The sequence below is a fragment of the Perlucidibaca aquatica genome, assembly GCF_001676655.1.
GTDB lineage: Bacteria > Pseudomonadota > Gammaproteobacteria > Pseudomonadales > Moraxellaceae > Perlucidibaca > Perlucidibaca aquatica.
In genome coordinates, this window is the sequence record NZ_LZDB01000002.1 from 739,383 (window position 1) to 854,725 (window position 115,343).

General features: G+C 54.1%; 105 protein-coding genes, 2 tRNA genes and 1 pseudogene (2 of these 108 cut by a window edge). 36 read left to right on the forward strand and 72 right to left on the reverse strand.

Translation table 11 applies throughout. From position 1 onward, the window contains the following. The 7 genes in view from A8710_RS07210 to A8710_RS07240 are tightly spaced (at most 8 nt apart) and all read right to left on the reverse strand, a layout consistent with a single transcriptional unit that may run on beyond the window. Positions 1-909, reverse strand: partial view of a MerR family transcriptional regulator gene (locus A8710_RS07210; RefSeq protein ID WP_082968718.1) — the 5' portion only. The gene continues 36 nt to the left of window position 1, outside the view; the window shows 909 of its 945 coding nt (coding positions 1-909); the start codon lies at positions 907-909; its stop codon lies off the left edge, out of view. Then, positions 906-1,340 (reverse strand): nuclear transport factor 2 family protein, encoded by a 435-nt coding sequence (locus A8710_RS07215; RefSeq protein WP_068859204.1) that lies wholly within the window; start codon positions 1,338-1,340, stop codon positions 906-908. Before A8710_RS07215 ends, A8710_RS07210 begins: the two co-directional genes overlap by 4 nt. Positions 1,341-1,348: 8 nt before the next feature. Continuing rightward, complete coding sequence (locus tag A8710_RS07220; RefSeq protein ID WP_068859205.1) at positions 1,349-2,128, reverse strand: SDR family NAD(P)-dependent oxidoreductase; 780 nt, start codon at positions 2,126-2,128, stop codon at positions 1,349-1,351. Beyond that, positions 2,125-2,667 carry a DUF3833 domain-containing protein gene (locus A8710_RS07225; protein WP_068859207.1) on the reverse strand — a complete coding sequence of 181 codons (543 nt, stop codon included), beginning with the start codon at positions 2,665-2,667 and terminating at the stop codon, positions 2,125-2,127. Before A8710_RS07225 ends, A8710_RS07220 begins: the two co-directional genes overlap by 4 nt. Positions 2,668-2,670: 3 nt before the next feature. Further along, the gene (locus tag A8710_RS07230) at positions 2,671-3,888 is read right to left on the reverse strand and encodes an SAM-dependent methyltransferase (RefSeq protein WP_068859210.1); all 1,218 of its coding nucleotides are present in this window, start codon (positions 3,886-3,888) and stop codon (positions 2,671-2,673) included. Continuing rightward, the gene (locus tag A8710_RS07235; RefSeq protein WP_068859213.1) at positions 3,885-4,640 is read right to left on the reverse strand and encodes a DUF1365 domain-containing protein; all 756 of its coding nucleotides are present in this window, start codon (positions 4,638-4,640) and stop codon (positions 3,885-3,887) included. Before A8710_RS07235 ends, A8710_RS07230 begins: the two co-directional genes overlap by 4 nt. Beyond that, positions 4,637-5,914 carry an NAD(P)/FAD-dependent oxidoreductase gene (locus tag A8710_RS07240; RefSeq protein WP_068859216.1) on the reverse strand — a complete coding sequence of 426 codons (1,278 nt, stop codon included), beginning with the start codon at positions 5,912-5,914 and terminating at the stop codon, positions 4,637-4,639. Before A8710_RS07240 ends, A8710_RS07235 begins: the two co-directional genes overlap by 4 nt. A gap of 214 nt (positions 5,915-6,128) precedes the next feature. On the opposite strand from A8710_RS07240, the gene A8710_RS07245 reads away from it, so the two are divergent. The 5 genes from A8710_RS07245 to A8710_RS07265 all read left to right on the forward strand — a co-directional run bounded on the left by A8710_RS07245 (position 6,129) and on the right by A8710_RS07265 (position 10,095). After that, complete coding sequence (locus A8710_RS07245; RefSeq protein WP_068859219.1) at positions 6,129-7,061, forward strand: ABC transporter ATP-binding protein; 933 nt, start codon at positions 6,129-6,131, stop codon at positions 7,059-7,061. Further along, positions 7,058-7,837 carry an ABC transporter permease gene (locus A8710_RS07250; protein WP_068859221.1) on the forward strand — a complete coding sequence of 260 codons (780 nt, stop codon included), beginning with the start codon at positions 7,058-7,060 and terminating at the stop codon, positions 7,835-7,837. Before A8710_RS07245 ends, A8710_RS07250 begins: the two co-directional genes overlap by 4 nt. A 4-nt stretch (positions 7,838-7,841) precedes the next feature. Next, a complete protein-coding gene (gene queF / locus A8710_RS07255; RefSeq protein WP_068859224.1) occupies positions 7,842-8,660 on the forward strand; it encodes an NADPH-dependent 7-cyano-7-deazaguanine reductase QueF in 819 nt (272 codons plus the stop codon). An 81-nt stretch (positions 8,661-8,741) separates the two neighbouring features. Further along, positions 8,742-9,407: a hypothetical protein gene (locus A8710_RS07260; protein ID WP_068859227.1), complete on the forward strand. Its 666-nt coding sequence runs from the start codon at positions 8,742-8,744 to the stop codon at positions 9,405-9,407. 10 nt (positions 9,408-9,417) lie between these two features. Next, on the forward strand, positions 9,418-10,095 hold the full coding sequence (locus tag A8710_RS07265) for a hypothetical protein (RefSeq protein WP_068859230.1): 678 nt from the start codon (positions 9,418-9,420) through the stop codon (positions 10,093-10,095). 3 nt (positions 10,096-10,098) lie between these two features. Here A8710_RS07265 and A8710_RS07270 read toward each other — a convergent pair whose 3' ends face one another. The 7 genes from A8710_RS07270 to A8710_RS07300 all read right to left on the reverse strand — a co-directional run bounded on the left by A8710_RS07270 (position 10,099) and on the right by A8710_RS07300 (position 16,960). Further along, positions 10,099-11,547, reverse strand: a complete 1,449-nt coding sequence (locus A8710_RS07270; RefSeq protein ID WP_068859232.1) for a protein adenylyltransferase SelO — start codon at positions 11,545-11,547, stop codon at positions 10,099-10,101. Beyond that, positions 11,544-12,692, reverse strand: coding sequence for an acyl-CoA desaturase (locus A8710_RS07275; protein WP_068859235.1), 1,149 nt, complete (start codon positions 12,690-12,692; stop codon positions 11,544-11,546). The genes A8710_RS07270 and A8710_RS07275 overlap by 4 nt, the downstream gene beginning before the upstream one ends. Before the next feature lie 134 nt (positions 12,693-12,826). Next, positions 12,827-14,080 carry a serine hydrolase domain-containing protein gene (locus A8710_RS07280; protein ID WP_068859238.1) on the reverse strand — a complete coding sequence of 418 codons (1,254 nt, stop codon included), beginning with the start codon at positions 14,078-14,080 and terminating at the stop codon, positions 12,827-12,829. Between the two features lie 21 nt (positions 14,081-14,101). Further along, positions 14,102-14,563 carry a DUF4282 domain-containing protein gene (locus A8710_RS07285; RefSeq protein ID WP_157686340.1) on the reverse strand — a complete coding sequence of 154 codons (462 nt, stop codon included), beginning with the start codon at positions 14,561-14,563 and terminating at the stop codon, positions 14,102-14,104. Positions 14,564-14,729: 166 nt separating this feature from the next. Next, the gene (locus tag A8710_RS07290) at positions 14,730-15,761 is read right to left on the reverse strand and encodes a DUF2804 domain-containing protein (protein WP_068859242.1); all 1,032 of its coding nucleotides are present in this window, start codon (positions 15,759-15,761) and stop codon (positions 14,730-14,732) included. Next, entirely contained in the window at positions 15,758-16,042 is a 285-nt protein-coding gene (locus tag A8710_RS07295; protein ID WP_068859245.1) for a PA4642 family protein, read from the reverse strand. Before A8710_RS07295 ends, A8710_RS07290 begins: the two co-directional genes overlap by 4 nt. Before the next feature lie 9 nt (positions 16,043-16,051). Beyond that, positions 16,052-16,960, reverse strand: a complete 909-nt coding sequence (locus tag A8710_RS07300; protein WP_068859248.1) for an acyltransferase — start codon at positions 16,958-16,960, stop codon at positions 16,052-16,054. Between the two features lie 213 nt (positions 16,961-17,173). Here A8710_RS07300 and A8710_RS07305 point away from each other — a divergent pair, with 213 nt between their 5' ends. Then, positions 17,174-18,358, forward strand: a complete 1,185-nt coding sequence (locus A8710_RS07305; RefSeq protein ID WP_068859251.1) for a CaiB/BaiF CoA transferase family protein — start codon at positions 17,174-17,176, stop codon at positions 18,356-18,358. Positions 18,359-18,420: 62 nt separating this feature from the next. Here the strand turns inward: A8710_RS07305 and A8710_RS07310 are convergent, their stop codons facing one another. The 3 genes and pseudogenes from A8710_RS07310 to A8710_RS07320 all read right to left on the reverse strand — a co-directional run bounded on the left by A8710_RS07310 (position 18,421) and on the right by A8710_RS07320 (position 20,575). After that, positions 18,421-19,296 (reverse strand): metal-dependent hydrolase, encoded by an 876-nt coding sequence (locus A8710_RS07310; protein ID WP_068859253.1) that lies wholly within the window; start codon positions 19,294-19,296, stop codon positions 18,421-18,423. A gap of 122 nt (positions 19,297-19,418) precedes the next feature. Then, a pseudogene (locus A8710_RS07315) lies at positions 19,419-19,550 on the reverse strand (2,4-dienoyl-CoA reductase); the annotation flags it as partial. Then, positions 19,547-20,575 carry a fatty acid desaturase family protein gene (locus A8710_RS07320; protein ID WP_068859259.1) on the reverse strand — a complete coding sequence of 343 codons (1,029 nt, stop codon included), beginning with the start codon at positions 20,573-20,575 and terminating at the stop codon, positions 19,547-19,549. The gene A8710_RS07320 and the pseudogene A8710_RS07315, both read right to left, overlap by 4 nt. Positions 20,576-20,752: 177 nt before the next feature. Here A8710_RS07320 and A8710_RS07325 point away from each other — a divergent pair, with 177 nt between their 5' ends. Together A8710_RS07325 and A8710_RS07330 are read left to right on the forward strand one after the other, a co-directional pair. After that, complete coding sequence (locus tag A8710_RS07325; RefSeq protein WP_157686342.1) at positions 20,753-21,586, forward strand: PaaX family transcriptional regulator C-terminal domain-containing protein; 834 nt, start codon at positions 20,753-20,755, stop codon at positions 21,584-21,586. A 36-nt stretch (positions 21,587-21,622) separates the two neighbouring features. After that, positions 21,623-22,540 (forward strand): crotonase/enoyl-CoA hydratase family protein, encoded by a 918-nt coding sequence (locus tag A8710_RS07330; protein ID WP_068859261.1) that lies wholly within the window; start codon positions 21,623-21,625, stop codon positions 22,538-22,540. Positions 22,541-22,566: 26 nt separating this feature from the next. Here the strand turns inward: A8710_RS07330 and A8710_RS07335 are convergent. Continuing rightward, positions 22,567-22,653: transfer RNA gene (locus A8710_RS07335), tRNA-Leu, on the reverse strand. Positions 22,654-22,691: 38 nt separating this feature from the next. Beyond that, positions 22,692-22,765 (reverse strand) — tRNA-Cys (locus A8710_RS07340). Between the two features lie 216 nt (positions 22,766-22,981). Here A8710_RS07340 and gspE point away from each other — a divergent pair. The 9 genes from gspE to gspM are packed head-to-tail and all read left to right on the forward strand — an operon-like array spanning position 22,982 to position 30,500. Continuing rightward, positions 22,982-24,502, forward strand: coding sequence for a type II secretion system ATPase GspE (gene gspE, locus A8710_RS07345; RefSeq protein ID WP_094078679.1), 1,521 nt, complete (start codon positions 22,982-22,984; stop codon positions 24,500-24,502). Continuing rightward, positions 24,502-25,725: a type II secretion system inner membrane protein GspF gene (gene gspF, locus A8710_RS07350; RefSeq protein ID WP_068859263.1), complete on the forward strand. Its 1,224-nt coding sequence runs from the start codon at positions 24,502-24,504 to the stop codon at positions 25,723-25,725. The genes gspE and gspF overlap by 1 nt, the downstream gene beginning before the upstream one ends. Positions 25,726-25,735: 10 nt before the next feature. Beyond that, entirely contained in the window at positions 25,736-26,161 is a 426-nt protein-coding gene (gspG, locus tag A8710_RS07355) for a type II secretion system major pseudopilin GspG (protein ID WP_068859266.1), read from the forward strand. Further along, the gene (gene gspH / locus A8710_RS07360; RefSeq protein WP_068859269.1) at positions 26,158-26,769 is read left to right on the forward strand and encodes a type II secretion system minor pseudopilin GspH; all 612 of its coding nucleotides are present in this window, start codon (positions 26,158-26,160) and stop codon (positions 26,767-26,769) included. Before gspG ends, gspH begins: the two co-directional genes overlap by 4 nt. Further along, entirely contained in the window at positions 26,756-27,148 is a 393-nt protein-coding gene (gene gspI, locus A8710_RS07365; RefSeq protein ID WP_157686344.1) for a type II secretion system minor pseudopilin GspI, read from the forward strand. The genes gspH and gspI overlap by 14 nt, the downstream gene beginning before the upstream one ends. Then, the gene (gspJ, locus tag A8710_RS07370; protein WP_068859275.1) at positions 27,145-27,792 is read left to right on the forward strand and encodes a type II secretion system minor pseudopilin GspJ; all 648 of its coding nucleotides are present in this window, start codon (positions 27,145-27,147) and stop codon (positions 27,790-27,792) included. The genes gspI and gspJ overlap by 4 nt, the downstream gene beginning before the upstream one ends. After that, positions 27,779-28,813: a type II secretion system minor pseudopilin GspK gene (gene gspK / locus A8710_RS07375; protein ID WP_068859278.1), complete on the forward strand. Its 1,035-nt coding sequence runs from the start codon at positions 27,779-27,781 to the stop codon at positions 28,811-28,813. The genes gspJ and gspK overlap by 14 nt, the downstream gene beginning before the upstream one ends. Next, positions 28,813-30,021, forward strand: coding sequence for a type II secretion system protein GspL (gene gspL, locus A8710_RS07380; protein ID WP_068859282.1), 1,209 nt, complete (start codon positions 28,813-28,815; stop codon positions 30,019-30,021). The genes gspK and gspL overlap by 1 nt, the downstream gene beginning before the upstream one ends. Continuing rightward, positions 30,021-30,500, forward strand: coding sequence for a type II secretion system protein GspM (gene gspM, locus A8710_RS07385; protein WP_068859286.1), 480 nt, complete (start codon positions 30,021-30,023; stop codon positions 30,498-30,500). Before gspL ends, gspM begins: the two co-directional genes overlap by 1 nt. A gap of 41 nt (positions 30,501-30,541) precedes the next feature. On the opposite strand, the gene A8710_RS07390 is transcribed toward gspM, so the two are convergent. Further along, entirely contained in the window at positions 30,542-32,194 is a 1,653-nt protein-coding gene (locus tag A8710_RS07390; RefSeq protein WP_406609591.1) for an electron transfer flavoprotein-ubiquinone oxidoreductase, read from the reverse strand. A 188-nt stretch (positions 32,195-32,382) separates the two neighbouring features. Between A8710_RS07390 and A8710_RS07395 the strand changes: the two genes are divergently transcribed. Then, positions 32,383-32,970 (forward strand): DUF1285 domain-containing protein, encoded by a 588-nt coding sequence (locus A8710_RS07395; RefSeq protein WP_068859288.1) that lies wholly within the window; start codon positions 32,383-32,385, stop codon positions 32,968-32,970. Positions 32,971-32,990: 20 nt separating this feature from the next. Here the strand turns inward: A8710_RS07395 and rapA are convergent, their stop codons facing one another. Genes rapA through A8710_RS07410 form a run of 3 tightly spaced genes read right to left on the reverse strand, consistent with a single transcriptional unit; the run spans position 32,991 to position 37,727 of the window. Continuing rightward, positions 32,991-35,804 carry an RNA polymerase-associated protein RapA gene (gene rapA, locus A8710_RS07400; RefSeq protein WP_068859291.1) on the reverse strand — a complete coding sequence of 938 codons (2,814 nt, stop codon included), beginning with the start codon at positions 35,802-35,804 and terminating at the stop codon, positions 32,991-32,993. A 15-nt stretch (positions 35,805-35,819) separates the two neighbouring features. Further along, positions 35,820-36,497 carry an RluA family pseudouridine synthase gene (locus tag A8710_RS07405; protein ID WP_068859294.1) on the reverse strand — a complete coding sequence of 226 codons (678 nt, stop codon included), beginning with the start codon at positions 36,495-36,497 and terminating at the stop codon, positions 35,820-35,822. A gap of 15 nt (positions 36,498-36,512) precedes the next feature. After that, positions 36,513-37,727 (reverse strand): MFS transporter, encoded by a 1,215-nt coding sequence (locus tag A8710_RS07410; protein WP_068859296.1) that lies wholly within the window; start codon positions 37,725-37,727, stop codon positions 36,513-36,515. A gap of 192 nt (positions 37,728-37,919) precedes the next feature. Between A8710_RS07410 and A8710_RS07415 the strand changes: the two genes are divergently transcribed. Continuing rightward, the gene (locus A8710_RS07415) at positions 37,920-39,233 is read left to right on the forward strand and encodes an alpha/beta fold hydrolase (protein WP_406609592.1); all 1,314 of its coding nucleotides are present in this window, start codon (positions 37,920-37,922) and stop codon (positions 39,231-39,233) included. Continuing rightward, positions 39,226-39,996, forward strand: coding sequence for an MlaA family lipoprotein (locus A8710_RS07420; protein ID WP_068859299.1), 771 nt, complete (start codon positions 39,226-39,228; stop codon positions 39,994-39,996). Before A8710_RS07415 ends, A8710_RS07420 begins: the two co-directional genes overlap by 8 nt. On the opposite strand, the gene cysG is transcribed toward A8710_RS07420, so the two are convergent. Together cysG and serS are read right to left on the reverse strand one after the other, a co-directional pair. Further along, entirely contained in the window at positions 39,962-41,365 is a 1,404-nt protein-coding gene (gene cysG / locus A8710_RS07425; RefSeq protein ID WP_068859301.1) for a siroheme synthase CysG, read from the reverse strand. The genes A8710_RS07420 and cysG overlap by 35 nt on opposite strands. A gap of 9 nt (positions 41,366-41,374) precedes the next feature. Then, positions 41,375-42,655, reverse strand: coding sequence for a serine--tRNA ligase (serS, locus tag A8710_RS07430; RefSeq protein WP_068859303.1), 1,281 nt, complete (start codon positions 42,653-42,655; stop codon positions 41,375-41,377). Between the two features lie 181 nt (positions 42,656-42,836). Here serS and A8710_RS07435 point away from each other — a divergent pair, with 181 nt between their 5' ends. Next, positions 42,837-45,041, forward strand: a complete 2,205-nt coding sequence (locus A8710_RS07435) for an OsmC domain/YcaO domain-containing protein (protein ID WP_068859305.1) — start codon at positions 42,837-42,839, stop codon at positions 45,039-45,041. 23 nt (positions 45,042-45,064) lie between these two features. Here A8710_RS07435 and A8710_RS07440 read toward each other — a convergent pair whose 3' ends face one another. From A8710_RS07440 to A8710_RS07450, 3 genes are read right to left on the reverse strand one after another with little or no spacing between them, the layout of a single operon-like run. Continuing rightward, complete coding sequence (locus A8710_RS07440; protein ID WP_068859307.1) at positions 45,065-46,378, reverse strand: replication-associated recombination protein A; 1,314 nt, start codon at positions 46,376-46,378, stop codon at positions 45,065-45,067. Positions 46,379-46,382: 4 nt separating this feature from the next. Continuing rightward, complete coding sequence (lolA, locus tag A8710_RS07445; RefSeq protein ID WP_082968725.1) at positions 46,383-47,015, reverse strand: outer membrane lipoprotein chaperone LolA; 633 nt, start codon at positions 47,013-47,015, stop codon at positions 46,383-46,385. Between the two features lie 22 nt (positions 47,016-47,037). Beyond that, a complete protein-coding gene (locus tag A8710_RS07450; RefSeq protein ID WP_082968726.1) occupies positions 47,038-49,419 on the reverse strand; it encodes a DNA translocase FtsK in 2,382 nt (793 codons plus the stop codon). 109 nt (positions 49,420-49,528) lie between these two features. Here A8710_RS07450 and trxB point away from each other — a divergent pair, with 109 nt between their 5' ends. The 4 genes from trxB to infA all read left to right on the forward strand — a co-directional run bounded on the left by trxB (position 49,529) and on the right by infA (position 52,269). Then, positions 49,529-50,482, forward strand: coding sequence for a thioredoxin-disulfide reductase (trxB, locus tag A8710_RS07455; RefSeq protein ID WP_068859309.1), 954 nt, complete (start codon positions 49,529-49,531; stop codon positions 50,480-50,482). 40 nt (positions 50,483-50,522) lie between these two features. Next, on the forward strand, positions 50,523-51,260 hold the full coding sequence (gene aat, locus A8710_RS07460) for a leucyl/phenylalanyl-tRNA--protein transferase (protein WP_068859310.1): 738 nt from the start codon (positions 50,523-50,525) through the stop codon (positions 51,258-51,260). Beyond that, complete coding sequence (locus tag A8710_RS07465) at positions 51,247-51,951, forward strand: arginyltransferase (protein WP_068859312.1); 705 nt, start codon at positions 51,247-51,249, stop codon at positions 51,949-51,951. Before aat ends, A8710_RS07465 begins: the two co-directional genes overlap by 14 nt. A gap of 99 nt (positions 51,952-52,050) precedes the next feature. Then, complete coding sequence (gene infA / locus A8710_RS07470; RefSeq protein WP_068859314.1) at positions 52,051-52,269, forward strand: translation initiation factor IF-1; 219 nt, start codon at positions 52,051-52,053, stop codon at positions 52,267-52,269. A gap of 103 nt (positions 52,270-52,372) precedes the next feature. Here infA and A8710_RS07475 read toward each other — a convergent pair whose 3' ends face one another. Further along, positions 52,373-54,061, reverse strand: coding sequence for an AMP-binding protein (locus A8710_RS07475; RefSeq protein WP_068859316.1), 1,689 nt, complete (start codon positions 54,059-54,061; stop codon positions 52,373-52,375). A gap of 90 nt (positions 54,062-54,151) precedes the next feature. Further along, positions 54,152-55,093, reverse strand: coding sequence for an AraC family transcriptional regulator (locus A8710_RS07480; RefSeq protein ID WP_068859318.1), 942 nt, complete (start codon positions 55,091-55,093; stop codon positions 54,152-54,154). A gap of 143 nt (positions 55,094-55,236) precedes the next feature. On the opposite strand from A8710_RS07480, the gene A8710_RS12525 reads away from it, so the two are divergent. Further along, positions 55,237-56,628, forward strand: coding sequence for a fatty acid desaturase (locus A8710_RS12525; RefSeq protein WP_082968727.1), 1,392 nt, complete (start codon positions 55,237-55,239; stop codon positions 56,626-56,628). Positions 56,629-56,676: 48 nt separating this feature from the next. Here the strand turns inward: A8710_RS12525 and A8710_RS07490 are convergent, their stop codons facing one another. From A8710_RS07490 to A8710_RS07500, 3 genes are all read right to left on the reverse strand, one after another. After that, on the reverse strand, positions 56,677-57,558 hold the full coding sequence (locus tag A8710_RS07490) for a Dyp-type peroxidase (protein WP_068859320.1): 882 nt from the start codon (positions 57,556-57,558) through the stop codon (positions 56,677-56,679). A 79-nt stretch (positions 57,559-57,637) separates the two neighbouring features. Beyond that, a complete protein-coding gene (locus tag A8710_RS07495; RefSeq protein ID WP_068859321.1) occupies positions 57,638-59,809 on the reverse strand; it encodes a malate synthase G in 2,172 nt (723 codons plus the stop codon). A 101-nt stretch (positions 59,810-59,910) separates the two neighbouring features. Next, positions 59,911-60,915 carry a LysR family transcriptional regulator gene (locus A8710_RS07500; protein ID WP_068860677.1) on the reverse strand — a complete coding sequence of 335 codons (1,005 nt, stop codon included), beginning with the start codon at positions 60,913-60,915 and terminating at the stop codon, positions 59,911-59,913. Positions 60,916-61,044: 129 nt separating this feature from the next. Between A8710_RS07500 and A8710_RS07505 the strand changes: the two genes are divergently transcribed. Together A8710_RS07505 and A8710_RS07510 are read left to right on the forward strand one after the other, a co-directional pair. Beyond that, entirely contained in the window at positions 61,045-62,646 is a 1,602-nt protein-coding gene (locus tag A8710_RS07505; protein ID WP_068859322.1) for an isocitrate lyase, read from the forward strand. A gap of 148 nt (positions 62,647-62,794) precedes the next feature. Beyond that, entirely contained in the window at positions 62,795-64,459 is a 1,665-nt protein-coding gene (locus tag A8710_RS07510) for an OmpP1/FadL family transporter (protein ID WP_068859324.1), read from the forward strand. A 48-nt stretch (positions 64,460-64,507) separates the two neighbouring features. On the opposite strand, the gene ttcA is transcribed toward A8710_RS07510, so the two are convergent. The 12 genes from ttcA to gyrA all read right to left on the reverse strand — a co-directional run bounded on the left by ttcA (position 64,508) and on the right by gyrA (position 79,589). Further along, a complete protein-coding gene (gene ttcA, locus A8710_RS07515) occupies positions 64,508-65,401 on the reverse strand; it encodes a tRNA 2-thiocytidine(32) synthetase TtcA (RefSeq protein ID WP_068860679.1) in 894 nt (297 codons plus the stop codon). Positions 65,402-65,501: 100 nt separating this feature from the next. Continuing rightward, a complete protein-coding gene (locus A8710_RS07520) occupies positions 65,502-67,097 on the reverse strand; it encodes an OmpP1/FadL family transporter (RefSeq protein WP_068859325.1) in 1,596 nt (531 codons plus the stop codon). A gap of 129 nt (positions 67,098-67,226) precedes the next feature. Beyond that, on the reverse strand, positions 67,227-67,949 hold the full coding sequence (gene pyrF, locus A8710_RS07525) for an orotidine-5'-phosphate decarboxylase (RefSeq protein ID WP_068859326.1): 723 nt from the start codon (positions 67,947-67,949) through the stop codon (positions 67,227-67,229). 22 nt (positions 67,950-67,971) lie between these two features. Then, complete coding sequence (locus tag A8710_RS07530; protein ID WP_068859327.1) at positions 67,972-68,199, reverse strand: lipopolysaccharide assembly protein LapA domain-containing protein; 228 nt, start codon at positions 68,197-68,199, stop codon at positions 67,972-67,974. Further along, positions 68,199-68,513: an integration host factor subunit beta gene (gene ihfB, locus A8710_RS07535; protein WP_068860681.1), complete on the reverse strand. Its 315-nt coding sequence runs from the start codon at positions 68,511-68,513 to the stop codon at positions 68,199-68,201. The genes A8710_RS07530 and ihfB overlap by 1 nt, the downstream gene beginning before the upstream one ends. Before the next feature lie 119 nt (positions 68,514-68,632). Further along, positions 68,633-70,303: a 30S ribosomal protein S1 gene (rpsA, locus tag A8710_RS07540; protein ID WP_068859329.1), complete on the reverse strand. Its 1,671-nt coding sequence runs from the start codon at positions 70,301-70,303 to the stop codon at positions 68,633-68,635. A gap of 195 nt (positions 70,304-70,498) precedes the next feature. Continuing rightward, positions 70,499-71,221, reverse strand: coding sequence for a (d)CMP kinase (cmk, locus tag A8710_RS07545; protein ID WP_068859331.1), 723 nt, complete (start codon positions 71,219-71,221; stop codon positions 70,499-70,501). Between the two features lie 30 nt (positions 71,222-71,251). Beyond that, positions 71,252-73,486, reverse strand: a complete 2,235-nt coding sequence (locus A8710_RS07550; RefSeq protein WP_068859333.1) for a bifunctional prephenate dehydrogenase/3-phosphoshikimate 1-carboxyvinyltransferase — start codon at positions 73,484-73,486, stop codon at positions 71,252-71,254. Next, positions 73,483-74,610 (reverse strand): histidinol-phosphate transaminase, encoded by a 1,128-nt coding sequence (gene hisC, locus A8710_RS07555; RefSeq protein ID WP_068859335.1) that lies wholly within the window; start codon positions 74,608-74,610, stop codon positions 73,483-73,485. Before hisC ends, A8710_RS07550 begins: the two co-directional genes overlap by 4 nt. Positions 74,611-74,620: 10 nt before the next feature. After that, positions 74,621-75,718 (reverse strand): prephenate dehydratase, encoded by a 1,098-nt coding sequence (gene pheA, locus A8710_RS07560; protein WP_068859338.1) that lies wholly within the window; start codon positions 75,716-75,718, stop codon positions 74,621-74,623. Positions 75,719-75,742: 24 nt separating this feature from the next. Further along, the gene (gene serC, locus A8710_RS07565) at positions 75,743-76,822 is read right to left on the reverse strand and encodes a 3-phosphoserine/phosphohydroxythreonine transaminase (protein WP_068859340.1); all 1,080 of its coding nucleotides are present in this window, start codon (positions 76,820-76,822) and stop codon (positions 75,743-75,745) included. Beyond that, the gene (gene gyrA, locus A8710_RS07570; RefSeq protein WP_068859342.1) at positions 76,806-79,589 is read right to left on the reverse strand and encodes a DNA gyrase subunit A; all 2,784 of its coding nucleotides are present in this window, start codon (positions 79,587-79,589) and stop codon (positions 76,806-76,808) included. The genes serC and gyrA overlap by 17 nt, the downstream gene beginning before the upstream one ends. A 131-nt stretch (positions 79,590-79,720) precedes the next feature. Between gyrA and ubiG the strand changes: the two genes are divergently transcribed. From ubiG to A8710_RS07585, 3 genes are read left to right on the forward strand one after another with little or no spacing between them, the layout of a single operon-like run. Beyond that, entirely contained in the window at positions 79,721-80,458 is a 738-nt protein-coding gene (gene ubiG, locus A8710_RS07575; RefSeq protein WP_068859344.1) for a bifunctional 2-polyprenyl-6-hydroxyphenol methylase/3-demethylubiquinol 3-O-methyltransferase UbiG, read from the forward strand. Positions 80,459-80,460: 2 nt separating this feature from the next. Beyond that, a complete protein-coding gene (locus tag A8710_RS07580) occupies positions 80,461-81,132 on the forward strand; it encodes an HAD family hydrolase (protein ID WP_068859346.1) in 672 nt (223 codons plus the stop codon). A gap of 37 nt (positions 81,133-81,169) precedes the next feature. Beyond that, the gene (locus A8710_RS07585; RefSeq protein WP_068859348.1) at positions 81,170-81,934 is read left to right on the forward strand and encodes a YciK family oxidoreductase; all 765 of its coding nucleotides are present in this window, start codon (positions 81,170-81,172) and stop codon (positions 81,932-81,934) included. A 1-nt stretch (position 81,935) separates the two neighbouring features. On the opposite strand, the gene A8710_RS07590 is transcribed toward A8710_RS07585, so the two are convergent. The 7 genes from A8710_RS07590 to A8710_RS07620 all read right to left on the reverse strand — a co-directional run bounded on the left by A8710_RS07590 (position 81,936) and on the right by A8710_RS07620 (position 87,736). Then, positions 81,936-82,361, reverse strand: a complete 426-nt coding sequence (locus tag A8710_RS07590) for a DUF2721 domain-containing protein (RefSeq protein WP_068859350.1) — start codon at positions 82,359-82,361, stop codon at positions 81,936-81,938. A gap of 8 nt (positions 82,362-82,369) precedes the next feature. After that, positions 82,370-83,380 carry a 23S rRNA pseudouridine(2605) synthase RluB gene (rluB, locus tag A8710_RS07595; protein ID WP_082968729.1) on the reverse strand — a complete coding sequence of 337 codons (1,011 nt, stop codon included), beginning with the start codon at positions 83,378-83,380 and terminating at the stop codon, positions 82,370-82,372. Further along, positions 83,373-83,939 carry an SMC-Scp complex subunit ScpB gene (gene scpB, locus A8710_RS07600; RefSeq protein ID WP_068859351.1) on the reverse strand — a complete coding sequence of 189 codons (567 nt, stop codon included), beginning with the start codon at positions 83,937-83,939 and terminating at the stop codon, positions 83,373-83,375. Before scpB ends, rluB begins: the two co-directional genes overlap by 8 nt. Then, complete coding sequence (locus A8710_RS07605) at positions 83,929-84,873, reverse strand: segregation and condensation protein A (protein ID WP_094078699.1); 945 nt, start codon at positions 84,871-84,873, stop codon at positions 83,929-83,931. Before A8710_RS07605 ends, scpB begins: the two co-directional genes overlap by 11 nt. Before the next feature lie 80 nt (positions 84,874-84,953). Then, positions 84,954-86,171 carry a tryptophan--tRNA ligase gene (locus tag A8710_RS07610; protein ID WP_082968730.1) on the reverse strand — a complete coding sequence of 406 codons (1,218 nt, stop codon included), beginning with the start codon at positions 86,169-86,171 and terminating at the stop codon, positions 84,954-84,956. Positions 86,172-86,237: 66 nt separating this feature from the next. Beyond that, positions 86,238-86,858, reverse strand: a complete 621-nt coding sequence (locus A8710_RS07615; protein WP_068859358.1) for an L-threonylcarbamoyladenylate synthase — start codon at positions 86,856-86,858, stop codon at positions 86,238-86,240. After that, positions 86,855-87,736: a PHP domain-containing protein gene (locus A8710_RS07620; protein ID WP_068859359.1), complete on the reverse strand. Its 882-nt coding sequence runs from the start codon at positions 87,734-87,736 to the stop codon at positions 86,855-86,857. Before A8710_RS07620 ends, A8710_RS07615 begins: the two co-directional genes overlap by 4 nt. Before the next feature lie 63 nt (positions 87,737-87,799). Here A8710_RS07620 and ispZ point away from each other — a divergent pair, with 63 nt between their 5' ends. Genes ispZ through mnmC form a run of 3 tightly spaced genes read left to right on the forward strand, consistent with a single transcriptional unit; the run spans position 87,800 to position 89,882 of the window. Beyond that, a complete protein-coding gene (ispZ, locus tag A8710_RS07625; protein WP_068859361.1) occupies positions 87,800-88,345 on the forward strand; it encodes a septation protein IspZ in 546 nt (181 codons plus the stop codon). Positions 88,346-88,359: 14 nt separating this feature from the next. Beyond that, positions 88,360-88,659: a YciI family protein gene (locus A8710_RS07630; RefSeq protein ID WP_068859363.1), complete on the forward strand. Its 300-nt coding sequence runs from the start codon at positions 88,360-88,362 to the stop codon at positions 88,657-88,659. Between the two features lie 2 nt (positions 88,660-88,661). Next, a complete protein-coding gene (mnmC, locus tag A8710_RS07635; RefSeq protein ID WP_068859365.1) occupies positions 88,662-89,882 on the forward strand; it encodes an FAD-dependent 5-carboxymethylaminomethyl-2-thiouridine(34) oxidoreductase MnmC in 1,221 nt (406 codons plus the stop codon). A 2-nt stretch (positions 89,883-89,884) separates the two neighbouring features. Here the strand turns inward: mnmC and A8710_RS07640 are convergent, their stop codons facing one another. Genes A8710_RS07640 through A8710_RS07660 form a run of 5 tightly spaced genes read right to left on the reverse strand, consistent with a single transcriptional unit; the run spans position 89,885 to position 97,662 of the window. Continuing rightward, positions 89,885-90,484 (reverse strand): transglycosylase SLT domain-containing protein, encoded by a 600-nt coding sequence (locus A8710_RS07640; protein WP_198341638.1) that lies wholly within the window; start codon positions 90,482-90,484, stop codon positions 89,885-89,887. After that, positions 90,481-92,517, reverse strand: a complete 2,037-nt coding sequence (gene ligA / locus A8710_RS07645) for an NAD-dependent DNA ligase LigA (protein WP_068859367.1) — start codon at positions 92,515-92,517, stop codon at positions 90,481-90,483. Before ligA ends, A8710_RS07640 begins: the two co-directional genes overlap by 4 nt. Further along, the gene (gene zipA / locus A8710_RS07650; RefSeq protein WP_068859369.1) at positions 92,514-93,395 is read right to left on the reverse strand and encodes a cell division protein ZipA; all 882 of its coding nucleotides are present in this window, start codon (positions 93,393-93,395) and stop codon (positions 92,514-92,516) included. The genes ligA and zipA overlap by 4 nt, the downstream gene beginning before the upstream one ends. 49 nt (positions 93,396-93,444) lie before the next feature. After that, positions 93,445-96,957, reverse strand: coding sequence for a chromosome segregation protein SMC (gene smc, locus A8710_RS07655; RefSeq protein WP_068859371.1), 3,513 nt, complete (start codon positions 96,955-96,957; stop codon positions 93,445-93,447). Between the two features lie 9 nt (positions 96,958-96,966). After that, positions 96,967-97,662, reverse strand: coding sequence for a GntR family transcriptional regulator (locus A8710_RS07660; protein WP_068859373.1), 696 nt, complete (start codon positions 97,660-97,662; stop codon positions 96,967-96,969). Between the two features lie 205 nt (positions 97,663-97,867). Between A8710_RS07660 and A8710_RS07665 the strand changes: the two genes are divergently transcribed. Then, positions 97,868-99,529 (forward strand): nitrite/sulfite reductase, encoded by a 1,662-nt coding sequence (locus A8710_RS07665; protein ID WP_068859375.1) that lies wholly within the window; start codon positions 97,868-97,870, stop codon positions 99,527-99,529. Next, entirely contained in the window at positions 99,513-100,010 is a 498-nt protein-coding gene (locus A8710_RS07670; protein ID WP_068859377.1) for a DUF934 domain-containing protein, read from the forward strand. The genes A8710_RS07665 and A8710_RS07670 overlap by 17 nt, the downstream gene beginning before the upstream one ends. A 1-nt stretch (position 100,011) precedes the next feature. Here the strand turns inward: A8710_RS07670 and A8710_RS07675 are convergent, their stop codons facing one another. From A8710_RS07675 to A8710_RS07745, 15 genes are all read right to left on the reverse strand, one after another. Next, positions 100,012-101,103: a PepSY-associated TM helix domain-containing protein gene (locus tag A8710_RS07675; RefSeq protein WP_068859379.1), complete on the reverse strand. Its 1,092-nt coding sequence runs from the start codon at positions 101,101-101,103 to the stop codon at positions 100,012-100,014. Positions 101,104-101,112: 9 nt separating this feature from the next. Next, the gene (locus tag A8710_RS07680) at positions 101,113-101,526 is read right to left on the reverse strand and encodes an ExbD/TolR family protein (RefSeq protein ID WP_068859381.1); all 414 of its coding nucleotides are present in this window, start codon (positions 101,524-101,526) and stop codon (positions 101,113-101,115) included. A gap of 4 nt (positions 101,527-101,530) precedes the next feature. Continuing rightward, a complete protein-coding gene (locus tag A8710_RS07685) occupies positions 101,531-102,277 on the reverse strand; it encodes a MotA/TolQ/ExbB proton channel family protein (protein ID WP_068859383.1) in 747 nt (248 codons plus the stop codon). Between the two features lie 19 nt (positions 102,278-102,296). Further along, positions 102,297-102,971 (reverse strand): energy transducer TonB, encoded by a 675-nt coding sequence (locus A8710_RS07690; protein WP_068859385.1) that lies wholly within the window; start codon positions 102,969-102,971, stop codon positions 102,297-102,299. 64 nt (positions 102,972-103,035) lie between these two features. Then, positions 103,036-103,719, reverse strand: a complete 684-nt coding sequence (locus A8710_RS07695; RefSeq protein ID WP_068859387.1) for a Fe2+-dependent dioxygenase — start codon at positions 103,717-103,719, stop codon at positions 103,036-103,038. After that, on the reverse strand, positions 103,713-104,768 hold the full coding sequence (locus tag A8710_RS07700; RefSeq protein WP_157686348.1) for an alpha-hydroxy acid oxidase: 1,056 nt from the start codon (positions 104,766-104,768) through the stop codon (positions 103,713-103,715). Before A8710_RS07700 ends, A8710_RS07695 begins: the two co-directional genes overlap by 7 nt. A 58-nt stretch (positions 104,769-104,826) precedes the next feature. Continuing rightward, positions 104,827-107,229: a TonB-dependent receptor gene (locus tag A8710_RS07705; RefSeq protein ID WP_082968731.1), complete on the reverse strand. Its 2,403-nt coding sequence runs from the start codon at positions 107,227-107,229 to the stop codon at positions 104,827-104,829. 196 nt (positions 107,230-107,425) lie between these two features. Then, positions 107,426-108,613 (reverse strand): 2-methylaconitate cis-trans isomerase PrpF, encoded by a 1,188-nt coding sequence (gene prpF, locus A8710_RS07710; protein ID WP_068859389.1) that lies wholly within the window; start codon positions 108,611-108,613, stop codon positions 107,426-107,428. Positions 108,614-108,646: 33 nt separating this feature from the next. After that, positions 108,647-108,967: a type II toxin-antitoxin system RelE/ParE family toxin gene (locus tag A8710_RS07715; RefSeq protein WP_068859392.1), complete on the reverse strand. Its 321-nt coding sequence runs from the start codon at positions 108,965-108,967 to the stop codon at positions 108,647-108,649. Further along, entirely contained in the window at positions 108,964-109,260 is a 297-nt protein-coding gene (locus A8710_RS07720) for a type II toxin-antitoxin system ParD family antitoxin (RefSeq protein ID WP_406609594.1), read from the reverse strand. Before A8710_RS07720 ends, A8710_RS07715 begins: the two co-directional genes overlap by 4 nt. Before the next feature lie 249 nt (positions 109,261-109,509). Next, positions 109,510-112,113, reverse strand: a complete 2,604-nt coding sequence (acnD, locus tag A8710_RS07725) for a Fe/S-dependent 2-methylisocitrate dehydratase AcnD (protein ID WP_068859393.1) — start codon at positions 112,111-112,113, stop codon at positions 109,510-109,512. A gap of 2 nt (positions 112,114-112,115) precedes the next feature. After that, on the reverse strand, positions 112,116-113,270 hold the full coding sequence (gene prpC / locus A8710_RS07730; protein ID WP_198341639.1) for a bifunctional 2-methylcitrate synthase/citrate synthase: 1,155 nt from the start codon (positions 113,268-113,270) through the stop codon (positions 112,116-112,118). Positions 113,271-113,313: 43 nt separating this feature from the next. After that, positions 113,314-114,213, reverse strand: a complete 900-nt coding sequence (gene prpB / locus A8710_RS07735; RefSeq protein ID WP_068859397.1) for a methylisocitrate lyase — start codon at positions 114,211-114,213, stop codon at positions 113,314-113,316. Beyond that, entirely contained in the window at positions 114,213-114,980 is a 768-nt protein-coding gene (locus A8710_RS07740; protein WP_082968732.1) for a GntR family transcriptional regulator, read from the reverse strand. The genes prpB and A8710_RS07740 overlap by 1 nt, the downstream gene beginning before the upstream one ends. 65 nt (positions 114,981-115,045) lie before the next feature. Then, positions 115,046-115,343: the final stretch of a TrkH family potassium uptake protein gene (locus tag A8710_RS07745; RefSeq protein WP_082968733.1), read on the reverse strand. 1,064 nt of this gene lie beyond the right edge of the window; the window shows 298 of its 1,362 coding nt (coding positions 1,065-1,362); its start codon lies off the right edge, out of view; the stop codon is at positions 115,046-115,048.

Sequence of the window (115,343 nt, forward strand, 5' to 3'; positions counted from 1 at the left end):
TATGGAAGGTAAATCATGGAAAAAGCGAACCGCTTCGACCGTTTTCCGTGTTGATCTCAAGGATGCGCCACCGCCCCATATTTGCACAGACAAAGGTAATCGAAAGCGCAGTTCTTCCAAATACTCAATAGCCTTGCTGGTGGGGTAGGAGGCACTAAACGATATGGCCACGATGTGCATCTTGTGACGCGTAACGGCTTGAGCGACATCGCGCACAGGCATCTGGGCACCGTAACAAACGGCATCGACGTTATCTAATCGTAGAATGGCTTCCACCATCAGAATACCGAGGGTGTGGGTTTCCTCGGGGGGCGTCGCCAGTAAGACGCGGGGAGGTTGCGTCGCCTCTCGAAGATTACTGATGGCTTGTCGCATCAGCGATTGCACTTGTTCGGTAAACAAATGCTCCTCATGAACTTCCAGCAAGCCCCGCATCCAGGCATCGCCCACAATAAAATTGGCGTACTGCAGGAAATCGAGGACAAAGCTCTGCAGACCCATTTTAATGAGTTGATGCGACAAGTAATCTCTAAGTTGTCCTAAGTCACGGGACTTCAGGGTACTTAGTAGTTCTTGCTCAAGCTCAGGTGAGCTATCAAAGCTGGCTTTACCTTGCGATTTAAGCAGCCGCTCCAACTCTTCTGTATTGAGCAAAATTATTTTGCCCGGACGAAAGCCAAAATCGATGAGACGGCGGAGCAGGCGCAACTTGGCCACCTGAGGCATGGGGTAAATGCGATCGCCTTGCGCATCGCGTTCTGGCACGGGAAAGCCATAACGCCGCTCCCACATACGCAGCAACTCTTTAGAGACCCCTGTCTCACGTTCTACGGCGTTAATAGGGAGTCGTACCGCTGTCTCTTCTGCGAGGCTGAGTGCCTCGGGGATGCTTTCGGCTACCACGGTCATTTTTGCGCTCGCTTTTTTAATGCCTTAAGTACAAACCCAATAACGGGGAGCTTTTCGTAGAGCTCCTCTGAGGCATCCCAATAATCTCGGTGGTAAATCACTAACCCCGTGCTGCCGAAGCGCAAATGTGAGCTGCCAACAATGCACCATGCTTTGCCGCGCCAGTTAAAGAGGAAGTGCCAGGTCAAAACCGATTGGCGTTTATCGTCGTCACAAATTTGCTCTTGAATGACAAAGCGGGGCTGCTCAAATTCAGTAAACATATCCTGAAAAATCAATTGAATACGAGCAACATCGCGGACTTCGTTAAACGGGTCTTTGAAGTAGGCTTCGGCCTCGTAAAATTGCTCAATCTGGCCCAGTGATTGGGGGCTAAGCGACTCAAACCAAGTCGCAAGGTTTTGCGTTAAGGCATGTGTGGATGTGCTCATAGGGCGTCTCAGGAGTTTTTAGCAATGCGAGCGAGTACGGCAAGGCGTAGCCGATCTGGCAAACGACGAATCAAGCGCAGCACACGGGTAAAACGCTTGGGAAAATGAATTTCGTAGTCACCCCGTTCAAGCCCTTGAATGATTTCAGCTGCAGCAGCCTCTGGCGTCATTAAGGCGGGCATTTCAAAATCGTTTTGCGCTGTTAAAGGGGTGGCCACAAAGCCTGGGTTGATGATGCAGACATCCAAGCCCTTAGGCTTAACGTCTAGATATAGGGACTCGGCAAAATTGATTAGCGCAGCCTTGGTTGGGCCATAAACCAACGATTTAGGTAAGCCCATATACCCAGCCACACTGGCAACCAAGGCAATTCCGCCCTGGCCCTTCGCTAAAAAGTCAGGCAATACCGTGGCTACACCTCGCAAGGTGCCTGTTAGATTCACATCAATGAGTTTAGCGGCGCGATCGCGATCTAGTTCCCAGGCTCGGACAGGGGTGTAGTCAGCGGCGCAAAACACGACCCAGTCAACACCTTGCCACGTGGCCTTAAGCGTTGCCCATGCGCGATCCCAGTCTGCGTTTTCCGTCATATTGAGCGGAAGGGCGAGCACATGCTGTGGGCTTGCTGAAGCTAGTGCTTGTAATGGCTCTGCACGTCGGGCGCTAACGGCTACACGAGCACCTAACGTGACGAGTGATTGCACTAAAGCCAAGCCAATACCCGAACTCGCACCGACCACCCAGATACGCTGTGATGACCAATCGCTGATCGGCGTGTTTAAACTCATGGCGTTACCTTTCGGAAAAATAGGGTGATGTCGGCTAAGTGAATGCCGAATTTGCTCATTTCGGCACGATTGACCAAGGTTTCAGCATCATGCAAATACATCCAATCGTTGAAGGCCACCTCGTAGGTTGTGCCATCAACCGGTAGCCTCAAGGTATAGCGCCATTGCAGGGCATTACCCTGTGTGACCCCCTCCGCGACACCGACAACATCATCCGCGCGGCCTTCATAGCGCCCACCACCTAAATCCTTTAAACGCCAGATGCGCTGTTCTTTCTTGCCGTCTGAATAAATAAAGTCTTCGGTTAAGACACCTTCTTGCCCTTGCCAAACACCCACCAAAGACACCTTGAAGCGCTTAATGACCTTACCTGAGCGATCTTGCACCTGTCCCCAAGCCTCAACTTGGCCATTAAAGTAGTCCCGCAGTGACAGCGCCGGTGTTTCGTTTGCGTAGTCTGCGATTTTGGCTGTGCTACAAGCACTGGCCACAATCGCCATGAAGACAACAATCAGACTGAGACGAAAGAACTTGATCATGATTTAGCCCTTGCGCTGTAAAACCACTTGGCGAACACCGGTGCGATCGGAGTCAAATCCTGCTTCGCAATAGGTGTAATAAAAGCGCCAAATTTTTAGGAAGGCCTCATCAAAGCCTTGCGCCCGAATAGCCGGCAATTGAGTTTCAAAATCAGCGCGCCAGCGTCTGAGTGTCTCGGCGTAATCGCGACCAAACTCGAACTCGTCCACTATTTCTAAATGGGCTGAAAGGGCTTGCTGCGCCAAAATTTCAGGTGAAAGCAGCATGCCACCGGGGAAAATGAATTGTTGGATAAAGTCTGTATTCACTCGGTAAGCTTGGAAACGCTCGTTAGCAATGGTGATGGCCTGGATGCCGGCACGACCATTGGGCTTTAATACCTCATAAATTTTGCCAAAGTAGGAGGGCCAGTAGCTTTCGCCTACTGCCTCAATCATCTCAATAGATACCACGGCATCAAAACTACCGGTGACATCGCGGTAGTCCTGGAACCTAAATTCACACAGCGCCTCTGCGGCAGTGCCCTTAACGCGATTTTTAGCCCATACCAGCTGTTCTTTAGACAGCGAGATGCCCGTCACTTTAACACCGCGTGTTAGAGCGGCATGTTCGGCAAATCCGCCCCAGCCACAGCCAATTTCTAAGATGTGATCACCCACCGAGACATTGAGTTGATTTAGCAGGCGCTCATATTTCGCCGTCTGAGCCTCGGCAAGGGGCATGTTGGGAGTAGAAAAAATGGCCGATGAATACGTCATCGTTTGATCGAGCCATAACTTATAAAAGTCGTTGCCCAAATCGTAGTGCGCGTGGATATTCTTTTTGCTGCCTTTGCGGGTATTACGATTGGCAACGAAGTGCTTGAATTTATAGAAAATCTTTCCCCAGAAGCTGCCATAAAACGCCTGACTTAGCGCATCTTCATTAGCCATTGCCATGAGCAACAAAGCGGGAATGTCTGGTATGTCAATCAGATTATCGCGATAGGCTTCGGCTAGCCCAATATCGCCAGAGCGCAAAATCAGGCTGCAAGCCGACCAGTCATTTATGTCTAGAAACGCGTTATGACCGGGCAGCTTCCCGCCATAGACCTGATGTCCGCCACCGGGAAACGTCACCGTTAATGTGCCGATCGTTAGGCGCTCAAACAGCTTTAGCATGAGCTTGGCCATTGCCGGTGCGCGAGCGAGATCAATAGCGGTATTTTCAGACATGCTCATGAGGAAATCTCCAAAGTAGGGGGAGTGGGCTTGCGGTGAAAACTCACCCCTTGCCGCCAAAGTTTTAAGGCTTGCCAATGAATGCGGGCGACCACCACGACGGTGGCCCAGCCCAACTGGCCAAATAATTTCAATAAATGACGATCCGTCATGGCCATGGCATGACCAGAAACATGCGTCTTTAAGGACAACTGGCCGTCCTGCCAATAATCAATTTGCACGCGCCTAAAGTTCGCTTGCTGTGCAAATTGGAATTCGTAATGACCGTTCACGGGGTAGAACGGTGAAACATGGAAAACCTTTTCCCGAATCAGCACGGTTTCTGCATCAATGACACCTTTATCTTCTGCCGTCAGTAAGTAACAGTGGCGTTCGCCAAAGGTATTGTTGACCTCACACAACACAGCTCGCAGTTGCTTCTGCTGATCGTGGCAGTACCAGAAGCTGACCGGGTTAAAGACAAAGCCCAATATTCTGGGCAGCGCATGCAGGTATATATCGCCGTCGGCAAAGTCGATGTGATGGTCTTTTAAAATGCGGCGTATCCACGGCTCAGGATCTCCACCATCACCATGGTCAGCGTCGTAATAGCCAAATAAACGCCATTGGTTATAGCCAAACAACCGGCTGGCCAGTTCTTGGCGCCGATGAATCGGGAAATAAATAAACAGGCTTTCATAGGCAAATGCGTTGCTTATGCCACCTAAGCGGGCATGGCCAACCTTGCCTTTATAAAGCCAAGGCTTATTCATGCCGCAGCCTCGTTTGCCTGCTGCCAAGGGGCAAAGGCGCCCAATAAGTTGGCGACGGCCATGCCAGCCTTAAGGCCGTCCTCGTGAAAGCCGTAACCGGTCCAGGCACCGCAGAAATAGACACGATCTAAGCCTTGCACCGCAGGTAAAGCTTTTTGGGCTTCATAGGCCGCGGTATCCAACAAGGGATGAGCATATTCAATCACTTGAATTGTTTTATCGGCCTTCGGTGGCGTGGGCGGATTCAGCGTGACCATCACATCCTGAGCGAATGGCAGCGGTTGAAGGAGATTCAGCCAATACGAAACGGCCACAGGATATTGACCCTGTTGCTCGGCGCCGCTGTAGTAGTTCCATGCCGACCAAGCTGCGCGCCGTTTCGGCATCAAGTCCGAGTCGGTATGCAAATAAGCGGTGTTCGCTTGGTATCGAACCGCCGACAAGACGGCTTGTTCGGCAGGGTGAGCATCCTGCAAGATCGCCAGGGACTGATCGCTGTGCGTGGCTAAAATAACCCGATCAAATAGTTCCGTACCTTGGGCAGTGGTAACGGCGACCCCAGCTGCTTCACGCCTAACCGCACTCACGGGTGTGTTCAATCGAACATCACCAATCGCGGCGACCAAGCGCTTTACGTATTCCCGCGAGCCACCACGAATGGTTTTCCATTGCGGACGATCATTGACTTGCAGCAGGCCATGATTGAGGCAGAACTGAATAAAGGTTTCGGCAGGGAAGTCCGCCATTTCATCCATGGGACTAGACCAAATCGCGGCACCCATGGGCAAGAGGTACCAATCACGAAACTCTTGGCTGTAGCCTTCACGCTCGAGGAGCTGACCCAAGGTCAAACCCGAACCCCGCATTTCATCGAGTAATGCGTGAGAACGCTTATTAAAGTTCAAGATATCCCGAATCATTCGCCAAAAGCCGGGGCGAACTAAGTTGCGCTTTTGCACGAACAGGGTGCTTAGATTGGCGCCCGCCCATTCCAGATTCAGGTGAGGCAGCTTCACGCTAAACGACATATCACTGGCGGGGGTGTCCAGCTTGAGTAGTTTGAAGAGCGCGATGAGGTTAGGGTAGGTACGATCGTTATGAACCAAGAAACCGGTATCTACGGGAGCGTTCAGACCATCCAAGGAGACATCGACGGTATTGCTGTGACCACCGGCGTAGTTTCCCGCTTCATAAACGGTGACTTGATGTGACTTGGCTAACATCCAGGCTGCGCTAAGCCCTGCAATGCCCGAACCCACGACCGCAATTTTCATTCGTTGTATCCTTCTAAGCTTAAGCAATACCGCTTAATTTCTTTAACTGCTGTTGATCATCTCTGCAAGCTGTATGCATTTGTGCTGGACAAACGGCCAACAAGCTAAGCTTTGTCCGCTCGCTGTTCAGGTGAACACGCGTGATAGACTGGAAACGAATGGTTTTGTTACAGCGCATATCCAACTTTTTTTCAATTTCTAAGGAATTTTTCGCATGTCCGTTGCTCTTCAGCTTTCTGGCGTGACCAAAACCTATAAATCCGGCGTTTCTGCGCTCAAAGGCATTGATCTGACGGTGGCCGAAGGGGATTTCTTTGCACTGCTTGGTCCGAATGGTGCGGGCAAATCAACCTCCATTGGCATTGTTAGCTCGTTGGTGAAAAAAACAGCAGGTCAGGTACGCATTTTCGGACACGATCTGGATGTAGACACCGAGGTAGCAAAACGTCAGCTGGGTGTCGTCCCGCAGGAGTTCAACTTCGGTCAATTTGAAAAAGTCATCGATATTTTGGCTACGCAAGCCGGCTACTACGGTGTTCCGGTGAAGAAAGCCTATGACCAAGCAGAGAAGTATCTGCATTTGCTGGGTTTATGGGACAAGCATGCTCAACAAGCCCGCATGTTGTCTGGCGGCATGAAGCGTCGATTAATGATTGCCCGAGCCTTAGTGCATGAGCCGCGGCTGTTGATTCTGGATGAGCCCACGGCGGGTGTTGATATCGAGCTTCGGCGATCCATGTGGGACTTCTTGAGCAAGCTCAATCAAGAGGGCACAACCATTATTCTGACCACCCACTATTTAGAAGAAGCAGAGTCTCTGTGTCGCAACATTGCGATTTTAGATAAAGGCCAAGTGGTCGAAAACACGGACATGCGATCCCTGCTGGCCAAGCTGCAACAAGAAACCTTTGTGCTCGACTGTGTGGGTGAGCTCAGCACACTTCCCCAATTGCTTGGCTATAACGCACGCCTCAGTGCCCCTGGCTCGGTTGAAGTGGATATTCAGCGAGGGCAGTCGCTCAACGCCGTTTTCGCTGAGCTGAGCTTGGCCGGCATCAATGTCACGAGCATGCGTAACAAAAGCAATCGTTTGGAAGAGTTGTTTGTCCGTCTGGTTGAGAAGAATTTAGTGGGAGATGCAGTGTGAGTTTATTATCGACGGCGAATCAAATTGCGCTGCAAACGATTGTTCGTAAAGAGATTAGGCGCTTTACCCGGATTTGGGTGCAGACCTTACTCCCTCCGGCCATCACGATGACGCTGTACTTTGTGATTTTTGGCAATCTGGTTGGACGCAATATCGGCAGCATGGGCGGCTATAGCTACATGCAGTTCATTGTGCCCGGCCTGATCATGATGAGCGTCATCACTAACTCCTATGCCAATGTCGTCTCCAGTTTTTTTGGGGCTAAGTTTCAGCGAAGCATTGAAGAGCTGCTGGTCTCGCCCGTACCGCCGTCCATTATCCTGATCGGTTTTGTGCTGGGCGGCGTGGCGCGTGGCCTAGCCGTGGGTCTCATCGTTACCTTACTGTCGCTGTTTTTCAGCGACCTATCGCTGCATCACACCTTTGTCATGATCTACAGTGTGTTTATGACGGCCGTGCTGTTCTCTTTAGGCGGTTTTATTAACGCGGTGTATGCCAAAACCTTTGATGACGTATCGATTGTCCCTACCTTTATTCTGACGCCATTGACCTATCTTGGTGGGGTGTTCTACTCGATGACTCTGCTGTCTCCGTTCTGGCAGGGCGTGTCTTACCTGAATCCTATCGTCTATATGGTCAATGCCTTCCGTTACGGCGTGCTTGGCCACAGCGACGTGTCCATTGTGGCCTCATTGAGCTTTATTACCGTCTTAGTCGTGATTTTGTACGTCGTTGCCCTACGCTTATTGCAGCAAGGCACGGGTATGCGGGAGTAACGGCATGAACCTGCATGAAATGACCCAGCTCGGGCAGGTGACGGACTATCCCGATAGTTATGATGCCAATTTGCTACAGCCCATCCCACGAGAGCTGACCCGCGCCAGTTTGGGTTTAGATAATGACGCTTTGCCCTTTCATGGCGTGGATGTGTGGACACACTATGAGGTGTCTTGGTTGGACTTGAGTGGTAAGCCTGTGGTTGCCATCGGTGAAATTCGTGTGCCCGCAAGCTCAGCCAATCTCATTGAGTCAAAATCGCTAAAGCTTTACTTCAATGGCTTGAATTTCACCCCATTCGAGTCGGCAGACGCGTTTATTCGCCAAGTTGAGCACGACCTGTCTGTAACGGCCGAAGCACCCGTGCTACTTACGCTGCAGCCGGCACATGAAGCCCAATCCCTAGTGGATTTTCCTGGTCAATGCTTAGATGGCTTGGCGCTGCAAACCACGAGTTATTTGCCCGACCCCAGTTTGCTGAAAATCGAAGAAAACACCTGGGTGGATGAGGTTTGGCACTCGCATTTGCTGCGAACCAATTGCCCGGTCACGGACCAACCGGACTGGGGCAGTATGCTCATTCATTACCAGGGGCCTCGTATTCAGCCGGAGTCTCTGTTGGCGTACCTGGTGTCTTTTCGCCGACATTCAGATTTTCATGAGCAGTGTGTAGAGCGCATATTTGTGGACTTGCAGCAGTATGCGGGTGCTCAGGCGCTATCGGTGTATGCACGCTATACCCGACGCGGCGGGCTGGATATCAACCCATTTCGTTCCAACTTTGAACAGTTAACAACGCGCTGGCGTACGTCCCGGCAGTAGTTCTTGCCAAATGCGAAGGGCGTCGCCAAGATGCGTTACCTAAAACTAATAACGAACTCATTTCTACTTTAAGGAAAAATTATGAGCGCTTACTTCTTCTCATTTCCTCTCGATGCCAAGCTTCAACAGACCTTGGACGACCTGCTGACCAATCATGCCAAAGGCCAATATGCAGATGCTTCGGTTCCAGTGGCATTAGCAGTTGGCACCACCGATGGTGTGATTAAAGCCTTAGCACTCGATGTCATTGATATTTTGAAAACCAATGGCGAGGGAGCTGGCATCTTGGGCATGCTTGCGAATTTGTTGAAGAGCACCATGCACACGCTGATTAAGCAGATCATGGGCAAGGTCAGTCCTGCTGAGCAGGATAAGTTAGCAGCCTATTTGTCGCGCCGTCGGGTCATGGTGAATGGCGCCGCACGCTTCGGCTTTAGCATGCCAGATGCCGTGGGCAGCCGTTTTGAGGCCGTATTAAAGCGCATTGCAGCAGGTGACATGGCTAACAGTCGTGAAGACTTAACAACGGCTATGAATGAGTTCGTTAACCTCTCAACGGCGTGTTTCTATGACGAATTTACCGGCGCCTTAGAGTTAGGTTTTGTCAAACAAAAAATGGTTAACCTCGGTCGTAGCGCCATTCTCAAAGGCAGTCAAAGCGCCGTCGCCAAACTTTTTGTTAGCATGAGCGATGACGATTTAAAGCGTGTTTGCGCACATTACGACTCGATGTTCGTGAAGGCTTAAGGAGCGCATTTTGACCAAACTGTTTGCCTTCGCTGCCTCCACAGAATTGCAGCAAGATTTTCACGCGGTAATTACGGCCTATGCGGGCGGGCGTATTCCGACGGAACCGCAGGCACCTCGTGTTGTTCAGTTAGCTCAGCGTTATGCGGATGAAATTGTGGACGCGCTGATCCTGAATCTGCTCAACGGGGCGTCTGCGGACAGTGCCGCGCCAAAAGCGCTAGAAACCGTAGCCAGCCTGATTAAAAGCACGGTGCACTCCTTAATTAAGCAAGTGCTGAGTAAGCTCGATAATAAAGAGTTGCAGCCTGTTGCCGCCTATATCAATGAGCGTCGCACCTTATTGAATGATGGTGAAGGTGTGCGCGAGTTCATCAGTTTTGAGTTATCTGAAGCGGATTACGCTAACTTGCATTCCGTTTGGTCTGCGACTGCTCAAGGGCAAGTCAATAAGAAAGCACTGAATGACAGTATGCTCAGGTTTTCTGCCTTGGCAATTGCTGCCTTTTATGAAGACTCTGCAAAAGCTCTCAAGCTGGGCTTTATTGCACGTAATGTCTTTAGCGTAGGGCAAAGCGCGATTAATAAGGGCTCACAAATGGCCATTAACCGTTTAATCCCTGCGTTGCGGGAGCATGAAGCTAAGGATTTTGCGACGTACTTCTTGAGTATGTTGCGAGCAACCTAAAGCTTAACTCGAGCAACTAATCGTTAAGCAGCGTCCCCATGCCGGTGCAAGTCCGGCATAGGCGGACCACTCATCGCGAACCTGAAATGGCGACTGTACTACCGCTAAAAGAGTATTCAGGGGTTGGGCATCACCGGCTTCAGCCGCCTTAATGGCTATCTCAGCTAAATAGTTTCTCAAGACATACGCTGGCACAGACTGCTGAACACGCTGTTGCCGATCCACTTCTACAGACCGTTCACGATGAAGTCGCGCTTGATAGCGAAGCAGCCAATCCGTCGCTGACGCCTCTTGATTCGGCCAGTCCTGCTGTACGGCTTTTAATTGCTCTTCAACACGCGTCATGCCTAGCTGACGAGTTGTGCTGTGATAATCCTTATCACCTGCTCGCAACAGGTCTAACCACGCCTGCACCAGCGTTTTATCTTCCGCTTCGAGCGTTGTAAGCCCTAGGCGTTGGCGCATGCGCCCGTCGTAATGCTGTGTCAGCACGGGTTCGTATTGTTCGAGTGCGGTTCGCAAGTCTATGACCGACACGAGGGGGGTAAAGGCTTGCGCTAAGGCGTTAAGGTTCCAAAAGCCCACAGAAGGCTGCAAGTACCATGCATAGCGCCCGTTATGATCTGAGTGATTGCAAATCAGCGCTGGATCATAATTTTCCATGAAGGCGTAGGGGCCGAAATCTAAGGTCTGACCGCTGATAGAGAAGTTGTCGGTATTCATCACGCCATGTGCAAAACCAACGGCCTGCCAATCTGCCATCAACGTGGCAGTGCGTTTAACCACGGCGGCAAACAGCGCTGCATAGGGCTTTTCAGCGCCTAAGCACTCAGGGTAATGCCTTGCAATGACATGATCTGCTAAGGCCGCTAATTCAGTGTGCTGTTGGCTATGGCAGAGCCACTCAAAATGCCCAAAGCGAATATGCGAGTTAGCAACTCGTAACAGAGTGGCTCCCGTTTCGCGCCGCTCTCGTTGCACGGGCTCGTCAGAGCCAACCAAGGCCAACGCCCGAGTGGTTGGCACACCCAGTGCGTGCAAAGCCTCACCGGCCAGGTACTCTCGAATACTCGAGCGTAAAACAGCGCGTCCATCGCCCATACGGGAGAAGGGTGTGGGTCCGCTACCTTTTAGGTGTAAGTCTTGGCGGCATCCCAAGCTATCGATTATTTCGCCGAGTAGGAGCCCACGTCCATCGCCTAAGTCGGGATTCCAGCCGCCAAATTGATGGCCAGCGTATTTCATGGCAATAGGCTCAGCGCCAGGCCAAACGGAATGCCCAGAAAGACCCGATAGTGCTTCGGGTGATAGCAGCCAATCGGCGTCTATCGCCAGCGCATCTGCAAGCGGGTGATTAATGGAAAGTAGGCGGGGATTGCGAAGCGGGGTAGGCAGCTGCCGTCGCCATAAGACGTCCGGCAGCTGAATATAGCGATTACTAAACTGAATCACGCGACGCTAGGCACCTGAGCAGTGAGTAAACGCAAACGTTTGCGCTGCATCTTTAAACGATACTCAATTTCTTGGAAGCGGGTACGGAAGCTGGCTTCTTCCCATTTATGTAAAAGCTCCAGTTTCTTCTCAGCAAACCATGTTTCGCGGAGTTTGCTCCAGTCATTCAGTACCAGGTTAAAGTGCTCATACTCCTGCGCCAGCTTGGCTTTCCACGCCTCGAGCTGGGCATGACCAGCGGCCTGAAGCGACAGTTTCTCTTCAGCATATTTAAACTGCATTGTCAGTTTGGCTTTCTCAATCGCAAACTGCGGGCAACGCTTGAGGTTGCGCGTTAAGCCGACCCAAGACAGGGCGAAGATGAGCCACTTGGTAGGGTCAAACTGATACCAGTGAATGCCATTACGGTAGTCGTACTGAAAAATGTGATGGTAATTATGGTAGCCCTCACCGTAAGTCAGTAACGCCAGCACGGGGTTGTCGCGAGCGGTATTTTCATCGGTGTAAGGCCGTGTTCCCCACATATGCGCCAGCGAATTAATAAAGAAGGTCGTGTGATGGCTCCATACCAGACGCAGCAGACCGCCCAGTAACAGCACGCCCCAAACATCACCAACGGCATAGCCAATGAGCGCGGGGATACCGATGTTAGTCAGCAGCACTAGCTTCAAATAGTGGTTGTGCTGAAACATAACAATCTTGTCGTTTAACAGATCCGGGGCATTGCGGAAGTCATCGCGACCGGATTCGTATTGACGCAACATCCAGCCAATGTGGGAAAACCAGAAGCCACGCTTAGCGGAGTAGGGATCGTGATCAACATCATCAATATGGCGATGGTGAGTACGATGGCCAGAGGCCCATACCAAGATGCTGTTTTGAATCGCCATGGTGCCGAAGATCATGTAAATAATTCGGATCGTCCAGTGCGCTTCATAGGTACGGTGCGCCCAAAGGCGGTGATAGCCAGCGGTGATTGCCATGCCGTTAGCGCCGGCTAAAAGCAAAAAGCTCCACCAAGCGGCGCTGGAAAATTCGTGGTTTAAGGCATACCACGGCAGCAGAATCATTGCGATGAGGGGGGTACTGAGTAAAACAATCGCGCCTGGCCAGTTAATGGGAGGCTTTGCGGTTGAATCAGTCATAAAAGGTCTCGTTTGAGTGAATGAGTGTTCACGGAGTTGATTATAGCGGAACAAGTTGTCCTGCGTAAATTGACCGATGAGTGGTAATTCACAAAATGAGGGTATTCCACTCATGTGAAGCACACATGTCAGACTCAGAAACGACGCTTAATTTGGAAAGAGAGCGTGCTGAGCAGCATGGCTAATGCGGGCAAATGCAGGCCAATCACGGGTTTACCCGAGGTCAGCAAAGACACCGAGATGTCACGCTCAGGGTCGGCCCAGCAAAAAATGTTGGAAAAACCCAAATGCCCAAAAGCCCGGCCAGTCATAGGCCCATAGAGGCCCACGGGATTGCCACCCAACATCATGCCGTGGCTGTAACGTAGAGGCGCTAGCAGGGTGCCATCAAACTGTGGTTTGCCGGCCTCTAGGGTTGCGCGCTTCACGGTTACAGGATCAAAGATGCGCTGACCGTCGAGCTCGCCACCGCGTAACAACAGCTCAAAGAAGCGGCAGGCTTCATCTGCGGTGGCAAAAATATTCCCGGCAGGGCAGATCACATCCATAAATCGCGGATCGTTCGTGAGATTCACGACGGTATCTAAGTCGCCTCCCAGTGCGTTCTGTAAAAACCAATCGACAGCCAGCACTGGCTTCAAGCCCGTGGCATAGCCCACGGCTTCAGTTCCGCGATGTTCAGGTGCTAAGCCGTAGTTAAAGTGCTTCATGCCCAACGGCGTGGTGATTAATTGCTGCAGGTACTGACGAGCGTCCATGCCGCTAACGCGTTGGATAAGCTCGCCCAAAATATAGCCACCGGTGACGGCATGGTAGGCCGCTTTATGGCCGGATCGGGATTGAGGTTTAGCGTCGAACAAAACCTTAACGACGGCCGGGGTATCAAAGAGCAAGTCGGTTTCAAAATCGCCCTGGATGGTGGGTAAACCCGCACGGTGGGACAGAATATGCGCTGCCGTAATGTGCTGCTTACCATTCACGCCAAACTCGGGCAGGTAGTGAGCAACGGGGGCCAGTAGGTCGATCTGATGATCTTCGGCGAGTTTGTGTACCAACATTGCAGTCACGACTTTTGAGGCCGAGAACAGGCACATGGGTGTGTCTGGATGTGCCAGCTCTTTGGGCGTATCTGGCGAGTCCGCAGGGCCATTTCCACGACGATGCCCCAAGGATCGGTTCAGCACAACCTTGCCGCCTTTACGCAGGCAAAATGTGACCGCGGGAGAAATACCGGTGCGATATAGGTTCTCAACGGCGGTCCAAATGAGATCCCGTTGGTGGGCCGTTAAGCCCACATCCTGCGGGTCAACTTCTTGGCCCGGAATGACTTGAATCAAAGCGGATAAATCGTTGGGAACAGCAATGGTGTTGGTGGAGAAAAGTTTCACGCTATTACTCGCAAGGCAGAATCAGTGGGTGTCTGGGGTGTTTTTGGGTGAACTGACATTTGGGTTGTCTTGAAAGGCTTTAATAAATGGCATCAGTCGGCTGACCCAATTAGAGCCTGCGAACATGGCATCTATCTTTTTCACGGTAGGAGTGATTTGCGACAGCGTACGCACATCTTCGGACATACGAAAAACGACCAACAAAAACTCGGTCGTGGCCCGGCAAGCGGAGGCCCAGACTAAGGCAGCAACTGGAAAGGCTAAAACATAGATCAGCCCACGCTGGGTGCTGTGGGAAAAAGCATCTACCACGAGCTGAACAATGACGCCCAAACCCCCAATGACCAACACCACATAAAGTAGGGGTAGCAATTGAACCGTGAGGTATTGATTGAATTTTAAGTCAAACAGAATGCGCAAATAATCCATAAAAAGTTGCGCGATATTTCGACGTGGCGGCAGGCTACCAGGTTTTGGTTTCATAGAAATTTGTGGAACTCTGAGGTTAGTGCGAGGTGACGATGAGTCGCTGGTCTTCGGGGCTTGGCCAGAACTCGAAGGACGCGTTTCGCGATCCGGATGGCCCGCAGGTAGCCGCCGTTGTAAGTGACGTGGGTGACGATGAGACATACCTTTTTTTACTCACTAATTACCAACGGACAAATTGATCTTCGACAAAGCCCGTTAAGTTACTGACCGTATAGCACGCCCCATCAATTTCTACACGCCCATTAAAGCGACCAAAGATCTGTCGGAAATGACTTTTGAGCAGGGGAAGTTGAAGTTTTTCTTTGTGAAGACCCAGTGGCGTAAATGTCAGCTTAATGCGGCCATCTAACGTGCTGACTTGCCAGGGCTGAAGCACATCTTGGGGGTCAAACTCAAAAGTTGCTGAGGCTAAGGAAATACATTGCCCAGAGATCCATACACAGTTTTCACTGAACGTGGTCTCGTTCACGCCAGTTGAAATATTTAAGCCCAGGGTATGTTCAATATTCGATTCATCGCGAACAAGCCCTGACAGACAGGCCCAGTTCCACCAGGTTTCTCGTCGCATAAAGCCGCAAGAGAAGTCGTGATGCCCCATCGCACCGAGCTCAGCGAGATCATACCGTTGGCCGCGCCAGATCAACTCACCCGTTAGGGCGAGCCCTGCGGTTTTATTGGCATAAACCCAGCCGTGATAGCCCGCACGGGTGGTCAGCGACATGGGTTGAAAGCCGCTTTCGGGCATACGTGCGTCTATGAATAGCTCATCGCCAATCTGGAGCCTGAGCGTTTTAACGCGGGGCTCTGCTTCGTAGCCTTGAAGTACCGTGAGGTCGGCGGCGTTAAACGCACTCTGACCCGCCACAGGGCTAGTGGATAGTGACATTCCCACGTGGCCCGGGCGCTTGATGCTGCGACTGAATAACTCACCGGTGTTGGTGTCGAAGAGATAAGCAAAGACTGAGTTGCAATAGCCTAAGTCGATCAATGCACAGCCAAATACAAAGCGCTGACTCATCCCGCCGAAGTATTGAAATTGCTTATATTTCAGGGCTTTATCTAAAGCGCTTCGGCGCCTTCCAAACGCATCGGGGGTGATGTCATGCCGCCCGTTAGCGTCTAAGACGCTGTCCTCAAAATAGCCAAATTGGATCTGGCCATTGCGAAGAATATGGTTAGCGCTAAGGCTCAAGTGAAGTCGCTCAATAACTTAACAAAGGCATCCGACTGGGGGTGTTCACGGACAATCTCCAGCAGGGAGCGTCCCTGTTGATTACGTGCCTGAACGTCGCGACCAGCGGCTTTGAACATGACTAAGAGCCGTTGAAAATCCGCTGCGCGCATATGCTTGTACGCCGTCATTAAGACATGAAAATCTGCATTTTCGCCGGCGACCGGGTCGCGACTGAGATAAGAAGCAACGCGTTCGTCACTCCAAGTTTCATCAAATGTAGCAGGTTGCGAGAGCGCCATATCGTGTTCCTAAACGTTTTGCGGAGGATTGAGAATCTGTTCGAGCTTATTGTCCTTCTCTTCCCAGATGCTGCCAATCCATAACTGAAAATTGTCTCTAAAAATGGGGTCTTCTTCATACTTCCCCTGACAATACGCTGCGGGAATAGGGCGTGTCTCGATGTCGATAACAATCCGCTGAACGCGTCCACAGCATAAATCCCAGAAGCTGGGTGTTCCTTGCGGGTAGGCAATGGTTAAGTCGAGCAGGCAGTCCATGCGCTCGCCCAATGCACTCAACACAAAAGAGGCGCCCGCTGACTTAGGTTTCAGGAGGTGTCGGTAGGGTGATTGTGTCTGTTCATGTTTCTCCGGCGTTCGCCGGGTGCCTTCAAGAAAATTCAGCACACTCACGGGGTAGTGCTGATACTTCTCACACGCTTTACGGGTGGTTTCTAAGTCCTTGCCACGGAGTTGTGGATGCTTAGCCAAAAACTCGCGGCTGTAGCGCTTCATAAACGGATAGTCCAAGGCATAGACCGCCAAGCCGATGATGGGCACATAAAACAGTTCTTGCTTAAGAAAATACTTCAGCGGCGGAACGCGGCGATTAAGCACATGGAAAGACGCCAAAATATCGACCCATGTTTGATGATTGGCAATAACAAAGTACCAACGGTCACGCGTTGGTGAGCTGCTTCCCCGAACATCCCAATGTATCGGGGGCAGTAACTTGAAAATTTGCGCATTCATGGCAGTCCAATTTTCCTGGATACCAGACAGGATGCCGCGCGTCACGGTAGCGGAGGCCGGCCAAACATGAGCCATTAATTTAAGCGGACTCGCCAGCAAAATGAGGATGGCTGAGAACGTAATCGCGCCCACAATTAACAGACCAACAATGATGCCCAGCAGAGGGGCTGGAAGAAAGGCCAGCATCCGACAACAATCCTTTAAGGGTTAACGGGTCATGAGTATGGATAAGCGCACTTTGCTGCGCAAGAAAATGGCCACCGAGAGCCGATGAATACCCGACCTAAGTGATGCATGGCGTCAATTGTGATGAGCCAATCAGTCATTGGCGAATGTCTGCTGAACTCTCTACTATCGCGACCGATTAGTCACAGATCAGTTATGTCGTGAGGAGATGAAATGGCAGGTCCATTAAGTGGGTTAAAAGTACTAGATTTTTCGGGATTATTACCGGGGCCATTTGCCAGTTTAATGCTGGCGGACTTGGGGGCGGATGTCTTGCGCGTAGAAGCGCCATCCCGTCCCGACATGGTTCGCCTGATGCCGCCTTATGCCAGTGATGGCACCTCGGCAGCACATGGCTATCTGAACCGCTCGAAGCGCTCGATTGCCATCGACTTGAAGCAACCCGAGGGTTTGGCGATTGTTAAGCAACTCGTTGCTGAATATGACATTGTCATTGAACAGTTCCGTCCAGGTGTAATGGACAGACTGGGTGCTGGCTACGAAGCCCTGAAAGCGGTCAACCCGCGAGTGATCTATTGCTCAATTACGGGCTACGGTCAAACGGGTCCGTATAAAGATCGCGCGGGCCACGACCTTAACTATTTAGCGATTGCGGGGGTGATTGGCTACAACGGTCGCAAAGCCTCCGGCCCGGCGCCTATGGCGGTTCAAGTAGCCGACATTGCCGGTGGCTCATGCCACGCGGTCATTGGTTTGTTAGCGGCTGTTATTCACCGGCAAGCGGCGGGTGAGGGGCAACACATTGATATTTCGATGACAGATGCCGCCTTTAGTTTGCACGCCCTGACAGCGCCAGGCGCACTGATGGGCGCTGATCAGCCAGCGTTAGAGACAACCCAGCTCAATGGCGGCACGTTTTATGATTGCTATGAAACCGCTGATGGCCGTTATTTGTCTGTGGGCGGATTAGAACCCCAGTTCTTTATGCAATTCTGTGCTGCGATTGGCCGCCCAGAGTTAGCGCCTGAAGGTTTAGTGATGTTGCCAGAACGTGTAGCAGCGTTAAAGCAAGCGCTTCGCCAAGCACTGAAGACTAAGACGTATGCGGAGTGGTCGGCCATTTTTGCGGCCATGGACTCCTGCACAGAGCCGGTACTGAGCTTCAGTGAAGCCTGTGAGCATCCGCAGATGCAGGCGCGTGGCATGCTGGTCGATGTGCCGCAGCTCGATGGTGGCCGTCAGCGTCAACTGGCATCACCGTTCAAGTTCTCGGCAACGCCACCGAGCTATCAATACGCCGGCGTGATCCTGGGTCAGCACACCGACGAGGTTTTGGCAAAAGCAGGGCTAACGTCAGACAGTATTGCGCAGCTCAAAAGCAAAGGGGTGGTGGCGTAAGCCATCCAGCCGAAGAGGCCACGCTGAGCGCGGCCTCTTTCAAGCTCTGCCTTCATGCATTTTCAATGGATGTGATCGGGGTGCTCAGATAGGGCTGGATCGGTAATGCCCAACTCGCGCCTGAAAGTCTGAATGAGCTCATGAGAGTCCGTGTCATCGGGATGAAAATCAGGTCGGTAGTAGCGCAGCAACTCCGGTATAGCTTCCGACAGGAAGCCATGGCGACCCCAGTAGCTCTCCAGAAAGCGCTTCCAAGAAGCCAGATTGAATAGCTGCCCATCTTGGCGCAAGCAAGCCACCATCCCATAAAAAACTACCGGTGCTATGCCTGCCGAGACTGCCGTCATGGCCATCGCGCGTGTCAGATAGCCACCACCGGTGCTTTGGTACACATCAAAAGCCACGGCACGATGCTCAATCTCCTCCATGGCATGCCAGAGGATAAGTGCCTTGGCTCTATCATCAATAATGCTCGATCGAAAATCTTCTCGGCGTGCGATTTGACTGCCAATAACGCCCGTGAAATGTTCAGCCGCAGCTGTCAAGGCTAAACGAAAGCGTTTCGGCAGATAGCGATTGCCGAGACGGCGAGCTTGATCAGCAGCCCTGTCCAGGGAAGTGACGTCAATACCCTGCCGCTTGAGCTCTTCGTTAGCGGCATAGTGTTCTTTGCCATGCATGGCCTCTTGGCCGATAAAGGCACCGATATCTTTCTGGAGTCGATGATCCTTTACCTGATCACGCATGTCCCGCACCGAGTCAACGAAGAAGCTTTCACCCTCGGGGAAATACGCCTGAAAAGCCAGCCACATCATAGTCGGCACAGGGTCATTGTTAACGAAGTATTTGTTAATCCCGCGCAGATCAAAATCCATGCGACGCACGGGAAAGCTGGAGCCTTGCTGATGGATGGATACCGGATTGAAAAAGCTGGACATAACGCTAGCCTCGCGATGGAGTGATGTATGAGTTGATGGCTTCATGATCGACAACTATTTCCGGCGTTTCATGTCGGTGGAATGCCTGAAAAGGTGTGGTGTTTTGATGCTCCATAAAGGGGAAGAACGGTGGCACCCAGCGAGGCCAACTCATGATCCGTGCAGCGACCAATGCCGGAACCGCCACCGGTATCCACGACGATCTTGCCCGCGAACAGACCAGGGCGCAGGGCTGATTGATAGTGTGTATTCATGCCTGTGCCTGTGGTTGGGCTGGCAGGGTTGTACAAGCGCGCAGCACACCAAGATAAGTCCAGGGTTCGGGGACGTAGTTGCGGGCACGCAAGGTTTTGTGCAGTTCGGGCAGACGGTAATACGGACAGGCTGCCACCAGATGATGCTCTTGGTGGTAGTTGATGTTGAGGGCTCCCATGGTCAGGCCGCTCAGCAGGCTGGTGCGAGTGGTGCGGGTGTTGCGCAGCGTGTCCGGCACGATTTCCAGGCCGGCATGCTCGGCCAAGGAACGAATCCGCACGATGAGCATGAAGGGGATGAGATAGGCCAGCACGAAACAGGCATAGAGCCAGCCATGGCCGGTCGCGGCCAACACCATATACAGCAGCGCATTAGTCAGGGCCGTGGGCCAGAAATCCTGTAGGAAGGTAGTGACATGGCGGTGCAGGGGCCAACCCGCGTTATTGGCGCGCTCAGCAATGGCATCTGACCACTTCAGAACGCCCGCACTCATCAGCGTACGCCCAACTAAGAACTTGAGACCCGTTAGGCCAATTAGATCGCGCAGGAACTTGCGCGTCATGGAGGCGCGGCTTACCGGCAAGGCGCTATATAACGGCAGGTCGGGGTCGAAAGATGCTGTTGTGTTGGCGTGATGCACCATATGGTGGGCTCGGAACTTGATGACATCGTTCCAGACGATTTTGGCGGCCGCCCAGTTGGTGAAGACATCGTTCAGCCAGCGGGTCTTGAACAGCGTCCCGTGAGAGGCATCGTGCATCAAGGCGACTAGGCCGAGGTGGCGACCGGCCAGAATGACAAGTCCGGCTGCCAACACGAAGGCGGCGGCCCACTGTGGCAGATGATCCACGGCTAGGGCCATGGTCGTCATGGTCATGCCAATACCCGCCCAGACGGAAAACACTCCCCACAGCCCTCTGGCGTCCGAGCGTGCTCGAAAATACTGGATTTCCTCCTTGCTGAGAAAGTCTGTCACTTTGCGTTTGTCTGGCTGATAGGCGGTGGCCGCTGCTGGGGTCGTCATGTCAAATTTTTCTCTTAAGTCGCTAGGCTGCCAATAAAGGCTACATATAAATTCATCAAACACATTATTACGAAGCATTCCATAAAAAAGCAATAAGTGTTTTTTTATGTAGCAACTTATATGGTAGCTTGCGACTTGCAGGGCACAGCGATAGGTCTCGCCAAGGAGTTTTTCCCAATGAAAATGATGAACACCGCAAGCCCCAAAGATTTGATTCTCAACATACTTTCCGCAAGTGAAGGACGCCCGTTGCAAACCCGTGAGGCCGTCGATGCCTGCGCTTTGTTTGGCCTGCGAGCCAGTAGTGTGAGAGTTGCCTTGGCGCGCTTGTGCGGAGCTGGTGTGATCGAGGCCATTGGCCGTGGTGCTTACCAGTTGGGGCCTACAACCGCAGGGCTGGTTCGAGAGCTGGGGTCCTGGAAGTCCATGGAACAGCGGCTGAAGGAATGGACTGGCGCTTGGGTCATGGTTTGCTCGGGGATGCTGGGGCGCGTTGATCGCCCGGCGCTGACCCGGCGTCAGCGCGCACTGAGTCTGCTGGGCTTCAAAGAGCTGGATCGCGATATTTATGTAAGGCCAGACAATCTGGTGGGTGGCGTCGAGGCTATCCGCGAGCGCCTGCGGCGCCTGGGTCTTGAGCAGGAAGCTTTTGTTCTACTTGCCTTTGATTTGGGTACTGAGCGAGATGCGCAAGCGCGTGCGCTATGGGATGGCCAGACTCTGAATGCCAGCTATCGGCAGACGCGAGAGCGGCTGGAGCACTCCCTCGCCAAAATGGATGAGCTGGAGCCCGAGGAGGCTGCACGCGAATCTTTCCTGCTGGGCGAGGCTGCCATTCGGCAAATGATCTATGACCCGTTGCTACCCGCGCCGTTGATCGACGAGGCCGAACGCCGGGCTTGTCTGGCCGTGGTTCGTCAATACGATTTGATCGGCCACAACATCTGGCTGCAGATTTCAGGTGCCCGCTTCGGCGAGAACAAACCTAGTTTTAGTGTTGCCTTGAACTAATTTTTACTGTCACCCCTACATCACCTGGAGCCACCCATGGATAACCTGAGAACGATGATCTATGAGGTCACCGGCCGTATCGCCCGCATCACGCTTAACCGGCCTGCGCGCGGCAACGGTATTACCATGGACATGCCACGCGAGTTGGCAGCTTGCGTGGAACGCGCCAATCTTGACCCGGCAGTTCATGTCATTGCGCTTGCGGGTAATGGCACTGGATTCTGTGGTGGCTATGACCTGATCGACAGCGCTGAATCCTTGAACTTCGAACACCAGAGCAAGAGCGACTTGCCGTCAGGATCTCCAGCAGACCCACTAGTGCAAATGCAGAACCACATTCCCGGCCAAGTCTGGGACCCCGTCATTGATTACCAAGGCATGAGCCGCAATGTGAAAGGCTTTATGAGCTTGTTTCACAGCGACAAACCCGTAGTTTGCAAGGTACACGGCTTCTGTGTTGCCGGCGGCACCGACATGGCGCTTTGCTCGGACCTGTTGGTGATCGCCGATGACGCCAAAATTGGTTATCCACCGGCGCGCGTCTGGGGCTCGCCAACCACTTCAATCTGGTTTCACCGCATCGGCCTGGAAAAGTCCAAGCGCCTGCTCTTTACTGGCGACTGCTTGTCCGGCAAGGAAGCGCGCGAATGGGGGTTGGCTATTGAGTCAGCACCGCCGGAACAGCTGGATGAACGCTTTGAAATTTTGCTCGAACGCATTGCTCGCATGCCGATCAACCAACTGGTGATGATGAAGCTGCTGCTCAACCAGTCGGTGTCGCAACAAGGTCTGCATACCACCCAGATTCTTGGTACGGTGTTCGATGGCATTACACGTCACACGCAGGAGGGCTATGCCTTTCAGCAACGCGCCGCTGAGGCTGGCTTCAAGCAGGCTGTACGCGAGCGCGACGAGCCCTTTGGTGACTTCGGGATGTCGTCATTCAAGGGATGAATTTTTGCCGTAGAACAAAGAAAGTATGGTGCCCGAGACCGGAATCGAACCGGTACGACCGTTAAGTCGAGAGATTTTAAGTCTCTTGTGTCTACCAGTTTCACCACTCGGGCAGAGTGATTGCATCAGCGACAATGATGCTTTTTTCATATGGAGGCTGAGGTCGGAATCGAACCGGCGTACACGGAGTTGCAGTCCGCTGCATGACCACTCTGCCACCCAGCCAAAGGTGTGAGCTCTCTTGCGAGAGGCGGCATAATAGCCATGTGATTTGAGGGCGTCAACCAAGCAAATGCTAGCTGCTCAGGAATTAGGCTAAGTTTGTCATGGTCTGTGTAAAGGATCATTTTTTAAGATATGAAATGCCTACACAACGCCACTTTTGACTCACACTGCCTTACAGTAGACTGCGATGAATCCTAGCAACCTTGGCCTCCTTTCATGATGTCTGCCGCTCTGCCTGAACTTGACGATGCCTGGCCTGTTCCGCCCCAGTCAACTCGCCTGCCTTACAGTTTTGCGAAACGCCACGGTTTAGTTCTCCGCATCATCGATGAAGAGAATTGGTGCCTGCTGGCACGCCCTGATTGGCGCTTGTCATCGCTCGCGGAAGCGAGGCGCCTATTGGGTCGCCCTGTGTATTGCCGACCAGTCAATGAAACCGAGTTCAATGAAGCGCTGGCGCAAAGCTATCAGGGTGATGCCGGCGACTCCATGCAAGCGGCCGAAGGCATTGGCGATCACATCGATTTAGAGAAGCTGGCGGATCTGGTGCCAGAAACTGAAGACCTGATGGATCAAGAAGATGACGCGCCGATTATTCGTCTCATCAATGCGATTCTTCAGGAGGCCGTTCGCGAAAATGCCTCGGATATTCATATTGAAACCTTTGAGCGACGCCTGTCTGTTCGCCTGCGGGTCGATGGCGTGTTGCGCGAAGTGCTTCAACCTCGTCGCGAGTTAGCTCCATTATTGGTGTCGCGTATCAAGGTCATGGCGCGCTTAGACATTGCAGAAAAGCGTGTGCCTCAAGATGGCCGCATTTCCGTTAAGTTAGCTGGCCGCGAAGTCGATGTTCGTGTGTCCACCATGCCATCCAGTGCCGGCGAACGTGTCGTGCTGCGCTTGCTCGATAAGCAAGCGGGGCGACTAAATTTGTCGAGCCTGGGCTTAAGTAACCGCGATCATGTGGTATTGCAGGAACTTATTTCTAAGCCCCACGGCATCATGTTGGTCACCGGCCCCACGGGTTCCGGAAAAACAACGTCCTTGTATGCTTCATTAACTGAGCTCAATGACTATTCGCGCAACATCCTGACCGTGGAAGACCCCATTGAGTACCAACTCGACGGCATTGGTCAGACTCAGGTCAATACCAAAGTGGATATGACCTTTGCGCGTGGGCTGCGTGCCATTTTGCGCCAAGATCCTGATGTGGTGATGGTGGGTGAAATTCGTGACCGTGAAACCGCTGATGTTGCCGTTCAAGCGTCGTTAACGGGCCATTTAGTGCTGTCCACATTGCATACCAACTCAGCCGTTGGTGCGGTTACTCGCTTAGTGGATATGGGCGTAGAACCGTTTTTGCTGTCATCTTCGCTGATTGGCGTGGTCGCCCAACGCTTGGTACGCGTGCTCTGTAACCAGTGCCGGGAAGCCCATACCGCAGATCATGCCGAGTGTGAATTGATGGGTGTTAATCCACAATTGCCGCCGACTATCTACCGCGCCAAGGGTTGCGTCAGCTGCAACCAGCGTGGCTTTAAAGGTCGTACGGGCATCTATGAAGTGATTTCGGTGAATGATGAAATGCGCCGACAAATTCATGAGCGTTGTGGTGAGCAGGAACTGGAAGCCATTGCGCGACTTCATGGCCCTAGCATTCGTGCTGATGGAATGAGTAAAGTACTGGCCGGTGTAACGACTTTAGATGAAGTGCTACGAGTCACTCGGGAAGATTAATGGCTGTTTTTGATTATGTCGGTGTGGATGCACAGGGTAAGCGGCAGAAGGGCGTTCTAGAAGGCGAGAGCGCCCGTCATGTGCGACAGCTCTTGCGTGAAAAAGGCTGGGTGCCACTGCAAATATCCGCCGCATCCGACAATTCAGAAAGCAATAACCCCGGTTCGGGGTTTAATTTTTTAAAGCCCCGTCTTAGCGCACAAGACCTAGCCATGATTACCCGACAGCTGGCGACTTTGGTCCAAGCGGGTCTGACGCTAGACGACGCGCTCAGAGCGGTCGGGCAACAAAGTGAAAAAGTCACCACCAAACGTATTCTCACTGCCGTTCGAGCCAGGGTCGTGGAAGGCTATAGTCTTGCGCAAAGTCTGGCTGAGTTTCCCCAAGCCTTTCCGTCGCTGTACCGCGCTACAGTGGCTGCAGGTGAACGCTCCGGACATTTGGATTTAGTCTTAAATCGTCTCGCGGATTACACCGAGTCTCGTTATGAAACGCGGAAAAAAGTGCAGGGCGCCCTGATTTATCCAGCCATTCTGACGGTGCTTTCGTTGCTCATTGTGGTGGGTTTGCTGACTTATGTGGTGCCGGACATTGTTAAGGTGTTCGATAATCAAGGCCAAGCGCTACCGCTGATTACTCAGTTATTGATCGCCGCCAGTGATGGCTTACGCGCACATATCGGCAAGCTCTGCCTGCTGCTGCTGGCTGGCGCATTCTTGTTTAATCGCCTACTGCAAGGTGAGGCATTTAAAGCCCGCTGGCACGCTTTTCAATTGCGTATTCCTGTCGCTGGACGTCTCATTCGGGATGCTCAGTCCGCCCGATTTGTTAGCACCCTCGGCATTTTGACGCGTAGCGGCGTGCCCCTAGTCGATGCGCTGCGTATTGCGGCCGACGTGATAGATAACATTCCCATGCGCCAGGCAGTGTCTCAGGCTGCAGATCGTGTCACCGAGGGTGGTCGATTAGCACCAGCGCTAGACCAGTCAAAGCTATTTCCCGCCATGATGGTGAATATGATTGCCAGTGGTGAGACCTCCGGCGAACTCGATGACATGTTGCATCGCACCGGGGTCATGCAGGAAAAATCACTGACGGGCAGCATTGCCACCATGGTGGGTTTATTCGAACCCATGATGTTATTGATGATGGCAGGTGTCGTTTTGGTCATTGTTCTCGCTATCATGCTGCCCATTGTGCAGATGAATAATCTGGTTAATTAAGGAGCAGCTCATGTCGTCATTAAAGCGTCGCGCGCAACGCGGTTTTACCCTTATCGAAATTATGGTGGTGGTTGCCATTATTGGCATTCTCGCCCTCATCATTGTGCCCAATGTGGTGGGCAAAGATGATCAAGCTCGCGTGACCTCCACCAAAGCCAGTTTGAGCGCGGTGGCCAACGCTTTAGAGCTGTATAAGTTGGATAACTACACCTATCCGTCAACCGAATCCGGCTTAGATGCTCTGGTGACGCGTTCACCCGATGCCCGCGTATTCCCCGATGGGGGTTACTTGAAAAAACTGCCGGTTGATTCATGGGATAACCCCATCCAATACGTTTCGCCCGGCAGCAACGGCAAGCCCTTTGATCTCTATTCCTTAGGTGCAGACAATGCCGAGGGTGGCGAAGGCTACGCTGCAGATATTTACTTCGAATGAAGCCATGGCGACTCCGCTCACTAGCATCTCGCGGCTTTACGCTGATCGAGGTGCTGTTGGTGGTCGTCATTATTGGCGTGCTGATGGGTGTGGCGGTGGTGAGTTTAAACCCCGAAGATCCTGCACGCCGTCTGTTACGCGCTCGTGAGCAGATGCAAGGCCAATTAGGGCTGGCGCGGGTGATTGCCGAGCGCGATCAAATTGAAGTGGGTGTCAGACTACTGCCTGAATCGTGGCAGTTTTTGCGTTTTCGTACCTCAGATCGTAGCTGGGAGATCATGAGTGACGAGCCCGCGTTTAAAACCAAACCCTATCCTGGGTTGACGTTTGTTTGGCAGGATGCAGACACCAAGACCGTTCCTGCCGCAGCTTCATCGAACAAACGTAAAGGCGTATTCCCCGACTTTTTAATGATGTCTAGCGGTGAGGCGACGCCCGGAATTATTCATTTCTATGCGAGCAATGATGCTCGTGGGCTTGAGGAGTCACTCACGCTCACCGATATAGGCGATGCGGTCGAGACGGAACGCCTAAACGATAGCAACGCAAACCTTAAATCAGATGGCCCCGACAGCAACGCGAGTGAGACATCCCTTGCGCCGCGCTAATAGAGGTTTTACGTTGATTGAGGTGCTTGTTGCTCTCGCCATTTTCGGCGTGGTTGCGCTAACGCTTTTAAACAGCAGCCGTGATCAAACGCGTCAGGCTTCCGCGCTGGAAGATCGTCTGCTGGCACATTGGATTGCCTTAAACACGCTCACAGACTTACAGGCCAGTAGCGACTACCCCGAAGTAGGCGTCATGGACTCCACGGCCGTGATGGCGGGTAGAGACTGGTTTGTCACTATATCCGTGTCATCTACGCCTAGCCCGGCAGTCCGCCATCTCGATATCTCAGTTGCCCCCTACGACCCTATTGCAGGGAAGGCGGGCAATGATCTGGTCACCGAAGTCGGCTTTCTCCGCCAGCGAGGAGCCGGGCTATGACCGCTTTTTCACCCCGAGCGTCATCACGCGGTTTTACCCTCATCGAGCTTTTAGTCTCGATGGCTATTCTCGCGATTATTAGCTTAGGCGCGTATAGCTTTCTTTCCAGCACCAGTGCTACAGCCCTCCGTGTCCAAGAGCGCCAGGCCAAACTGCTAGCCTTAGCGCGCTTACAAGGCGTGATTGCGCAGGATTTATCGCAATGGGTGAATCGACCGATTCGCGATGAGTTGGGCGATGCCTTGCCGCCGTTTGTATTGGAGCCAGATGGATCGCTGGAGTTCACCCGTCGTGGCTTAAGCAATCCGTTGGATAAGGCGCGCAGTGATTTACTGCGTGTGCGCTATGAAATGCGCGGTAGGCGACTGTGGCGTCTGACGTGGAATACGCTGGATCGGCTGCCGGGTCAAAAGCCCTTGGCGGCGCCTCTCGGGCCTAAAGACGTGACGCTGCGCTGGCGCGTTCAGGCCGCTCCGAGTTCGCCCGTCTTGTCGCTATGGCCAGCGACCACGGCAGGTGCTAACGCGTCGAACCGAAATGTGGTCACTGAGGGGGCTCCAGAGGTGGTGGACTTGCAACTTCAAGTGGCGCCTTGGGGCGAAATCCGCCGTGTCTTTTTGTTGCCTAGCTATGACGCCCTTTAAGTTAACGCCTAAACACGTGCAAGCACGAAGCAGCCAGCGTGGCGTGGCCTTAATCACGATGATGCTGATTGCCGCTTTAGCCACGACGCTAGTGCTTGCCATGATTGGTCGGCAGAGTCGCCTGCAGGCCGAGATTGGGGCTCAGTTTCAACAAGATCAAATTGCTGAATACGACCGTGGCGCAGAGTATTTCGCCATGGCGGCCCTGAAAGCGGATAGCGATGATGGCAATAAAACCGATCATCCCAATGAGTATTGGGCTCAACCGTTTCCCGCGTTTCCCGTGCCAGGAGGTGTCATTGCGCCCACGGTGCGTGATGCTCAGGCACGCTTCAACCTCAACAGCCTGATCAAAAATAATCAGGTTGACCCCGTGAGTTTGCGATTCTTCAAACAACTCCTAGAACAGCTCGCCATTCCCGTAGAGCTCACCGATAGCCTGGTGGACTGGTTAGACGAAGATAGCTTACCTACGGGCAGCTCTGGCGCCGAAGACGATTTTTACCTCCGACAAAACCCCGCTTATCGCTGTGCCAATCGCAGCCTCAGTACCTTCTCCGAGTTGCGCCTTGTGAAAGGCTTTAGCAGTGATTTATTGCGCCAGTTGGCACCTTACGTGACGGTACTGCCATCGTCCGCACGCAGCTTAAATGTGAATTTCTTGTCGCCTGGATTATTGGAAGCCATGGTGCCCGGTTTGTCGCCAAACAATGCGCTAGAATTGCTGCAACGCAGACCCGCAGATGGCTGGGAGTCTGTGGAGCAGTTTTTGGATAACCCTGTTTTTGCTTCGGCTACCCCAGAGGTACGCGCTGGCCTACAGCAGTTATTAAGTGTTGATTCGCAATATTTCGAGCTGTACACGCGAATTCGTTTTGGCAAGCGGGAACGCTTGCAGTGGTCTTTGTTATCGCGCAAAGATGGGCAACTAAAAATGATCGCCAGTGAACGCAACCCATTATGGGTGCCAGATAATGAAGCGGCAGCCATGGGTAACACTGAGTCGGATAAGGAAGAATAATGGACACCTTGTTTTTGCGCTTGCCAGCAACGGCATCCGAATCGATACAAACAGTTTGCTTTCGCCAAGGCCATTGGCAGCGACTGGGGGCATGGGCGGTAAATGCTGACTTAATGCAGCAGTGGGAGTCGCTGCGGGATTTACCCGTGGTGTTAATTACGCCTGTGGGCATGGATACCACGGTCATTGTGCAAGCATCTCCCCGTCAACGGCGCGAAGCGGGGGCTGCCTTGGTGGCACTCGCTGAAGATTTCGTGGCCGAGGACTATGAACGTCTGCACTGGACACTTGAAAGTATCGATGACCAGCAAGTGTTAGCCCGTGGCATTAATAAGCAATGGTTACTGTCTTGGCGTGACCAACTGCGAAGCCATGGCCTCAATGTTTGTGCCGCCATTCCAGAGTCCGTTCTGTTTGGCCAAGATCATGACACTTGGTTATGGCTGCCTGCCGGTGGAAATTCGGTTTACTGGCGAATGGAGTTAGGGCAGGGGGCTGTGGTTGAACAAAACGACATCGCCCTATTGATGGAAGCCCAGCTGCAACGAACGCCATTGTCTGGCTTTGTGCGCCTGCGTTATCCACAAGGCGTCGAGCTGCCAGAGTTACCGGAGCGTGTACAACCCGCTGCCGCTCCTTGGCAGGATTGGACTGACGTGTTGAAGACGCAAAATAGTCGTTACTGGTTACAACATCCGCAGAACTGGCTAATGGGTGAGTTGGCGCAGAAAACGTCTTCCCCGAATCAGAAACGCTGGCGATGGGTGGCTGCTTTAGCGGTATTCGCCGTCATTCTGCAGATTGGGCTTACTCGACTTGAGACGCATCGCATTCAGCAGCAAACCGTCGCTGCCCGTGTGGAGTCAGAGGCTCTATACCGCTCAGCCTTCCCTGAAGATCGCCGAATCATCAATCTGGCGCGTCAATTTAATGCCAAAAAAGCGCAGGCGAGTGCCGTAGACCCTACACAGTTGTTGCAACTGTTAGCGCAGACCGCCCCGAATGCGGGCAGTCAGATTGTTAAGTTGGAATACCAAGATGCAGCGCTTACACGGGTAGATGTCATTGCCCCGGCCTTGTCTGATATCAGTCAATGGTCCGCACAGCTCACCGCCGCTGGTATCAGCACCCAAGTGGATAATTCCCGCTTCGAAGCCGGCATTGCAAAAGCAAAGTTGCAGTTACGCGTTAGCACGAGAGGCCAATAATGTTTATTGCACAACGCCAAGCCCTTCAAAATGCATGGTTGTCACGCTCTGCGTCGGACCGACGTATATTGACTCTACTGGCACTCGTGATGGTCCCCGCGATATTAGTGGGCGGTCTCTTGATCCCGGCACAGCGTGCCCAAGAAGCTGCTGAAAAGGAGTTTCAGCAGGCGTCCCAACTCTTGAATGACCTCCGTCAACATATCCCAAGTATGTCGGGCACTGGAGGCGTCTCTACCGTTGCTGCGTCAGCGTTACCGCAACGAGTGCAGCTCTTGGCCAGCAATGCTGGTTTAGCTTTAGAGCGTATGGAGTCAGATCCTGCAGGGGTGCGACTGGCTATGAAAAACGTGAAGTTAGCCAGTGTGATGACTTTTTTCCAACAATGTCGCAGCCAAGGCATTCGCGTTTTGGAAGCACAAATTACGCGTGATACGGCCACTAACACGAATCAAGTCCGGCTAAGACTCAGCGTTTAAGCGTCTTTCAGAGTAAAAAAAACGGCCCGAAGGCCGTTTTTTTACATGTTGGGGTAGTTTGGACCACCACCACCTTCAGGAACCACCCAATTAATATTCTGGGCTGGGTCTTTGATGTCACATGTTTTGCAGTGAACGCAGTTCTGTGCATTGATCTGGAAACGCTTCTCGCCAGCGGCTTCTACGATTTCGTAGACGCCTGCCGGGCAGTAGCGCTGAGCCGGTTCCGCATAGAGCTTGAGGTTCTTGGTCAGCGGAATGCTGGCATCTTTCAAGGTCAGGTGGATCGGCTGATCTTCTTCGTGGTTGGTGTTGGAGATAAACACCGACGACAGTTTGTCGAAGCTGATCTTGCCATCCGGCTTCGGATAGTCGATCGGCGTGTGGAACGAAGCCAGATCGAGCGTCTTGTAGTCGGGAGTAGTGTCGTGGATGTTGAACGGCAGCTTGCCGTCAAACAGATTCTGCTCCACGAAGTTGTATGCCGCACCCATGAAGGTTCCCATGCGATGCATGGCGGCGCCGAAGTTGCGCGCCTTGTACAGTTCTTCGTACAGCCAGGACGCTTCGAACTTATCAGCGTACTCAACGACTTCATCGCCACCGCTACGGCCGGCTTTGAGTGCGTCGAAAACACCTTCAGCAGCGAGCATGCCCGACTTCATGGCGGTGTGGCTGCCCTTGATCTTGGAGAAGTTCAGGAAGCCTGCGTCATCACCAATCAACAAGCCACCGGGGAAGGTCAGCTTAGGCAGGGAGTTGAGACCACCCTTAACCACCGCACGCGCACCGTAAGAAATACGCTTGCCACCTTCCAGATACTGCTTCAGCACTGGGTTGTGCTTGAGGCGCTGCATCTCGTCGAACGGCGACAGGTAGGGGTTGTGATAGGAGAGGTCGGTAATTAAACCTACGGTGACCTGATTGTTTTCAGCGTGGTACATCCACCAGCCACCCGTCGAGCCGGTTTCGGTGAGTGGCCAACCAGCGCCATGCATAACCAGACCTTCTTGATGCTTAGCCGGGTCAATTTCCCAGAGCTCTTTGATGCCAATACCGTAGTGCTGCGGATCGGAATCTTTATCTAGCTCGAAGTGACTGATCAGCATTTTGCCGAGATGACCGCGGCAGCCTTCAGCAAATAAGGTGTATTTGGCATGCAGTTCGTAACCTGGCGTGTACGAGTGCTTGTGCTCGCCAGTACGGGAAACACCCATATCGCCGGTTGCTACGCCACGCACGCTGCCGTCTTCGTTGTACAGCACTTCTGAAGCGGCGAAGCCAGGGAAGAGCATGACTTCGAGCTCTTCTGCCTTGGTGGCCAACCAACGCACCACATTGCCGAGGCTAATGATGTAGTTGCCTTGGTTATGCATAGGCTTAGGAATAATCCAATCGGGCGTTTTAATTGCGCCAGTTTGGCTGGTCAGGAAATACACTTCATCGCCTTTCACAGGCACATTGAGTGGAGCACCTTCTTCTTTCCAATTGGGAAAGAGTTCTTCCATAGCGCGTGCTTCAAACACCGCACCAGAGAGAATGTGTGCGCCAAACTCAGAGCCTTTTTCAACCACACAAACAGACACTTCGTGACCGCTTTCAATGCTCAGCTGACGCAAACGGATGGCGGCCGACAGACCTGCAGGACCACCACCGACGATGACAACATCAAACTCCATCGCTTCTCTTTCCACGATGTACTCCTTCAAGGCACCCGAATTCACGGGAAAATGAACTGCAAACCGTTTGCAGGCTCGCTTAAGTTAACTGGCATAGTATAAAAGGGGTGTTTGCTACAGGCCAATGATTTACCGCACAAATTGTCCGGTTTTTCTTGGACAGACCTCCGTCAAGGCCGCCCCGAACCCGTGAGAACATGAATATGACAGGCGAAGACAAGAAACCCTCCTTACGCAGTGATCCCATGCAAATCGCCCGACTCATCCAAACTGAAGGCGGAGAGAAGAAATTACCGCCTATTCATCTCTGGAACCCAGAGTTTTGCGGCGACATTGATATGGAGATTAAGCGCAACGGCCAGTGGTTTTATATGGGCACACCGATTGGCCGTCCTGCGCTGGTGAAGCTATTCAGCTCGGTCATGCGACGTGAAGACGATGATGCGTATTACTTAGTCACGCCGGTAGAGAAAGTCCGAATTCGCGTTGAAGATGCGCCTTTTCTCATTACCTTGGTCGAGCGCATTGAGCGAAACGGCTCACTTTTTTTGCAGTTGACCACACAAACAGGTGATGTTGTTATCGCAGGAGAGGAGCATCCTATTTGGCTGGAATATCATGAGGATGAGCCACATCCCTGCGTACATATCCGAGATCGCTTACATGCCCTGATTGGCCGTAATGCCTACTACCAACTCATCGAGTGGGGGACAGCAAGAGACAACGCAGACGGTCGGCAAGAATTGGTTGTAACAAGTGCCGGCGCAACCTTTGTGATCGGTCATTTCTAAGCGCCGGCACTTCGTTTTAGTTATGCCGCAATGATTAACCGGACAGCATAGAGCGACATTTGCAGTCGCTCTAGTGCCGCCAGTCCCTCGGCAACGCGCTGTTGCTGAGCTTGCACTTCGCTATCACGTACCGATGGATTTACCTTTTGTAGGGCTTGGAGGCGTTGTAATTCGCCACCTTCCAGTGCCTGCCAAGCCGCCTGCGCGGTAATCAAACATTGTGCTGCCTGAGACTGAGCCTCTGTTTCTGCCCCCTTGAGCAGCCCTTCGGCATCATCGCGATGCGCTTTAATCACCGTACGCGCCAGTTTGTTTTCCGGTACGTCTAGCTGTCGGGCCAGTGATGCGGCATTAACCTGTGGGGCTAGGTTGCGCCCCTTATTGTCGATCAGTAGGCGTAAGGGTTCGGATGGCAGAACTCGGTCCAAGGCTAAGCCCTTTGGCGCCTGTGCGGTGGCCTGATACCAGGCTTCCAGCAACAGCGTACCGGGCTTAATGGACTTATTACGCAAAACGGCGACTTGCACACTGCCTTGGGGGGCCGTCTGCATCCACTCCAAGACACCATGCACCATGGGATGTTCCCAGGTCAGGTATTGCCACTCTTCATGCGCTAATGCGGTGGCACGATCGGCACAGACGGTCATGCCATCCGGATCGAGCCCAGGGAAGGCATCAATGAGCTGGTGCTCGCCGGGTTGTAAAATCCAGGTGCGTGGAGACCCGTGATCTTCGACATGCACGCCAAACGCTTCCCAAGCAGCCAACATAAACTCATCGAGGCGCGTATCGCTATCCTGAGCAGCAAGGGCAGCGGCGAGGGGATCTGCCAAGTCACGACGACAGGATTGCAGTTCAAGTAAACGATCGCGGCCTTCTGCCAACTCGTCTTCCAATGTTTCTCTGAGGGCAACGGCCTTTTCAATCAGCTCATCGAGGTCGGCTTCCGGAGCAGATGGCTTCAGCAGCGGCTTTAACTCATCTAAATAGTGTTCATGCACGGTCGGCGCCGTGGGCGAGCAGCGTGAAAATACCGCTAGAGCTTCCTGATACCAGCGCAACAAGCGGGCTTGAGCAGAGCCCGCTAAGTAGGGCACATGAAGCTGAATGGTCTGTGTTTGCCCAATACGATCGAGGCGACCGATGCGCTGTTCGAGCTGATCGGGGTTATCGGGTAAGTCAAAAAGCACCAGATGGTGGGCAAACTGGAAGTTACGCCCCTCAGAACCAATTTCCGAGCACAGGAGAATTTGTGCGCCCATTTCGGGCTCAGCAAAATAAGCAGCAGCTCGGTCGCGCTCCAGCAGATTCATGCCCTCATGGAACACAGCGGTGCGAATGCCTTCCCGCAGACGCAGCCAATTCTCCAAGGCCTCGGCAATAGGAGCGGTACGGGTGATGAGCAAGCATTTATCGCGCTTATGTGACTTCAGCCATGCCGCAAGCCACGGTAGGCGAGGGTCGTCCGCAAGCCAAGTGTCTTCATCCACACGGGTTTCCGGCCAAATTGCGCCTTTATTCACCCAAGGTGCGAAGCTTTCTGGCACGGGCAGACTAACCAAGTGGCTGACACGCTCGGGGAAGCCACCCACGGCGGCACGTGTATTTCTAAACAACACACGACCTAAGCCATGGCGGTCCAAAAGCGCATTTAAAGCCAGCTCACGACCTTCGTTGGTGCTGAGATCGAAACTCAGGTCAGACAACAGGTGGTGTAAATGTTTTTGGGTTTCTGCGGAGACTTTGCCCGATAACAGCGCATCGGCCAGATCGCGAGTGTCGCGCCAGCTATCGTGTTCATCCAAGAATGCATCCAGCGATGGATAGCGCGCCGGATCCAGTAAGTGCAGGCGAGCATAATGACTTTCCACGCCCAATTGCTCGGGAGTGGCTGTCAGTAGCAATAAACCCGGTACACGGGCTGAAAGCAGTGAAACCACTTCATATTCAATGCTGGGGTCTTCTGGCGACCAAGCCAGATGATGCGCCTCATCCACCACTAACACATCCCAAGGGGCATCTAAGGCGGAGGTCAGCAAATGCGGGTGATCGGTCAGCAAAGACAGCGGTGCAATCACCATTTGCTCACTTAGGAACGGGTTATCGCCGTCTTCAATGAGGCTAGCGCAGCGTTCTAAGTCAAACAGGCTAAAGGCCAGGTTAAAGCGACGACGCATCTCCACTAACCACTGATGAACCAAGCTGTCGGGCAGCAAGATCAATACCCGCGAGGCTCGCCCTTGCTGAATCTGAGCATGCAAAATCAAGCCTGCTTCAATGGTTTTCCCCAAGCCCACTTCATCGGCCAATAACACACGCGGACTCAGGCGCTGAGCAACCGTTTGGGCAACCGAGAGTTGGTGAGGAATGAGGCCAATTCGGGCGCCCAGCAAACCTCGTGCGGGATGTTGCGAGAGCTTTTGCTGCTCACGAATAGCATTCAAACGCAGCTGGAACCATTGCTTTCCATCCACCTGCGCTGCCAATAGTCGTTCACGTGGTCGTGACAAACGTAAATCGGCAGACAAACGGGTTTCCATTAAATCCTTGGTGTTCCCGGCCTCATTAACGACGCCATAACAAAAAAGCCCATGGCGCTCTTGCACACTTTGCACAACCCAATGCCCACCTTCGGCATCTTCAACTTTATCGCCCGCACTGAATTGAATGCGGGTGAGTGGCGCATTGGCTCGGGCATAAACACGAGTCTCTTCGCTGCGCGGGAACAACACGGTCATGGCGCGGGCATCCGCCTCCATAACAACGCCGAGTCCAAGTTCAGGTTCTGCGTCAGATATCCAGCGCTGCCCTAGGGCAGGAGTGTTATTTTTCATGAGGTTAGCGTTTATTCAAGATAAAATGGATGAGAAATTTTCGGCCGACAAATAGCGCATGCGCTGGCCAGTACCGGGGTGATCGAACGCCAATTCATTTGCGTGTAAGCACAGTCGTGGGCTGGCTTGTTGCCAGTTTTCTGGGGCGTACAGGCTATCTCCCAGAATCGGATGGCCAATGGCCTGTAAATGCACACGCAACTGATGCGTTCGCCCCGTATAGGGTTCTAAGGCGACCAATGTCGTCGTCGAAAAACGCTGAATGACCTGCCACAGCGTTCGAGCCGGCTTACCTAGCTGTAGGTCCACGACTTGGCGGGGTTTGATTTCCGGGGCATAGCGCATCGCTAATTCAATTTCACCCGCGTCGTCTTGCAGTATGCCTGCCACTAAAGCGGTATAGCGCTTATCGACGGTACGTGCTTGAAATTGCTTGCCTAAGTGACTAATGGCCTCTTTGTGCCGACCAAATACCATCACGCCAGAGGTGTCACGATCAAGGCGGTGGACAGCATGGATGCTGGGGTCAAAGGCTTGCAGGCGGGTCAAGATACTGTCTTGCTTGTCTTCACCAACACCTGGAACACTGTGTATGCCAGAAGGCTTGAGTAAAACCACGCAGTCGCGATCAGCATAAAGCACATCGAGACCCGGGCAAGGGCAGGGCAGTGCTGGCGTGAGGGTCTCTTTCATGCGGCGGATTGTACACTAAGCAAAAGAGGGGGCCGCACGAAAATGACGGCGTGCCAGTAAAATCGCCATAAACTGCAAGCCTGCGCTTACAAAGAACGTAGAACCTAAGCGCCAGTCATCGGCGGGCAACGTAGACACCATGCCAAGCAATGGCGTGCCTATTAGTGGTGCAATCACGGTCATTAAGCTAGCAATAGAATTTAACGCACCTTGAGTTAGGCCTTGCTCAGACTCATGTGCCGCTTTCGAGATAATGCCTTGTAGTGCTGGAGACGCCGTAAACGACAAAATATTGGCTGTGATTAACAGGTACAGCATCCAGCTTTGATCGATCAGGCCATAGCCTATCGAGGCCAACATCGCAGAAGTCATCGCCATCATGGCCAATTTTTGTTCGCCAAAGCGCTGCAATAATGAGCCCATAAACACGCCTTGAGCCAAAACCGCCATTAAACCGACCAAGCACAGGGCCATGCCGTTATCTGCTGGCTGCCATTGGAAACGAAAACTCGTGTACAGCACCCACGTTGTTTGCAGTATCCATTGGGCCAGTAGTATTAAAGAATAGACTACGATAAGTAATCCAACCCCTTGTAATCCTTTGAGATGCTTCAGTGCGCCAAAGGGATTGGCCTGACTTAGCTTCAGCGGCCGACGGCGCTCAACCGACAACGACTCCGGCAGCACAAACCAACCATAGAGGCCATTTAGCAATGCCATGGCTGAGGCAATCCAAAAGGGCAGCCTGAGGTCGTCGCTGGCTAAAATACCGCCGAGCGCAGGACCCACAATAAAACCTAAGCCAAAAGCTGCACCAATGGCGCCAAAGCCTTTGCTGCGCTCGGCTGGCGTGGTGATGTCGGCGACATAGGCATTGGCTACGGTAAAGCTAGCACTCGTAGCGCCGCTCAGCACGCGGGATAGCAGCAAAATGAGTAGCGAGTCTGTGGTGGCCGAAATGAGATACGCCGAGCCAAGACCGAAAATGGATAGCAACAAAATGGGACGTCGACCAAAGCGATCACTCAGCGCACCCAGTAACGGCATGGCTAAGAACTGGGTGATGCCAAAGGTCACCATCAAGGCGCCATACCAATACGACTGCAAGTCCGGAGAGCCAGCCAATTCGCCAACCAAGGATGGCAAGACCGGTAGCATCAACCCAATACCCAGCATGTCGACAAAAACGGTGATGAGAATAAACCGCAGGCTTGCACGTGAATGTCGCATTCTGATTCCTGGCCGTCATGTGGGCTTCAGCTGATGGCGCATAGTAGCGAAAGTTAGGCATTTTCGGTGCCATACTTATCTTCGTATAATTTATATTATGTTAAATCGTATTTATAAGTCAGCGCCCACAGGGTTATCTGCGTTAGAGTCACTCTACTCATTCATTGACTTGAATCGACTCTCGGAAGCCCAATGCACGTTAAGCACTATCGACACCTCCTTTCCATACTGACACTTACTGTTTGTAGTTTCAGCCTCGTGGGCCACGCTAAAAGCATCGATGCCAATAGTTATAACTACCCACTGACAAATCCCTTCGAAGCCACCATTGCTACAACCCCTACCGTATTGCAGCCGGCGGACTTGCCGTCCAATCGCAACATTGATCAAGACGACTACGAGTTGAATCTCAGGCCAGAGCGTGAATTCACGTTGCCCGACAACTTTTGGGCCGTTAAAAAGCTGAAATATCGGATTGCGCGTCAACCTGGCCCAGCCCCACTGATTTTTCTCATCGCGGGCACTGGCTCAAACTACGCCAGCAGCACCATGGATTTCCTTAAGAAAGTCTTTTATCGCGATGGCTTTCACGTCGTGCAGCTGTCTTCGCCGACCAGTTACGACTTTATGGCTGGTGCCTCCCGCTACGCCACACCCGGCTACAGCCCGGAAGATGCTCGCGATCTGTATAACGTGATGAATGCCGTTAAAGCGCAGCAAAATCAGCTTAAAGTCACCGAGTATCACTTACTGGGATATAGTTTAGGTGGTCTGAATGCGGCCTTTGTCAGTCGCCTGGATGAAGAAAAGAAAAGCTTTAACTTCAAGCGCGTGCTGATGATTAACCCGCCGGTCAATCTGGCAACCTCTGTGAGCAATCTGGATAAGCTGGTGCAGACGAATGTTAAGGGCGTGAATGATGATCAAACCTTCTTTGAGCTTATCTTCACTAAGTTAGCGACGTATTTCCGCGCTAAAGGCCATATTCAGCTCGATGCCGCCATGCTCTATGACTTCCAGCAGTCATCGCAAAGCCTTAGTAATGAAGAGCTGGCCATGTTAATTGGCACGACGTTCCGCTTTTCCGCGGCGGATATCGTGTTCACAACGGACCTGGTGAATCGGCGTGGCAGTATTGTTCCGCTCGATAGTGTTATTACCGAAACCAGCTCTTTAACGCCCTACTTCCAGGCATCCCTGCGTTGCAATTTCACTTGCTACATCAATCATCAGTTACTCCCGTTCTGGCGCCAACGTTTTGAAGGCCGTGATTTGGATCAACTGATTAATGATTCTAGTCTGACTGTACTGGCTGACTACCTCCAGAACAGTCCAAAAATTGGCGTGATGACCAACGCGGACGACCTCATTTTGGGGCGCGGCGACTTAACTTTTCTGCGTAAAACCTTTGCTCAGCGGCTCACCGTGTATCCCTACGGGGGGCACTTAGGAAATCTAAATTTCCGAATCAACGTCGCTGATATGCTGGAGTTCTTCCATGAATAAGTCGTTAATTCTGACACTCCTGCTGACCTCCCTTACGGCAACTGTGCATGCCGAAGGTAATGACGATGAAGGCTTTAAGCAGCCGTTAGCCTCACTTAAATTCCTGCGCCAAGCACAGGGCGCAGTCGTTTTTAATCAAGCGACTCTCGAGCTACTGGATGTTCAAGACCCATGGGAGTCGGCTAATCGACGGCTGTATCACTTCAATCAACGGGTAGATGAGCGCGTTTTATTGCCTGTGGTGAAGGGCTATCGCTTCTTTGTGCCAAGCTTAGTTCGTCAGGGCGTGACGAACATCTTCAGCAACCTGAGCGATGTTAGCCACCTCACCAACAGTGTGCTGCAACTCAAAGGCAAGCGCTCGCTGAAGACGGGTGGACGACTACTCATCAACACCACCGTAGGGCTTGCAGGCCTGTGGGACCCAGCAGCCAAACTCGGCCTGCAACAAGAGATCGAAGACTTTGGTCAAACATTGGGTTTTTATGGCGTAGACCAAGGCCCGTATCTGATTTTGCCCGTCCTTGGCCCGTCAAATGTGCGCGATGCTGGTGGCAGAGCGGTTGATTTCACCGTCGGTGAGAGTATTAACTTTCTGAATGTGCCCGAAACCAGTAACGAACACCGTGAAATCAGCGCGTTGAAAATTGTCAACGAACGCGAAGTCACCGAGTTTCGCTATGGGCAAATGAATTCACCGTTCGAGTACGAGAAGTTGCGCTATGTGTTTAGTCGCGCTCGTGAGTTACAGGTGCTGGACTGAACCAGTTGAGCTGATCGCGCAGCTGCACCACCTCACCCACAATAATGAGGGTGGGCGCTGGTAGCGGTTGGCCTGCTAGCTTCTCAACGATATTTTCTAAGGTGCCGGTAATGACCTGCTGCTGGGGGGTGGTGCCTTTCGAGATCATCGCCACTGGCGTGCTAGGCGTTAGGCCATGTGCCAGCAGTTGCTCACGTATAGGGCCAAGGCTGACCAAGCCCATGTACAGCACCAGAGTCTGATTCGGATGCACCAGCTCAGCCCACGGTAAGTCCGGCGTGCCATCCTTAAGATGCCCGGTGACAAAACGTACCGACTGCGCGTAGTTACGATGGGTGAGCGGGATGCCCGCGTATGCCGCACAACCACTGGCTGCGGTGATGCCGGGAACGACCTGGAAACTAATACCAGCCGCAGCCAGCTCTTCAATTTCTTCACCACCGCGTCCAAAAATGAACGGGTCGCCACCTTTAAGACGGCAAACACGCTTTCCTTCCTGAGCCAGACGCACCAGCAAGGCATTAATGCCCTCCTGAGGTACGGCGTGCTCTGCCCTCGCCTTACCGACATAGATGCGGTCGGCATCACGACGGCACAGATCGAGAATAGGCGCCGATACGAGTCGGTCATACACAATGACATCGGCTTGTTGCATTAAGCGCAGGGCTTTAAACGTAAGCAGGTCCGGATCGCCTGGTCCGGCACCCACCAAATAGACCTCTCCGGCTTGTTGCTTCTGCGGTGCGGCAAACGCCTGCTGCAAATGGCTGCGTGCTTCGTCATCACGGCCACTGAACACCAGATCAGGCATGGGACCTTCAAGCTGAGCCTCCCAGAAGGCACGACGCGAAGAAGTATCGGGAAAAGTCTGTTTAGCGAGGGTGCGAAACTCACCGAGCAGCTGCGCTAAGCGGCCGTATGCGGCGGGAATCATCGACTCAATTTTGCCGCGAAGTATGCGTGCCAGCACCGGCGAAACGCCATTACTGGAGATACCAATGAGCAACGGTGAGCGATCCACAATAGCGGGGAAAATCACGGTGCAAAGCGCGGGCGCGTCCACCACATTGACCGGAATACGTCGCGCCTGACAGGCCTGAGACACCGCTGCATTCAAGGCTTCATCGTCTGTAGCGGAGATCACCAAAGTCTGATCAGCAATATCATCGCTGGTATACGGGCGTAAGTGCACCGTACCACCCGCTGCTTCAACTTGCGCACGCAGTGCAGGTAACACCTCGGGTGCGACTAAGGTGACTATGCCTCCGGCGCGAAGTAGGAGCGACACCTTGCGCAGGGCAATGTCTCCGCCACCAACTACCAGACAGGGCTGACCCTTGAGACGAAAGCCCAGCGGCAACGTATCCATGATGCGTCCTTACGCCGTTGGCGTGAGTAGGGTTTGACCACCGAGATAGCCTTGCAGCACCGTTGGAATGCGAACAGAACCATCAGCTTGCTGATAGTTTTCGAGAATGGCCACCAATGTGCGGCCTACGGCCAGACCTGAGCCATTCAGCGTATGCAATAGTTCTGGCTTTCCCGTTTCCGGGTTGCGATAGCGTGCTTGCAAACGACGCGCTTGGAAGCTGCCCATGTTCGAGCAAGAGGAGATTTCGCGATACTTGCCCTGCCCTGGCAACCAGACTTCCAGATCGTAGGTTTTGCAGGCGGAAAAACCCATGTCTCCGCCACACAGCAACATGGCGCGATATGGCAGCTCTAGTTTTTGCAAGATGACTTCGGCATGGCCGGTTAAGGCTTCCAGTGCCGCATCCGAATCCTCCGGGCGTACAAACTGTACAAGCTCAACTTTTTCGAATTGGTGCTGACGAATCATGCCGCGCGTGTCACGACCATACGAGCCGGCTTCGCTACGGAAACACGGTGTGTGTGCTGTGTAGCGTTTGGGTAGCTCGTCAGCGGCCAGAATTTCGTCACGATGTAAGTTAGTGACCGGCACTTCAGCGGTTGGAATTAAATACAGCTCACGCTCGCCCGGCACTTTAAACAAATCTTCAGCAAACTTCGGTAACTGCCCTGTGCCTTGCAGGCTCTCGGCGTTTACCAGATAGGGAACATAGAGCTCTTCGTAGCCATGCTGCTGGGTATGGATATCCAGCATGAACTGGGTCAACGCACGATGCAGTCGAGCCAGCGGCCCTTTTAATACGGTGAAGCGTGAGCCACTGAGTTTGGTGGCGCGTTCAAAGTCCATGCCCAGCTTTTCGCCAAGCGCCACGTGGTCTTGAGCAGCAAACGCCAGTTCCGGCACTTTGCCCCAGCGACGCACTTCCACGTTATCGTCTTCGCCCTTACCTTCTGGCACGGTGTCATGGGGTAAATTCGGTACGCTCAGTGCTAATGCTTGCCACTCCGACTGAACGGCTGCTAACGCTTGTTCAGCGGCTACCAGATCGGCATTTACTTGCGCCATTTCGGCCGCCAGTGCATCCGTATTTTCCCCGGCACGCTTGGCCTGCCCAAAACGCTTAGAACCTGAATTGCGCTCAGCTTGCAGGCGCTCGGCCTCCATTTGCAGGCTACGTCGCTTTTGCTCCAACGATCGCCATACATCGAAGTCCAAAGTGACATGACGCTTGGCGAGTGCAGCGGCTACGGTATCGAGGTCTTGGCGCAGCAGTTTCGGGTCCAGCATGGATCGAAGTCCTTAAGTCAGTCTTGCAGTTATAAGACTCAATGATACCTGCAAGCGTGGATGGAGTCAGGCAGGCTTCGCGTGCTAATCACGCATCTCGTGCTGAAAATTCCAATACTTAGCCCGTAAAAGGTCAGATAATAGCGGCCTTCTTTATGGCCTAGTGACTGGGTAACCCCGCATGGAAATCAAAGTAAATTTTCTCGACAACCTGCGGCTAGAGGCCAAGTTTGATGACTTCACGGTAATCGCTGACCAGCCTATTCGCTACAAGGGCGATGGCTCCGCCCCAGGGCCTTTTGACTACTTCCTGGCTTCATCGGCTTTATGCGCCGCCTACTTTGTAAAGCTGTACTGCCAGACGCGCGACATTCCTACTCACAATATTCGACTGTCTCAGAACAATATTGTTGATCCGGAAAACCGCTACAACCAAATCTTTAAAATCCAAGTGGAGCTGCCGGCAGATTTATCTGAAAAGGATCGCCAAGGCATTCTGCGCTCCATTGAGCGCTGCACGGTTAAAAAAGTGGTTCAAGCAGGCCCCGAATTCGTCATTGAGGTTGTGGATAGCCTGGACTCCGATGCTCAAGCCTTGCTCATGCCCAATGCAGAGTTACAAACAGCCACCTATATCGTCGGCAAAGATCTGCCCCTGGAACAAACCATTGCCAATATGTCCGGCCTACTGGCGGACTTAGGCATGAAAATTGAGATCGCGTCTTGGCGCAATATTGTGCCCCATGTGTGGTCATTGCATATTCGCGATGCCCACTCTCCTCTGTGTTTCACCAATGGCAAAGGGGCAACAAAAGAGAGTGCGTTAGCTTCGGCCTTAGGCGAATTTATTGAGCGGCTAAACTGCAATTTTTTCTACAACGATCAATTCTGGGGAGAAGACATCGCTCAGGCCGACTTTGTTCACTACCCTGAAGAGCGCTGGTTTAAGCCCGGAGCAGATGGCGCGCTACCGGCTGAGATTCTGGATGAATATTGCCTCGCCATTTACAACCCAGACGACGAACTCTTGGGCACACACCTTTACGACACTAACTCCGGCAACAGTGCCCGGGGCATTTGCTCGTTACCGTTTGTGCGCCAGTCTGATGGTGAAGTGATTTATTTTCCTTCCAACCTCATTGAAAACCTCTATTTGAGCAATGGTATGAGTGCCGGTAACACGCTGGCAGAGGCTCAAGTGCAGTGTTTGTCAGAGATTTTCGAGCGCGCCGTTAAACGGGAAATTTTGGAAGGCGAATTCACCCTTCCCGATGTTCCTCAAGAGGTCTTGGCCAAGTTCCCGGGAATTCTTGCGGGGATTGAAGGTCTGGAAGCTCAGGGCTATCCCGTGTTAGTGAAAGATGCCTCGCTGGGCGGTGAGTTTCCGGTCATGTGTGTCTGCCTCATGAACCCTCGCACGGGCGGCGTATTTGCCTCTTTTGGCGCTCACCCACGATTTGAGGTGGCACTCGAGCGCAGCCTTACCGAGCTGCTGCAGGGCCGTAGTTTTGAAGGCTTGAACGACTTACCACAACCTACCTTTAGCAGTGAGGCTGTCACCGAGCCGAACAACTTTGTTGAGCACTTTATTGATTCCAGTGGACTCGTGTCTTGGCGTTTCTTCAGTTCGCGTGCCGATTTCAAGTTTGTTGAGTGGGATTTTTCAGCTCAAGGCCAGAATGCTTCGGCAACGGAAGCGGCTACCCTCTTTGGCATTCTGAAAAAGATGGGCAAAGAAGCCTATATGGCCGTCTATGAGCACCTTGGCGCAAAAGCCTGCCGAATTCTGGTCCCTGGCTATTCAGAGATTTATCCGGTGGAGGATTTGGTGTGGGACAACACCAACAAAGCCCTGCGCTTCCGTGAAGACATTCTGAATGTGCATCGCTTAGATGATGACGCGCTGACCCTACTCCTTGAGCGCTTAGAAGAAAGCGAGCAGGACGACTACACTGAAATCAGCACGCTCATCGGTATTGAGTTTGACGACAACACGGTGTGGGGCCAGCTCTCCATTCTGGAACTAAAGCTGCTGATTCATCTCGCCTTACAGCAGCACGAAGAGGCCAAGGAGCTGGTGGAAAACTACCTGCAATTCAATAACAACACAGTCGATCGAGGCTTGTTTTATCAGGCCGTTAACGCTTTGCTCGAAGTACATCTCGCGAAAGACATGAAGTTAACGGATTTCGAGCCGAACTTCCGCCGGATGTTTGGCCAAGAACGTATGGATGCGGCAATTGGCTCTGTCGATGGCGTTGTGCGTTTCTTCGGCCTAACCCCCACCAGCATGAAGCTCGAGGGCCTGGATCGGCACCTACGACTCATAGAGAGCTATAAGAAACTGCATCAGGCTAGAGCGCAGGCAGCGAAGCGGACCGCTTAAGTGCTCTTTCCAGGACGGGGGCGCTAGCTCCCCTTCCCTTTTGTGCTTTTAGCCGCTTCATCGAGCTGGCGCAGAAAGCCCAGCTTATCCGCTATTTTAATCTCCAAGCCTCGGGGCACGGGCTGATACCAATGAGGTGGTGTCATACCTTCCGGTAGATAGGTCTCGCCCGCGGCATACGCATGTGGCTCATCATGCGCGTAACGATACGCATGGCCATGCCCGAGCTCCTTCATGAGCTGGGTTGGGGCATTGCGCAGATGAACAGGCACTTCCCGGCTGCTATCTTGCTGCACATACGCGCGAGCGCGATTGTAAGCGTTGTAGCCGGCATTGCTCTTGGCTGCCACAGCGAGATAAATCACGGCTTGCCCCAGCGCTAACTCCCCTTCAGGCTTGCCTAAGCGCTCATAGGTTTGGGCGGCATCATTGGCGATTTGCATGGCGCGGGGGTCGGCCAGGCCAATATCTTCCCACGCCATACGAATGATGCGTCGTGCCAAGTAGTAAGGGTCAGCACCACCGTCGAGCATACGGCTCAGCCAATACAGCGCAGCATCCGGATCGGAGCCACGTACCGATTTATGTAAGGCCGATATCTGGTCGTAGAAGTCATCACCGCCTTTGTCGAAGCGACGCAGCGAACCTTGCAGTACTTCGCTTAAGCTGGCTTCGTCTAATTGGCCTCCGGCGGCTTCGGCCAGATCGGCTGCAATTTCCAGCAGATTTAGCGCGCGACGGGCATCGCCGTCAGCAGCATGGGCCAAGGCCTGAAGTTCAATATCGGTAAAACGCAGCGAACGCTCCCCCAAACCGCGAGCATCCTGACAGGCCATCTTCAGAAGTTTCAGCAACTCCTCCAGCGACAGCGAGCGAAGTACATAGACGCGGGCACGCGACAGCAACGCTTTATTCAGCTCAAACGAAGGATTTTCGGTGGTCGCACCGATAAAGATCAGCGTGCCATCTTCCACGTAGGGCAAAAAGGCATCTTGCTGGGATTTGTTGAAGCGATGCACTTCATCAACAAATAACACCGTACGTTGGCCGCTTTGACGATAAAACTGCGCCTCTTCAATGGCTGCGCGAATCTCTTTTACGCCAGACAAGACGGCAGAAACGGCAATAAAGCGGGCATCGCAAGCGCTACTCATCAAGCGCGCCAAGGTGGTTTTGCCCACCCCGGGTGGCCCCCAGAGAATCATGGAGTGCAGATGGCCGCTTTCTAAGGCCTCGCGCAATGGACAGCCCGGCGCTAACACATGGGTCTGCCCAACATACTCAGCCAGACTTTGTGGCCGCAAACGTGCGGCCAGCGGTTGATAGGCTGAGCTCATGGCCTTATTCACGAATAATGTCTGTGCCAGCCGGCGGGGTGAACTTAAACGCGGAGGCAGGAATCGCAGTGTTGCGCTTGACCCGGAAAAACTCGATCTGGGTTTGTTGGCCTAGGCTATCACGCAGAGTCATCATTAAAGGATCATTGCCTTTAAATTGCAGGCTGAGGTTAGCAAAGAGGGTATCTTTGGCCTTGGGCGTAAGCGTGTAAATCACACTCCCACCATTTTTCTTTGCGCGAATGATGAACTGTTTTTGCAGTGCCGCCGCATTGCCCGTAAACAGCAGTGCAGGCGTTTGACTCAGCTCTTGGCTTACCGGCCGAATGGTCATTTGCTGCAAATCGGGGTCAAAAATTTTCAGCTCACGGCCATCGGAAACCAAAATTTGCGAGTAAGGCCGGCGCACTTCCCAACGGAAAAAGCCCGGCTTCTGGGCTTGGATATGGCCCAGAACGACGCTCTCTGGCTTGCCTTGTGTGGCCTGTGTTGTCTGTGTGAAATCAGCATCTAAACTGCGGATAGCCTTTAACTTAGCTGCGAGGTCAGTGCCTGCATCAGCAAGTGCTGGCACAGGTGCCAGCCACAATCCCAAGCCCAATGTCAGTACCGATAAAATCTTGCGTTGCATAAACATGTCGTGATCTCTAGTTAACGCCTTATTCGCGTCGGGGTACCACGACTTCACGTTGGCCGTTGGTCTGCATCGCAGATACCACACCAGCGTTCTCCATCGCTTCTACCAAGCGTGCTGCCCGGTTGTAACCGATCTTGAACTTGCGCTGTACAAAGGAAATCGACGGACGCCGTGTTTCCAGCACAAAAGCCACCGCTTCATCGTAGAGCGCATCTTGCTCGGGGTCGCCGCCAACATCATCGAATCCGCCAAAACCGCCCTTGCCGCCACCATCAGTGACTTCGAGGCTGCCTTCTAGGATTTCGTCGATGTAGTCTGGCTCGCCACGAGCGCGCCAATCACCACAAACGCGGTGGACCTCATCATCGCTGACAAAGGCACCGTGAACACGCTCCGTTAAGCTCGTGCCTGGCGGCAAAAACAGCATATCGCCATGGCCGAGCAGCATTTCTGCCCCGCCCTGATCGAGGATGGTGCGCGAGTCGATGCGCGACGACACTTGGAAGGCGATACGCGTGGGCACGTTGGCTTTAATCAAGCCGGTAATAACATCCACCGAGGGCCGCTGCGTGGCCAAAATCAAATGGATGCCGGCCGCACGCGCCTTCTGCGCAATACGGGCAATCAGCTCTTCAACCTTCTTGCCCACAATCATGATCATGTCGGCAAATTCGTCGATGATAACCACCACAAACGGCAGCTTGCCCAGTTCTGATGCTTCTTCCTCGAAGACATTCTCGCCCGGCTTCCACAACGGGTCCTTAATCGGTTCACCGGCAGCAATCGCATCGGCCACTTTCTTGTTGTAACCGTCGAGGTTACGCACACCGAGCTTGGACATGAGTTTGTAGCGACGCTCCATCTCAGCCACGCACCAGCGTAGCGCGTTGGCGGCATCCTTCATGTCGGTCACGACCGGCGTCAGCAGGTGCGGAATCTTGTCGTAGACCGACAGCTCCAACATCTTCGGGTCAATCATGATCAGGCGCAGCTCGGCCGGCGTCGCCTTGAATAGCATGGACAAAATCATGGCGTTCACGCCTACCGACTTACCCGAACCGGTCGTACCCGCCACCAGCAAATGCGGCATGCGCGCCAAGTCAGCCACAATGGGATTGCCCGCAATATCTTTACCCAGGGCCAAGGTCAACGGGCTGGTTTTGGACTCAAAAGCCTGTGAGGTCAGAATTTCGGATAGGCGAACCATTTCGCGATCTTGGTTCGGCACTTCAATACCCACCACCGATTTGCCTGGAATCACTTCCACCACGCGCACAGAAACCATGGCCATGGCACGCGCCAAATCCTTAGCGATGTTGGTAATGCGCGCTACCTTGACCCCTGCAGCGGGTTGAATCTCAAAGCGCGTAATAACAGGGCCCGGCTGTACGGCAACCACTTCGGCGTCGACATTGAACTCTTTAAGCTTGATTTCCAATAGGCGCGACATGGCCTCCAAGGCTTCGGGGGTATAGCCCCGACGGCCCCGAGGTTCGGCGGGGTCTAGTAGGTCTAAGGCAGGCAAGCTGCCCTCGCCCGGTGGCGGCGCGAAGAGTTGACGCTGAGCGTCGGGCTTTTTCGCCGGCTTAACTTCGGCAATGGGCTGAATCGTGATGTCCAGTTTCGGCCGTGGCGTTTCCATCGGCGTTGCCTGAGTCTCTGGTACACGCGGCGTGAACACAGGCTTTGGTGCTGGCTGACTCACAGAGTCGCGCATGACCGGCTCTTGCCGGCGCAGACCCTGCTCTGAGTTAGCGGGCAGTGAAGAGGCCGGCGTGCGACCGGCCATCCAACGCTGCCAAAGGCTGGCGCAGACGGCACCCACCCAGCTGGCTAACTGCCAAACCATCCGACCCAAGCGCTCTAGCAGCCAAGGCCACGACAAGCCGCTGGCCAAGGTGAATGTCAGCACAAATAAAGTGCCAAGAATTAATGTGCCACCAATGATGCCGGTGGCCTGCCACATGGCTAAGCCGAGTGTGCGTCCGAGAAGACCGCCCACGCCATTATCTAAGCCATAGCCAGGCTGGTATTGATGCAGTGCTAACAAGGCTGCCAATGAAAATAGCGACACCGTCCACGCGGCCGCTTGTTGCCAACCCTTCAATTCAATCTGGGGTTGAAACCAAAACAAGGCCACCCGCCAGAAAAGCAGCAGCGGTACGGCATAGGCAACATAGCCTAGTAGGAAACCCAGAATATCGGATAGATAAGCACCAAACTGACCTGCCGCATTGAGCGTGGGACCGGTGCCCCACTGGGTCCACGCGGGGTCATTGGCGTCATGGCTATAGATGCTTAAGGCAATAAAGCATGCCAAGACGATCCAAAATATTCGCTGCAAAACAAGACGGCCGGGTTTGGTCGTTGTTGCAGGATCTCGAGTTTGTTCAGGCGCGGCCACTGCAATTTTCCCAGATCATGTGATGCGACATTGTAGCGACCTGTCCAGAAGATGACAGGACCTCTGCTACACTCTCTGCCAGTCTTTTAACCCTAACAACGGAGTTGTCATGGCCAGCGTACATCATCGCCTGATTATTTTGGGTTCCGGCCCTGCCGGATACACCGCAGCTGTTTACGCAGCGCGTGCAAATTTGCAACCGGTGGTCATCACCGGCATGCAGTCTGGCGGTCAGCTCACCACCACCACTGAAGTCGACAACTGGCCCGGCGATGCTCACGGCCTTACCGGCCCTGCGCTGATGGAGCGTATGCAAGCGCATGCTGAACGCTTTGGCACACAAGTGGTATTTGATCACATCAATGCGGTGAAACTTGATCAACGCCCCTTTGTGCTCACGGGTGACAGCGCGGAATACACCTGCGATGCCCTCATCATTGCGACGGGCGCCTCGGCACAGTATCTGGGCCTCGAGTCTGAAACGGCGTTTATGGGCCGCGGCATTAGCGCCTGCGCAACCTGCGACGGCTTTTTTTATCGTGGCCAACGCGTCATGGTCGTGGGCGGTGGCAACACGGCTGTTGAAGAAGCGCTGTACCTGTCCAACATTGCTGAGCACGTCACGCTGGTGCATCGCCGCGACAAACTGAAGTCCGAGAAGATCCTGCAAGATCATTTGTTTGAGAAAGAGAAAGCCGGAAAAATCACGATTATCTGGAATCACAGCCTAAAAGAAGTGTTGGGCGATGACTCCGGTGTGACCGGTGCACTGCTGGCATCCACCACCGGTGGCGCAGATCAGACCGTGCCGGTGGCCGGTATTTTCATCGCGATTGGCCACAAGCCCAACTCCGACATCTTTGCTGGCCAACTCGACATGAAAAACGGCTACCTCAAGGTTAAGAGCGGTAGCGAAGGCAATGCCACGGCCACCAGTATTCCAGGCGTTTTTGCCGCAGGCGATATTGCTGACCACATCTACCGTCAAGCCATTACCTCTGCAGGTGCTGGCTGTATGGCGGCATTGGATGCGGAGAAGTATCTGGATGCTCAGAGTCACTAAGCCAGCGATCATGATTAACCTCTAGTGTGGAAACTCAGGTATGGCGATTCAACTTCCTTGGCTAGACGCCAGCCTGAGCTTTCCCTCGCCACTGCAAGCACTGAATGACCCAGACGGCTTGCTAGCCGCAGGCGGTGATTTGTCACCGAAGCGACTGCTGGCCGCCTACCGACAGGGAATTTTCCCCTGGTTCTCTGAGGCTGACCCCATACTCTGGTGGTCGCCAGATCCGCGCTGTGTCATTTACCCCGCTCAATTCAGTGCGAGCCGCAGCCTCAAAAAATCACTGAATAAATCCGGCTGGATGATCACTGTGGATCAAGCCTTTGAGGCCGTCATTACGGCCTGTGCGGCCCCAAGAGCCTATGCCGATGACACCTGGATTAGCCCCGATATCGTCAACAGCTATACCAGTCTCCACCGCCAAGGCCATGCACACAGTATCGAGGTTTGGTTTGAAGGTGAGTTAGTGGGCGGCTTATATGGCGTTGAAGTGGGTGCGCTATTTTGTGGTGAGTCCATGTTCAGCACTAAAACCGATGCGTCCAAAATTGCTTACTGGGCACTCACCCAAATCGGGGTTCATGCGGGCTGGCAACTCATCGACGCCCAATTTGAAAATCCTCACCTCATGAGCTTAGGCGCGCGTTTGATTTCCCGCGTAAGCTATCTAGAGCACCTCACCAGCGTACGCGACCAAGCGAGCTTTGATTGGCAGGACGCGAATCAGGTACTTGCTGGCGCAAACTTTCCCGTGAGCCGCCATGTCTGCCAGTGAACTGCGCTTCTATACCACCTCGCCGCATGTGTGCAGTTATATCAGTGGCCGAGAAGCCATCACCTTATTTGCCGACCCAGAAGCCGACATGACGGCCTTCACCTACAGTCAGCTCTCTGACATGGGCTTCCGTCGCAGCGGTCACTATGTGTACCGGCCCCAATGCCAGGGCTGTCAGGCCTGTATTTCCGTACGCGTTCCGGTTCAAACGTTTCAGCCCAAGCGCAATCAACAGCGTGCGTGGTTGCGTAACCAAGACTTGAGCGTGCATTGTGTTGCAGCAGAATGGAATGACGAACATTACGCGCTCTACGCTCGCTATATCGCGGCACGACATCGGGATGGGGATATGTACCCTCCCACGCCGCGTCAGTATCGAGAGTTTCTTACCTGCGATTGGGCCAATACGATTTTTGTAGAGTTTCGCCGTGGCGAGCGTTTATTCGCGCTAGCGGTGACCGATGAGCTAAGTCACGGCTTATCGGCGGTGTATACGTTTTATGACCCCTTAGAGACTTACCGCAGCTTAGGTACCTTCGCTATTCTGTGGCAGATTAAGGAAGCACAACGACGCAACCTGCCCTATTTGTATTTAGGCTATTGGGTCAGACAAGCGGATCGCATGCGCTACAAAACTCAATTTCGGCCATTAGAGTTATTAATTGAGGGTGAGTGGTTGCTTGCTCGTTAAAGCAGGCTTTGCCAGCGCGATGCTTTTCGGGCACAATGCGCCGGCTTTGCGGGCTTACTGCCTGCTCTACTGATTATTTGCCGCCGAGGCCTTTGCTGCATGTCGAAAGAAGAACAGATTGAGTTTGATGGTGTCGTCGTTGACACCCTGCCGAACACCATGTTTCGCGTGAAGCTGGAAAATGGTCATGTCGTGATCGCTCACATTTCCGGAAAAATGCGCAAGCATTACATCCGCATCCTCACGGGTGACCAGGTGAAGGTTGAAATGACGCCGTATGACCTAAGCAAAGGTCGTATCACTTACCGCGTGCGCTAAGCTTCGTCGTTGCTCTCGTGATTTAAAAACGAGACCAACCAACCAATAAAAAGGGCCGAATTATCGGCCCTTTTTATTTGCGTCCCGTTAGGGTTATCCGAGATTACTCCCAGATAACCCGCTTACGCATAGCGACCCACTCGTCGGCATGCGGCAAGTAACGCTCTTCAACCACATTGCGTTTGATTTTCATGGTCGGCGTTAAGAAGCCATTCTCCATGGTCCACTGATCTTTCACCACGACAACATAATCCAACTGTTCGTGGTCTTCGAGCGTGGCATTCACGGTCTTCAACAGCGCCTCAAACTCACTGCTTAAGGTGTTTTTATCCAAGCGGCCATCGGCCAATTCGGCACTGGCATCTAAAGACAACATAAACAGAGCAAAGGGTTGCGGCTGAGTTGGGCCCGTGACACAAATAACTTCTACCTTCGGATGCACATTGAGCTTTTGCTCAATCGGCACCGGAGCGACGTACTTGCCTTTTGAGGTTTTGAACAACTCTTTGACACGGCCAGTAATGCGCAGACGACCCTGCTCATCAATCTCGCCACGATCACCTGTCTTCAGATAGCCATCATCCGTCATGTCTTCGGCCGTTTTATCCGGCGCTTTGTAGTAGCCCATCATTTGACCCGGGCTCTTCACTTGCACTTCACCGGTATCGGCAATGCGGTGCTCAACGCCAGGATTGGTGTGTCCCACATAACCCACACGGACTTCGCCAGGACGTGAGCCGTGCGAGTAACCGTAGTTCTCGGTCATGCCGTAAACATCAAGCAGCTCTAGGCCGATATTGCGGTACCACTGCAGGATATTGGGCGGCAATGGAGCCGAAGCAGTAATCGCCAAACGCACTTTGTCTAAGCCAAGCTGGGTCAGAATTTTGCGCTTAATCACACCCGAGAGAATGGGGATATTAAACAGAATACGCTGCTTGGACGGCGGCAGTTTCTCGTTAATCGCGAGATAGAACTTGGTCCACAAGCGAGGTACCGAGAAGAAAATGGTGGGCTGAGCGCGTTGCAAATCTTGCTGGAACGTCGCCAGACTGTCGGCAAAGTAAACTTTAAAACCGAAATACAAAGACGCCGTTTCAACTACCGCACGCTCGGCCACATGGGCTAAGGGCAAATAGGAAAGCATACGGTCGTCGCGGTTCACTTTATAGGTGTCGCGCAGACCATTAGCGACGGAACACATGGTGCCGAAGCTGTGCATTACGCCCTTGGGACGGCCAGTACTGCCCGATGTGTACACAATCGTGGCCATGGCGCTGGTGTCTGGCAGGGTCACTTCTGCCAGCGGCTCATATTGGGCGACCAAGTCTGTCCACTGCGTTACGTCACTGCGTGGCGACAACGGCAGGCTAATCAGCGGTAGGTTCTCTGGCAAAATGGTTTTGATCTCATTCCAACCATCCGCCTTGCCATCGAGCTTGCCCAAGAACAGCAGCTTGCACTCTGAGTGCTCCAAAATATATTCGGCAGATTCAGCATTCAGCGTCGGATACAGGGGGACGGTGACATGACCAGCCATCCAAACAGCCAAGTCCGCCAGAATCCAATGGGCACTGTTACGGCCCAACAGTCCAATGCTGCTGTGTGCGGGTAAGTTCAGCGACTTTAGATAGTTGGCAACGCGAGTCACCTGATTAGCAGCTTCACCCCAGGTAATTTCAAGGGTTTTTCCGCCATCCAAGGGTTGCGTCATATAGACGGTGTTAGGACTGGTTTCCGCCCATAACATGAAGCAATGGACTAATGTGGATCTAGAGGCATATCGGCTCATCAGAGGGCTACCTTTTCGTTGTTTTATGAAGCTGACTGATGCGTCAAGCAGTGCTTTCTTATACCAAAACTCTTGTGCGTATGGCGAGCGCTAATCACCATTACACGCAGCAAGTTGGCGCATTTGTTCACGATATCGACTGGGGGCCAAGCCATAACTGCGTTTGAATGCCTGCCCAAAAGCCGTTTCTGAGGCATACCCTACGGCATCTCCAATGTGACAAATCGGCTGCCCCGTATGTCGCAATTGCCAAGCAGCGACACGCATACGGTGCTCACTAACATAGGTGAGTGGTGGCTTGCCCATAATTTTTTGAAAACGATCCGCGAACGCAGAACGCGATAAGCAGGCCATCTGAGCTAAGGCAGGCACCGTCCAAGGTCGCCCTGGAAATTTGTGAATCGCACTCAGAACTAACGCTAAGGCAGGATCTTTAAGCGCACGCAGCCAAGAGTCATTGCCCTCAGGCAAGCTCTCAATATAGGTCCGCAGCACCTCGACGAACCAAATATCTCCAAGCCTATTGAGAATGCTTTGATGGCCGGGCCGACGTTCCCGGGTTTCTTGCAAGAGAAACTCAATACCAATGCGTAACCACTCCGGCGTACTTTTTTGCACCCCCAGAATCGGGATTGCTGATGGCAAAGCCGACATGAGTGGTTGACCCAGCTCAGCATCAAAACGGCAGCCGGCTGTCAAAATAAACGCGGACAAATCACCCTGCCCCAAACAAATGGGCGTTTCACGCGATCGACCAAATTGCTCACTAATGTCTACTTGCGTGTTTTCCATGCCGCCTAACGCATGAAGGCTATGGGCCGAGCCCGTCGGCACGATAAGCAAGTCGCCAGCACACAAGTGAAACCGTTCATCGCCTACAGCAACAATAGCCTCCCCTTGCAAGACGGCGTGGAAAATTGAACGATTGGGTAAATTCACACCAAACGCCCAGGCATCCGACGCCGAAACAAAGAAATACTCCGCATCGGTCAGGTGTAAATCGTCAAAAATAATGCTGAGAAAGTCCTGCATTTCGTCTTATTCCGGCGTTTCAATAGAAAATCATGGCTTTTTGTGCCAGACAGCAACCTTAACATTGAACAATGATACGGTCACTGGAAAAACAACGGATTCTGCCCGTTGTTGAAATAACCATGATGTCAGGAGAGACCCACATGACCACAACGACGCTCAATACGCCTTGGGTGGATAGCAAACGCTATCTTTGGCTGTTAAGCCCCATGCTGCCCGTTTTCGGGCTGTTAATTTTGGGGCTTTATGAATTTACCGGTATCAGTTTAGCGCTCTGGGGCGGCCCAATTTTGGTCTACGGCCTGATTCCCCTGATGGATCGCATCATTGGCTCGGACGCCAGTAACCCGCCTGAATCAGCCGTGGCGCACCTTGAATCAGATAGCTACTACCGATTCGTGGTCTATGCCTACATCCCGTCTCAATTCATCTTAACAATTTGGGGGGCATGGATCGCGGTAAATCATGATTTGAGCCTGTTTGAATACATCGGCCTCATATTGTCTGTCGGTGCCATCAACGGCATTGCCATTAACACGGCGCATGAGTTGTCGCATAAGCGTGACGAAATGGGTCGCTGGATGGCGAAGGTCACCTTAGCACCTGTGGCGTATGGCCATTTTTATGCCGAGCATGTTCGCGGCCATCATAAAAATGTGGCGACCCCTGAAGATCCTGCTAGCTCCAAGATGGGCGAAACTTTCTGGCAATTTCTACCCCGCACGATGATTGGCAGCGTCCTTTCAGCGTGGAAAATTGAAGGTGAGCGCCTTGGACGCTTGGGCAAAAAAACATGGTCTTTAGATAACGACAACCTGCAGGCCTGGGCTATGACGGTGGTTTTCTTCGGTCTGCTTACCGCTATCTTGGGATGGGCAGCACTGCCGTTCTTACTGTTACAAGCTTTCTATGGTGCGTCCCTGCTGGAAGTGATCAATTACATTGAGCACTATGGTTTGCTGCGTCAAAAAGGTCCGGATGGCCGCTTTGTGCGCTGCATGCCTGAGCATTCTTGGAACAGCAACCACATCATTACCAATCTCGTGCTGTACCAGCTACAGCGCCATAGCGATCACCATGCCCACCCCACACGTAGCTTCCAAGCACTGCGCCACTTTGAAGAAAGCCCGCAGCTGCCGTCTGGCTACGCATCCATGCTAATCCCGGCGTACATTCCGGCACTCTGGTTCCGTCAGATGGACCCGCTGGTGGCCAAGCACTACAAGGGCGATCTGAGCAAAGCGAATATTTTGCCCGCCAAGCGCGAGCAAATACTGAACTCGGCGCTGAACCGCGCGCAGTTGGAGAATCGTGCGGAAATGGCACCAATTCCTGAAGGTGCTCCGTCCAATATGACTACCGATGGCCATGCTCGCTTTCAATGTTCCGATTGCGGCTACATCTACGATGAACGCACGGGCTGCCCTAAGGAAGGCTTCCCTGCGGGTACCTTGTGGAGCAAGATTCCCGATAGCTGGCCCTGCCCTGACTGTGCCGTTCGAGAAAAAGTCGACTTTGTTGCGCTAAATCAGTAACGCAGTAGAGATAAAGTCCCGTGGCTGACAAGCACGGGACCTCCCCGCTTAAAGACCCAAAATCCGCAGATCCAGACGCTCATTGAGCATCGCAGGGCACCACACATAGTGCGTGTTAAGCGGCTGACTAAAGCCAAACAAGGCATCGATGATGCCGTCCTCAGCGCCCGACATTCGCGTCAGTTGCGCTTCAAACGCATCAAACGAATGGCCGAAGGCGACAAACATTAATCCAGCCTGACTGCCAGCCGACCACGGCATGGAACGTCTGAGCACAAATGCCTCGGGCTCGAAATCCTCCTGCGCAGTTCGTTTCACATGTGCAGACTCTGGCGCTTCTTCTAACTCTTCATTATCGCTGCGCCTGCGACCCATGGCGTGATCTTGGGCTTCACTGGTCATCGCTTCAAAACTATCGAACTGATGCTGCCATTGCTGAATAGCGGCAAAACTGGAACCCGCTAAATCAGGTGTTGCAGCATCTACACAGGCGGCTGCCAGAGCCAGATCGCCCTCTGGATTCTCTGTGCCATCTTTGTAGCCGGTTAAGTCGCGGCCATCATCAAATCGAAAAGCTTCTATGCGCTGATGGCGCTGAAAGGCCGGTTTAAGGCGCAGCGTCCAGACTCGTTCTGCGAGCAGCAAGGCACCACGGTCATCACCGCGTAACCACAGCCAAAGCGCTATGGGCTGTTGAGGGAGCGGAACCAGCGCATGGGGCATTGAAAACCCCTCCCGTAAGCCCGGCACCGAATGACCGAGTGCGGCCACCAGCGAAGCCCCTAGCCCGACAACACAGCTTTCACCATCTGCGAAGTTCTGAATTGCGCGCAAGGCCTCTGTAGCGGCCCCTGCCTCCGACAGCAGGTAGCTCACATAGATACCGTGGTTGGGGACCTCTTGAAGTATGCCTTTCTGAATGAATTGCACAGTATCTCCTTGGTTTTAAACATAAAAAAGCCGCCAGACCTAAGGCTAGGCTGGCGGCTTTTTTAGTGCATCAATAGCATTAACCCGCGAGCTTAGCCTTCAATTCGCGGCGGCGACGATGCAGCACAGGCTCTGTGTAGCCGTTAGGCTGTGCACAACCCTCAAAGACCAGTTCAGCTGCAGCTTGGTAGGCCACGCTGTCATCAAAGTTAGGTGCCATGGGGGTGTAGAGCGGATCAGTGGCATTTTGCGCATCCACAACCGCAGCCATGCGCTGCATGGCCTCAACGACCTGGGCTTTCGTACAAATGCCGTGACGCAGCCAATTAGCCACGTGCTGGCTGGAGATACGCAGCGTTGCACGGTCTTCCATGAGGCCAATATTGTTGATGTCTGGCACCTTAGAGCAGCCCACGCCTTGGTCGATCCAGCGCACAACATAACCGAGGATGCCCTGGCAGTTGTTATCGAGCTCATTTTTGATCTCTTCCGCTGTCCAGCTCGGATTAGCCGCGACGGGATAGGTCAGGATGTCGTCCAGCGAAGCGCGTGGACGCGACTTCAGCTGATCCTGAATGTCCTGCACCAAGACCTGGTGGTAGTGCGTGGCGTGCAGTGTTGCGCCTGTCGGCGACGGCACCCAAGCGGTGTTAGCACCAGCCTTGGGATGAGCAATTTTCTGCTCCAACATAGCCTTCATTAAGTCCGGCATTGCCCACATGCCCTTACCAATCTGAGCTTTGCCTTGCAGACCACAGGCCAGGCCAATATCGACGTTCCAGTTCTCGTAAGCGGCGATCCACTTGGATGTCTTCATGTCGGCCTTGCGAACCATCGCGCCAGCTTCCATCGAGGTGTGCATTTCATCGCCGGTACGGTCGAGGAAGCCGGTATTGATGAAGATCACACGCTCTTTAGCCGCACGGATGCACTCTTTCAGGTTCACCGTGGTACGACGTTCTTCGTCCATGATGCCCATTTTCAACGTGTTGCGGGCCAGACCCAGTGCATCTTCCACGCGACCAAAGATCTCGTTAGCAAAAGCCACTTCTTCTGGACCGTGCATTTTCGGTTTAACAATGTAGACCGATCCCGCACGCGAGTTGGACAACTTATTGGCCTTAAGCAGGTCGTGCTTGGCCGCCAGAACCGTCACCAGGCAATCCATGATGCCTTCGGGTACTTCCTGGCCCTTGTACAAAACGGCCGGGTTAGTCATGAGATGACCCACATTCCGCACCAACAGCAGCGCACGGCCGTGGAGCGTGAACTCACCGCCGTTAGGCGCCTTGAACGTGCGGTCGCCATTGAGCGTACGCGTTAAGGTCTTGCCGCTCTTTTCAAAGGACTCAGCCAGCGTGCCCTTCATGAGGCCCAGCCAATTGCCGTAAACCTCGACTTTGTCTTCGGCATCTACGGCCGCGACCGAGTCTTCACAATCTTGAATGGCGGTAATGGCAGACTCTAAGTTCACATCTTTGATGCCAGCCGCATCCGTCTTGCCAATTGGGTGCTCACGATCAAACTGAATTTCGGCATGCAAATTGTTGTTTTTTAACAAAATGCTTGTTGGGCTGGCGATGTCGCCCGTGTAACCCACGAACTTTGCTGGTTGAGCCAACGCAACCGTTGCGCCCGAGCTCAAGGTGACCTGAAGCTGGCCGCCTACGATGGCATAGGCAGTGCTGTCTACGTGCGATCCAGACGCCAATGGCGCCGATTGGTCCAAGAAATTACGGGCGAAAGCAATGACCTTGTTTCCGCGCACCGGGTTGTAGCCCTTGCCCTTTTCTGCGCCGCCTTCTTCCGAAATAGCATCGGTACCGTAAAGGGCGTCATACAACGAGCCCCAACGTGCATTCGCCGCGTTCAGGGCATAGCGAGCGTTTTTGACTGGCACAACGAGCTGAGGCCCTGCAATCGTGGCAATTTCATCATCCACATTGTCAGGGCTTACGGCGAAATCAGCCCCTTCCGGAACTAAGTAGCCAATATCCGTCAAGAAAGTCTTGTAGGCTGAAAAATCGGCATTGCGATTAGCTTGATGCCAGGCATCAATTTTGGCCTGAATCGCATCACGCTTAGCCAACAGAGCTTGGTTCTTCGGCATGAGATCAGCCATGATCTGCTCGAACTGATCCCAGAAATGCTTAGGCTCTACACCTGTGCCTGGGGCCACGTCGTTGTTAACCAGATCAAAAAGCGATTTAGCGATAGCCAAATCGCCGTGTTGAATGCGCTGCTCAGTCATGTGCATTTGCCTCGTTGATGCGTAAAAGGGTTGCGTCAACCATTGGCTGACGTAGGGGGATGCAAAAAGTGGCGATAGTCTAGCGAAAACTTTAACGCCGGTCATTCCCGATCAATGCGTGTACGTCGCCTAGGCACCCAATTGGCCTTTTCTTCATCACGCTTTTCCTGCTCCGTAATCTGCCGTGCCACATACAAAATCAACTGCCGTAGCCAGCGATGCGCAGGGCTGTGATGCAACAACGCGCCCCATGCCATCTTTAATTCGAATTCCGGAATAAAAAATGGCGGTTCTTTCACCACCAGTTGAGGGTGATCGCTTTGCAAGCGTGCAATACGCGTGGGTAACGTGGCAATTAAATCCGCTTTATGAGCCACCAAGGCCGGCATTTGATAGTGCCGCGTGTAAATAGTGATACGTCGACGCTGACCGATACGCTCTAGCGCTGCATCAATTTGCCCCATACCGCCGCGATCAGGGTTCATGCCAAAGCCAATGCCCATGCCGGTCTTAGAAACCCAAATATGCTGAGACTCAAGATAGCTCTTCAAATTGAAGCGCACAGCCGCAGGATTACTTCGGTTTAAGAGGCAAGAAAAGCTATCTGACCACAGCGTAACCTGATGAAATGACTGTGGAATCTCGTTAAACCGGTTAATGGCAAGGTCTATCTTCCCTTGCTCAATGTCTTGAATGCTCACATCGGATGGTGTGAGAAAGTCGAGCACCACATCCGGCGCTTCGGAGCGTAACGCTTTCACGAGTGCCGGCATGAGCGTGGCCTCGGCATAGTCCGAGGTCATAATGCGAAACACGCGTTTTGAGGTTAGTGGTCGGAATTCTTGTTTCGGTTCCATAATTTCAGTCACGGCAGATAAGGCCTGCCTGACCAATGGCGCCAGCTCCAGTGCTCGCTCGGTAGGCGCCATGCCCGTGCTTGAGCGTATCATCAACGGATCGTTGAAGAGTTCACGTAAGCGCTTGAGACCATTAGACATTGCCGGCTGAGTAATACCCAGCTGTGCGGCCGCGCGCGTAACACTCTGCTCCCGCAGCAGCACATCTAAGTAGACCAGTAAGTTGAGATCGACCCTCTCAAGATTCATAGAATGAATACCGACAATCATGGTTATATATTTTGAAAATTATGCCACAGATCGTAGACTGCGCGAGCTTTCTGCCAATACCTGCTTTCGAGTGTGCTGGCACCATTTAACCCTGAACAGGAAATCGTCATGACTACATATAAGTCTGCGTTGGAACACGTTCGCGCCGTTAAGGCTAAGCTCGGTGGCACCTGGGGTGCCATTCACCCAGAAGACGCTGCTCGCATGATCGTGCAGAACCGCTTCCGCACGGGCCTGGACATCGCCGCATACACCGCCTCCATCATGCGTAAAGACATGGCCGAGTACGATGCCGATTCCAGCAAGTACACTCAGTCCCTGGGTTGCTGGCACGGTTTCATCGCTCAGCAGAAGATGATTGCCAACAAGAAGTACTTCGGCACCACCTCGAAGAAGTACATCTACCTGTCGGGTTGGATGGTTGCTGCTCTGCGCTCGGACTTCGGCCCACTGCCCGACCAGTCCATGCACGAAAAGACGTCGGTACCTGCACTGATCGAAGAAATCTACACCTTCTTACGTCAGGCCGATGCCCGCGAACTGAACGACCTGTTCCGTGCTCTGCAGAAGGCAGAAGACGCGGGTGACAGCGCTAAGGCCGCTGAAATCGAAGCTAAGATCAACGGCTTCGAAACGCACGTTGTGCCTATCATTGCCGACATCGATGCCGGTTTCGGTAACGAAGAAGCCACTTACCTGCTGACCAAGAAGATGATCGAAGCTGGCGCCTGTGCCATCCAGATCGAAAACCAGGTGTCGGATGCCAAGCAGTGCGGCCACCAGGCTGGCAAGGTCACCGTTCCGCACGAAGACTTCCTGGCCAAGATCAACGCCGTTCGTCTGGCCTTCCTGGAACTCGGCATTGACGAAGGTGTCATCGTCGCTCGTACCGACTCCGAAGGTGCCGACCTGACCCAGAAGATCCCTGTATCCAAGCAGAAAGGCGATCTGGCATCACAGTACATTAGCTACCTCGACACCAAGGAAATCGACATTTCCGAAGCAGCCGATGACGAAATTCTGATCAAGCGCGATGGTAAACTGCACCGCCCAACTCGTCTGGCTTCCGGCTTGTACCAGTTCCGCGAAGGCACGCAAATCGACCGCGTTGTGCTCGACTGCGTTACTTCCCTGCAGAACGGCGCTGACATGCTCTGGATCGAAACGCCAACGCCAAATGTTGCCGAAATCGCTCACATGGTCAACCGTGTGAAGGAAATCGTCCCGAACGCCAAGCTGGTCTACAACAACAGCCCATCGTTCAACTGGACGCTGAACTTCCGTCAACAGGCATTTGACCGTCTGAAGGCTGAAGGTAAGGACGTATCGGCTTACGATCGCGCCAAGCTGATGAGCGTTGACTACGACAACACTGAACTGTCGAACATCGCTGATGAAATGATCCGCACTTTCCAGGCTGACGCAGCCCGTGAAGCCGGCGTATTCCATCACCTGATCACGCTGCCAACCTACCACACAGCCGCGCTGTCGACTCACGAATTGGCCAAGGGCTACTTCGGCGACCAAGGCATGTTGGCTTATGTTGGTGGCGTACAACGTAAAGAAATCCGTGAAGGTATTGCTTGCGTTAAGCACCAAGCCATGGCCGGTTCGGACATCGGTGATGACCACAAAGAAATGTTTGCCGGTGACAACGCCCTGAAAGCAGGCGATGCATCGAAAAACACCATGAACCAGTTCGGCGGCTAATCCCACCCAACAGGCTCAAAAAAACCCACGCTTCGGTGTGGGTTTTTTTATGGAATAAATTTGTAATATCGTCATTTCAGTCTTGCTGTGAATGACTAGTCTGTAGGAAACTCAGCACATCGAAAAATAAGAATAACGAGGATACTCCATGGTATCGCAACGCCCTCTTTTCATTCTCCGTGCCCTCACCTTCTCCATGCTGTCCTTAGCTGCTTCCACGAGCATGGCAGGCGGCTTAGATTTGCCTACCATTACAGCGTCCCACCAAGGCACTTCGAATGCCAACGGTGCAGAAGCTAACGATCCTTCCGTGCTGTATTACAACCCTGCGGGCCTAGCGCGAATGAAGGGCGGCCTACAAATCTCCCAAGGATTTTCAGCCTTATTTATTAACGGTAAGGTCGAAGCGGATCAAAATGAATCTCGTCATGGCGCGGCAACCGATAAAAAGTCGGATGAAGGCAACTCACTAGCTGGCGATCCTAAAGCGAGCGGCGAGCCAGGCACCTTCTGGCCTCGCGTCTTGGGGGCAGGTGGCGCCTTTATTTCGTTGCCAATTGATGACATGGTCACGGCCGGTCTGGGTGTATTTGCCCCCGGTGGCGGCAACTTGAATTATAAATCTGATTGGACGGGTGCTTACCAAATTGACAGCATTGCCATTGAGCTGATCAATGTGAATCCCTCAATTGGTATCCGCTTTGATGACAAGCACAGCCTAGGCTTTGGCGTCAGTGTAATTGCTGGCCATATTCGTCAAAAAACCCAAATTGACGTGGAAGGGGTATCGCCCTACTTACTCCGGAGTGCCCTTGAGTCTGGCACATTAAATTTACTGGGTTTACCAACAGGCGGCGTATTAGGCACAGCATTTAATACGGCCTGCGCTGGCTCCTTGGGCAGCACACTGAGTTTATTGACTAATCCGTTATGTCGCACTTTCATTCAAGATACTCTTGGCGGGCAGCTTGCTGACCCATCCAGCTCTGGTTCTGCTCAGGTTGAAATGTACGGTTATGGCTTAGGATATAACCTAGGCTATATGTTCTCTGTAAACGAGAAAACTCGATTTGGTCTGGCGTATCGCTCTGAAAGTAAAGTTAAGTTCCGTGGCGACCTAAAGTGGGATATTGAAAATATTAGAGGCTCGGCGGTCTATAATCTTTTGCAACCGGGCCTGAGCTTGGAAGACTATCTTCGTGAAAACCTAAGACCAGATACCACGACCAAGGGTAATTTAATTATTCCAGCCAGAGCGTCCGCGAACGTCTTCCATCAGCTCAATGATAAAATCGACTTAATGGCTGACTTTACGTTTATTGAAACCTCTGCCGTCGATAAAATCCGTGTTCAATTACTCGATGTTAAAAAGAGTGATGGCTCTGTTATTAAACAAGGTGATGCCGGTATTGACACGAACTGGAGAGACTCATTCAAGGTTTCGGTCGGCGGCAACTACCACCACGACGATAAGCTGACACTAAAGTCCGGCTTTCAATATGATATGACACCCGTGCCTTCTGCCGAATTTAGACACCCTGGCGCGCCAGACAGCGACCGCTACATGTTCTCGGTGGGTGCCAACTATAAGCTTAAAAAGAATTTAACCGTTGATGCAGCCTATAGCGTGACCTTCCTCGCTGACTCCGAATCAAACTACACCGACCGCTGCAGAACGCTGACGCGTGATGATGAAGACGGTAACTATGATCCAGCGGGTGAGACCTGTACCGGTAACGGCGGTAAATTTACCGGCCGCTTCTACGATACTTCGATTCAAACGCTTAGCCTTCAGATGAACCAAAAGTTCTAATCTGTCTAAGTTAAAAAGCCGGCTTAGAAAGCCGGCTTTTTTATGGGTTTAAATACTCAGATTAACTACCTCTAAACGATTTTCCTCTAACGGTTTTTGAGCCATGGGCACCCTGTTCAACTCCAGACCTTCGAAATCAAAAAATTTCGTATCTGCCAGCTGCGAAGGCGCCACATTTTGAATCGCCGTAAACATACTATCTAACCGTTGCGGGAATTGCTTATCCCAATCCCTGAGCATTTGATTTACCTGGGCACGCTGTAGATTGGCCTGGGAGCCGCACAAATTACAGGGGATTATCGGAAACTCCTTCAGAGCAGCATATTCAGCAATATCTTTCTCTTTGCAGTAGGCTAAAGGGCGAATCAGAATATTTTTGCCATCATCCGATAATAATTTGGGTGGCATGGCTTTTAATCGGCCATTATGAAAAAGATTCAACATTAGCGTCGCCATAATGTCATCGCGATGATGACCTAGCGCAACTTTGGTGGCACCAATTTCTTGGGCAAATGCATATAAATTGCCACGGCGGAGTCGGCTACAAACGGCACAGTAAGTTTGACCTTCTGGCGTGAGCTCTTTAACAATGCTGTAGGTGTCTTTCTCAAGAATATAGAAAGGCACGCCGCGAGCAGTTAAATACGTGGGTAACACATGTTCTGGAAAGTCTGGCTGTTTTTGATCTAGATTAACGGCCACAATGTCGAACTTAATGGGTGAGCTTATTTGTAAGCTAAGCAGAATTTCCAACATGGTGTAACTGTCTTTACCACCCGACAGGCAAACCATGATCTTGTCGCCTTCCTGAATCATGTTGAAATCTTCAATCGCTTGACCTGTTAAGCGACGAAGTCGTTTCTGCAATTTATTCAAACGCTGACGTTTAGCGTCCTCTTTAGTGGGCGCATTGTATGGAGCTGCTGAATCAGCTGCGACCAGGTCTGCGGGATCAATAAATTGCACGGAAGTAACCATAAAAAAGCGCCTCAAAGAGAGGCGCGAATTGTCCTAAAACTGGCGCTCGCTGTAAACCAGCGCGTCAGAAGCGCTGATTTAACTGCAGGCCAACGGAGTTCACATAGGTGTTGCTGAATCTGCCCTTAAAACGATCTGCATTACCTGTACATTCATCGGTGGGTTGTACGCCCACCGCATTGCCCGGCATGACATAACCCGTTGGGTGACAGTCATCTTGGTAGTTCGCGTTAGCATCTTCAAGCGTGATAAAGGAATAAGCGAGATCGATGCTAGTTTTCTTATCTTTGAGGTAATTCAAACCTAAGGAGTAGACACGACGGTTAGCATCCGGCAAAGAGCCGTGACGAGCTTCTGCATTAGGAATGGGGGTTTGCTCATAACCTACTCCCGCACGACCTAACCAGCGTTCATTAAAACGATAATTCGCGCCTACCCCTAGTTTGAATACATCTCGGAATTTTGTCTTAACAACCACATCCCCTTGCCGAACAGTATTCCCATCGGGATCTGTTCTATCTTCAGCCTCAATACGTAATTCATTGATGCGACTAGCGCGAGTCCAATTAACACTCGTCATTAAAGCTAGTTGGGGGGTTAACTGATGAAAGATGCCACCGATAGCTACTTCTGGCGTTGTAATACGTAAGCTGGAATCTGTATCAGGGCGAACATATTGCTCAATGTAGCTACGAGCATCAACGGCGCCCGTTGATAACACCGACAAGGGGTCTTTTGGGTTAGGAATGCGGCCAGTGACATCACTAAAGTCCCAATCAAACTCCCCTTTGATGGTTTGCGTGATTTTAGAGCGATAGGACAAGCTAACGCGGCTCTTATCGTCATTAAAAGCGAAGAGATAGCCTGCATTCCAGCCAAAGCCATAACCATAGCCTTCAATATTTAAGACACCCTCGCCTTGCACGGCTTGAGTTCCCAGCAAGGGGTTATTACTGGTGAGCAAGCCACCAATGGTGCTCGTGGTGAGATTACATAGGCCATTAATCAAACCAATATTTAGGCCGGTACAAACCGCATTAGGTACCCCGCCTGCAAATTCGAACGCCGTATTTTGCGCCACACCGGCGACCGCATTTTTGACATCCGCAGCAGAACGCAAGCGAACATGCATGATCTGAGTCGATAAGCCGAAGCCAAGGGAGTGCTGGTCATCAAAACGAATGGAAAGTGACGGGTTAATATTGAGCGATTCAATGGCGCCGCGATCAATTGAGAAACGACCCGCCCAATCAGATTTATAGTTCACGTTCGCGCCATAGGGCACAAACACGCCTAAGCCGACGGTGATTTGATCATCTAATGGCGTTACAGCATAAAACTCACCGCCCCCAATAAACTTAGGATGATATGTGCCACCGTTGCCACCGCCTGTAGGTGTGCCATCGACCAGACTAGAACCTTGGTCTTGGAATTGTCCCCGGACGGACAGCAATTGCAGACCTTGGCTAACTTGCGTCCCTTTCAAGCGCGACATGCCTGCCGGATTAAAATAGATCGTGGATGCGTCAGCTGCCTCAGCCGCATTAGCATTTGCAGATCCCATGGCGCTTGTTGATTGCCAGGGGAACTCTAACCCGGCTGCAAAAACAGCCGACGGTACTAAAAGCAGAGAGGTTAAAAGTGCTGAACGATAAAACATGAAGACTCCATCTGTTGCAGTGTGTCAGGGTGACGCCTCAATGTGAGGACTTATTGGTCACATTCTAACAACTCTACAAACCAGATGAGTGGCTCAATAAACAAGATAATCGGTCAGATAAGTGATTGACTAGGAAAAACCTAGTGATTCGTTAATTTTCCGCAAGGCGGATACTGGATCTGCAGCCTGGGTGATGGGCCTGCCAATCACGAGATAGTTCACCCCAGCTTGCATCGCCTGTTCAGGTGTCATGATTCGGCGTTGATCATCGGCCGTCGCGTCAGCAGGGCGAATACCTGGAGTCACTAAGGCAAAACCTTTGGGCAGAATCGCACGCAAGGGCTGAGCTTCCTGTGCCGAGCAAACCACGCCATGCAATCCGCAATCTGCTGCAAGTAAGGCGAGTGCTTGAACATGCTCTAAGGGTGTTCGATGAATGCCAATCTCTTTGAGATCGTCAGCTTCCATGCTGGTCAATACGGTCACGGCCGTTAGTAGCGTTTGATATCCACCCTGCCCCAGGCGTTCTTGGGCCGCTGTCATCATCCGACGCCCGCCTTGAGCATGGACATTCACCATCCAAACGCCAAGGTCAGCAGCTGCTGCAACAGCGCCAGCCACCGTATTGGGAATGTCATGGAACTTCAGATCTAAAAACACCTCAAAACCGCGACTTTGTAGCGAACGCACTAAAGTAGGTCCCGCGTGCGTAAAAAGCTCCTTGCCAACCTTCAGGCGACAAGAGCCTGCGGGCAGTCGATCAGCAAAATCCTCAGCTTGATGCGCGGAGGTGAAGTCTAGGGCAACAATAACGGGCGATTTAGCCTTAATAGGCTGAGGGGTAACCAACATGAACAATACTCTACGACGATGCTTAGGCTTTAGGTTTGACTAATCGGGCACGCAACGTACCCAAGAAAAAGCCCAGCATCAGCCCCAGCAATAAGGTCAACAAAATGACAAAGCCCGCATTAATGGAAGGCGTTTGAATAAAAATTAGGTTTAGTGCAATGGCCTGATCGTTCACGATCACCATCCACAACACCACAAACGCTGTAAGCGTTGCTAGCGAATAGAATGCGAAGCGCTTAACGATGGGCATTAACCCTCTCCTTCCTGGATAGGTGTATGGCTCGCACTTTCGTTGACCCGATCTCGCAGTTCTTTGCCGGGTTTAAAGTGCGGTGATCGCTTACCTTCAAGCTGCACCGACTCCCCTGTTTTGGGGTTACGGCCAACGCGCGGCGCACGATAATGCAGCGAGAAACTGCCAAAGCCACGAATCTCAATACGCTCACTGGCTGATAGCGTTTCAGACAAGTGCTCAACCATGGTTTTCACTGAAAGCTCAACATCTTTCAGCGTTAGCATGGTCTGACGCGCAGCGAGGCGGTCAATCAGTTCGGAGCGGGTCAGTGACATGGCAAAGCCTCAACCGTTTCAAACAAACGGGGCAAGAAACAAGAGCCTGATTTTAAACATAAAAAAACGGGGATAGACAACTATCCCCGTTTTTTTTACAGCAAAGTTAGCACTTAGCTGCCCATTTGCGCCTTAATCAGGTCACCAATGGTCTTAGGACCGGCTGCATCAGCACCCTGATCCTTCAGCGAAGCAATTGCTTCACGGTCTTCAGCTTCATCCTTGGCCTTCACGGACAGGGAAATGACGCGGGTCTTGCGATCGATACCGATGATCTTGGCTTCAACGGCATCGCCGACAGCCAGGAACTTGGTCGCGTCTTCAACACGGTCACGGCTCAGCTCAGAAGCACGCAGCGTGGCTTCAACACCGTCGATGTCGATGGTAGCGCCCTTAGCGTCAACCGACTTAACCGTGCCCTTAACCATGGAGCCCTTGTCGAAGCTGCCGACGAAGTCACCGAACGGATCGCGCTCGAGTTGCTTGATGCCCAACGAGATGCGCTCACGCTCTGGATCAACCGAGAGAATGGTGGCTTCGATCGGATCGCCCTTCTTGAAGCGACGCACGGCTTCTTCGCCCGCTTCGTTCCAAGAAATGTCGGACAGGTGAACCAGGCCGTCGATGCCGCCGTCGAGACCAATGAAGATACCGAAATCGGTGATCGACTTGATGTTGCCGGAAACCTTCTCGCCCTTCTCGTGTTGACGCGCAAAGGCATCCCACGGATTTTCACGGCACTGCTTGATGCCGAGGGAGATACGACGACGCTCTTCGTCGATGTCGAGAACCATAACTTCCACGGCGTCGCCGATCTGAACGACCTTGGACGGGTGAATGTTCTTGTTGGTCCAATCCATTTCGGACACGTGAACCAGACCTTCCACGCCTTCTTCGATTTCGGCAAAGCAGCCGTAATCGGTCAGGTTGGTGATCTTAGCGTTGACACGTGTACCTTCTGGGTAACGGCCCATCAGCGCCAGCCATGGATCTTCGCCAAGTTGCTTCAGACCTAAGGAAACACGGTTGCGCTCGCGGTCGAACTTGAGAACCTTAACGGTCAGCTCAGTGCCCACTTCAACGATTTCCGATGGGTGCTTGATGCGCTTCCAAGCCATGTCAGTGATGTGCAACAGACCATCAATACCGCCCAGATCAACGAATGCACCGTAGTCGGTGAGGTTCTTAACGATACCCTTAACGACTTGGCCTTCTTGCAGGTTGGCGAGCAGCTGTTCGCGTTCTGCGGACGACTCGGCTTCCATCACGGCGCGGCGCGAAACAACCACGTTGTTACGCTTGGCATCGAGCTTGATGAGCTTGAATTCCAGCTCACGGCCTTCCAAATGCGCAGTGTCGCGAATTGGACGGATGTCGACCAGCGAACCTGGCAGGAACGCGCGGATGGAACCGACGTCGACGGTGAAGCCGCCCTTGACCTTGCCAGAGATAATGCCACGAATGATTTCGCCGGCTTCGAAAACCTTCTCCAAACGGATCCAGGTTTCGGCACGCTTGGCTTTTTCGCGGGACAGCACGGTGTAACCCATGCCGTTGTCGAGGGCGTCAACAACAACGTCAACCTCGTCACCCACGGCAACTTCCAGCTCGCGGCGATCGTTCAGGAACTCTTCACGGGCAATAACACCCTCGGACTTGAGGCCAGTGTCTACGGTGATCCAGTCGTTATCGATTGCAACGACGGTACCGCGGATCAGCGCACCGCGCTCCACGTCCAGGGAAATTAAGCTTTCTTCAAATAGGGCGGCAAATGAATCAGTCATGTAATCCTTCCAGTGCCGGGATGGCACTTGTGTGTAAATCCACCTGACCAGCTCAGGAGGCGTTGTGGTTTTTTAGTCTCTCGACTCGCCAAGCTGGTGGACGCGAGAAGAGAAACCCCCAACAACATGGGCCTTAGGGCAAGGCACATGCTCGTTAGCCTTTATTTAATTCATGACGCTAAGCCATGGATTAAATTACATATATTTGGCAATACTCGGTATCTTTTGGGCCGCTTCAAACACATGAGCTACCACGGCATCAATGCCCAGATCGGTACTGTCCAACACAATGGCATCATCCGCTGGCTTCAGCGGCGCAACCGTACGCTGCGTGTCGCGTGCGTCACGGGCTTGGATGTCATCGATTAGGGCGGCGAGACTAGCACTAAAGCCTCTTTCCAGCAATTGTTTGTAGCGACGCTCGGCTCTGGCCTCGGCCGACGCGGTGAGGAAAATCTTGAGCTCGGCGTCTGGGAAAACCACCGTGCCCATATCGCGCCCATCGGCGACCAGGCCCGGCGTTTCACGAAACGCTTGCTGACGCGCCATGAGCGCATCGCGTACACGAGGCAATGCAGCGACCTGGGAAGCCGCACGTCCGGCCTCCTCTGTGCGGATACTGTGAGTCACATCCTCGCCTTCCAGCAAGATTTGAGCCTCTCCAGACGCATCGAATAAAAATTGCACATCAAGATGAGCCGCTAATACTTCTAAGGCGGCCTCATTCGTCACGGCTACGGCATGACGCTCTGCCGCTGCACCCAATAAGCGATACAGCGCGCCTGAATCGAGCACATGAAAACCCAAACGGGTGGCCACACGATGAGCGATAGTGCCCTTACCCGATCCACTGGGGCCATCAATGGTGATGACCGGCGCTAGCAGGACGCGTGGGGACTTTTCGATTTCAGCACTCATGAATACGCTCAACAAAACATTAAAAAAGACTTACTCGCTGGCCGAAATGGCCAAGCCACAGCGTTTTGCTAGGCCGAGGAAATCTGGAAAACTGGTCGCCACGTTAGCGCAGTCACGAATCACAATGGGGCCGTTTGCGCGCAAACCCGCCATGGCAAAGGACATGGCAATTCGGTGGTCACCGTGGCTGACCACTTCACCACTGCCGAGCTGCCCGCCTTGAATGACGATGCCATCGGGTGTGGGCTCTGCGCTGATGCCCAAAATAGCCAGGCCATCGGCCATCACTTGAATACGGTCCGACTCTTTTACGCGCAGCTCTTCAGCACCGGTAAGTACCGTTGTGCCTTCTGCACAGGCAGCGGCAATAAACAGCGCTGGAAACTCATCAATTGCCAATGGCACTTGATCTTCCGGAATGTTAATGCCCTTCAGTTGTGCTGAGCGCACGCGGATATCCGCTACCGGTTCGCCGCCAATTTCGCGCTCGTTGAAGACTTCCAGATTGCCGCCCATGGCTTTCAGAATATTGATGACACCCACACGCGTGGGGTTAATGCCCACATGTTCCAGGGTTAAATCAGAGTTCGGGGCAATGGAAGCTGCAACTAGGAAAAACGCCGCCGAGGAAATATCTGAGGGCACATCAATCTTCGTTGCGGTGAGCTTGCCGCCACCGCGCAACGAGGCTGTAGCGCCCTGCACCTTCACTTCATAACCGAAGCCTTTCAGCATGCGCTCGGTATGGTCACGGGTCGGTGCAGGTTCGGTGACACTGGTTTCACCGTCAGCCCAGAGGCCAGCAAGCAATACACCGGACTTCACTTGGGCACTGGCCACAGGCATATCGTAATGGATGCCCTTGAGGCCGCCCTTAGCCGCCGTGCTAGCACCGTGAACGCTGACCGGAGGCGTGCCGCGCTCACCCGTGGTCTGGATATCCGCTCCCATTAAACGCAGAGGCTTGGCAATGCGCTCCATCGGGCGTTTGGTCAACGACGCGTCGCCAGTCATCACAGTATCGAAGGGTTGTGCCGACAAAATACCGGACAACAGACGCATGGAGGTACCGGAATTACCAACATAGAGTGGGCCAGGCGCAGGCTTTAGGCCGTGCAGACCAACGCCATGCACACGCACGCGACCGCGCTCCGGGCCCTCGATGACCACGCCCATGTCACGGAATGCCTGCAGGGTTGCTAGCGCGTCTTCGCCTTCGAGGAAGCCGGTTACTTCCGTAATGCCCTCTGCAATCGAGCCGAGCATGATGGAGCGATGCGAGATGGATTTGTCGCCCGGTACACGAATGCGGCCATTCATACGGCCTCCGGGCTGGACGGTATAGGTCAGATCTTTTTCGGCAGTCATGGGTTTCGCATAGGCCGTTCCGGCCAACATGTGGGTGAAGTGTTCTCGTGCCACACGGGCACGCGTGAAAATTCCGAGTAAAGCTTCGCTGTCACCCGTGGTAATGGCTTGGCGCAGTAGACGCGTGCCCGACTCAAAGCCATCCAAGGCCTCCAGAACGGCATCGCGATTCGCTAAGAAGATGTCATGCCACATGGTCGGATCGCTGCCGGCAATGCGGGTGAAGTCACGGAAACCGCCGGCGGCATAGCGGAAAATATCCAGGTTATTGGATTCACGCGCCAAGGTATCGACCAGTGAAAACGCCAGTAAGTGCGGCAAATGACTGGTCCGGGCTAGTACAGAGTCATGACGCTCAACGCTCATGGTTAGCACATCTGCCTGCGCCCTTTGCCACAGCGAGGTCACCAAAGCGAGGGCCTCGGCCTGCGTAGTCGGCAACGGCGTGAGAATGACCTTGTGGCCCGCAAAGAGATTGGCACGACCCGCAAGCACACCGCTTTGCTCAGAGCCTGCAATGGGATGGCCCGGAACAAACGTGGGAGGTACTTCGCCCCAGACGGCCTCGGCGGCAGCCACGACATTACCTTTTGTGCTGCCGACATCAGTTATCACTGCCTGCGCCGACAGTGCTGGCTTAATAGCGCGCAAAATGCTTTCTGTGGCATTAACAGGCATGGCCAAAATGACCAAGTCAGCGCCGCGCACGGCATCTGCCGGGTCCGCATAACCGATATCAATCAGCCCTAGCTGACGTGCCAGAGCCAAGGTCTGGCTGCTACGGCTAGCGGCGGTGATGCGCTCCACCAGCTGCTGCTCGCGCATAACGCGCGCCAAGCTGGAGCCGATGAGACCAAAGCCGACAAAAGCGACTTGGCGCAGTGGCCAGCGTGTCATGCCGGGCTCCGGCTGGCAGCAAGTACACGCGCCAAGGCCTCTAAGCCAAACTCATTTTCTTCAGCCAGGCCGATGGAAATACGTAAATGCCTTGGTAAACCGTAGTTGGCCACGGGTCGAACAATCACGCCTTCTCGCAGCAGGGCTTGAAACAGGGGGGCGGCGTCTTGCTGCATGTCGACGCATAGAAAATTTCCGCGCGAGGGAATGGCGCTGAGCCCAAGGGCCGCCAATCCCGTTAACCATTGCTGCATTCCCGCCTGATTCAAGTCGCGGGTTTTAGCCACGAACTCATCATCATTAATGGCTGCCGCAGCCGCAATTAGCGCCAAGCTATTAACATTAAATGGCTGGCGTACTCGATTGATAATGTTTGTTATTTCTGCCGAAGAAACAGCATAGCCAACGCGCAAAGAGGCCAAGCCATAAGCTTTCGCCAAGGTGCGGGACACGATCAAGTTGGGGTGCTTAGGCAGCTCTTTCAGGCCATCTAAAGCATCGGGTGCAGTCACAAACTCACCGTATGCTTCATCCAACACAACCACGATGTGCGCTGGCACTTGCGCCATGAATGCCGTGAAGTCAGCCGCTTCGAACCAAGTGCCCGTGGGGTTATTGGGGTTTGCCAGAAAGATGACTTTCGTGGCCGGCGTGATCGCAGCAGCCATGGCCGGTAAATCATGACCATAATGACGTGCCGGCACAGCGATTCCGCGCGCACCTACCGCTTGCACTGCCAAGGGATAAACCGCAAACGCATGTTCAGCAAAAATAGCGTCATCACCCTCGCCTAGAAACGCGCGAGCAACCAGCTCCAGCACATCATTAGAGCCATTGCCCAGCGTGATGCCATCCAAACTTAAGCCGAAACGCTGGCTTAACGCCTGCTTCAGGATAAAACCATTGCCATCGGGGTAACGGCCCAGCTCCACAGGATCACCCTGCACTGCTTGCTGCAAAGCAGCGAGTGCTTTTGGCGAGGGTCCGAGTGGGTTTTCATTGCTGGCTAACTTCACCACACGGGTCAGCCCCAACTCGCGCTGCAATTCATTAATAGGCTTGCCCGGCTGATAAGGCGCGAGGTGTTGGACACAGGGTCGTGCTTGCTGAAGAAATGGCGTCATGGCAGCGTTCTCAGAGCACAGCACGCGGGTAGGAACCCAGCCATTTCACTTGGCGCATACGCGGCTCAAGCTCAGCCATGACCTCTTTCACCAGCGGATCGTCTTGATGCCCTTCGAAATCAATGAAGAACACATAAGTCCACACATCATGCTTGCTCGGACGGCTTTCAATACGCGTTAAGTTAATACCGCGACGGTAGAAAGGCTCCAACAAGCTATAGAGCGCACCGGCTTCGTTATTGCGTACGGAGACGATGATGGAGCTCTTGTCATCTCCAGAGCGCGCTACCGACTCACGACCAATAATTAAGAATCGGGTCGTATTGTTCGGATTATCCTCAATGCGCTCGTGCAACTTCGTTAGACCGTAGAGCTCGGCAGCGGTTTCACCCGCAATCGCAGCCGAATGCCATTCGCCTTTAATCCGGCGCGCAGCCTCGGCATTGCTCGACACCGCCACGCGCTCTGCTTTTGGAAAATTCGCATCCAGCCATTTACGGCACTGCGCTAAAGACTGCTGATGCGAGTAAATGCGTGAAATTGACGCTAACTGCGTGCCTTCAGACACCAATAAATGGTGATGAATACGCAGCTCTACCTCGCCAATAATCTGCAGGTTCGAGTCCAAGAAAGAGTCTAGCGTATGGCTGACCATCCCTTCAGACGAGTTTTCTACAGGCACCACGCCATAATTGACGCTGCCAGCCGCCACTTCGCGGAAAACATCGTCAATATTGGCCAGCGGTACTGTTTGCACCGAGTGGCCGAAATGCTTCAGCGCCGCCGTTTGCGTAAAAGTGCCGTGAGGCCCCAGGAAAGCAATGCGCAGCGGATGTTCCAACGCCAAACAGGCCGACATGATTTCACGGAACAGGCGTGCCATCTCTTCGGGGTGTAACGGACCTTCATTACGCGCCATGACCTTGTTCAGCACCTGCGCTTCGCGCTCAGGGCGGTAAAACACCGTGGCGTCAGGCTCCGTGGCCTTTTTCACTTCGGCTACTTGCTGAGCGCAACGCGCACGGGCACTGATTAAACGCTGAATCTCAGCATCTATCCCGTCAATTTCGCTACGGATTAATTCCAAGCTGGGCAATTTTTCGCTCATGCTAGCCGCCTTCCTGAACTCAGATTAGCCATGACGACGGGCAAAATCGCCCATGAAATCGATCAGGGCATCTACTGCCGCTTCGGGCACCGCGTTGTACAAGCTGGCACGCATACCGCCCACCGAACGGTGGCCGGCCAAATTCAGCAGGCGCAGCTGCTCGGCTTCGGCCAAGAATGTTTTATCTAGCTTGGCATCCGCCAAGGTGAACGGCACATTCATGCGCGAGCGATTCGCTAGCGCAACTGGATTGGCATAGAAATCGGAGCCATCAATCGCGGCATACAGCTTGCGGGCTTTGCGGGCATTGAGCTCTGCCATCGCCGTCAGGCCGCCTTGCTGCTTCAGCCACTGAAAGACCAAGCCCGCTAAGTACCACGCGTAAGTCGGCGGCGTGTTGTACATCGAGCCGTTTTTAGCGGACACAGCATAATCCAGCAAAGTAGGCGTACCGGCCTTGACGTGACCCAGCAGGTCTTCACGCACAATGACCACGACAATGCCTGCCGGACCGATGTTTTTCTGAGCGCCTGCGTAGATCAAACCGAACTTAGACACATCTAAGGGTTCGGAAAGAATGCTTGACGAATAATCCGCCACTAAGGGCACATCCACCTGTGGGATGAAATCGAACTCAACGCCGTGGATGGTCTCATTCGGGGTGTAGTGCAGATAGGCCGCTTTAGGGTCGAGCTGCCAGGTGTTGAAGGCCGGTACGCTACGGAAATTGTTGGCCACATCAGTGGCCACCACGTTAACGCCCGCGTACTTACGCGCTTCTTCAATGGCTTTTTCTGACCAAACACCGGTGCAGACATAGTCTGCCGATGCGTGGCCACGCAACAAGTTCAGCGGCACTTGGGCAAATTGCAGTGTGGCGCCGCCCTGAAGGAACAGCACCTTGTAATTCGCTGGAATATTGAGCAGGTCGCGCAGATCCTGCTCTGCTTGCTCCGCAATACCCACAAAATCGGCACCGCGATGGCTCATTTCCATGATGGAGCAGCCACGCCCCTGCCAATCGACCAAATCAATCTGGGCTTGTTGCAACACGGCTTCCGGCAATGCAGCCGGGCCCGCGCAAAAGTTATACGCTCTCGTCATCTTGCACCGATGGGTCTGTGGACAAATTCTCAGTCGGGTCTGCCGCCTCGTCTGTTGGTGAGGCCAGCGCTGTTACTGCCTCGGCTTCGCCTTCAATGAAGTCGTCTTCTTCCACTTCATCTAAGCGCACCAAACCAACAAGCTTCTCGTTTTTACCCAGCTTAATCAGCGTGACACCTTGGGTATTACGAGACAGTACAGAGACTTCACTGACGCGGGTACGCACCAAAGTACCTTGATCAGAAATCAGCATAAGCTCATCTGAATCAATGACTTGGACAGCACCAATCAGCGCGCCATTACGATCACTGGTTTGCATGGCGATAACGCCTTGACCGCCACGACCGCGACGCGGGTATTCGGCCAACTCCGAACGCTTACCAAAGCCGTTCTCGGACGCTGTGAGGATTTTGGCACCCGTTTGCGGAATGATCATGGAGATCAAACGCTGACTTTCTGGTAATCGCATGCCACGAACACCACGCGCGGTACGACCCATGGTACGCACATGCTTTTCTTTAAAGCGAATCACTTTGCCGCCATCCGAGAACAACATGACTTCGGATGCACCGTTGGTAACTGCAACAGCAATTAAGGTATCGCCTTCATCGAGCTTCAAAGCGATGAGGCCACTGCTACGGGGACGGCTAAACTGTGACAGCAAGGTCTTTTTCACGGTGCCCGACGCGGTCGCCATGAAAATGTAGTCACCAGTGGGTTCATCTGTGCCCGTTACGCCCAAATCGGCCGCGTCGTCGCCCTCTTCGTCATCACCTTCTGGCAACGCATCAATGACGGTTTCGTCTAGCTCTTCATCATCTGCCAGCTCTTGATCGGCATAGGCCGCCAGATCAATGGGGAGCAGTGCTGTAACGCGCTCATTGGGAGCCAAGGGCAGAACGTTCACCAGCGGTCGGCCCTTGGAGCCACGGCTGGCTTGCGGCAGCTCATAAACCTTCAACCAATAGACCTTACCCGCACTGGTGAAGCAGAGCACGGTATCGTGCGTGCTGGCGACCAACAGGTGCTCGATATAGTCCTCATCTTTCATGCTGGTAGCGGACTTGCCGCGGCCGCCACGACGCTGGGCGCGATAATCGGTAATCGGCTGAATCTTGGCGTAACCGGTATGCGAAATGGTCAACACCACGTCTTCTTCGGTGATCAAATCTTCCAGCGTTAAATCGAGGCGCGTGGCGATAATCTCGGTACGACGCTTGTCACCGTAGAGTGCCAGGGTGTCGCGCAGCTCATCACGAATCACGTTTAAGAGGCGCTCAGGCTCCGCAAGAATCAATGCTAAAGCACTGATTTTAGTCAGAATTTCAGCATATTCCGCCACCAGCTTATCTTGCTCAAGACCGGTTAATCGGTTGAGGCGAAGATCCAGAATGGCCTGCGCTTGATCGGCCGACAAGGTATAGCGGCCATTATTGAAACCATAGGCCAGCGACAACCCTTCTGGTCGGCAGGCATGCACATCGCCGGCACGCTCAAGCATGCCTTCAACCGCACCTGGCAACCAGCTTTCGGCCATCAAGCGCTCTTTTGCCTCGCTCGGGCTAGGAGACTGCTTAATCAGCTCAATAACCGGATCGATATTGGCCAGTGCTACCGCCAAGCCTTCAAGAATATGGCCGCGCTCACGGGCTTTGCGTAGCTCAAAGACGGTACGGCGGGTCACGACTTCGCGGCGATGGCGCACAAAGGCTTCAAGAATCTGCTTGAGATTCATGATCTTAGGCTGACCATCTTCAATGGCCACCATGTTAATGCCAAACACGCTTTGCAGCTGCGTTTGCGCAAACAGGTTATTCACCACCACTTCCGCCATTTCACCGCGCTTCAGCTCGATGACAATGCGCATACCGTCTTTATCGGACTCATCACGCAGCTCGGAGATGCCCTCGAGTTTCTTCTCTTTCACCAGCTCAGCAATTTTCTCGATCACGCGAGCCTTGTTGAGCTGATACGGAATTTCCGTGAAAACAATGGTTTGGCGATTGGTCTTGGCATCGGTCTCGACATGGTGACGAGCGCGCATATAGATGCGGCCACGACCGGTGCGGTAAGCCTCAACAATACCAGCGCGACCATTGATGATGCCTGCGGTCGGGAAGTCTGGGCCGGTGATGTGCTGCATCAGGCCGTCAACATCGAGATCCGGATTGTCGATCAAGGCCAGCACGGCATTAATGACTTCGGTCATGTTGTGCGGCGGAATGTTGGTCGCCATGCCCACGGCAATACCGCTAGAGCCATTGACCAGCAAATTTGGCACACGCGTTGGCATGACCGCCGGAATCATCTCGGTGCCGTCGTAGTTCGGCACCCAATCCGTGGTTTCTTTATCGAGATCGGCGAGCAGGTCATGCGCGAGACGCGTCATGCGCACTTCGGTGTAACGCATAGCAGCGGCGTTGTCGCCGTCTACCGAACCGAAGTTGCCCTGACCATCGACCAGCAAATAGCGCAGCGAGAAGGGCTGCGCCATACGCACGATGGTGTCGTAAACGGCGGTATCGCCGTGCGGGTGGTATTTACCGATGACGTCGCCGACGACACGCGCCGACTTCTTATAGGCTTTATTCCAGTCGTTGCCGAGCTCGTGCATAGCGAACAGCACACGGCGGTGGACGGGCTTCAAACCATCGCGAACATCCGGCAGCGCACGCCCGACAATCACGCTCATGGCGTAGTCGAGGTAGGACTGACGAAGTTCGTCTTCGATATTGACCGGGAGGATTTCCATGGCAACGTCGGACATGCAGTTTTCTCTTATTTTTAAGCGTTGCAAAGCGCTGGAGTCTATCACATGTGATGGCTTTGCCGTAGTCACGAGCAACAACGAATGCCGCTATACTGCTCATCCAATTTCTTATCTGACAGACTGCACTTATGTCTCTTCCAGCTGACTTGCCGACAAACAATGTAGATCCCGCCGAAATTGCCAAATTCGAGGCGCTGGCTGCGCGCTGGTGGGATAACACCTCCGAATTTAAGCCACTGCACGACATCAATCCTTTACGCCTGAACTGGATAGACGAGCGCGTGGGTTTGGCTGGCAAACGCGTCCTGGACGTGGGTTGTGGCGGCGGAATTTTGTCGGAAAGCATGGCGCGTCGTGGCGCTGAAGTGTTGGGCATTGATATGGGCGCTGCGCCACTCGCCGTGGGCACTTTGCATGCCGAACAAATGGGCGTGAAATCGGTGGCCTATCGCCAAGTGACCGTGGAAGCGCTTGCGGCTGAACAGCCAGAAAGTTTCGACACCGTAACCTGCTTAGAAATGCTTGAGCACGTGCCAGACCCCTCAGCGATTGTTGCTGCCTGCATGCGTCTGGTTAAGCCCGGTGGCCGCGTCTTTTTCTCCACCCTAAACCGTAATCCGAAATCCTGGCTGTTTGCCATTGTTGGCGCCGAATATGTGCTGCGCATGCTGCCCCGCGGCACGCATGATTATCAGAAATTCATTCGACCTTCCGAGCTCGGTCAGTGGATTCGTGCAGCTGGCCTGCAACTTGATGAGATGACGGGCCTTCACTTCAACCCACTAAACGGCCGCTACTGGCTTGCACCCAATGTCGACGTCAACTACATGGTCGCCTGCACCAAACCTGCTGCGGAGCAGTCTTGAGCATGAGTCGTATTGCAGGGGTATTTTTTGATTTAGATGGCACTCTGGTGGATACCGCACCGGATTTCCATGCCGGCATCAACCGCCTCCGGTCGACGCATGGGCTGCCCGCTATGCCCTATGAGCCGATCCGTGCGGTGGTATCAGAGGGCGCAAAAGCGGTCGTTCGCACAGGCTTTCCACACGTCGCCCCCGACAGCGAGCAATCTGAGCAGCTAAGACTCGCGTTTCTCGCCGACTACATTGAGCATTTGGCTGACACCTCGGTGGTCTTTGCGGGCTTAGAAGAGTCACTGCAGTTGCTGGAGCGCTCGCACATTGCGTGGGGTGTGGTCACTAATAAGTCCAGCACCTACACGCGCCCTCTCATGCAGGCTTTGGGGCTGTCTGTTCGCAGTGCCGCCACGGTGTCTGCCGATGAGGTCGTGCATAGCAAGCCGCATCCGGAGCCCCTGTTTAAGGCCGCTACCATGGCGGGTGTGGATGCAAGCGCCTGTATTTATGTGGGCGATCATGCCCGTGATATTGAGGCCGGCCGCCGTGCCGGCATGCAGACTGTTGCCGTTGGCTGGGGTTACTTGCCCGAAGCCCACAGTCACACCACGTGGAATGCCGACGTCGTTTGCGATACGCCAGACGACTTTCTGCGCTGGCTGCAAGCACGTCTTGCCTGATTAACCCATCACCTGTTTTAACGATGAGAGTGCTTTGATGCAAAATTATGTTGCTGCTGCTGACCTGCTGAAAAATCGGGTTCTGCTCATTACCGGCGCCAGTGCCGGCATTGGCCGCGTGGCCGCCCTCACCTGTGCCGCGCATGGCGCCACCGTGATTTTACTCGGCCGGGACAATGACAAGCTCAATGCCGTCTACGACGAGATCGTCTCTGCGGGTCATCCAACACCGGCCATTCTTACCCTGGATCTGAGCCAGGCCAGTGCTGCTAGCTGCCGCGAAGTTGCAGACGTGATTGAGACCACCTTTGGTCGTTTAGATGGCATCCTGCATAACGCAGCGGTACTGGGCGAAATCACACCGCTGGAAATGTATGACCCCGATACCTGGGATTTCGTGATGAATGTGAACTTGCGCGCACCATTTGTGCTGACGCAGGCACTACTGCCCCTGCTCAAGCAATCGCCAGATGCCAGTGTGGTCATGACCAGCAGCAGCGTGGGTCGCCGTGCTCGCGCCTTCTGGGGCGCATATGCCATCTCTAAGTGTGGCGTTGAAGGCTTGGTGCAGATGCTCTCGGATGAGTTGGCAGCAATTTCAGCCATACGCGTGAACGCCATTAATCCTGGCGGCACGCGCACCAATATGCGGGCCAGTGCCTATCCAGGCGAAAATCCTCAGTCGGTAAAAGCGCCAGAAGAGTTGATGCCGCTGTACCTGTATTTGCTTGGCCCAGACAGCGCCGGCATTAGCGGTCAGTCTTTCGACGCACAGCCGGTACGCGCCAGCACAACAGGATGATTTAGAGGTGCTTATGCCACGGTTCATCCCGTGGCTTAAGCTCTTCGATATCTGCCAAATGCACTTCCAGTGCACGGCAAGAGATCAGTACTTCGCGCAACGACAGTGCCAGCGCCAAAAACATCAGCAGCAGACTCACCACAAAGGCCACCACGCCTGCCCCTTTAAAGCCCAACAACAGTAAGCCAATGCAGAGAATGCAAATGGCCAAACTGAGCACGCCACAGGCTTGCATGTCACGAATCAACAGCAGGCGATTACGCAAATTGCCCAGCTGCGCCAGGATTTGCGGATCGGGTTGGCGCTTGTACTGATCATGCAAATTGCGGATCAGGCTGGCGAGCCCCAGGAAGCGATTGGTGAACGCCAGCAACAGCAAGGAAATTGCCGGGAACAGGATTGAAGGAGTGCTGACTTCAATATCCATGATTCAGCTCAACGGTTGTTGTCGGACGAATCATCCGGCTTGCGACCATCACGCTTTTGTTGACGTAAATAGCCGCCTTTGCGGGGGGCATCAGTCGTCATTTGTGTGTTGCTTTGCGGACGCGAAATACGCGACGGCTTGCTGCGCTCGCCACTCTTCGCTGCTTCTTCCGGCGTGCGACGCTGGCGCTGCTGCGATACCGGACGCGCCGGCAACGGATTCTCTTTCTGCTTCTCGACACGACGCTTGGTGATGCCGAACAGGCCGGTACCGCCACGACGCGGACGCAGCTCAACCGCGCCCAGCAGGTTGTCGATGTCGGGCTTGTCGAGCTCGATCCAACGACCGGTACGCAGCTCGCGCGGCAGCTTCTGCGTGCCATAGCGGGTACGCAGCAAACGGCTGACCTTCAGTTCCTGCGACTCAAACAGACGGCGCACTTCGCGGTTGCGACCTTCCTTCACCACGACTTGCCACCAACGGTTGAAGCCCTCGCCGCCCAGCTCCGAGACGCTCTCGAACTTTGCGGGGCCATCATCGAGCTCAACGCCCTCACAGAGCGTGCGCTGCATGTCGGGGGTCAGTGTGCCCATCACGCGCACAGCGTACTCACGCTCGATGCCGCTGGAGGGGTGCATCAGGCGGTTGGCAAACTCACCATCATTGGTGAACAGCAGCAAGCCGGTACTGTTGATGTCGAGACGGCCGACCATGACCCAGCGCTCGTCCTTGATGCGCGGCAGGTTGTCGAACACGGTCGGGCGACCTTCCGGGTCATGACGCGAGCAAATCTCACCTTCCGGCTTGTAGTAGGCAATGACACGACGACGCAATTCATTCACCACGGAGAAATGCACGAGACGGCCATCCAGACGCAGCTCATCTTTTTCCTCAATGCGGTCGCCGAGTTTGGCAATAGCGCCATTCACACTGACGCGGCCATCAACAATGGCCTGCTCCATGTGACGACGCGAACCGAGGCCGGTACGGGCGAGGACTTTCTGCAGTTTTTCACTCATGGTTTGCTTGTTCCAGTTCAGCAGCAATCTCGGAGAGATCGCGAAGGTTGGCCAAGGCCGGCAGATCAGCCAGGCCCTGTAAATTAAAATCGTCGAGGAAGGTTTTCGTGGTGGCAAACAGCGCTGGTCTTCCCGGCACTTCCTTATGGCCCGCCACCCGAATCCATTCTCGCTCTAGCAAGGTTTTCACAATGGCTGTGCTCACCGTCACGCCACGAATGTCTTCAATCTCAGAGCGCGTGATGGGCTGGCGATAGGCAATCAGCGCCAAGGTCTCTAGTAGGGCTCGCGAATAGCGCTGTGGGCGTTCTTCCCATAACCGGCTGACCCAAGGGCCAACATCGGTACGTACCTGGAAGCGCCAGCCGGAAGCGACTTGCTGCAACAGCACGCCGCGTTCGCTGTAGTCGGACTGCAGCGCATTTAAAATGGCGCGCAAACTGCCAGCATCGGGGCGTGCGCCCTCCTCAAACAACGCTTGCAGCTGCTCTATGCTTAGCGCTCGACCGGCCGCAAATAATGCGCCTTCCACAATGGCTTTTAGTTCATCAGGCGTCATCGAACGCAGCCTCCTCATCGAGTTCAGTGGGTTCGATCTCGACGTCTTCGCCGAGGTCTAGCGCATGGCCCCGGGCATCGCCAACGCGAGCGCGAACATGAATATCGGCAAACGCTTCGGTCTGCACCAGATCAATCAGGCCTTCCTTGACCAACTCCAGAATGGCCATGAACGACACCACTACACCGAGGCGTCCCTCTTCGACCGTAAACAGAGAAACAAAGGGCAGAAAGCCCTCACCCCGCAGTTTGTCGAGCATCTGGCTCATGCGCTCACGCATGGACAGACCCTCCTTGGATATCTGGTGCGACTCATAAAGGTCGGCACGGCGCAACACGTCCTGCAACGCCAGCAGTAACTCACGCAACTCCACGGTCGGTGGTGTCTTTTGGCGGCTGAAGTCCGGCTGCTGGGCAACAGCAACAAAAAAGTCGCGGCCCTCGCAAGGCAAGCTGTCGATGTGCGCAGCCGCCTGTTTAAAACGCTCGTATTCCTGCAGGCGGCGAATCAGCTCGGCACGCGGATCAATTTCTTCTTCACCGTCAGGCGTTTTCAGTCTGGGCAGCAATAGTCGTGACTTGATCTCGCCCAGCCAAGCCGCCATCAGAAGGTATTCGGCCGCAAGGTCGAAATTGAGCTGCTTCATCAGCTCCACATAGTCGAGGTACTGATGCGTGATTCGAGCAACGGGAATATCAAGAATGTCGAGGTTCTGAGCACGGATCAGGTAGAGCAACAGATCCAGCGGGCCTTCGAAGGTTTCGAGAAAGACCTGCAAGGCATCAGGCGGGATATATAAATCGTCGGGTAACGAGGTAATTAATTCGCCTTTTACGCGCGCGATCGTGAGCAATTCAGCAGGTGCGGTCACCTGCGGCTCGGGCGTTGCGGAGACTTCAGATGTCGTCTCGGATGTTATAGAAGCCGAATCCATGACTGGTTCGGCTGCACTATTTTCGCTCATGTGCGCTCTCTGCTTGCCGCTTCGCAGCGGTAAAAGGCATTACAACCGGCTTAGCGTCTGTAAGCAAGCCCCAATGCCTGTCGTACATCGGCTAATGTGTTAGCGGCTGTTTCACGCGCTCGCTCCGCACCTTCCGCTAAAACGCTACGTAGCATGTCTGGCGCTTGCTCAAATTCACGACCGCGCTGACGCATAGGCACCAGCTCGGCATTGATGGCGTCAATCACTGGCTTCTTGCACTCAAGGCAGCCAATGCCAGCACTGCGGCAACCTTCCTGCACCCACTGCTTACGCTGCTCATCCGAATACACTTCGTGCAACTGCCAAACAGGGCAGACATCGGGGTTGCCAGCATCGGTGCGTCGGATACGCGCCGGATCGGTCGGCATCTTGCGGATCTTGGCATCCACATCATCCGGCGCTTCACGTAAGGCGATGGTGTTGCCATAAGACTTGGACATCTTCTGACCATCCAAGCCCGGCATTTTCGCGGCTGGCGTCAGCAAAGCTTGAGGTTCAGGAAGGATGATTTTGCCCGATCCCTCGATAGAGCCCAGCAGACGCTCTTTATCGCCCAGGGTGATGTTCTGTTGATCTCGAACTAAGGCTTGCGCGGTTTCTAAGGCTGCCGCATCACCAGTTTCTTGATAGCGCTTACGCAGGTCGATGTAGACCTTGGAAGCCTTCTTGCCCATCTTCACCACCGCCGCTTCTACCGCCTGCTCAAAGCCAGGCTCACGACCAAAGAGGTGGTTAAAGCGACGCGCCACTTCGCGGGTAAGCTCAACGTGGGAGACCTGATCGGCACCAACCGGCACTAAACCCGCGCGATACAACAGAATGTCTGCTGCTTGCAGCAAGGGGTAGCCCAGGAAGCCGTAGGTGGCCAAGTCTTTTTCTTTGAGTTTTTCTTGTTGATCTTTGTAGGTCGGCACACGCTCCAACCATCCCAAGGGCGTCATCATCGACAACAGCAGATGCAGCTCGGCATGCTCTGGCATAGCGGACTGCACGAATAGCGTCGCCGCCTTTGGGTTCACGCCCGCCGCCAGCCAATCCACCACCATATCCATGGTGCTGGCTTCAAGCTGGCTTGGATCATCATAATGCGTTGTCAGCGCGTGCCAATCCGCAACGAAAAAGTAGCAATCGTACTCATGCTGCAGGGTGACCCAATTTTTCAACACGCCGTGATAATGACCGAGATGAAGACGGCCGGTGGGACGCATACCAGACAAAACGCGCTGGGGGGATGCCACTGAACTCAAGGACGACGCTCCACAATTAGACTGAACCGCAAAAAAGAATTATAGCCACGAAGCCAGGGGAATACTTTACTGAAATGGTGCCGGATCACCTAGGCCTTCGCGCAGTACCAAGGGGTTACCCTCACTAAAATCGACAACCGTGGTGGAGAGCAGACCGCCGTAGCCCGAGTCAAGAATGACATCGACCCGCTTTTGCAGCTGGCTCACAATCTCTTCAGGATCATTCAGCGGCTCAGTTTCCCCGGGCATTTGCAGTGTGGTGGATAGTAAAGGCTCGCCCATCAACTCCAGCAAGCCTTGAGCCACCGGGTGATCCGGAATGCGAATACCAATGGTCTGTTTCTTAGGGTGCAGTAAGCGCTTAGGCACTTCTTTGGTCCCAGGCAAAATGAACGTATAGGCGCCGGGGGTATGCGCTTTCAGTAAACGAAATACGCTGTTGTCGACCTTGGCATAGGTGCCAATCTCTGACAGGTCGCGACACAGTAAAGTCAGGTGATGATGATCATCCAAATCTCGCACGCGGCGTAACCGATCTAAAGCCGCTTTATCACCAATATGGCAGACCAAGACATAACTAGCGTCCGTGGCCATGACCAACAACTCACCGGCTTTGAGCCGCTCCACGGCTTGCTTGAGTAGGCGTGGTTGCGGATTCTCTGGGTGTAAATGCCAATGTTGTGTCACGCCGTTAACTCCCTGCTTAAAACGGATTCGGCATCCGTGGCCGGCCAGCCCCAGGCCGTCCAAATCGGTATACAACCTGCAGGCAGCGAAGGGAACCGGCCCAAGGCAATCCATGGCGCAGGCTTGCCGTGATAGTCACTGCCCTGCGAAGCCAGCAGCTCAAACTGCTGAGATAGCTTACCTAAATAAGCCACCATGTCTGGCTTTTCGGTAGCCGTTGCCACTTCCATGCCATCGCCACCGAGCGCCTTAAAGTCTTGTAGGAGCTGCCGCATCTTGGTTCGGCTCATGTCATAGCGACCTGGATGCGCCACCACCGACACGCCGCCAGCGGCCTTAATCCAAGACACCACATCGGCCAAGCTCGCCCAGGGCATGGGCACGGCAGCAGGCTTGCGAGGACCTAGGTATTTATCAAAAGCCTGTTGGATCGTGCTGACATGGCCAGCATCAAACAGCCATTGCGCCATGTGCGTACGACTCAAGGCATCAGGACTGCTGGCCAGCGCTAAGGCACCTTCATACGCCCCCTTCATGCCTAAGGCCTCCAGTTTGGCTGCCATGAGCTTGCCGCGCTCAGCCCGCGCACCTGCTTGCTGGGCAAGACCTGCTTTGAGTACAGGATGCTCAATATCCACCTGCAAGCCCACGACATGGATATTGTGCACACCCCAAACTGCAGATAGCTCGACCCCTGCGATTAAGGTCAGCCCAGTGCCGTTCGCCGCTAGTCTGGCCTCACGAATGCCATCCACGCTGTCATGATCGGTTAGCGCCAAAGCCTTTACCCCTGCGCGCACCGCCAAGGCCACCAAGTCGGCAGGCGACAAACTGCCGTCAGAACATTGGCTGTGGCTGTGCAAATCAATCAACGGCATGGATAGTGCTCGCGCGGTACATTAAGATGCCTGACTTTAACAGATTCGATAGAGGTAACACGGATGAAAGCGTGGTTGGATTTCCTGCCGCTGGTGCTGTTTTTTGTGGCGTATAAAGTGGCCGGAGTCTATACCGCTGCTGCCGTTCTGATGGTCAGCGTGACGCTTCTGTATGCCTTTATTTGGTGGCAGGAACGCCGCTTACAGACCAGCCAGTGGATTACCTTAGTGGCCACGGTGGTGCTCGGCAGCCTAACGCTCGTCATGCATAACGAGGCTTTTCTGCAATGGAAAGCGCCGGCAGTAAACGTGCTGCTCGCCCTTATCTTTGCTGGCAGTGCGTTTATTGGCGAGAAGCCATTGATTGAGCGCCTCATGGGTCAGGCACTGCAACTCAGCCGCAGCAAGTGGCAGCAACTCAACAGCGCATGGGTCATCTTTTTTCTACTGTGTGCCGCCGCTAATGCCTATGTCGTGCTTTACCACAGCGAGTGGTGGGTGGACTTCAAGCTCTTTGGGAGTTTGGGGATGACCTTCGCCTTCATCATCGCGCAGGGTATTTGGCTGACGCGTCAAGGCGCGCTTAAAGATTCGCCCCCCACGCACTAATTCTGGAGTTGAACATGTGGTACGCCATTATTTCTGAAGATGCGCCTAATACCCTCGCGCAAAGACTGGAACATCGACCAGCTCATGTCGCGCGCCTTCAGGAACTGCATCAGCAGGGCCGCTTATTGCTGGCCGGTCCGCACCCCGCCATTGATTCCGAAGATCCGGGTCCTTCAGGCTTCACCGGCAGCTTAGTGGTCGCCGAATTTGCGTCCTTGAGCGACGCTCAGGCTTTCGCGGATGCCGATCCGTTTGTTGCAGCCGGTGTGTATGCTCGCGTCAGCGTCAAACCTTTCCGCAAGACCCTGCCCTAACGTTGCACACTCAAAGCCCTCAACAGCTCACTATCGTTGGCGCCGGCATTGCTGGCGCCAGCTTGGCATGGCTGATGGCCGACCATGGCTGGCAGGTACGAGTGCTGGACGCAGCCACGCCGGGAAGTGGCGGCTCAGGTAACGCAGCAGCGATTTTGTACCCAAAGTTAGTCAGTGCCGAGCTCACCCCCGAGCACATTCAGTCCCAAGCCTTTTTGCATACGCTTAAGGTGCTAGAGGATCCACGTTTAGCACCACACTTTCAGGCCAGTGGCGTTCTTTGGCTACAAACTCGAAAACAGCATGTGGATATCGGGCCGGATCATCCGTGGTGGCAGAGTCAGGTCTGGTCGCTTAACGCAGAAGAGGCCAGCGCAAAGGCGGGCGTAGCCCTCCATCACCCTGCCCTTTGGCTACCCAATGCCGGATTAATTCACCCGGAAGGTTTGTTAGCGAGCCTGCTGGCACATAAAAATATTGAGTTGCTGACGCATCACGAAGTAACCGAAATCAGCCCAAATCATTCGGGCTGGCACATTCAGGTGCAGCCGGGTCATCAGCGTGAACCCATCACGTTGGACGCTAAGCACCTGGTGCTTGCCGTGGCGGGTGGTGCACAGCAACTATTAGCCACGCAACATCTGCCGTTAAAACCTGTACGCGGACAGATCACCACGCTGAAACGTCCCTTAGCGCTAAAAACAACGCTCTGCTACGGCGGCTACCTTACCCCAGGCTTTCATGGCCAGCATGTCTTAGGTGCGACGTTTCAGCCAGGTCGCTCAGACACCTCGCCTTGTCACCAAGATCAACTCGCCAATGCCTCAGCCTTACTGGATGCCGTGCCGAGCCTGACCACGCAGATTGGACTACACGAGAACGTGATGAGCTGGTCTGCTCGTGCCAGTGTGCGTTGGCAAACACCGGACTACTTGCCTATGGTGGGATGGCTACCTTGGCCCGCTGACTACGAGCGACTGCTTAGCACCCGCGTGGCGAGCAGACCAATGCCGGAGGAAATTCAAGAACTGCCGAAAATTGGCATTAGCTTAGGGCACGGGTCTAAAGGTTTTAGCCAAGCTTGGCTGGCCGCTGACCTACTTTGCCAAGCACTACTGGCTAAGCCTCAAGCGCAACACAGCGACTTACAGGAGCGCCTAAGGCCAGATCGTTTTCTCTTGAAAGCGTGGAAGCGTGGTCAGTTACGCTCAACCGCGCCTTAAGCTTATTGACTGAGGGGGCAGCCAGTGAGTTGTTGACGGTATTTGCCTTCGGTTTCACGAACACGCTCGGCATAACGAACCAACCACGGTTTTGCCAAATATGAATTGCGCGAAAAGCCACCCCGACCTTCGTGGTAGGCCAAGTACAAGTTATACGCGTCGTCGGCTCGAATACCGATCTCTCGCGTACTCAGGTTGTGATACCAGCCAATGAAGTCGATGGCGTCATCAAACTCATCACGACTAGCAAACCAGCGTGAATTCTTCGACACATATTCGTCCCACGTACCATCTAAGGCTTGCGAGTACCCATAGGCCGTGCTGGGTCTTGATCCAGGAAAAATGCCCAAAAAATATCGTCGGGGAGGTCTGGCATCGGCGCGATACGAAGACTCATGGTACATCGTGGCCATCAACACCGAGACAGGGATGCCCCAGCGACGCTCCGTACGAATGGCCGGGCTTTGCCAGGCTTGCTTCTCTGCGAAAACCGCACATAAATTTAAGGCATTGCGAGGCGGTGTTGGCATTGAGCTGCAGGCCATCAGCGTGAGCATCGGCAGCAACATCAGCCCTTTTAGGCCGCCGGATAGGCGCATCATTCGTGCTCTCGCAACATGCTAAGCAGTTGTTCTTCATCCCACACAGTAACGCCCAGCTCTTGCGCCTTCGTGAGCTTTGAGCCAGCACTCTCTCCCGCCACCAGCACATGCGTTTTCGCGGAAACGCTGCCACTAACCTTTGCGCCTAGGGCTTTCAGGCGAGCACCCGCCTCGTCCCGACTCAGTGTAGACAAGGTGCCCGTCAGCACCCAAGTCTGCCCTAGTAAAGGCTGCGGCAAGTCCTGCGCTGCAGCTTGGTCAGGCCAACGAACCCCCGCGGCCATTAAGGCATTAATCACCGACACATTATGCGGCTCACGCAGATAGCTCATGACGGACTGCGCCACCACAGGCCCCACATCAGGTGTTGCCAACAGTGCGACTTCATCTGCCTCTTGAAAGGCTTGCCAGCGTCCAAACTGTCGAGCAAATGCCTCTGCCGTGGCCTCGCCCACATTGGCGATACCCAGCGCGTAAATAAACCGTGCTAAGGTGGTTTCACGACTGGTCTCGATAGCTGCCAGTAGGTTATTGGCCGATTTTTCAGCCATTCGCGGCAGGCTTAAGAGTTGCTCTTGCGTTAAGCGATAGATATCGGCAGTGGAGTTGACCAAGCCAGCATCGACCATCAGATCGATCCATTTTTCGCCTAAGCCGTCGATATCCATAGCGCGTCGACTGGCAAAATGACGGATCGCTTCTTTACGTTGTGCGGGACAAAACTGACCTGCACTGCAGCGCGCAATCACCTCACCCTCAGGGCGCATGACGGCAGAACCGCACACCGGACACGCCGATGGCAGACTCACGATGAGCCGATGGGCATGCGCTTCATCATCCAAACGCCGCATCACTTTCGGAATGACATCGCCTGCGCGGTAAATCACCACCGTGTCGCCCGGACGTAAATCCAAACGCTGAACTTCATCCATGTTATGCAGGGTGGCATTACTGACCACCACACCCGCCACATTCACGGGACGTAAACGAGCGACAGGTGTGAGCGCGCCTGTACGACCGACTTGAAAATCGATGGCCTCTAGCGTGGTACTGACTTCTTGCGCGGGGAACTTATAGGCCACGGCCCAGCGCGGCGCGCGCGCAACAAAGCCCAAATCTTGTTGTAAGCGACGGTCATCCACTTTTACGACCATGCCATCAATATCAAACGGCAGGCTGTCGCGAGAGTCTAGGAGCGTTTGCCACGCCTGCTGCACAAACATGGGGCCATGGCCTAAACACACTTCATCGGCTATCACAAAACCCAAGGACTTGAACCAGCGCAGGGTTTGGCTGTGAGTGCTAGGCCAAGCAGCCCCTGAAATGGCCGCCAGCGCATAGGCATAAAAGGCCAAGGGTCGCTGCGCGGTGATGCGTGCATCGAGCTGACGCAATGCACCGGCAGCAGCGTTACGTGGATTAGCGAACACCTTTTCCCCGGCCGCTATCTGCCGCTCATTTAATGCTAAGAAACCGGCGCGGGGCATGAGTACCTCACCCCGAATCTCTAGATGCTCAGGCAGATTTTCACCGGCCAGCCGCTTAGGCACCGTCGCGATCGTCAGGACATTAGCGGTAATGTCTTCACCACTGCTGCCATCGCCACGCGTCGCTGCTTTCACTAATTGACCGTGACGGTAATGCAGCGTTACGGCTAGGCCATCGAACTTAGGCTCACAGATGTAGGGCAGCCCAACAGCGACTTCCCAATTCAGGCGCTCGCGTAGACGACGATCAAAATCCTGAAACTCGGTCTCGGAAAAGACATTGTCTAAAGACAACATGGGTACATCGTGCTTGACCGACGAAAATGCCGTATCCGCTGCTGCGCCCACGCGCTGACTGGGGGAGTCAGCGGTCACCAGGCTGGGAAAAGTGGCCTCGAGCGTTAAAAGCTCTCGGTAAAGTGCGTCATAGTCGGCATCCGGCAGGGTCGGTGCGTCATCGACATAATACGCTTTGGCATGTGCATGCAGTTGTTTACGCAGCTGCATCAGACGCTGCACCGCGTCGTCCAAGGACAAGCCACTCATAGCGACTGATATTGTTGGCGTTCGTAGGACACCACGGCTTCACGCCACTGATCGAGCTCTGCCTGAGTCAATACGTGGGAGTTGGCATCTAATAAATCGGCTTGCAGCTCATAGGCCAGACGGCGAGCGGTATCAATCATTAAGTCAAACGCCAAGGTGCTTTTTTTGCCCGGCAGACTCATGAAGAAACTAACGCCGGGTACTAAGTCGCGGGACAGACTATCAATGTTGAATGTGCCTGGCTCCACGGCCTGAGCCATGCTGAACAAAATGTCGCCTTGGCCCGTGGGATGTTCGTGACGGTGGAAAATATCCATATCGCCAAAACGAAGCCCATATTGAAGCAACAGCTCCAGTAATTGGCGGCCTTCAAAGAGTTGGGTGGTTGCCATGACGTGAATTGAGAACACGCGATCTATGGCTAAGTCTTGGGCAGAGGTTTCTAAGGACTCCGCTGCAGGGACTTTAGGTGCCAGAATTTCCTCAGGGAACAAATCGGCCTGACTGAGCTTTACAACCGGCGGGGCTGATACCTCAATAACTTGTTCGACCATTTGCTCTGCCGCTGCAGGCTCCTGAGCAGCCTCTTGAGCAGCCTCGTGAACAGCTTCATGAACCTGAGCCGCCACAGGCACAGATTCCGTAGCCGCCAGGGGAGCGTCGATTTTCTCATTCTCTAGACGCAGGGCATCAGCGCGCTCGCGAATGCGAACTTCACTCAAAATTTCAGAGCGCACCGGCGTGTTATCGAGGCGCTCTGTGGGCACCGGTTCGATCTTCACTTTCAAACGGCGCTTACGGGCGCCGTTCATCAAGAGCATTGCCGCAAGACCCACTAAAACTGCCAGTGCTATTAAAAGCATCGGTTCATGCATCATGAGCCGGACCTTCTCTCTTGTTGTGTGAGCTGATTACCATGCACTGAGGTCATTGGCCGGCCAAAGCGGCCGCTTCGTCAACATTGACCGAAACCAATCGGGACACCCCAGGTTCTTGCATCGTAACGCCCATCAATTGTTGAGCCATCTCCATGGCGATTTTATTGTGCGTAATGTAGATGAACTGTACCTGAGCGGACATCTCTTCGACTAGTCTGGCGAAGCGTCCTACGTTGGCATCATCTAATGGCGCATCGACCTCATCAAGCATACAGAACGGCGCTGGATTGAGCTGGAAAATCGAGAATACCAAAGACAAAGCCGTCAGCGCCTTTTCACCGCCCGAGAGCAGATGAATCGTTGAGTTACGTTTACCTGGCGGCCTGGCCATGATCGTCACGCCAGCTTCCAACAAGTCTTCGTCGGTCAATTCCAGATACGCCGTACCGCCACCAAATACTTTCGGGAACAGCGCCTGCAAACCCGCATTTACTTTTTCGAAAGTCTCTTTAAACAAGGCGCGTGTTTCACGATCAATTTTACGGATCGCATTTTCCAGCGTCTCAAGCGCCTCGTTGAGGTCTGCGTCTTGCAAGTCGAGGTAGTTCTTGCGCTCAGCCTGCGCTTGGTACTCTTCAATGGCCGCTAAGTTAATAGCCCCTAAACGCGCAATGCGAATCGCCACACGCTCCAACGACAGCTGCCAAGCCGTATCGCTGGCATCGTCAGGCAAGTCCGTCAGTACTTGCTCCAAAACAGCATCACTTTCTTGTAACTGCTCAACCTGCGCCTCACGCTTTGCCACGGCGTTTTGCCACTCCAAACGCATGCTTTGTAGACTGTCACGGGTAATTTGAACTTGCTGATCTGCGCGTGTACGGCCGCTCTCAGCTTCCCGAAGTTGTTGCTGAATGACATCCACTTGGTTACGGACTTGCGACAACGCTTGCTCGGCTTGCAAATGTTGCTCTAACAGTTGTTCCAGCTCGTCGCCATCTTCACCGGCGGGTGCCGATAACTCCATCAATTGCATCGCCAACTGCTCGCGACGCTCTCGTAAGCTTTCACCCTGCTCATCCAAACGCTGCAAGCCCGCACGCAAACCCTGCAAGCGAGCGTTTAAGGTCTGCCGACGCAAGGCGCACTGATGCAGCAACTCACGGCGTTCGCGTTGATTCGCACGCGCTTGATCTACGGCCTCACGCCAACGCTCACGATCCGCCAGTTTTGCCTCACGCTCACGCGAATCTTGCGACATCAGCTCAATGGCTTCCTGCAAATTCATGCGCGATTCAGCCAGTGACTCTTGATCGAGCTGAGCCTGGCGAGCGACCTCTTGCATGTCTTGACCGATGCGCTCGCGGCGCGCCAGAAACTGTTCGAGGCGAACTTGGCGTGCGCCTATTTGGGCTTGGATATCGCCCAGTGAACGGTTGCGCAGCGTGAGTTCACGCTGGCATTGCTCACGCGCTAACTCGCCATCACGCAACGCCTCACGCACTTCCAGCTGTTGCTCTTGTAGCTGCTGCAAGGTAGTCGTTAATTGCTCAATGTCTGCGTCCAACTTCAACAATTCACGTTGACGCGCCAGCTGCCCCTGAGCAGGATCGGCTTTACCGGCGCGATAGCGCAGCCACGTATCGCCTAACCAATAGCCTTCGGTGGTAATGACCGACTCATGAGCCTGCAGCTGCGGCTTTAGATTTAAGGCATGAGCCAGATCATCGGCTAAATAAACTGACGCAAAACGGGACTTCAGCCATTCCGGCGCCGACTCGAGAGTAGTCGCTAGCGTTGGCCAATCTCGCGTCGACTGCAGCGCAATAGGTGACTTACCCGACTCAGAAAAAGCCACCTCACCGACCGTTAAGGTGTCTAGTTGTTCGGCGACCTGCGCCAGTGAGGTGACCTCTAAACTTTGCAATTGCGGGCCCAGCACCGTTTCTACGGCGGCTTCCCACCCGGCTTTCACCCGCAGCGTCTTCGCCAAGGCCTGACCTTGAATGCCACGTGCTTGCAACCAAGAGTTAACCGCAGACTGACTCTTCTCAGCCGCCTCCTGTAATGCCCGGAGTGAAGCCTCACGGCCCCGCATAGCCTGTAACTGTTGGCGTTGCTGATCAATCTCAACACCCAATTCCGACAACCGCTGACGATTACCCTGCATGGCCTCGCTGGCTTGAAGCAGTTGTCCTTCGCTCGCCTCCACTGCCATGGCTTGCTCAGCGGATTGCTCCTGCAAGTCGGCAAGCTCCTGCTCTAGCGGACCAGCATTTAAGGCCGATTGCTCTTGCTCAAGTCGAGCCAAACGCTCTTGGTGACGACGTAGGGCTTGCTCCATGTGCTGAATACGCGACTGCTCAACTTCCGCACGCTGGCGAGGCGCTTGCGAGCGGCTATTAAACTGATCCCAATCCTGCTGCCAGTCAGCCAACTGTTGCTCTGCTGAAAGTAATTGCTCAGTCATGGCCTCCGCTTCAGCGCTCAATAATTCGTGCTGAGGCTCTAGGGTTAAACATTCTGCCTCGGCCTGCTCCAACTCAAAACGGTCATGATCCAGGAGCTGTCTCGCTTGTTCAGCCTGACGTTCAATGGCCGCTTGTGCCGTTTGAATTTCTGCAATGCGCTCGTGACGATAACGCTGCGCTTGTTGCACGCGAGCAATATCACTGCCCAACGCGTAGTAGCGACTTTGGACTTGATTGAACTCATCACTCAGGCTGAATTGAATTTCACGGTCACGCACCAAGGCCGCTTCGTATTCACGCTGCGAGGCCATGGCTGCCTCGAGTTTGACTGCCAGCTCACGAATGCTGGCTTCATATTGCTGGACTTGCTGGTCCAGGCCTCGCCACCGCAGAGCATGTAATTGCGCCCTCAGCGTTCGTTCTTCGAGTTTGCACTCTTTGTACTTTTCCGCGTCTCGAGCCTGCTTTTCAAGATGCTGTAGTTGCTTACCCAGTTCCTCACGAATGTCATTGAGGCGAGCCAAATTCTCTCGCGTATGACGCATACGATTCTCGGTTTCGCGACGCCGCTCTTTGTACTTGGAAATGCCCGCCGCTTCTTCAATATATACACGCAGCTCTTCGGGCTTAGATTCAATGAGTCGCGAAATCATGCCCTGCTCAATGATGGCGTAGGAGCGCGGCCCGAGACCGGTGCCTAAGAAAATGTCAGTAATGTCTTTACGACGGCAGCGCGTGCTATTGAGGAAGTAGTCGGAACGGGCATCACGCGTCACCACACGCTTAATGGAAATCTCAGCGTACTGCGCCCACTCGCCGCCCAACGAGCCATCGGCATTATCGAAAATCAACTCAATGGACGCCTGGCCCACGGGCTTACGACCCACCGCGCCATTGAAAATGACGTCGGTCATGCTCTCGCCGCGCAAGTTTTTAGCCGAGCTCTCACCCATGACCCAGCGCACGGCATCAATAATATTGGACTTGCCGCAACCATTGGGGCCAACCACCGCAGACAAATTGGTGGGAAAGCTCGCCGTGGTAGGGTCCACAAAGGATTTGAAGCCCGCCAGCTTGATGGATTTTAAACGCATACTGTTTCCTTAACGGCGGTGCCGACGAGCCCAAGCCATCTCAATTTGCTTAACGCGAAAGAGCGACTCCAGCACTAAATTTCGTTGATGCATCACAAATTCTTCTAGGTATTCCGCGGCGCGCTCAGACTGCCTGAGCAAGACCGCATCGAGAAGCCCTCGTAAAAAGCTAAAGGACTCCTCGAGCTCACGCTTATTCATCTGCAACGCCAAGTAATAGGCACGGCGAACGGATGGCTGCATATCCTTGAGCTGCTGATCCAAATAGGGGTTAGCTGCAAATACAGAAGCCGATTTCAACCACTCCAGGCTGCGCTCAAAAAACAGCTCCGTATCTTCCTCAACAACAGCCTCTTGGATGTGCTGAATACCCTCCATAAAGGGCTCAAGACTGGTTTGCTGCCACACCTCAGCCCACCGCCTAACCACCAAGCTCAGTTGCAGGTTCAGCACTTCATATAAACTTTTCACCAGTGCTGGAGTTAACTCCGTCACAACTGCGCCGCGACGCGGAAAAATATCAATGAGATGCCGACGCTGCAAAATCAATAGCGCCTCACGCACTGAGCCGCGACTGACTTCCAACTCCGCGACAATACGCATTTCCTGAATGCGTTCGCCCTCGACCAAATCGCCGGTAACGATCTGCCTTTCGAGATGATGCGCAATTTGTTCAGCGAGACTGTCTTGAGCGCGAAACGTCATAGGAAAAAAGCTACTCTTTACGGATGCTCGGCATCCTAGCACAGGCTTTTGAGCTTGCCGGTTCGTTCGTCGATTGTTGGACAAACTGTACGCATATTCTTTAATAAAGCAGCATTACTGATAAGCACGGTCAACAAATTCCATTTTCACTGACGAGTCTGCGCTGTTATTCTGCGCGCCTTCTATACCCTGTGGATGAACCCGCATGTATCGCTACGATGCGTATGACCAAAAAATTGTCGACGACCGCGTTCGCCAGTTCCGTGACCAAACTCAGCGCTACCTCGCTGGCCAGCTCAGCGAAGATGAGTTCCGCCCATTGCGCTTGCAGAACGGTCTCTATGTTCAGCGCTATGCGCCCATGCTGCGCATTGCTGTGCCGTACGGCATGCTCTCTAGCGATCAGCTGCGCAAAATTGCGGATATCTCCCGTCATTACGATCGTGGCTATGCTCATGTCAGCACACGTCAGAATTTCCAGCTGAACTGGCCTGCCCTAGCCGATGTGCCAGAAATTCTGGCGGAGTTAGCTCAGGTCGAGATGCATGCCATCCAAACCAGTGGTAACTGTATTCGCAACACCACCACCGACCAATTCGCGGGTGTTGTCGCCGGTGAGATTGAAGATCCGCGCCCTACCTGCGAATTGATCCGTCAGTGGTCGACCTTCCATCCGGAATTCGCCTTCCTGCCGCGCAAGTTCAAAATTGCCGTGAACGCACTTCCTGAGATTGATCGTGCCGCCACACAGGTGCATGACATTGGTGTGTACATTGTTCGCAATGCCGCGGGTGAAGTTGGCTACAAAATCATGGTGGGTGGCGGCCTGGGTCGAACCCCCATCATTGGCTCCATTATTCGTGAGTTCCTGCCGCGTCAGGATTTGATCGCCTATTTGGATGCCGTGCTGCGCGTGTACAACCTGCATGGTCGCCGCGACAACAAATACAAAGCCCGTATCAAAATCTTGGTTAAGGCCCTCACCCCTGCGGTCTTTGCCGAGCAAGTGGAAGCCGAGTTCAAGCATCTTCAAAACGGTCCATTGACTGTTCCGAGTGCTGAATTTGAGCGCCTTGCCAGCTTCTTTACAGCGCCTGCTTATGAGTCGCTGCCCGCCATTGCCGCTGAGCTCACCGCTGCTCGCGCACATGATGCCGTGTTTGATAACTGGGTCCATCGCAATGTGTCGGCACATAAAGTGCCGGGCTACGCCATTGTCACGTTATCGCTGAAGCAAGTGGGTATTGCGCCCGGTGATATCACCGCCGAACAAATGGAAGCCGTTGCTGGCCTCGCGGACACGTTCAGCTTTGGTGAGTTACGCACCACGCACGAACAAAACATCGTGCTTGCCGATGTGAAGCAATCGGATCTGCCAGCGCTTTACGCTGAATTGAAAACATTGGGTTTTGACACTGCCAACATCGGCTTCCTGACCAACATCATCTGCTGCCCCGGTGGAGACTACTGCTCGCTGGCCAATGCCAAATCCATCCCCATTGCCGAAGCAATCCAACGTCGCTATCAGGATCTGGAAGAGGTGTATGACCTCGGCCCGCTCGACCTGAATATCTCGGGTTGTATGAATGCCTGCGGTCATCACCATGTGGGCCATATCGGGATTCTCGGTGTGGACAAGAAAGGCGCCGAGTTCTACCAAGTTTCATTAGGTGGCTCGTCCGGGCACGATGCCAGCATTGGCGACATCCTTGGCCCATCGTTTGAAGCCGATGACATGGCGGAAGTGATTGAGGAAATCCTCAATACCTACCTCGATCTGCGTCAGTCCGGCGAGACATTCCTCAGCACTTACCGTCGTGTCGGCATTGCCGTCTTTAAGGAGCGCGTTTATGCCAACGCTGATTAAAAACGGCGCCATTGCCGCCGATACCTATACCCGTGTGGATGCTATTGACGGCAATTTATCCCTGCCTGCTGGGGATGTGCTGGTCGGCCTAGACACCCTCCTCAGCCACCGCGCTCAAGTTCTAGCTCATGCGGGCCGCAAGGGCGTGCAACTAAAGCCAGACCAGTTTGCCGAGCAAATCGCGGATCTGGTTTCTGAGCTCGACTTAGTTGCCGTTGAGTTCCCAGCGTTTGCGGATGGCCGCGGCTACTCCACGGCGTACCTTCTGCGCACGCGCTTTGGCTTTACAGGCGAACTGCGCGCCGTTGGCGATATTTTCAAAGACACACTGTTTTATCAGGCGCGTGTTGGCTTTGATGCCTTCGCTATTCGCGATGATAAAGATGCCGAAGTGGCGCTGAAAGGCCTGGCAGATTTCAGCGAGGTGTATCACGCCTCGGCAGATCAGCCTCAGCCCTTATTTTTGCGCCGCGCTATATGACTTAGCGCGGCGTTTTCCGCGAACGGAATAAGCTGATGCCCAGCCAAGCAAAACCTAGCAAAGACAGGCTGCTTAACATCATCATAAGTTGACCGGACCAGCCCCAGTATTGCCCGGTGTGAAGCATTTTCCATGATGCAGTGATTTGCTCGCCCCACGGCTTTTCAGCAAAGCGCTTATGCGACAACACATCACCCGATGGGCTAAACGTGAGGGTGTTCTTCTCACGAATATGCGGCGAATCTTTCGACAAATATTCCACGCGAATGGCATCGCTGGGCAACGTGGCCAAAAGCACCGTGACACTGTCATAGGCCGGCAATTCAGCTTGCAAACGCGGCCAAACCGACGCCAGATACCCATCGAATTGCTCTGCCGTAAGAACCTCTTTAGGGCCGGGCTTAGGCTTCTTAGGCATCTCCACGGACAGCACTTGGTAGATTCCGGCTTTGTACCAATCGTAGGACCAGCTCAATCCCGTCGCCGCTGAGAAAATAAACAGGGCAAATAGCCAAGTGCCCGCCACGCTATGCAACTGAAAACGCCATGCCCGACCATTGAGGCCGCGACGGTAGCCCAACCAACCACCAACACCTTGGGGTCGGCGCTTCCAGCGCAGGTAAAGACCACTTAGCGACATAAAAATCAGAACGAATGCGGATACACCAGTAACTGCCTTGCCCACTTTATCGGCCAACAAATTGCGATGAAGATCCTCAATCCACTCGAAAGCGGCTTCACCTGTAGGCTCAGGCAATAGAGCGCCGGTGTAGGGATCCACCCCCACTGATTCACCTTTAGGGCTTTTCGCCGACGTAAAAATGACCTGTGCCGGACGATCAGGTTGACCACTCAGGGTTAATGCCTGCACCGGACGATTGGGTTCAGCCCGTTGAATTTGCTGATACAACGCCTGCGGGCTGAGCATCACCTGACCCGCTGCGGGCTCTAACTGAAGGATGCCGGGATTTAATAGACGTAAAATCTGTGGTTCAAAGGCCATCATTGCACCCGTGCTACCCACTAGTGCAATGACCAGAGCTGCACTTACGCCGAGCCAGGCATGAAGACGCAGCAAAACTGTTTTAAGCATCGCTAACTCTCAAGAGGATGGAGGTAAATCAGTGACGAAACCGACTTTGGCTAAGCCCGCTTCAACAGCAGCAGACAACACCTGAGCCACCACTTCGTAGTCCGTCTTACGATCGGCACGAAGATGTACTTCGCTCTCAGGTTTAAATTGTTTGAGATAGATTGGTAATGCGCTGACAGCCACATCAACCCCATTCACCAAGAGACGACCGTCCGCCAACACCGCAATGTCAACCGGCTTACTGGCTGCTGCTAAGGGCTTGGCAGAGGCTTGTGGTAAATCTACCTTTACCGCATGCGTCATCAGTGGTGCCGTGATCATAAAAATGATGAGCAAGACCAGCATGATGTCAATAAACGGCACCATGTTGATTTCGGCATTGGCTTCAATCTCGTCGCCTTGTTCAAACGATCCAAATGCCATCGAATTACTCCTGATTATCCCGTGATTGCTGGATACGAGAGATCATGCGCTCCGATGTTTTTTCTACATCGTGCAGTAATGAACCCGTCGCCAAACCCGTCGATAAGAAAGCGAAGACATCGTGAGCAAAGGAGTTCAGCTGAACCAACGTATTGCGGTTTAGACGCACGAATACGTTGTAGGCAACGGCACTGGGGATGGCCACCGCCAATCCGAGCCCGGTCATGATCAGTGCCTCACCGACAGGGCCTGCGACTTGATCTAACCCACCTTGCCCGCTCAGGCTGATGGCCATGAGCGCGTGGTAGATACCCCATACCGTGCCGAACAAGCCCACAAACGGCGCACTCGAGGCCACCGTAGCGAGGAAGGTCAAGCCGCCCTCTAAGCGCGCTTTGTCTTGATCGATGGCGCGCTTCAACGAACGCGTCAAAAAGTCTTCAGCCGAGCCGGCTTCTACCAGCGAGTTGTTCTGGCGCGACTGATGCTGCTCAACGGCGGTAAATCCGTGATGCACTAAGTGTGAGAACGGATCGGTAATGCCCGTGCTGCGCAGCTTGCGCGCCACAGCTTCGAGGCTAGGTGCGGCCCAAAAACCACGAACGAAATCACGAGAGCGATTCTGAGCGCCCCAGTAGCGCCAGCCTTTGGTCACAATGTAGTACCAAGTGCCCACCGACATGACGAACAAAATGGCCAGAATGCTTAATGCAACGCCATCAGCCTGATCCATGAAATGTTGAAAACCCATGATGCTCACTCAGCCTTAATTAATTGGTTAACTTGAATACGAGGGGCACTAGCACCCACTCCGTCAGATTTTCATCGCCCCGTTTTGCCGGGATAAATCGCCACTGGCGCACCGCTGCGATCGCCGCATCATCGAGCCGGCTGTAGCCACTGCTTCGTTGCAAATCGATTTGTTGGGGTTTTCCGTCGCTGCTCACTTGCACGCGTAACAGCACCTTACCGGCCTCGCCATTGCGTCGCGATAAAGCCGGATAGCTCGGCGCTGGATTGTTCAGATAGGCCGCATCAAAACGGGGCGGCACGACCGGAGCAGCCAACGCGGGCTCCGGCGGCTGCTCAACAGGCTTGGGCGTAGGCTGTGGCGGCTGTACGGGTGGCAAGGGCTTAGGTTCTGGTGTGGGTAGCGCCGGTGCAGGCGCATCTGTCTTAACCCGCTTAATTTCAGGCTTGGGCAATGGTTTGGGCACAGGTTGTGGCTTGACCGGTACGGGCTTCACCGGAGCATCCACAGGGGGTGATGCCTGCAGCATGCGAACCGACAGCACATCCACGCGAACGGGGTCGCTGACCCGCTGAAACATAAACAAGCCACCGAGTAACAACGCGTGAAACAACACAATGCCGGCTAAGACCGGATAGGCCACCGTTTCCGCGTGTTCATGCAAGGGGTCGTCGGCTATATAGGCATTTTTCATGGCTGAAATTGTACGGGCAAAACATCACCAACTCAATAAATGAGAATCAATCTCATAAAGATTTTTAAGCTGTCTGGGCCGATTGCCGCAACAGATTGTGATAAACAGCCGACAGCCTCACTGCTTCGGGATCACTCCCCTCAGGGCGACTCATGAGCGCTTGCACAGAAGTATCTAGATCGAATAACAGACTCCGTCTACGCTCATCCGGCACGATACTTTGTGCCCAGAAAAATGCCGCCAGGCGCTCTCCCCGCGTCACCGGCTCAACCTGATGCAGACTACTGGCGGGATAGACTACCAGATCACCCGCATCAAGCTTGACCTGCTGCGCACCAAACGGCGTTTCTATGCTCAGCTCACCGCCGTCATAAGACTCTGGATCGCTAAGAAACAATGTCGCCGAAACATCACTACGCATCGGCAAGGCGCTATCACTTTGGGCCATCAGCGCGGCATCAACATGCAGGCCGTAATGACCGCCATCGGCATAACGATTGAAGCGAGGCCGAGTGATATGCAACGGCAGTACCGCTGAAATGAATCGCGGATGCTGACTCACCGTGCGTCGGATCAGATCGGCCAGAGCATTTACAGCCGGCGTTTCCGGGCATTGCTGGTTATGTTTGACAGACACCGCCAGCGGGCCGGCCGTAACTTTTCCAGAGTGCCAGTCGGCTTCTGCCAATTGCTGACGGCAACCTGTCAGCAGATCCTCTGAGCAGACTTTCGGAATTAAAATCAACATGCTGAAAACTCGTTCGGGTTAACAAGACAGGCTGCTGATATATCTGCCAGCGTAGCGCAACCGGCCAGCGCCATGGTCAGCTCCAGCTCTTCACGCAGCAGACGCAGCACCTGCGCCACGCCGAGGGCGCCAGCAGCACCAAGGCCATAAGCCTGAGGGCGACCAAGCAGTACCGCTTGAGCACCCAGCGCCAGAGCCTTGAATACATCGCTGCCACGGCGGATACCACCATCGAGCAAAAGCAAGAAGTCGTCGTCAACAGCAGCGCGCACCTGAGGCAGCACGGCAATACTGGCCGGACTACCCTCCAGTGCACGGCCGCCATGATTCGAGACCACGACGCCGGCCACGCCCAGCTTTTTTGCCTGCACGGCATCCTGAGGATGCAGAATGCCCTTCAGAATGATGGGCAAGGCCGTTTGCTGTTGCAACCAGACGATGCTGTCCCAGCGTGGCGCAGACGCCATGTGGCCTTGGAAAATGACGCTGTCTTGGGCTTGAAGATAATGCGTCTGCGCAGCCGACATACCCGCCAGATTGACTGCACGAACATGCTCAGGCATCGCAAAGCCCGCTTGCTGCGAGCGCAGACGCGGGCCATGCACCGGCACATCCACCGTCACCACCAGTGCCGAATAGCCTGCCGCTTCGGCGCGGCGAACCAGTCTCAGCGTATCTTCGGCTCGCGCCTGAAAATACAGCTGAAACCACTTGCGCGCAGGCAGTTCTGCAGCAACGGCCTCCAGACTGCACGATGACAAGGTGCTCAGCACCATGCCGGCATCCATCGCAGTGGCCGCCTCTGCCGTTGCCAGCTCACCATCCCGATGCAGAGCGCTCTGATACGCCAGAGGACCCAGCAAAACCGGATGCACAAATGGTTCGCCCAGTAGCGTCAGCGCCGTATGGCCCTGGCGAACATCCGCCAGAACACGCGGCCAGATGCGCAAACGATCGAATGCAGCTTCGTTCGCTCGCCGTGTCTGATCTTCGCCACCACCCTCCTCGACATGCGCCGTGAGCGCCCGCCCCCAATGCCTGCTCGCCATGTCAGCTATATCGGTCAAGGATAAGAAAGACGGGTGGTCAGGCATGGGAGACACTCGATCAGAACTTGTAGGTCAAAGTGATGTGAGCGTTACGCTTGTCGCCAAGGTACATGAACGAGCCGCTTTGGTAGGCAGCAAGATAGTAGTCTTTGTTGGTGACATTATTCACATTGAGACGGGCATTGAGCTTGTCGCTGAACTTGTACTCAGCAAAGGCATCGAACACCGTGTATGACGGCACAACAATATTGTACAGCCCTGTTGTGGCATTGAAGCCGGCTGCTGTATCAGGCTGCCCGGCAAACATCTTGCTCTGGTAAGTCGCTGCGCCGCCCACTGCAAATTTCGGGGCTAACTGATACTTAAGCTGCGCACTAGCTTGCTTGCGCGCAAAGTTACTCAGCTGTTTGCCTTTATTGGCCGGTGTGAACGACTCCAGCACCTCAGAGTCCATGACCGTGACGCCAAGCTGTGTGCTCAGCTTTTGCGTGAGGTTACCCACTACGGAGAACTCAACACCCTGCACGCGATTCTTGCCGGTATTCAATGTGCCGATAGTCGTGTACGCATTGGCCGCAGACTGCTCTTGCACATCCGACTTAATGGTGCGGAACAGTGCCGCTGTTACCAGCAACTTTTGCTGCAACAGCTGCCATTTGGTACCGATCTCGTAATTCAAGGTTTTTTCGGGCTTGGAAACAGCGATGGTGACACCCGTGTTGGCGGGAGGTAAGCAAATACCGCCATAGCCACAGCTACCGCCCACATCCGATTCGCCACCATTGATGTCCGTAGACGAGCTCACCGAAGCATAGACATTGCCCAGGCTGTTGATCTTGTAAGTCAGACCGGCGTTGCCGTTCACGAAACCATCGGAATACTTATGGGTAACCTTGGGTGCCGTCAGACCGGTACCCACGATATTTTCGTAATCGAAGTGGTCGTAACGAATACCGGCAAACGCACTCCAGTTTTCATCGAAATCGACGGTATCCATCGCGGTCAGCGAGGTTGTGCGAATGTGGTAATCGGAGTCGGAAACACCTTTCACATAGGCTGGCAGCAGGCGATTGATGTTGGCTAACGGCTTGCCGCTGCCATCAAGCGCGCAATAGCTGTTGTTAGTAGTCGAAGTGCCGGTCGCACAGTTGGGCGTTGCGCTGCCGGCAACGGCGGTATGAACTCCATTCAGGACTTTCTCGTCGTTGAACTCGGCACCGAACACGAACTGATGATTCAGGCCAGCTATTTTACTGTCCAGGAAGACATCCAGTCGATTCACCAGATACTCCACTTCCTGATAACCCTGATGCGTGCTCAGCGTGATGGTGGGAGTGTTTGGCGCCGTGGCATCGTTGGCATTACGGGTACTTCCACGAGCACCGGTGGTGATATAGCTGTTTTGGGTCTTTCCGATGCGCGTGGCGTTTTGCAGCCTGAGCTTGTCGTTGATGCGGAAACCGGCCTTCAGGGTCAGTGTGTCGACATCGGTATCGAGATGATCTCGGCCGGATTGCAGATAGACCGGGATATCCTTGACTGGCTTGCGCGTAGTCGTATTGAAGTAGGTGCCGAGGTCAGGTGTGTCCTGAGCATCCAGATGATAGAAGTCGGCCGAGAGATCAAGCTTGTCCGTCGCTTTCAGCTTACCCGAGAGCAGCAAGCCACGGCGGGACTTGTCGGCCGGGTCACGGTCAGGCACCTGCTCGGACGCATCGAGCAGATTCAGACGAACCGAGGCGCGATCATTGATGACCTTGTTGGCATCCAGCGTGGTACGACGATAGTCATCCGTGCCAAAACCCACGCCAATTTCCGTGAAGTCCTTGTCAGCATTCGGCTGCTTGGTGATGCTGTTGATGGCGCCACCGGTCGAGCCGCGACCGGCAAAGGTCGAGCTCGGGCCTTTGGTGATTTCAATCTGGTCCACGGCAAAGCTTTCGCGAGTAGTCATGCCGGGGTCGCGCAAGCCATCAATGAACACATCACTGCGCGCCTCATGGCCACGAATGATGTAGCGATCGCCAAAGGCGTTGCCATTTTCGCCCGTACCAATGGTAATGCCAGGCTGAGCAGCGAGAATGGCGCGCAAGTCACTCTTGCCCGACTCTTTCACGGCAGCTTGCGTGATCACTGAAATCGTTGCCGGGGTTTCTGCCAGCTCCTTAACGCGACGCTGGTCGCCGGAAATCTTGGCCTTGTAGGGTGCGCCCTCTTCGCTGTACGGGTTGGCATCAAACACTTTGGCCTCAACCTGCACAGCCTGCAGTGTCACCGTGCCTTCATCAGCTTTGCCGGTGCTGACGGTCTCCTGCGCGCTAACCTGCCCGGCGCCACCCAATGCCAAAGCGAGGGCAATTGCTGTGGGCTGCCAGTTTGGCTGTGCTGTAACAGCCTGCAGTCGCAGACTGGAAGGAATTTTACGGCTTGAGATCGGCGATGAGCGCAGATTTGATGACATGTTGGGACATCCGACAGAAATGAGAGGAGAGTGGCGACAATTCGCCTTAGCGTCTAAATGAGAACGCTTCTCATTATTCTGTTAAATTTCATAGACCATGTCAACGCAAATGAGAGTCATTACTATTTGCGCGTAAAAAAAGACCCGCAACGCTGGCGGGCCCTTCTTCAACAAGATCAGGACATAGCGACTTGGGCTAGAACAAGTCCCCCGGCACCCTCACCCAGCCTTCCATGAGCACACGCGCACTACGGCTCATAATGGCTTTGGTCACCGTCCACTGCCCGTTGACCTGGCTGGCCGCGGCACCCACCCGCAGCGTGCCAGACGGATGCCCGAAACGCACCGCTTCGCGCGCCTCGCCACCCGCTGCAAGACTCACCAGCGTGCCCGGAATTGCCGCGGCAGTTCCAATCGCCACCGCAGCAGTGCCCATCATGGCGTGATGCAGCTTGCCCATGGACAATGCACGAACCAACAGATCCACCTCCGAGGCTTTGATCAGCTTACCGCTAGACGAGACATAGTCTGTCGGTGGCGCGACAAAAGCGATTTTTGGCGTGTGCTGGCGGGTTGCTGCTTCTTCCGGGGATTTGATCAAACCCATACGCAAGGCACCGGCAATTCGAATCGCTTCGAAACGCTTCAGTGCAGCGGCATCGGTATTGATCTGTTCACGCAGCTCGGTGCCGGTGTAACCAATATCAGCGGCATTAACGAACACCGTCGGGATACCGGCTGTGATCATCGTGGCTTTCAACGTACCGATGCCGGGCACATCCAGATCATCCACTAAATTACCCGTGGGGAACATGGAGCCGCCCTCCTCGCCATCATCGGAGGGGTCCATGAATTCAAGGACAATCTCCGCTGCGGGAAAGGTCACGCCATCGAGCTCGAAATCGCCCGTTTCTTGCACCTGGCCATTGGTGACCGGCACATGCGCGATGATGGTCTTGCGGATGTTGGCCTGCCAAATCCGCACCACGCAAATCCCGTTCTCAGGAATACGTGCGGCATCCACCAATCCAGCATGGAGTGCAAATGCACCCGCGGCAGTGGACAAATTTCCGCAGTTGCCGCTCCAGTCCACGAAGGCCTTGTCGATGGAGACCTGCCCATAGAGGTAGTCCACATCGTGGTCCGGCACACTGCTCTTCGACAAAATCACGCACTTGGAGGTCGAAGAGGTTGCACCACCCATACCGTCGATATGCGCCGAATAGGGATCCGGGCTGCCGATCACACGCATGAACAACTTGTCACGCGCTGCGCCCGGCTGCTGGCAAGAAGCCGGCAGGTCCTGCAGGCGGAAGAACACACCTTTGGAAGTGCCGCCACGGATATAGGTGGCGGGGACTTTTATTTGGGGAGGATGAATCATGGTGTTTATGTCTCACTCATTGAAATAACAGCTTCATTTTTCACTCATCCAAAGCGGAATGTCGCGCTGTGCATGCAACACACGCCAGACATCTATCTCCGCCTCGCGCTCAACATAAAAGATCAGGTAGGGAAACCCTCGCACTGGCCAAAAGCGCAACCCTGCCAACTTCAGCAACACGGCATAGCGCGTGGATCCGCTGAGAGCATGCTGTCCGACATGCTTCAGAGCATGCTCCAAGGCAGTAACCCATTTGAGCGACAGCGCATCTCCACTTTCACTGCGGTAATAAGCGGTGACCTGCCTGACTTCCCGTTGAGCTTGAGGTGACAGCAACAATGGCTTGGCCGTCATGCCTCGTTCTGACCTGTAGCGACAGCGCGAAGCTCTGCGAAAAAGGCATCGTCTACCTGCCTACCCGGACCGGAGTTTGCGCCATCCAGCAAAAGCTGTCGTAACTGCTCTACATCGCGCTGCTTGCGAATGAGATCGCGCAGATACTCGCTGGTCGATCCATAGCCATGTTCGGCAACCTGCGCATCGACGAAGGTCTTGAGCTCATCCGGCAAGGATATATTCATGGTCGCCATAATGCTGTTCCAGTCTGCTGGCAGGCGGGACGCCCGCGCGGTGCTCGTGTCATCCATGACAATCTCCTTGGCAATCTTTGCCAAACCAATCTAGCACCGACCCTTTTGCTGAACAAGCGCCGATCCGCCTCACCAAAGACCGCCGCAACGATGCCGACTACGCCTAAGCCATTGCCGAGGAGCGTGGTACGGATGCACTCAGTCAAACCTTCACGCGCCAAGGATGGCGCGTGAGAGCCTACAAGGACGTATTCACGGCGTGTTTGACAGAGTGCATCCGTACCACGCGCCGCGAACCTAGGAACATTAGGCCGTCGCCGTAGCCTCCAAGAAGTCCTTGGCAAAGCGCTGCAACACGCCACCCGCTTCATACACGGAAACTTCTTCATCCGAATCGAGACGACAGGTCATGGGCACACGCACCACTTCTCCATTGCGACGCGTAATCACCAAGGTCAGTGTTGCACGCGGTGTCAGCTCACCTTCCACATCGTAAGTTTCAGTGCCGTCGATGCCCAGTGTCAGGCGCGTGGTGCCCGGCTTAAACTCCAGCGGCAACACGCCCATGCCAATCAGGTTGGTACGGTGGATGCGCTCGAAGCCTTCGGCCGCGATGGCCTCGACGCCGGCCAGACGCACGCCCTTGGCAGCCCAGTCACGCGATGAGCCTTGGCCGTAATCCGCACCGGCCACAATGATCAGCGGCTGCTTGCGGTTCATGTAGGTTTCAATGGCTTCCCACATACGCATGACCTTGCCTTCCGGCTCCACACGCGCCAGCGAACCCTTCTTGACCTGGCCATCAACCACGGCCATCTCGTTCACGAGCTCTTTGTTCGCGAAGGTCGCACGCTGCGTGGTCAGGTGATCGCCGCGATGCGTGGCGTAGGAATTGAAGTCCTCTTCCGGCACACCCATCTTGTGCAGGTACTCGCCCGCTGCCGAATTCATCTGGATCGCGTTCGACGGCGACAGATGGTCGGTGGTGATGTTGTCCGGCAGCACGGCCAGCGGACGCATGCCCTTGAGCGTGCGCTCGCCGGCCAGCGCGCCTTCCCAGTAGGGCGGACGGCGGATGTAGGTGCTCATCTCGCGCCAGTCGTAGAGCGGCGACACGGCTTTCTCGGCATCCTGCTTCTCAAACATCGGGATGTAGATCTGGTTGAACTGCGACGGCTTCACCGAGCGCGCCACGATGGCGTCGATCTCGTCATCCGATGGCCAGATGTCCTTGAGCCGGATCTCCTTGCCATCAACCACAGCCAGCACATCCTGCTCGATGTCGAAGCGGATGGTGCCGGCAATGGCGTAGGCCACGACCAGCGGTGGCGAAGCCAGGAAGGCCTGCTTGGCATACGGGTGGATGCGGCCATCGAAGTTGCGGTTGCCCGACAGCACAGCCGTCGCGTACAGATCGCGCTCGATGATTTCTTCCTGAATCTTCGGGTCCAGCGCGCCGGACATGCCGTTGCAAGTCGTGCAGGCGAACGCCACGATGCCGAAGCCCAGCGCTTCGAGATCTTCCAGCAGGCCGGCTTCCTTCAGATACAGCTCGACGACCTTGGAGCCCGGCGCCAGCGACGACTTCACCCACGGCTTGCGCAGCAGACCGAGACGGCGGGCATTGCGCGCGATCAGGCCGGCGGCAATCACGTTGCGCGGGTTGGAGGTGTTGGTGCACGAGGTGATGGCGGCGATGATGACCGCGCCATCCGGCATCAGACCTTCGGCTTCCTGAGCGCGCGCGGCGTCGAGGTTGCCGGAGATGCCGCGCGAGGCCAGATCCGAGGTCGGCAGACGCTTGTGCGGGTTCGACGGGCCAGCCATGTTGCGCACCACGGAGGACAGATCGAAGCGCAGCACGCGCTCGTACTCGGCATTGGCCAGCGAGTCGGACCAGAGTCCAGCTTCCTTGGCGTAAGTCTCGACCAGCGCGACCTGCTCATCGCTACGGCCGGTCAGGCGCAAATACGTCAGCGTCTGGTCATCAATCGAGAACATCGCGGCCGTAGCGCCATATTCCGGGGCCATGTTTGAAATGGTGGCACGGTCGCCGATGGTCAGGCCGGGCACACCCTCGCCGTAGAACTCGAGATAAGCACCAACCACCTTGGACTGGCGCAGGAACTCGGTCAGGGCCAGCACGATGTCGGTCGCGGTGATGCCGGGCTGACGCTTGCCGGTCAGCTCGACGCCAACCATGTCCGGGGTACGCATCCAAGACGCACGACCGAGCATGACGTTCTCGGCTTCGAGACCGCCAACACCAACCGCGATGACGCCGAGGGCATCCACATGCGGGGTGTGCGAGTCGGTGCCGACACAGGTATCCGGGAAGGCCAGACCGTTCTGGTTGTGGATGACCGGTGACATCTTCTCCAGATTGATCTGGTGCATGATGCCATTGCCGGCCGGGATCACATCGACGTTATCGAATGCAGTCTTGGTCCAGTTGATGAAGTGGAAGCGATCTTCGTTGCGACGATCTTCGATGTCGCGGTTCTTCTGGAACGCGTCCGGATCGAAACCGCCGCACTCGACGGCCAGCGAATGGTCGACGATCAGCTGCACCGGCACCACCGGATTGACCTTGGCGGGGTCGCCACCTTGGTCAGCGATGGCATCACGCAGACCGGCGAGATCGACCAGCGCGGTCTGGCCGAGAATGTCGTGGCAAACCACACGCGCCGGAAACCACGGAAAGTCACGATCACGCTTACGCTCAACGAGCTGCGTCAGGCACTCGGTAATGATCGCCGGATCGGCCTTGCGCACAATGTTTTCGGCGTGAATACGGGCCGTGTATGGCAGACGATCCCAAGCACCGGGCTGAATCGCATCCACCGCAGCACGCGCATCGAAGTACTCGAGCTGGGTGCCCGGCAGGTTCTTTCGGAAATTCGTATTCATGATTATTTGCGATCCTTCATCGGCACAAACGTCTGGTCTTCTGGACCGGTGTAGTTCGCGCTGGGGCGGATGATCTTGCCGTCGATACGCTGCTCAATCACATGCGCCGACCAACCGCTGGTGCGGGCAATCACGAACAATGGGGTAAACATGTCGGTGGGCACACCCATCATGTGGTAGCTCACAGCGGAGAACCAATCGAGGTTCGGGAACATCTTTTTGATTTCCCACATGGTCGATTCCAAACGCTCGGCAATGTCGTACATCTTCATGTTGTTCTGTTCGGCGCTGAGCTGCTTGGCCACTTCTTTAATGACCTTGTTGCGCGGATCGCTCACGGTGTAGACCGGGTGGCCGAAACCAATGACCACTTCCTTCTTCTCCACACGCGCACGGATATCGGCCTCGGCTTCATCCGGGTTGTCGTAGCGCTTCTGAATTTCGAAAGCGACTTCGTTAGCGCCGCCGTGCTTTGGACCACGCAGCGCACCAATGCCACCGCAAATAGCCGAGAACATGTCGGAACCCGTGCCCGCGACCACACGCGAGGTGAACGTGGAGGCGTTGAATTCGTGCTCCGCGTAAAGAATGAGCGAGGTGTGCATGGCACGGACCCAACTATCACGCGGCTTTTCGCCGTGCAGCAGGTGCAGGAAGTGACCGCCGATGGAGTCATCATCGGTTTCTACTTCGATGCGCTTACCGTTGTAAGCAAAGTGGTACCAGTACAGCAGCATGGAGCCTAAGGAGGCCATCAGCTTGTCGGCAATATCGCGCGCACCGGGATGGTTGTGATCTTCTTTTTCGGGCTTAACGCAACCGAGCACGGACACGCCGGTACGCATCACATCCATGGGATGACTGGATGGTGGCAGTTGCTCAAGTGCAACTTTCACTGCCGCGGGCAGACCACGCAGCGCTTTCAACTTGCTCTTGTAGCCCGCTAATTCAGCTGCATTCGGCAGCTTGCCGTGAACCAAGAGGTGAGCAATTTCTTCAAACTCGCTGGTCGCCGCCAAATCGAGAATGTCGTAGCCGCGATAGGCCAGGTCATTGCCGGTACGGCCAACGGTGCAGAGTGCCGTATTGCCCGCAACAGTGCCGGACAGGGCAACGGATTTCTTGGCTTTCGGCAAAACTTGTTGTACTTCAGTCATGGTCATTCTCCGGATCGAATTCGGTTTTTTTATAAAAAGTGGCTTATTTGTTTTTGGAAAACAGCTGGTCAATCTTGTCTTCATAGCTGTGGTAATTCAGGAACTCGTAGAGCTCCTTGCGCTTCTGCATGAGGTCGAGCACGTTGACCTGCGTACCGTCCTTGCGCACCGCCTCGTACACGGCCAGCGCGGCTTTCTGCATGGCACGTGTGCCCGACAGCGGGTACAGAACCATGGCGATGCCCTGCTCGCCCAGCTCGCTCGTGGTGTAGTACGGCGTGTCGCCGAACTCGGTGATGTTGGCCAGCACCGGCACGTTCACGGCATCGCAGACCTTGCGGTACATGGTGATGTCGGTCATGGCCTCGGCAAAGATGGCATCGGCACCGGCTTCAACATAGGCACTGATGCGGTCGATGACGCCGTTGAGACCTTCCTTCTGCAGCGAGTCGGTACGCGCCATCACGACAAAATCGCTGTCGGTCTTGGCATCGACGGCGGCTTTCACGCGGTCGACCATTTCCTCGACCGGTACGATCTCCTTGTTCGGGCGGTGGCCGCAGCGCTTCTGAGCAACTTGGTCCTCGATGTGCACAGCAGCGACGCCGGCGCGGATCATCTCCGTGACCGTGCGCGAGATGTTGAACGCCCCGCCCCAGCCGGTGTCGATGTCGACCAGCAGCGGCGTATCGGTGACGCTGGTGATGCGGCGGGCATCGATCAGCACATCTTCCAGCGAGGTCAGACCCAGATCCGGCAGACCGTAGGAGTAGTTGGCACAACCAGCACCCGACAGATAAATGGCCTTGTAGCCAACCTTGGTCGCCATCATCGCGGCGTAGGCATTGACCGTGCCCATGACCTGTAGCGGCTTTTCGGCAGCGATGGCATCGCGAAAACGACGACCGGCACTCGGGTGATGTGGGTGGTTATGGCAAGACATCAAGCACTCCTGGCCGGGGCATCCGGCGTTGGTAAAGAGGGTGAAACGCGCGCCTCGATATTGGCGCGGGCGGTGGCAATGTGGCGACGCATCAGGAATTCGGCGAGCTCGCCATCACGCGTGGCAATGGCTTCAACGATGCGACGGTGCTCATCCAGCGCTTTCGCCGGACGACCCTCGGTGACCGAGAACTGGCCTCGGTAAATGCGCACGCGGTGGTAAAGCTCGCCGCAGAGCATCTGGATCAGCACGGCGTTGTGGCTGCCCTGGATGATGCAGTAATGAAAGTCGACGTTGCCTTCTTCCTGGATGTAGGCGCGGCCCTCGTGCTCAGCAATCTGCTGCTCGTGGCGGGCCAGTAACTCTTTCAGGCCAGCGATTTCGGCATCGCTCATGTGCTGCGCGGCAAGGCGGCAGGCCAGCCCTTCCAGAGTTTCGCGAACCTGATAGATCTGCAGCAGCTCATCCAGCGACAAGGCCATGATGCGCACGCCAACATGCGGAATTCGGGTGATGAGCTGACGGCCTTCAAGCCGGCGCAGCGCTTCACGCAGCGGCCCTCGCGACACACCGTAACGCGCGACTAGCTCCGCTTCGGATACGCGCGAGCCAGCAACGAGCTCGCCTTTGACGATGGCATCCTGAAGCTGGGCAAAGACTTTATCGGCGAGGGTAAGTCGGGGCTCACTGCTATTCAGCGATGACACAACCAGATCGCTGTCAGCGACCACGGGGGTGTCAGGTGATGGCAATGATGTCTCAGTCATGCAAGCGGCTCGAATTGTCGACAATCTGCGAGGTATCGAGACGATACGCCTTTGAAACTGAGGGGTCAACCGATATGGACATCCCCGGCCGGATAGCGAATGCGATGACGCTTAGGCTTGGCCAGCAAAAACACCAACGTTAATGGCCCAATGCGTCCAATAAACATGGCTAACATCAAGACGATACGACCAGGCTCAGACAGATCCCCCGTGATACCACGGGATAACCCCACCGTGGCACAAGCCGACACCGCTTCAAAGAAAAGATTGAGAAAGCCGAGATGAGGGTCGGTCAGCGTCAGCGCAAACATGGTTGCCAACACAATCATCATGGCAATAAATGCCATGGCTAAAGACTTAAGT

Coding starts and splice junctions, on each gene's coding strand:
- A8710_RS07215 (WP_068859204.1), bottom strand. CDS start 1,340: ATGAGCACATCCACACATGCCTTAACGCAAAACCTTGCGACTTGGTTT.
- A8710_RS07220 (WP_068859205.1), bottom strand. CDS start 2,128: ATGAGTTTAAACACGCCGATCAGCGATTGGTCATCACAGCGTATCTGG.
- A8710_RS07225 (WP_068859207.1), bottom strand. CDS start 2,667: ATGATCAAGTTCTTTCGTCTCAGTCTGATTGTTGTCTTCATGGCGATT.
- A8710_RS07230 (WP_068859210.1), bottom strand. CDS start 3,888: ATGAGCATGTCTGAAAATACCGCTATTGATCTCGCTCGCGCACCGGCA.
- A8710_RS07235 (WP_068859213.1), bottom strand. CDS start 4,640: ATGAATAAGCCTTGGCTTTATAAAGGCAAGGTTGGCCATGCCCGCTTA.
- A8710_RS07240 (WP_068859216.1), bottom strand. CDS start 5,914: ATGAAAATTGCGGTCGTGGGTTCGGGCATTGCAGGGCTTAGCGCAGCC.
- A8710_RS07245 (WP_068859219.1), top strand. CDS start 6,129: ATGTCCGTTGCTCTTCAGCTTTCTGGCGTGACCAAAACCTATAAATCC.
- queF (WP_068859224.1), top strand. CDS start 7,842: ATGAACCTGCATGAAATGACCCAGCTCGGGCAGGTGACGGACTATCCC.
- A8710_RS07260 (WP_068859227.1), top strand. CDS start 8,742: ATGAGCGCTTACTTCTTCTCATTTCCTCTCGATGCCAAGCTTCAACAG.
- A8710_RS07275 (WP_068859235.1), bottom strand. CDS start 12,692: ATGACTGATTCAACCGCAAAGCCTCCCATTAACTGGCCAGGCGCGATT.
- A8710_RS07285 (WP_157686340.1), bottom strand. CDS start 14,563: ATGAAACCAAAACCTGGTAGCCTGCCGCCACGTCGAAATATCGCGCAA.
- A8710_RS07295 (WP_068859245.1), bottom strand. CDS start 16,042: ATGGCGCTCTCGCAACCTGCTACATTTGATGAAACTTGGAGTGACGAA.
- A8710_RS07300 (WP_068859248.1), bottom strand. CDS start 16,960: ATGCTGGCCTTTCTTCCAGCCCCTCTGCTGGGCATCATTGTTGGTCTG.
- A8710_RS07305 (WP_068859251.1), top strand. CDS start 17,174: ATGGCAGGTCCATTAAGTGGGTTAAAAGTACTAGATTTTTCGGGATTA.
- A8710_RS07310 (WP_068859253.1), bottom strand. CDS start 19,296: ATGTCCAGCTTTTTCAATCCGGTATCCATCCATCAGCAAGGCTCCAGC.
- A8710_RS07320 (WP_068859259.1), bottom strand. CDS start 20,575: ATGACGACCCCAGCAGCGGCCACCGCCTATCAGCCAGACAAACGCAAA.
- A8710_RS07325 (WP_157686342.1), top strand. CDS start 20,753: ATGAAAATGATGAACACCGCAAGCCCCAAAGATTTGATTCTCAACATA.
- A8710_RS07330 (WP_068859261.1), top strand. CDS start 21,623: ATGGATAACCTGAGAACGATGATCTATGAGGTCACCGGCCGTATCGCC.
- gspE (WP_094078679.1), top strand. CDS start 22,982: ATGATGTCTGCCGCTCTGCCTGAACTTGACGATGCCTGGCCTGTTCCG.
- gspF (WP_068859263.1), top strand. CDS start 24,502: ATGGCTGTTTTTGATTATGTCGGTGTGGATGCACAGGGTAAGCGGCAG.
- gspG (WP_068859266.1), top strand. CDS start 25,736: ATGTCGTCATTAAAGCGTCGCGCGCAACGCGGTTTTACCCTTATCGAA.
- gspH (WP_068859269.1), top strand. CDS start 26,158: ATGAAGCCATGGCGACTCCGCTCACTAGCATCTCGCGGCTTTACGCTG.
- gspJ (WP_068859275.1), top strand. CDS start 27,145: ATGACCGCTTTTTCACCCCGAGCGTCATCACGCGGTTTTACCCTCATC.
- gspK (WP_068859278.1), top strand. CDS start 27,779: ATGACGCCCTTTAAGTTAACGCCTAAACACGTGCAAGCACGAAGCAGC.
- gspL (WP_068859282.1), top strand. CDS start 28,813: ATGGACACCTTGTTTTTGCGCTTGCCAGCAACGGCATCCGAATCGATA.
- gspM (WP_068859286.1), top strand. CDS start 30,021: ATGTTTATTGCACAACGCCAAGCCCTTCAAAATGCATGGTTGTCACGC.
- A8710_RS07395 (WP_068859288.1), top strand. CDS start 32,383: ATGACAGGCGAAGACAAGAAACCCTCCTTACGCAGTGATCCCATGCAA.
- rapA (WP_068859291.1), bottom strand. CDS start 35,804: ATGAAAAATAACACTCCTGCCCTAGGGCAGCGCTGGATATCTGACGCA.
- A8710_RS07405 (WP_068859294.1), bottom strand. CDS start 36,497: ATGAAAGAGACCCTCACGCCAGCACTGCCCTGCCCTTGCCCGGGTCTC.
- A8710_RS07410 (WP_068859296.1), bottom strand. CDS start 37,727: ATGCGACATTCACGTGCAAGCCTGCGGTTTATTCTCATCACCGTTTTT.
- A8710_RS07415 (WP_406609592.1), top strand. CDS start 37,920: ATGCACGTTAAGCACTATCGACACCTCCTTTCCATACTGACACTTACT.
- A8710_RS07420 (WP_068859299.1), top strand. CDS start 39,226: ATGAATAAGTCGTTAATTCTGACACTCCTGCTGACCTCCCTTACGGCA.
- cysG (WP_068859301.1), bottom strand. CDS start 41,365: ATGGATACGTTGCCGCTGGGCTTTCGTCTCAAGGGTCAGCCCTGTCTG.
- serS (WP_068859303.1), bottom strand. CDS start 42,655: ATGCTGGACCCGAAACTGCTGCGCCAAGACCTCGATACCGTAGCCGCT.
- A8710_RS07435 (WP_068859305.1), top strand. CDS start 42,837: ATGGAAATCAAAGTAAATTTTCTCGACAACCTGCGGCTAGAGGCCAAG.
- A8710_RS07440 (WP_068859307.1), bottom strand. CDS start 46,378: ATGAGCTCAGCCTATCAACCGCTGGCCGCACGTTTGCGGCCACAAAGT.
- lolA (WP_082968725.1), bottom strand. CDS start 47,015: ATGTTTATGCAACGCAAGATTTTATCGGTACTGACATTGGGCTTGGGA.
- trxB (WP_068859309.1), top strand. CDS start 49,529: ATGGCCAGCGTACATCATCGCCTGATTATTTTGGGTTCCGGCCCTGCC.
- aat (WP_068859310.1), top strand. CDS start 50,523: ATGGCGATTCAACTTCCTTGGCTAGACGCCAGCCTGAGCTTTCCCTCG.
- A8710_RS07465 (WP_068859312.1), top strand. CDS start 51,247: ATGTCTGCCAGTGAACTGCGCTTCTATACCACCTCGCCGCATGTGTGC.
- infA (WP_068859314.1), top strand. CDS start 52,051: ATGTCGAAAGAAGAACAGATTGAGTTTGATGGTGTCGTCGTTGACACC.
- A8710_RS07475 (WP_068859316.1), bottom strand. CDS start 54,061: ATGAGCCGATATGCCTCTAGATCCACATTAGTCCATTGCTTCATGTTA.
- A8710_RS07480 (WP_068859318.1), bottom strand. CDS start 55,093: ATGCAGGACTTTCTCAGCATTATTTTTGACGATTTACACCTGACCGAT.
- A8710_RS12525 (WP_082968727.1), top strand. CDS start 55,237: ATGACCACAACGACGCTCAATACGCCTTGGGTGGATAGCAAACGCTAT.
- A8710_RS07495 (WP_068859321.1), bottom strand. CDS start 59,809: ATGACTGAGCAGCGCATTCAACACGGCGATTTGGCTATCGCTAAATCG.
- A8710_RS07500 (WP_068860677.1), bottom strand. CDS start 60,915: ATGAATCTTGAGAGGGTCGATCTCAACTTACTGGTCTACTTAGATGTG.
- A8710_RS07505 (WP_068859322.1), top strand. CDS start 61,045: ATGACTACATATAAGTCTGCGTTGGAACACGTTCGCGCCGTTAAGGCT.
- A8710_RS07510 (WP_068859324.1), top strand. CDS start 62,795: ATGGTATCGCAACGCCCTCTTTTCATTCTCCGTGCCCTCACCTTCTCC.
- A8710_RS07520 (WP_068859325.1), bottom strand. CDS start 67,097: ATGTTTTATCGTTCAGCACTTTTAACCTCTCTGCTTTTAGTACCGTCG.
- pyrF (WP_068859326.1), bottom strand. CDS start 67,949: ATGTTGGTTACCCCTCAGCCTATTAAGGCTAAATCGCCCGTTATTGTT.
- A8710_RS07530 (WP_068859327.1), bottom strand. CDS start 68,199: ATGCCCATCGTTAAGCGCTTCGCATTCTATTCGCTAGCAACGCTTACA.
- rpsA (WP_068859329.1), bottom strand. CDS start 70,303: ATGACTGATTCATTTGCCGCCCTATTTGAAGAAAGCTTAATTTCCCTG.
- cmk (WP_068859331.1), bottom strand. CDS start 71,221: ATGAGTGCTGAAATCGAAAAGTCCCCACGCGTCCTGCTAGCGCCGGTC.
- A8710_RS07550 (WP_068859333.1), bottom strand. CDS start 73,486: ATGACACGCTGGCCACTGCGCCAAGTCGCTTTTGTCGGCTTTGGTCTC.
- hisC (WP_068859335.1), bottom strand. CDS start 74,610: ATGACGCCATTTCTTCAGCAAGCACGACCCTGTGTCCAACACCTCGCG.
- pheA (WP_068859338.1), bottom strand. CDS start 75,718: ATGAGCGAAAAATTGCCCAGCTTGGAATTAATCCGTAGCGAAATTGAC.
- serC (WP_068859340.1), bottom strand. CDS start 76,822: ATGACGAGAGCGTATAACTTTTGCGCGGGCCCGGCTGCATTGCCGGAA.
- gyrA (WP_068859342.1), bottom strand. CDS start 79,589: ATGTCCGACGTTGCCATGGAAATCCTCCCGGTCAATATCGAAGACGAA.
- ubiG (WP_068859344.1), top strand. CDS start 79,721: ATGTCTCTTCCAGCTGACTTGCCGACAAACAATGTAGATCCCGCCGAA.
- A8710_RS07580 (WP_068859346.1), top strand. CDS start 80,461: ATGAGTCGTATTGCAGGGGTATTTTTTGATTTAGATGGCACTCTGGTG.
- A8710_RS07585 (WP_068859348.1), top strand. CDS start 81,170: ATGCAAAATTATGTTGCTGCTGCTGACCTGCTGAAAAATCGGGTTCTG.
- A8710_RS07590 (WP_068859350.1), bottom strand. CDS start 82,361: ATGGATATTGAAGTCAGCACTCCTTCAATCCTGTTCCCGGCAATTTCC.
- rluB (WP_082968729.1), bottom strand. CDS start 83,380: ATGAGTGAAAAACTGCAGAAAGTCCTCGCCCGTACCGGCCTCGGTTCG.
- scpB (WP_068859351.1), bottom strand. CDS start 83,939: ATGACGCCTGATGAACTAAAAGCCATTGTGGAAGGCGCATTATTTGCG.
- A8710_RS07605 (WP_094078699.1), bottom strand. CDS start 84,873: ATGGATTCGGCTTCTATAACATCCGAGACGACATCTGAAGTCTCCGCA.
- A8710_RS07620 (WP_068859359.1), bottom strand. CDS start 87,736: ATGCCGTTGATTGATTTGCACAGCCACAGCCAATGTTCTGACGGCAGT.
- ispZ (WP_068859361.1), top strand. CDS start 87,800: ATGAAAGCGTGGTTGGATTTCCTGCCGCTGGTGCTGTTTTTTGTGGCG.
- A8710_RS07630 (WP_068859363.1), top strand. CDS start 88,360: ATGTGGTACGCCATTATTTCTGAAGATGCGCCTAATACCCTCGCGCAA.
- A8710_RS07640 (WP_198341638.1), bottom strand. CDS start 90,484: ATGATGCGCCTATCCGGCGGCCTAAAAGGGCTGATGTTGCTGCCGATG.
- ligA (WP_068859367.1), bottom strand. CDS start 92,517: ATGAGTGGCTTGTCCTTGGACGACGCGGTGCAGCGTCTGATGCAGCTG.
- zipA (WP_068859369.1), bottom strand. CDS start 93,395: ATGATGCATGAACCGATGCTTTTAATAGCACTGGCAGTTTTAGTGGGT.
- smc (WP_068859371.1), bottom strand. CDS start 96,957: ATGCGTTTAAAATCCATCAAGCTGGCGGGCTTCAAATCCTTTGTGGAC.
- A8710_RS07660 (WP_068859373.1), bottom strand. CDS start 97,662: ATGACGTTTCGCGCTCAAGACAGTCTCGCTGAACAAATTGCGCATCAT.
- A8710_RS07665 (WP_068859375.1), top strand. CDS start 97,868: ATGTATCGCTACGATGCGTATGACCAAAAAATTGTCGACGACCGCGTT.
- A8710_RS07670 (WP_068859377.1), top strand. CDS start 99,513: ATGCCAACGCTGATTAAAAACGGCGCCATTGCCGCCGATACCTATACC.
- A8710_RS07675 (WP_068859379.1), bottom strand. CDS start 101,103: ATGCTTAAAACAGTTTTGCTGCGTCTTCATGCCTGGCTCGGCGTAAGT.
- A8710_RS07680 (WP_068859381.1), bottom strand. CDS start 101,526: ATGGCATTTGGATCGTTTGAACAAGGCGACGAGATTGAAGCCAATGCC.
- A8710_RS07685 (WP_068859383.1), bottom strand. CDS start 102,277: ATGGGTTTTCAACATTTCATGGATCAGGCTGATGGCGTTGCATTAAGC.
- A8710_RS07690 (WP_068859385.1), bottom strand. CDS start 102,971: ATGAAAAATGCCTATATAGCCGACGACCCCTTGCATGAACACGCGGAA.
- A8710_RS07695 (WP_068859387.1), bottom strand. CDS start 103,719: ATGTTGATTTTAATTCCGAAAGTCTGCTCAGAGGATCTGCTGACAGGT.
- A8710_RS07700 (WP_157686348.1), bottom strand. CDS start 104,768: ATGGCGAGCAGGCATTGGGGGCGGGCGCTCACGGCGCATGTCGAGGAG.
- A8710_RS07705 (WP_082968731.1), bottom strand. CDS start 107,229: ATGTCATCAAATCTGCGCTCATCGCCGATCTCAAGCCGTAAAATTCCT.
- prpF (WP_068859389.1), bottom strand. CDS start 108,613: ATGATTCATCCTCCCCAAATAAAAGTCCCCGCCACCTATATCCGTGGC.
- A8710_RS07715 (WP_068859392.1), bottom strand. CDS start 108,967: ATGACGGCCAAGCCATTGTTGCTGTCACCTCAAGCTCAACGGGAAGTC.
- A8710_RS07720 (WP_406609594.1), bottom strand. CDS start 109,260: ATGGATGACACGAGCACCGCGCGGGCGTCCCGCCTGCCAGCAGACTGG.
- acnD (WP_068859393.1), bottom strand. CDS start 112,113: ATGAATACGAATTTCCGAAAGAACCTGCCGGGCACCCAGCTCGAGTAC.
- prpC (WP_198341639.1), bottom strand. CDS start 113,270: ATGACTGAAGTACAACAAGTTTTGCCGAAAGCCAAGAAATCCGTTGCC.
- prpB (WP_068859397.1), bottom strand. CDS start 114,213: ATGTCTTGCCATAACCACCCACATCACCCGAGTGCCGGTCGTCGTTTT.
- A8710_RS07740 (WP_082968732.1), bottom strand. CDS start 114,980: ATGACTGAGACATCATTGCCATCACCTGACACCCCCGTGGTCGCTGAC.